The sequence below is a fragment of the Polaribacter porphyrae genome (assembly GCF_002954685.1).
GTDB classification, from domain to species: domain Bacteria; phylum Bacteroidota; class Bacteroidia; order Flavobacteriales; family Flavobacteriaceae; genus Polaribacter; species Polaribacter porphyrae.
Genome location: NZ_MSCN01000001.1, coordinates 1,421,980 through 1,537,322, shown reverse-complemented (window position 1 = coordinate 1,537,322; position 115,343 = coordinate 1,421,980). Strand labels below are relative to the sequence as shown.

The 115,343-nt window shown below is 28.2% G+C and carries 107 protein-coding genes and 4 tRNA genes (2 of these 111 only partly in view); 46 read left to right on the top strand and 65 right to left on the bottom strand.

Annotation, left to right across the window (positions count from 1 at the left end):
- The 4 genes from BTO18_RS06905 to BTO18_RS06890 all read right to left on the bottom strand — a co-directional run.
- Nucleotides 1–985 carry the 5' portion of a M56 family metallopeptidase gene (locus tag BTO18_RS06905; RefSeq protein ID WP_105015523.1) on the bottom strand. Its footprint begins 332 nt before the window's first position, so only the first 985 of its 1,317 coding nucleotides appear in the window; its start codon is at nucleotides 983–985; its stop codon lies beyond the left edge, outside the window.
- The gene (locus BTO18_RS06900) at nucleotides 972–1,370 is read right to left on the bottom strand and encodes a BlaI/MecI/CopY family transcriptional regulator (protein WP_105015522.1); all 399 of its coding nucleotides are present in this window, start codon (nucleotides 1,368–1,370) and stop codon (nucleotides 972–974) included. Before BTO18_RS06900 ends, BTO18_RS06905 begins: the two co-directional genes overlap by 14 nt.
- Nucleotides 1,371–1,376: 6 nt before the next feature.
- Nucleotides 1,377–2,666, bottom strand: coding sequence for a hypothetical protein (locus BTO18_RS06895; protein ID WP_146106888.1), 1,290 nt, complete (start codon nucleotides 2,664–2,666; stop codon nucleotides 1,377–1,379).
- A gap of 156 nt (nucleotides 2,667–2,822) precedes the next feature.
- Nucleotides 2,823–5,387, bottom strand: a complete 2,565-nt coding sequence (locus BTO18_RS06890; protein WP_105015520.1) for an ATP-dependent Clp protease ATP-binding subunit — start codon at nucleotides 5,385–5,387, stop codon at nucleotides 2,823–2,825.
- 264 nt (nucleotides 5,388–5,651) lie between these two features.
- Here BTO18_RS06890 and gyrA point away from each other — a divergent pair, with 264 nt between their 5' ends.
- Complete coding sequence (gene gyrA, locus BTO18_RS06885) at nucleotides 5,652–8,156, top strand: DNA gyrase subunit A (protein WP_105015519.1); 2,505 nt, start codon at nucleotides 5,652–5,654, stop codon at nucleotides 8,154–8,156.
- Between the two features lie 21 nt (nucleotides 8,157–8,177).
- Entirely contained in the window at nucleotides 8,178–9,422 is a 1,245-nt protein-coding gene (locus BTO18_RS06880; RefSeq protein ID WP_105015518.1) for a tetratricopeptide repeat protein, read from the top strand.
- 52 nt (nucleotides 9,423–9,474) lie between these two features.
- Here the strand turns inward: BTO18_RS06880 and BTO18_RS06875 are convergent, their stop codons facing one another.
- Nucleotides 9,475–10,245: a C40 family peptidase gene (locus BTO18_RS06875; RefSeq protein WP_146106887.1), complete on the bottom strand. Its 771-nt coding sequence runs from the start codon at nucleotides 10,243–10,245 to the stop codon at nucleotides 9,475–9,477.
- Nucleotides 10,246–10,254: 9 nt separating this feature from the next.
- Complete coding sequence (locus BTO18_RS06870) at nucleotides 10,255–11,430, bottom strand: acetyl-CoA C-acyltransferase (RefSeq protein ID WP_105015517.1); 1,176 nt, start codon at nucleotides 11,428–11,430, stop codon at nucleotides 10,255–10,257.
- A 132-nt stretch (nucleotides 11,431–11,562) separates the two neighbouring features.
- On the opposite strand from BTO18_RS06870, the gene BTO18_RS06865 reads away from it, so the two are divergent.
- From BTO18_RS06865 to cdaA, 8 genes are all read left to right on the top strand, one after another.
- Nucleotides 11,563–13,626, top strand: a complete 2,064-nt coding sequence (locus BTO18_RS06865; RefSeq protein WP_105015516.1) for an HD family phosphohydrolase — start codon at nucleotides 11,563–11,565, stop codon at nucleotides 13,624–13,626.
- Between the two features lie 87 nt (nucleotides 13,627–13,713).
- Nucleotides 13,714–13,797 (top strand) — tRNA-Ser (locus BTO18_RS06860).
- A gap of 11 nt (nucleotides 13,798–13,808) precedes the next feature.
- Nucleotides 13,809–13,883, top strand: a tRNA-Pro gene (locus BTO18_RS06855).
- 21 nt (nucleotides 13,884–13,904) lie between these two features.
- Nucleotides 13,905–13,978: transfer RNA gene (locus tag BTO18_RS06850), tRNA-Arg, on the top strand.
- 198 nt (nucleotides 13,979–14,176) lie between these two features.
- Entirely contained in the window at nucleotides 14,177–14,665 is a 489-nt protein-coding gene (locus BTO18_RS06845; protein ID WP_105015515.1) for a hypothetical protein, read from the top strand.
- A gap of 37 nt (nucleotides 14,666–14,702) precedes the next feature.
- Nucleotides 14,703–15,437 (top strand): DJ-1/PfpI family protein, encoded by a 735-nt coding sequence (locus BTO18_RS06840; protein WP_105015514.1) that lies wholly within the window; start codon nucleotides 14,703–14,705, stop codon nucleotides 15,435–15,437.
- Between the two features lie 147 nt (nucleotides 15,438–15,584).
- A complete protein-coding gene (locus BTO18_RS06835; protein WP_105015513.1) occupies nucleotides 15,585–16,187 on the top strand; it encodes an ExbD/TolR family protein in 603 nt (200 codons plus the stop codon).
- A 43-nt stretch (nucleotides 16,188–16,230) separates the two neighbouring features.
- On the top strand, nucleotides 16,231–17,007 hold the full coding sequence (gene cdaA, locus BTO18_RS06830; RefSeq protein WP_105015512.1) for a diadenylate cyclase CdaA: 777 nt from the start codon (nucleotides 16,231–16,233) through the stop codon (nucleotides 17,005–17,007).
- A gap of 52 nt (nucleotides 17,008–17,059) precedes the next feature.
- On the opposite strand, the gene BTO18_RS06825 is transcribed toward cdaA, so the two are convergent.
- The 3 genes from BTO18_RS06825 to truA form a co-directional block, all read right to left on the bottom strand.
- Nucleotides 17,060–17,512 (bottom strand): hypothetical protein, encoded by a 453-nt coding sequence (locus BTO18_RS06825; protein WP_105015511.1) that lies wholly within the window; start codon nucleotides 17,510–17,512, stop codon nucleotides 17,060–17,062.
- A 128-nt stretch (nucleotides 17,513–17,640) separates the two neighbouring features.
- Nucleotides 17,641–19,407 (bottom strand): ABC transporter ATP-binding protein, encoded by a 1,767-nt coding sequence (locus BTO18_RS06820; RefSeq protein WP_105015510.1) that lies wholly within the window; start codon nucleotides 19,405–19,407, stop codon nucleotides 17,641–17,643.
- A 3-nt stretch (nucleotides 19,408–19,410) separates the two neighbouring features.
- On the bottom strand, nucleotides 19,411–20,136 hold the full coding sequence (truA, locus tag BTO18_RS06815) for a tRNA pseudouridine(38-40) synthase TruA (RefSeq protein ID WP_105015509.1): 726 nt from the start codon (nucleotides 20,134–20,136) through the stop codon (nucleotides 19,411–19,413).
- A gap of 99 nt (nucleotides 20,137–20,235) precedes the next feature.
- Here truA and BTO18_RS06810 point away from each other — a divergent pair, with 99 nt between their 5' ends.
- Nucleotides 20,236–20,733: a metallophosphoesterase family protein gene (locus BTO18_RS06810; protein ID WP_105015508.1), complete on the top strand. Its 498-nt coding sequence runs from the start codon at nucleotides 20,236–20,238 to the stop codon at nucleotides 20,731–20,733.
- Here the strand turns inward: BTO18_RS06810 and BTO18_RS06805 are convergent.
- The 4 genes from BTO18_RS06805 to BTO18_RS06790 form a co-directional block, all read right to left on the bottom strand.
- A complete protein-coding gene (locus BTO18_RS06805; RefSeq protein WP_105015507.1) occupies nucleotides 20,708–22,543 on the bottom strand; it encodes a tetratricopeptide repeat-containing sensor histidine kinase in 1,836 nt (611 codons plus the stop codon). The two genes, BTO18_RS06810 and BTO18_RS06805, sit on opposite strands and share 26 nt — an antisense overlap.
- A 49-nt stretch (nucleotides 22,544–22,592) precedes the next feature.
- The gene (locus tag BTO18_RS06800) at nucleotides 22,593–23,282 is read right to left on the bottom strand and encodes a hypothetical protein (protein ID WP_105015506.1); all 690 of its coding nucleotides are present in this window, start codon (nucleotides 23,280–23,282) and stop codon (nucleotides 22,593–22,595) included.
- A gap of 143 nt (nucleotides 23,283–23,425) precedes the next feature.
- Nucleotides 23,426–24,091, bottom strand: a complete 666-nt coding sequence (locus BTO18_RS06795; protein WP_105015505.1) for a response regulator — start codon at nucleotides 24,089–24,091, stop codon at nucleotides 23,426–23,428.
- 276 nt (nucleotides 24,092–24,367) lie between these two features.
- Complete coding sequence (locus tag BTO18_RS06790) at nucleotides 24,368–24,799, bottom strand: DUF4293 domain-containing protein (RefSeq protein WP_105015504.1); 432 nt, start codon at nucleotides 24,797–24,799, stop codon at nucleotides 24,368–24,370.
- Nucleotides 24,800–24,984: 185 nt separating this feature from the next.
- Here BTO18_RS06790 and rho point away from each other — a divergent pair, with 185 nt between their 5' ends.
- Nucleotides 24,985–26,652: a transcription termination factor Rho gene (gene rho / locus BTO18_RS06785; RefSeq protein WP_105015503.1), complete on the top strand. Its 1,668-nt coding sequence runs from the start codon at nucleotides 24,985–24,987 to the stop codon at nucleotides 26,650–26,652.
- A gap of 91 nt (nucleotides 26,653–26,743) precedes the next feature.
- Here the strand turns inward: rho and BTO18_RS06780 are convergent, their stop codons facing one another.
- The 6 genes from BTO18_RS06780 to BTO18_RS06750 form a co-directional block, all read right to left on the bottom strand.
- A complete protein-coding gene (locus BTO18_RS06780) occupies nucleotides 26,744–28,837 on the bottom strand; it encodes a peptidylprolyl isomerase (RefSeq protein WP_105015502.1) in 2,094 nt (697 codons plus the stop codon).
- Between the two features lie 122 nt (nucleotides 28,838–28,959).
- Entirely contained in the window at nucleotides 28,960–30,225 is a 1,266-nt protein-coding gene (locus tag BTO18_RS06775; RefSeq protein ID WP_105015501.1) for a hemolysin family protein, read from the bottom strand.
- Between the two features lie 217 nt (nucleotides 30,226–30,442).
- On the bottom strand, nucleotides 30,443–31,009 hold the full coding sequence (gene lptC, locus BTO18_RS06765) for an LPS export ABC transporter periplasmic protein LptC (RefSeq protein ID WP_105015499.1): 567 nt from the start codon (nucleotides 31,007–31,009) through the stop codon (nucleotides 30,443–30,445).
- Between the two features lie 3 nt (nucleotides 31,010–31,012).
- Nucleotides 31,013–32,353, bottom strand: coding sequence for a tetratricopeptide repeat protein (locus BTO18_RS06760; RefSeq protein ID WP_105017524.1), 1,341 nt, complete (start codon nucleotides 32,351–32,353; stop codon nucleotides 31,013–31,015).
- 16 nt (nucleotides 32,354–32,369) lie between these two features.
- Nucleotides 32,370–33,683, bottom strand: coding sequence for a BamG family beta-barrel-assembly machinery protein (gene bamG / locus BTO18_RS06755; RefSeq protein ID WP_105015498.1), 1,314 nt, complete (start codon nucleotides 33,681–33,683; stop codon nucleotides 32,370–32,372).
- On the bottom strand, nucleotides 33,676–34,407 hold the full coding sequence (locus BTO18_RS06750) for a type III pantothenate kinase (RefSeq protein WP_105015497.1): 732 nt from the start codon (nucleotides 34,405–34,407) through the stop codon (nucleotides 33,676–33,678). The genes bamG and BTO18_RS06750 overlap by 8 nt, the downstream gene beginning before the upstream one ends.
- Before the next feature lie 99 nt (nucleotides 34,408–34,506).
- On the opposite strand from BTO18_RS06750, the gene BTO18_RS06745 reads away from it, so the two are divergent.
- Nucleotides 34,507–34,579: transfer RNA gene (locus BTO18_RS06745), tRNA-Phe, on the top strand.
- A 180-nt stretch (nucleotides 34,580–34,759) separates the two neighbouring features.
- Here BTO18_RS06745 and BTO18_RS17475 read toward each other — a convergent pair.
- Nucleotides 34,760–34,966: a hypothetical protein gene (locus tag BTO18_RS17475; RefSeq protein ID WP_146106886.1), complete on the bottom strand. Its 207-nt coding sequence runs from the start codon at nucleotides 34,964–34,966 to the stop codon at nucleotides 34,760–34,762.
- A 131-nt stretch (nucleotides 34,967–35,097) separates the two neighbouring features.
- On the bottom strand, nucleotides 35,098–37,575 hold the full coding sequence (locus BTO18_RS06740; RefSeq protein WP_105015496.1) for a M14 family metallopeptidase: 2,478 nt from the start codon (nucleotides 37,573–37,575) through the stop codon (nucleotides 35,098–35,100).
- A 199-nt stretch (nucleotides 37,576–37,774) separates the two neighbouring features.
- Between BTO18_RS06740 and bshC the strand changes: the two genes are divergently transcribed.
- Nucleotides 37,775–39,367 carry a bacillithiol biosynthesis cysteine-adding enzyme BshC gene (bshC, locus tag BTO18_RS06735; protein WP_105015495.1) on the top strand — a complete coding sequence of 531 codons (1,593 nt, stop codon included), beginning with the start codon at nucleotides 37,775–37,777 and terminating at the stop codon, nucleotides 39,365–39,367.
- Nucleotides 39,367–40,221, top strand: coding sequence for a 23S rRNA (adenine(1618)-N(6))-methyltransferase RlmF (gene rlmF, locus BTO18_RS06730; protein WP_105015494.1), 855 nt, complete (start codon nucleotides 39,367–39,369; stop codon nucleotides 40,219–40,221). Before bshC ends, rlmF begins: the two co-directional genes overlap by 1 nt.
- Here rlmF and BTO18_RS06725 read toward each other — a convergent pair.
- The 11 genes from BTO18_RS06725 to argS all read right to left on the bottom strand — a co-directional run bounded on the left by BTO18_RS06725 (nucleotide 40,218) and on the right by argS (nucleotide 53,700).
- Nucleotides 40,218–40,817: a hypothetical protein gene (locus BTO18_RS06725; protein WP_105015493.1), complete on the bottom strand. Its 600-nt coding sequence runs from the start codon at nucleotides 40,815–40,817 to the stop codon at nucleotides 40,218–40,220. The two genes, rlmF and BTO18_RS06725, sit on opposite strands and share 4 nt — an antisense overlap.
- On the bottom strand, nucleotides 40,807–41,103 hold the full coding sequence (locus BTO18_RS06720) for a hypothetical protein (protein WP_105015492.1): 297 nt from the start codon (nucleotides 41,101–41,103) through the stop codon (nucleotides 40,807–40,809). Before BTO18_RS06720 ends, BTO18_RS06725 begins: the two co-directional genes overlap by 11 nt.
- Nucleotides 41,104–41,170: 67 nt before the next feature.
- Entirely contained in the window at nucleotides 41,171–41,467 is a 297-nt protein-coding gene (locus BTO18_RS06715; protein WP_211295583.1) for a VOC family protein, read from the bottom strand.
- A gap of 63 nt (nucleotides 41,468–41,530) precedes the next feature.
- Nucleotides 41,531–41,908: a LysM peptidoglycan-binding domain-containing protein gene (locus tag BTO18_RS06710; protein ID WP_105015491.1), complete on the bottom strand. Its 378-nt coding sequence runs from the start codon at nucleotides 41,906–41,908 to the stop codon at nucleotides 41,531–41,533.
- Between the two features lie 26 nt (nucleotides 41,909–41,934).
- Nucleotides 41,935–42,456, bottom strand: coding sequence for a DUF1573 domain-containing protein (locus tag BTO18_RS06705; protein WP_105015490.1), 522 nt, complete (start codon nucleotides 42,454–42,456; stop codon nucleotides 41,935–41,937).
- Between the two features lie 18 nt (nucleotides 42,457–42,474).
- Nucleotides 42,475–44,652 carry a glycoside hydrolase family 20 protein gene (locus tag BTO18_RS06700; protein WP_105015489.1) on the bottom strand — a complete coding sequence of 726 codons (2,178 nt, stop codon included), beginning with the start codon at nucleotides 44,650–44,652 and terminating at the stop codon, nucleotides 42,475–42,477.
- Between the two features lie 26 nt (nucleotides 44,653–44,678).
- Nucleotides 44,679–47,555 (bottom strand): YaiO family outer membrane beta-barrel protein, encoded by a 2,877-nt coding sequence (locus BTO18_RS06695; RefSeq protein ID WP_105015488.1) that lies wholly within the window; start codon nucleotides 47,553–47,555, stop codon nucleotides 44,679–44,681.
- 15 nt (nucleotides 47,556–47,570) lie between these two features.
- Nucleotides 47,571–49,112 (bottom strand): glycosyltransferase family 2 protein, encoded by a 1,542-nt coding sequence (locus BTO18_RS06690; protein ID WP_226789124.1) that lies wholly within the window; start codon nucleotides 49,110–49,112, stop codon nucleotides 47,571–47,573.
- A 4-nt stretch (nucleotides 49,113–49,116) separates the two neighbouring features.
- Nucleotides 49,117–50,049 (bottom strand): HEAT repeat domain-containing protein, encoded by a 933-nt coding sequence (locus BTO18_RS06685; protein ID WP_146106885.1) that lies wholly within the window; start codon nucleotides 50,047–50,049, stop codon nucleotides 49,117–49,119.
- A 320-nt stretch (nucleotides 50,050–50,369) separates the two neighbouring features.
- Complete coding sequence (lpdA, locus tag BTO18_RS06680) at nucleotides 50,370–51,758, bottom strand: dihydrolipoyl dehydrogenase (protein WP_105015486.1); 1,389 nt, start codon at nucleotides 51,756–51,758, stop codon at nucleotides 50,370–50,372.
- Between the two features lie 157 nt (nucleotides 51,759–51,915).
- Nucleotides 51,916–53,700, bottom strand: a complete 1,785-nt coding sequence (gene argS / locus BTO18_RS06675) for an arginine--tRNA ligase (RefSeq protein ID WP_105015485.1) — start codon at nucleotides 53,698–53,700, stop codon at nucleotides 51,916–51,918.
- A 75-nt stretch (nucleotides 53,701–53,775) separates the two neighbouring features.
- On the opposite strand from argS, the gene BTO18_RS06670 reads away from it, so the two are divergent.
- Entirely contained in the window at nucleotides 53,776–54,300 is a 525-nt protein-coding gene (locus BTO18_RS06670) for a YkgJ family cysteine cluster protein (RefSeq protein WP_105015484.1), read from the top strand.
- Nucleotides 54,301–54,305: 5 nt separating this feature from the next.
- Here BTO18_RS06670 and BTO18_RS06665 read toward each other — a convergent pair whose 3' ends face one another.
- Both BTO18_RS06665 and BTO18_RS06660 read right to left on the bottom strand, forming a co-directional pair.
- A complete protein-coding gene (locus BTO18_RS06665; RefSeq protein WP_105015483.1) occupies nucleotides 54,306–55,259 on the bottom strand; it encodes a hypothetical protein in 954 nt (317 codons plus the stop codon).
- A gap of 15 nt (nucleotides 55,260–55,274) precedes the next feature.
- Complete coding sequence (locus tag BTO18_RS06660) at nucleotides 55,275–56,492, bottom strand: exo-beta-N-acetylmuramidase NamZ family protein (protein ID WP_211295582.1); 1,218 nt, start codon at nucleotides 56,490–56,492, stop codon at nucleotides 55,275–55,277.
- A 55-nt stretch (nucleotides 56,493–56,547) separates the two neighbouring features.
- Here BTO18_RS06660 and BTO18_RS06655 point away from each other — a divergent pair, with 55 nt between their 5' ends.
- Nucleotides 56,548–57,783, top strand: coding sequence for an ABC transporter permease (locus tag BTO18_RS06655; RefSeq protein ID WP_105015481.1), 1,236 nt, complete (start codon nucleotides 56,548–56,550; stop codon nucleotides 57,781–57,783).
- Here BTO18_RS06655 and BTO18_RS06650 read toward each other — a convergent pair.
- Nucleotides 57,780–58,712 carry a LysR family transcriptional regulator gene (locus BTO18_RS06650; RefSeq protein ID WP_105015480.1) on the bottom strand — a complete coding sequence of 311 codons (933 nt, stop codon included), beginning with the start codon at nucleotides 58,710–58,712 and terminating at the stop codon, nucleotides 57,780–57,782. The two genes, BTO18_RS06655 and BTO18_RS06650, sit on opposite strands and share 4 nt — an antisense overlap.
- 333 nt (nucleotides 58,713–59,045) lie before the next feature.
- Between BTO18_RS06650 and BTO18_RS06640 the strand changes: the two genes are divergently transcribed.
- From BTO18_RS06640 to BTO18_RS06630, 3 genes are all read left to right on the top strand, one after another.
- A complete protein-coding gene (locus BTO18_RS06640; RefSeq protein ID WP_105015478.1) occupies nucleotides 59,046–59,354 on the top strand; it encodes a hypothetical protein in 309 nt (102 codons plus the stop codon).
- Between the two features lie 84 nt (nucleotides 59,355–59,438).
- Nucleotides 59,439–60,401 (top strand): sodium-dependent bicarbonate transport family permease, encoded by a 963-nt coding sequence (locus BTO18_RS06635; RefSeq protein ID WP_105015477.1) that lies wholly within the window; start codon nucleotides 59,439–59,441, stop codon nucleotides 60,399–60,401.
- A 59-nt stretch (nucleotides 60,402–60,460) separates the two neighbouring features.
- A complete protein-coding gene (locus tag BTO18_RS06630; RefSeq protein ID WP_105015476.1) occupies nucleotides 60,461–61,819 on the top strand; it encodes a pyridoxal-phosphate dependent enzyme in 1,359 nt (452 codons plus the stop codon).
- A gap of 583 nt (nucleotides 61,820–62,402) precedes the next feature.
- Here the strand turns inward: BTO18_RS06630 and lipA are convergent.
- From lipA to BTO18_RS06595, 7 genes are all read right to left on the bottom strand, one after another.
- Nucleotides 62,403–63,278, bottom strand: a complete 876-nt coding sequence (gene lipA, locus BTO18_RS06625) for a lipoyl synthase (protein WP_105015475.1) — start codon at nucleotides 63,276–63,278, stop codon at nucleotides 62,403–62,405.
- 147 nt (nucleotides 63,279–63,425) lie between these two features.
- Nucleotides 63,426–64,238, bottom strand: a complete 813-nt coding sequence (locus tag BTO18_RS06620; RefSeq protein WP_105015474.1) for an alpha/beta fold hydrolase — start codon at nucleotides 64,236–64,238, stop codon at nucleotides 63,426–63,428.
- Between the two features lie 69 nt (nucleotides 64,239–64,307).
- Nucleotides 64,308–64,868 carry a Crp/Fnr family transcriptional regulator gene (locus tag BTO18_RS06615; protein ID WP_105015473.1) on the bottom strand — a complete coding sequence of 187 codons (561 nt, stop codon included), beginning with the start codon at nucleotides 64,866–64,868 and terminating at the stop codon, nucleotides 64,308–64,310.
- Nucleotides 64,869–64,927: 59 nt separating this feature from the next.
- The gene (locus BTO18_RS06610) at nucleotides 64,928–66,148 is read right to left on the bottom strand and encodes an Nramp family divalent metal transporter (RefSeq protein WP_105015472.1); all 1,221 of its coding nucleotides are present in this window, start codon (nucleotides 66,146–66,148) and stop codon (nucleotides 64,928–64,930) included.
- Between the two features lies 1 nt (nucleotide 66,149).
- Nucleotides 66,150–66,713: an RNA polymerase sigma factor gene (locus BTO18_RS06605; RefSeq protein ID WP_105015471.1), complete on the bottom strand. Its 564-nt coding sequence runs from the start codon at nucleotides 66,711–66,713 to the stop codon at nucleotides 66,150–66,152.
- The gene (locus BTO18_RS06600; RefSeq protein ID WP_105015470.1) at nucleotides 66,710–67,804 is read right to left on the bottom strand and encodes a glycosyltransferase; all 1,095 of its coding nucleotides are present in this window, start codon (nucleotides 67,802–67,804) and stop codon (nucleotides 66,710–66,712) included. The genes BTO18_RS06605 and BTO18_RS06600 overlap by 4 nt, the downstream gene beginning before the upstream one ends.
- Nucleotides 67,805–67,819: 15 nt before the next feature.
- A complete protein-coding gene (locus tag BTO18_RS06595; protein ID WP_105015469.1) occupies nucleotides 67,820–68,023 on the bottom strand; it encodes a membrane or secreted protein in 204 nt (67 codons plus the stop codon).
- Between the two features lie 123 nt (nucleotides 68,024–68,146).
- Here BTO18_RS06595 and BTO18_RS06590 point away from each other — a divergent pair, with 123 nt between their 5' ends.
- The 12 genes from BTO18_RS06590 (at nucleotide 68,147) to BTO18_RS06535 (ending at nucleotide 76,470) form a co-directional block, all read left to right on the top strand.
- Nucleotides 68,147–68,977, top strand: a complete 831-nt coding sequence (locus BTO18_RS06590) for a mechanosensitive ion channel family protein (protein ID WP_105015468.1) — start codon at nucleotides 68,147–68,149, stop codon at nucleotides 68,975–68,977.
- Between the two features lie 57 nt (nucleotides 68,978–69,034).
- Nucleotides 69,035–69,640: an RNA polymerase sigma factor gene (locus tag BTO18_RS06585; protein WP_226789125.1), complete on the top strand. Its 606-nt coding sequence runs from the start codon at nucleotides 69,035–69,037 to the stop codon at nucleotides 69,638–69,640.
- A 104-nt stretch (nucleotides 69,641–69,744) separates the two neighbouring features.
- The gene (locus BTO18_RS06580; protein ID WP_105015467.1) at nucleotides 69,745–70,062 is read left to right on the top strand and encodes a hypothetical protein; all 318 of its coding nucleotides are present in this window, start codon (nucleotides 69,745–69,747) and stop codon (nucleotides 70,060–70,062) included.
- Between the two features lie 5 nt (nucleotides 70,063–70,067).
- A complete protein-coding gene (locus BTO18_RS06575) occupies nucleotides 70,068–70,532 on the top strand; it encodes a Spy/CpxP family protein refolding chaperone (protein WP_105015466.1) in 465 nt (154 codons plus the stop codon).
- 248 nt (nucleotides 70,533–70,780) lie between these two features.
- Nucleotides 70,781–71,557, top strand: coding sequence for a YHYH protein (locus BTO18_RS06570; protein WP_105015465.1), 777 nt, complete (start codon nucleotides 70,781–70,783; stop codon nucleotides 71,555–71,557).
- Between the two features lie 8 nt (nucleotides 71,558–71,565).
- On the top strand, nucleotides 71,566–72,165 hold the full coding sequence (locus tag BTO18_RS06565; RefSeq protein WP_105015464.1) for a toxin-antitoxin system YwqK family antitoxin: 600 nt from the start codon (nucleotides 71,566–71,568) through the stop codon (nucleotides 72,163–72,165).
- Nucleotide 72,166: 1 nt separating this feature from the next.
- Entirely contained in the window at nucleotides 72,167–72,814 is a 648-nt protein-coding gene (locus BTO18_RS06560; protein WP_105015463.1) for an SCO family protein, read from the top strand.
- Nucleotides 72,815–72,944: 130 nt separating this feature from the next.
- Nucleotides 72,945–73,229 (top strand): EF-hand domain-containing protein, encoded by a 285-nt coding sequence (locus BTO18_RS06555; RefSeq protein WP_105015462.1) that lies wholly within the window; start codon nucleotides 72,945–72,947, stop codon nucleotides 73,227–73,229.
- Nucleotides 73,230–73,263: 34 nt separating this feature from the next.
- Nucleotides 73,264–74,676 (top strand): CotH kinase family protein, encoded by a 1,413-nt coding sequence (locus BTO18_RS06550; protein ID WP_105015461.1) that lies wholly within the window; start codon nucleotides 73,264–73,266, stop codon nucleotides 74,674–74,676.
- A 138-nt stretch (nucleotides 74,677–74,814) separates the two neighbouring features.
- Nucleotides 74,815–75,561: a polyphosphate polymerase domain-containing protein gene (locus tag BTO18_RS06545; protein ID WP_105015460.1), complete on the top strand. Its 747-nt coding sequence runs from the start codon at nucleotides 74,815–74,817 to the stop codon at nucleotides 75,559–75,561.
- 2 nt (nucleotides 75,562–75,563) lie between these two features.
- Nucleotides 75,564–76,166: a DUF4956 domain-containing protein gene (locus tag BTO18_RS06540; protein ID WP_105015459.1), complete on the top strand. Its 603-nt coding sequence runs from the start codon at nucleotides 75,564–75,566 to the stop codon at nucleotides 76,164–76,166.
- A gap of 16 nt (nucleotides 76,167–76,182) precedes the next feature.
- A complete protein-coding gene (locus BTO18_RS06535) occupies nucleotides 76,183–76,470 on the top strand; it encodes a DUF2490 domain-containing protein (RefSeq protein ID WP_105015458.1) in 288 nt (95 codons plus the stop codon).
- Between the two features lie 252 nt (nucleotides 76,471–76,722).
- Here the strand turns inward: BTO18_RS06535 and BTO18_RS06530 are convergent, their stop codons facing one another.
- The gene (locus tag BTO18_RS06530; RefSeq protein WP_105015457.1) at nucleotides 76,723–77,208 is read right to left on the bottom strand and encodes a hypothetical protein; all 486 of its coding nucleotides are present in this window, start codon (nucleotides 77,206–77,208) and stop codon (nucleotides 76,723–76,725) included.
- A 179-nt stretch (nucleotides 77,209–77,387) separates the two neighbouring features.
- Here BTO18_RS06530 and BTO18_RS06525 point away from each other — a divergent pair, with 179 nt between their 5' ends.
- From BTO18_RS06525 to BTO18_RS06505, 5 genes are read left to right on the top strand one after another with little or no spacing between them, the layout of a single operon-like run.
- Nucleotides 77,388–77,870 (top strand): DUF2490 domain-containing protein, encoded by a 483-nt coding sequence (locus BTO18_RS06525; protein WP_105015456.1) that lies wholly within the window; start codon nucleotides 77,388–77,390, stop codon nucleotides 77,868–77,870.
- 59 nt (nucleotides 77,871–77,929) lie between these two features.
- A complete protein-coding gene (locus BTO18_RS06520) occupies nucleotides 77,930–78,730 on the top strand; it encodes a YHYH protein (protein WP_105015455.1) in 801 nt (266 codons plus the stop codon).
- Between the two features lie 4 nt (nucleotides 78,731–78,734).
- Nucleotides 78,735–79,322 (top strand): toxin-antitoxin system YwqK family antitoxin, encoded by a 588-nt coding sequence (locus tag BTO18_RS06515; protein ID WP_244905136.1) that lies wholly within the window; start codon nucleotides 78,735–78,737, stop codon nucleotides 79,320–79,322.
- On the top strand, nucleotides 79,294–79,962 hold the full coding sequence (locus tag BTO18_RS06510; protein ID WP_105015453.1) for an SCO family protein: 669 nt from the start codon (nucleotides 79,294–79,296) through the stop codon (nucleotides 79,960–79,962). The genes BTO18_RS06515 and BTO18_RS06510 overlap by 29 nt, the downstream gene beginning before the upstream one ends.
- Before the next feature lie 39 nt (nucleotides 79,963–80,001).
- A complete protein-coding gene (locus BTO18_RS06505; RefSeq protein WP_226789127.1) occupies nucleotides 80,002–81,078 on the top strand; it encodes a YHYH protein in 1,077 nt (358 codons plus the stop codon).
- 51 nt (nucleotides 81,079–81,129) lie between these two features.
- On the opposite strand, the gene murB is transcribed toward BTO18_RS06505, so the two are convergent.
- Together murB and BTO18_RS06495 are read right to left on the bottom strand one after the other, a co-directional pair.
- Nucleotides 81,130–82,161 (bottom strand): UDP-N-acetylmuramate dehydrogenase, encoded by a 1,032-nt coding sequence (gene murB / locus BTO18_RS06500; RefSeq protein WP_105015452.1) that lies wholly within the window; start codon nucleotides 82,159–82,161, stop codon nucleotides 81,130–81,132.
- Complete coding sequence (locus tag BTO18_RS06495) at nucleotides 82,162–83,352, bottom strand: pyridoxal phosphate-dependent aminotransferase (protein ID WP_105015451.1); 1,191 nt, start codon at nucleotides 83,350–83,352, stop codon at nucleotides 82,162–82,164.
- A 157-nt stretch (nucleotides 83,353–83,509) separates the two neighbouring features.
- Here BTO18_RS06495 and BTO18_RS06490 point away from each other — a divergent pair, with 157 nt between their 5' ends.
- Nucleotides 83,510–84,847: a retropepsin-like aspartic protease gene (locus BTO18_RS06490; RefSeq protein ID WP_226789128.1), complete on the top strand. Its 1,338-nt coding sequence runs from the start codon at nucleotides 83,510–83,512 to the stop codon at nucleotides 84,845–84,847.
- Here the strand turns inward: BTO18_RS06490 and BTO18_RS06485 are convergent, their stop codons facing one another.
- Together BTO18_RS06485 and BTO18_RS06480 are read right to left on the bottom strand one after the other, a co-directional pair.
- Entirely contained in the window at nucleotides 84,848–85,258 is a 411-nt protein-coding gene (locus tag BTO18_RS06485; RefSeq protein ID WP_105015449.1) for a DUF1573 domain-containing protein, read from the bottom strand.
- 7 nt (nucleotides 85,259–85,265) lie between these two features.
- Nucleotides 85,266–85,628 carry a DUF1573 domain-containing protein gene (locus BTO18_RS06480; RefSeq protein ID WP_105015448.1) on the bottom strand — a complete coding sequence of 121 codons (363 nt, stop codon included), beginning with the start codon at nucleotides 85,626–85,628 and terminating at the stop codon, nucleotides 85,266–85,268.
- A 106-nt stretch (nucleotides 85,629–85,734) separates the two neighbouring features.
- On the opposite strand from BTO18_RS06480, the gene BTO18_RS06475 reads away from it, so the two are divergent.
- Nucleotides 85,735–88,389: a valine--tRNA ligase gene (locus BTO18_RS06475; protein ID WP_105015447.1), complete on the top strand. Its 2,655-nt coding sequence runs from the start codon at nucleotides 85,735–85,737 to the stop codon at nucleotides 88,387–88,389.
- A 72-nt stretch (nucleotides 88,390–88,461) separates the two neighbouring features.
- Here the strand turns inward: BTO18_RS06475 and BTO18_RS06470 are convergent, their stop codons facing one another.
- The 10 genes from BTO18_RS06470 to BTO18_RS06425 all read right to left on the bottom strand — a co-directional run bounded on the left by BTO18_RS06470 (nucleotide 88,462) and on the right by BTO18_RS06425 (nucleotide 98,430).
- Complete coding sequence (locus BTO18_RS06470) at nucleotides 88,462–88,911, bottom strand: hypothetical protein (RefSeq protein WP_105015446.1); 450 nt, start codon at nucleotides 88,909–88,911, stop codon at nucleotides 88,462–88,464.
- A 96-nt stretch (nucleotides 88,912–89,007) separates the two neighbouring features.
- Nucleotides 89,008–89,265 (bottom strand): aldo/keto reductase, encoded by a 258-nt coding sequence (locus BTO18_RS18165; RefSeq protein WP_317197608.1) that lies wholly within the window; start codon nucleotides 89,263–89,265, stop codon nucleotides 89,008–89,010.
- A 184-nt stretch (nucleotides 89,266–89,449) separates the two neighbouring features.
- The gene (locus BTO18_RS06460; RefSeq protein ID WP_105015445.1) at nucleotides 89,450–90,700 is read right to left on the bottom strand and encodes an MFS transporter; all 1,251 of its coding nucleotides are present in this window, start codon (nucleotides 90,698–90,700) and stop codon (nucleotides 89,450–89,452) included.
- 98 nt (nucleotides 90,701–90,798) lie between these two features.
- Nucleotides 90,799–91,182 carry a hypothetical protein gene (locus BTO18_RS06455; protein ID WP_105015444.1) on the bottom strand — a complete coding sequence of 128 codons (384 nt, stop codon included), beginning with the start codon at nucleotides 91,180–91,182 and terminating at the stop codon, nucleotides 90,799–90,801.
- A gap of 64 nt (nucleotides 91,183–91,246) precedes the next feature.
- Nucleotides 91,247–94,183, bottom strand: a complete 2,937-nt coding sequence (locus BTO18_RS06450; protein WP_105015443.1) for an FAD-binding and (Fe-S)-binding domain-containing protein — start codon at nucleotides 94,181–94,183, stop codon at nucleotides 91,247–91,249.
- A 412-nt stretch (nucleotides 94,184–94,595) separates the two neighbouring features.
- Complete coding sequence (locus tag BTO18_RS06445) at nucleotides 94,596–94,868, bottom strand: hypothetical protein (protein ID WP_105015442.1); 273 nt, start codon at nucleotides 94,866–94,868, stop codon at nucleotides 94,596–94,598.
- A 170-nt stretch (nucleotides 94,869–95,038) separates the two neighbouring features.
- Entirely contained in the window at nucleotides 95,039–95,410 is a 372-nt protein-coding gene (locus BTO18_RS06440; protein ID WP_105015441.1) for a hypothetical protein, read from the bottom strand.
- A 7-nt stretch (nucleotides 95,411–95,417) separates the two neighbouring features.
- Nucleotides 95,418–96,203: a glycoside hydrolase family 19 protein gene (locus tag BTO18_RS06435; protein WP_105015440.1), complete on the bottom strand. Its 786-nt coding sequence runs from the start codon at nucleotides 96,201–96,203 to the stop codon at nucleotides 95,418–95,420.
- Nucleotides 96,175–97,149 carry a hypothetical protein gene (locus BTO18_RS06430; protein ID WP_105015439.1) on the bottom strand — a complete coding sequence of 325 codons (975 nt, stop codon included), beginning with the start codon at nucleotides 97,147–97,149 and terminating at the stop codon, nucleotides 96,175–96,177. The genes BTO18_RS06435 and BTO18_RS06430 overlap by 29 nt, the downstream gene beginning before the upstream one ends.
- A 177-nt stretch (nucleotides 97,150–97,326) precedes the next feature.
- Entirely contained in the window at nucleotides 97,327–98,430 is a 1,104-nt protein-coding gene (locus BTO18_RS06425) for a bestrophin family protein (RefSeq protein WP_105015438.1), read from the bottom strand.
- A 73-nt stretch (nucleotides 98,431–98,503) separates the two neighbouring features.
- On the opposite strand from BTO18_RS06425, the gene BTO18_RS06420 reads away from it, so the two are divergent.
- The 3 genes from BTO18_RS06420 to BTO18_RS06410 all read left to right on the top strand — a co-directional run bounded on the left by BTO18_RS06420 (nucleotide 98,504) and on the right by BTO18_RS06410 (nucleotide 102,143).
- On the top strand, nucleotides 98,504–100,993 hold the full coding sequence (locus BTO18_RS06420; RefSeq protein ID WP_211295581.1) for a M14 family zinc carboxypeptidase: 2,490 nt from the start codon (nucleotides 98,504–98,506) through the stop codon (nucleotides 100,991–100,993).
- A gap of 231 nt (nucleotides 100,994–101,224) precedes the next feature.
- Nucleotides 101,225–101,773, top strand: coding sequence for an outer membrane beta-barrel protein (locus tag BTO18_RS06415; protein ID WP_105015437.1), 549 nt, complete (start codon nucleotides 101,225–101,227; stop codon nucleotides 101,771–101,773).
- A 211-nt stretch (nucleotides 101,774–101,984) separates the two neighbouring features.
- Nucleotides 101,985–102,143, top strand: coding sequence for a YqaE/Pmp3 family membrane protein (locus tag BTO18_RS06410; RefSeq protein ID WP_105015436.1), 159 nt, complete (start codon nucleotides 101,985–101,987; stop codon nucleotides 102,141–102,143).
- Here the strand turns inward: BTO18_RS06410 and BTO18_RS06405 are convergent.
- The 5 genes from BTO18_RS06405 to BTO18_RS06385 form a co-directional block, all read right to left on the bottom strand.
- Nucleotides 102,140–103,318: a carboxypeptidase-like regulatory domain-containing protein gene (locus BTO18_RS06405; protein WP_105015435.1), complete on the bottom strand. Its 1,179-nt coding sequence runs from the start codon at nucleotides 103,316–103,318 to the stop codon at nucleotides 102,140–102,142. The two genes, BTO18_RS06410 and BTO18_RS06405, sit on opposite strands and share 4 nt — an antisense overlap.
- Before the next feature lie 50 nt (nucleotides 103,319–103,368).
- On the bottom strand, nucleotides 103,369–103,707 hold the full coding sequence (locus tag BTO18_RS06400; protein ID WP_105015434.1) for a tRNA-binding protein: 339 nt from the start codon (nucleotides 103,705–103,707) through the stop codon (nucleotides 103,369–103,371).
- A 111-nt stretch (nucleotides 103,708–103,818) separates the two neighbouring features.
- Nucleotides 103,819–104,280 carry an Mpo1 family 2-hydroxy fatty acid dioxygenase gene (locus tag BTO18_RS06395; protein WP_105015433.1) on the bottom strand — a complete coding sequence of 154 codons (462 nt, stop codon included), beginning with the start codon at nucleotides 104,278–104,280 and terminating at the stop codon, nucleotides 103,819–103,821.
- A gap of 139 nt (nucleotides 104,281–104,419) precedes the next feature.
- Nucleotides 104,420–104,956 carry a YfiT family bacillithiol transferase gene (locus BTO18_RS06390; RefSeq protein WP_105015432.1) on the bottom strand — a complete coding sequence of 179 codons (537 nt, stop codon included), beginning with the start codon at nucleotides 104,954–104,956 and terminating at the stop codon, nucleotides 104,420–104,422.
- Nucleotides 104,953–105,636, bottom strand: a complete 684-nt coding sequence (locus BTO18_RS06385) for a tetratricopeptide repeat protein (protein ID WP_105015431.1) — start codon at nucleotides 105,634–105,636, stop codon at nucleotides 104,953–104,955. The genes BTO18_RS06390 and BTO18_RS06385 overlap by 4 nt, the downstream gene beginning before the upstream one ends.
- Nucleotides 105,637–105,755: 119 nt before the next feature.
- On the opposite strand from BTO18_RS06385, the gene BTO18_RS06380 reads away from it, so the two are divergent.
- Complete coding sequence (locus tag BTO18_RS06380; protein ID WP_105015430.1) at nucleotides 105,756–107,066, top strand: sulfatase-like hydrolase/transferase; 1,311 nt, start codon at nucleotides 105,756–105,758, stop codon at nucleotides 107,064–107,066.
- Between the two features lie 27 nt (nucleotides 107,067–107,093).
- On the opposite strand, the gene BTO18_RS17605 is transcribed toward BTO18_RS06380, so the two are convergent.
- From BTO18_RS17605 to drt3a, 3 genes are all read right to left on the bottom strand, one after another.
- Nucleotides 107,094–107,237, bottom strand: a complete 144-nt coding sequence (locus tag BTO18_RS17605) for a hypothetical protein (protein WP_170063240.1) — start codon at nucleotides 107,235–107,237, stop codon at nucleotides 107,094–107,096.
- Between the two features lie 143 nt (nucleotides 107,238–107,380).
- A complete protein-coding gene (gene drt3b, locus BTO18_RS06375; RefSeq protein WP_105015429.1) occupies nucleotides 107,381–109,708 on the bottom strand; it encodes an antiviral reverse transcriptase Drt3b in 2,328 nt (775 codons plus the stop codon).
- Nucleotides 109,709–109,710: 2 nt separating this feature from the next.
- Nucleotides 109,711–111,222, bottom strand: coding sequence for an antiviral reverse transcriptase Drt3a (gene drt3a, locus BTO18_RS06370; protein WP_105015428.1), 1,512 nt, complete (start codon nucleotides 111,220–111,222; stop codon nucleotides 109,711–109,713).
- 614 nt (nucleotides 111,223–111,836) lie between these two features.
- On the opposite strand from drt3a, the gene leuC reads away from it, so the two are divergent.
- The 3 genes from leuC to BTO18_RS06355 form a co-directional block, all read left to right on the top strand.
- On the top strand, nucleotides 111,837–113,234 hold the full coding sequence (gene leuC, locus BTO18_RS06365; protein ID WP_105015427.1) for a 3-isopropylmalate dehydratase large subunit: 1,398 nt from the start codon (nucleotides 111,837–111,839) through the stop codon (nucleotides 113,232–113,234).
- A 92-nt stretch (nucleotides 113,235–113,326) separates the two neighbouring features.
- Entirely contained in the window at nucleotides 113,327–113,926 is a 600-nt protein-coding gene (leuD, locus tag BTO18_RS06360; protein ID WP_105015426.1) for a 3-isopropylmalate dehydratase small subunit, read from the top strand.
- Between the two features lie 124 nt (nucleotides 113,927–114,050).
- Nucleotides 114,051–115,343, top strand: partial view of a hydroxymethylglutaryl-CoA lyase-like TIM-barrel protein gene (locus BTO18_RS06355; protein WP_105015425.1) — the 5' portion only. 228 nt of this gene lie beyond the right edge of the window; 1,293 of the gene's 1,521 nt are visible here — the first part of the coding sequence; it begins with the start codon at nucleotides 114,051–114,053; the stop codon falls past the right edge of the window.

The window sequence follows — 115,343 nt, the reverse complement described above, 5'->3', positions numbered from 1 at the left end:
TAAGAAGCGTTTGAAAATTACTGAAACTGGGCTTTTTCAACGTACCATATAGTAAATATTGAGTTCGTTCATAAAAATTTGATTTTTTACCCATAAAACTTTGAACTATTGAAAATGTATTATTTGTTTTATAACTCGTCAATTTTAATAGTGTTTCTGTATATTTTACTGGTTTAATATCTTGATTTAAAACAAAAATATCACAACAATTTTCACGTAATAATTCTCCGTAAGTATTCATCCACCAAACAATTGGGTTGAAAAAGAATATGTATTTAACAATAATTAGAAACAAGTTAGAGCTAAAATCACGTCGTTTTAAATGTGCAATTTCATGAATTAGAATTGTTTTAATTTCATCATTACTAAACTTGTCAAGCAGTATTTCTGGAACAATAATAAATTTTCCAAATAAAGAATAGCTTCCTATTTCTTGTACTTTTTTAGAAGAAATTAAGTTTATTTTTTCTTTTCCTTTTAAGCTTATTTTTGCTTTCTCTAGTTCTTTTAACCAAACACTATTTTTAGGTAAATGATGTTTTTTTTGATTAAAGAGAATAATCAAACGAAAAAGTAAACTAAATAATAAAAAAAATGAGGTAATTCCCCAACTAAATGATATAATATAACTTGCTTCTTTTGATAATTTTATAGATAAGAAATCTAAAGAAGTAACATTATTTATATAACTTTTTTCTGATGAGTAATAGGGCTTTATTATATCATCTTTTTTTATATAAACAGCATCAAAATATTTTGAATTAACTTGTTGTTTAGCTTGTTTCTGCTGCTGATAAATAATATCACTTATAAAAAATACAAGAATTAATCCATAAGAAAAAAGTAAGATTTTATATAAATTGTTTTTAGAAGTTTTGAGTACTCTAGTTAACAAAACAAACAGACATGCAATAATAGCTATAAGCCAAAAACTGTTGCATAATGCTTTTACAATAGATTCTAATATGTAACTATTGCTTATCATTTTCTTCTTTTTTCTTTAAAAGTATAGCTTTTATTTCTTCGACTTCTTCTTGAGATGGGCCATTTTGCCCTAAAGCATGTAATATCAAATCTGTAGAAGAACCCTTAAAAACTTGATTAACCAATCTATTAAAGAGTTTATTTTTAATTTTATTTTCTTCTACAACTGCTAAATATTTATGAATGTTTAATTGTTCATTACGTTTTATAATCCCTTTTTGCAACATGCGTTGAACCTGTTTTAAAATTGTAGTATAACCTACTTTTTTCTCCTTATTTAAAATAGATAATTCGTATATTTCTCTAACAGTCAATGCTCCATTTTCCCATAAAATTTTTAAAATATTCAATTCTCCATCCGATATTTTTATGCTATTGTAATCCATTCATTTCTAATTTACAATTAGTTCAAATTCCTCAACTTTATTATATTTATTTGTAATTCTGATTGTAAATATACCTTTTCTTAAAGCGAGATATGCATTATCTTTTAAAGACTTTATGTCTATTCTATCTAAAGGAACAGCATCTTTACCTTCAGATTTTAAGATTGCTTCTACCATTATCGGTAATTTACAATGTTGTATTTTTTTCTTTTCTAACAAAACAGGTTTTCTATCCATCTTCCATAACCAGTTTGGTCTATTAAAACTCATATTTGTTTTAGGATTGATCAACATATAATCATAAGATGTTTTTTTGGGATTTTTATGTTTAAATAATGTTCTTTTTAAAATTGTTTTTGGAACATTTCTGTCATAATATGATTTTTGATCAATAGTTGTAGGATTAATTCCTATGCTATTAAAATGATTGCCTAATGAAGGAAATCTTCCATTAGCTTCGGATATATGTCCACCTCCAGCTAGTAAGATAATTTTTGCATTTGAATCTTGTTTAAAAGTTCTATTCAAAAGAAACTGAAATGATTTTTTCTCTCTTTCTTTAAGACTTCCTCTAGTTTTAGGATTTTGATAATCGTACGAAATTAATTTGAAATCATGAGATATTGCATTACGAATTACATCGCCTAAAACAGTTTCACCATTATAATATCCATGAGATTCTTTTGGATATGAGTTTTTTTCAATCTCTTCTTGAAGGTTATAGTGAAAAGATTCAAGTACTAAATAATTAAACCCCTTTTCTTTTAGTGTTGGTAAAATAGAATATAAGGTGCTTCTAAATATATTAATATGATGTAGTTCATTAAATGCGATTACTTTTACTTCATTATCTATATTTTTGATAAAATTATCAAAATCTAATTGTATATGATTTTTTTTTAATAACGAACTTGGATATGTTTTAAAAGCTTTTTTTGGATAGATTAATTCCTTTTTAGAAATATTTCCTAAAGAGTCAAAATGAACCATTTCATTGGGTTCTAAATTTCCTATATCGTATAAATCAATGCCTGTTTTATAATTGCCTAAATAAGTTTCTAGGCGACTTAAAATATTATAATAATTTCTTTTTTGATACCCTTTTGGTACTGAATCTACCATAGATCTATATGATAAAACTTTTTCATAATCTAAAGAAGGATAAGACATGTAATTAAAAAAGTCATGGTATTTATACGATTTTAATTCGGCATAAATATACTTTTCTTGCTTTTGAGTGCTAGATTTACAAGACAATAGTAATAGAATTAAAATAAATTTACATTCCTTTATCATAATTACATTTTTTTAGTTACCGTAAGAAATTGATAATTGTTGATTTTACAAATGTAATAAAAAAATCACAAATTACGACACTTGTCGTAATTTGTGATAAATAATATTAAAAAAATTAATCACAAAAAAACCCAAACTTTAGTTTGGGTTTTCTATCTACGATTCAGTTTCTGTTCGAGTTTCGGGTTTCTTCTCCCCCTTTTTAATATCAATTGTAAGCTTATCATCTTTCTCATCAAAATCCATAGTTATGGTATCTCCTTCAGATAATTTAGAATTAACAATTTCTTCAGCTAAAGCATCTTCAATATATTTTTGGATAGCTCTCTTTAAAGGTCTTGCACCATATTTTTTGTCAAAGCCTTTTTCAGCAATATAATCTTTGGCTTTCTCGCTTAAATTTAGGGTATAACCTAAATCTAAAATGCGGTTCAAAAGTTTATCTAATTCAATGTCAATAATAGAATGAATATCTTCACGCTCAAGAGCATTAAATACAATTACATCGTCAATTCTGTTTAAGAATTCTGGTGCAAAAGATTTCTTTAAAGCACCTTCAATTACAGATTTTGCATGTGCATCTGCTTGTGCTGCTTTTGATGTAGTTCCAAAACCAACTCCACCACCAAAATCTTTTAATTGACGAGCTCCAATATTAGATGTCATAATAATGATAGTGTTTCTAAAATCGATTTTTCTACCTAAACTATCAGTAATAAAGCCATCATCTAAAATTTGTAATAACATATTAAAAACATCTGGATGTGCTTTTTCAATCTCATCTAATAGTACAACAGAATATGGTTTTCTACGTACTTTTTCTGTCAATTGTCCTCCTTCTTCATAACCAACATAACCTGGAGGTGCTCCAATTAAACGTGAAATAGCAAATTTTTCCATGTATTCACTCATATCAATTCTAATTAGAGAATCTTCAGAGTCAAATAATTCTTTTGCTAAAACCTTTGCCAATTGTGTTTTACCAACACCAGTTTGTCCTAGAAAAATAAATGAACCAATAGGTTTGTTAGGGTCTTTTAACCCGACTCTATTACGTTGAATGGCTTTTACTACTTTAGTAACAGCTTCATCTTGTCCGATGACTTTACCCTTAATCATAGTAGGTAATTCATGTAATCTGTGACTTTCTGCTTCAGCAACTCTATTAACAGGTATCCCTGTCATCATAGAAACTACTTCTGCAACATTGTCTTCTGTTACAATTTCTCTATTTAATTTAGAATCATCTTCCCACTGTTTTTGAGCAGAATTTAAAGCGGCCTCCATATTTTTTTCATCATCACGCAATTTGGCAGCCTCTTCATATTTTTGACCATTTACAGCCTTCGTTTTTTGATCACGAATAATTTCTAATTGAGACTCTAATTCTAAAACCTGTTTTGGAACCACAATATTGGTAATATGAATTCTAGAACCAGCTTCATCTAGAGCATCTATAGCTTTATCTGGTAGATACCTATCTGTCATGTATCTATTTGTCAACTTTACACAAGCTTCAATGGCATCATCAGTAAAATCTACATTGTGGTGTTCTTCATACTTTCCTTTAATGTTATGTAGAATTTGGATAGTCTCTTCAACAGTGGTTGGGTCAACAATTACTTTTTGAAAACGACGTTCTAAAGCACCATCTTTTTCAATATTTGTTCTGTATTCATCTAAAGTTGTAGCCCCAATACATTGTATTTCTCCTCTTGCTAAAGCAGGTTTTAACATATTAGAAGCATCTAAAGAACCAGTTGCACCTCCAGCACCAACAATTGTGTGAATTTCATCAATAAAAAGAATGATATCCTCATTCTTTTCAAGCTCATTCATCAAAGCCTTCATGCGTTCTTCGAACTGACCTCTATATTTTGTACCAGCAACTAAACTTGCTAAATCAAGAGAAACAATTCGTTTATCAAATAAAATTCTAGAAACTTTTCTATCTACAATACGTAATGCTAAACCTTCTGCTATTGCAGATTTACCAACACCTGGTTCACCAATTAACATTGGATTATTCTTTTTTCTACGACTTAAAATTTGAGAAACACGTTCTATTTCTTTTTGACGACCAACAACAGGGTCTAATCTATCAGCTTCTGCCAAAGCAGTTAAATCACGTCCAAAATTATCTAAAACTGGTGTTTTAGATTTTTTAGCGGATTTACTTTTTTGAGGTTGATCAAATGGGTTTGATTTTTGTGAAGCAAATTCATCATCAGATGGGGTTTCTGCTATTGGATTAGCAGGTAAATCAACATCAACATCATCTACATGTAATTCTTTATACAAAGCTTTCGCTTCATCATAATTTACATGGTATTTATGAATCAACTTGGTAGTTGGGTCATTTTCATTTCTCAAAACACATAACAATAAATGAGCAGTATCAATAGCATCACTCTGATATAGTTTTGCTTCTAAAAAAGTTGTTTTTAAAGCCTTTTCTGCTTGCCTAGTTAAACGCAAACTAGGTCTATCTGTACCTTCTGTAAAAGTTGGATTTACAGGGTTTAATTGCTCAAGCTTTTTACGCAATAAAGTTAAATCAACATCAAATGCTGTTAATATTTCTATTGCTTTGCCTTCTCCTTTTCTAATTAAACCAAGTAATAAGTGTTCAGTTCCAATAAATTCGTGACCTAAACGTAGTGCCTCTTCTTTACTGAAAGTGATTACATCTCTAACTTTGGGTGAAAAATTATCGTCCATATTTCTTTCTATCTAATTGATGTAAATTTAGTCCTTTTTTTTGTGAGATTATTACAAAAAAGATGCCATTGATAAAAAATGACATTTTGACTATACTGACAAGGTAGAAAACTATTGTAAATCAAGCAAATAAATAGCTGTTAAAAATTATTAAAAAATGTTGATAACTCTAGGTTTTGTAAGTGGGTAAAACCTTTGTAAATACTAGAAGAAATAGTATCTTGCCTTGTTTTAAAATAATGATTAAATTTAACTAATAAATATATGGCAGAAGGCGAAAAGTTAATTCCTATTAACATAGAAGAGCAGATGAAATCTGCATACATTGATTATTCAATGTCAGTTATAGTATCAAGAGCATTACCAGATGTTAGAGATGGTTTAAAACCTGTTCACAGAAGAGTTTTATATGGTATGCATGAGTTAGGAATTAAAGCAACAGGAGCGTATAAGAAATCAGCAAGAATTGTTGGTGAGGTTTTAGGTAAATATCATCCTCATGGAGATACATCTGTGTACGATTCTATGGTAAGAATGGCACAAGATTGGAGTGTTCGATATATGATGGTTGATGGGCAAGGAAATTTTGGTTCAGTAGATGGAGATTCTCCTGCAGCAATGCGTTATACAGAGGTAAGAATGCAGAAAATATCAGAAGAAATGTTGTCTGATATTGAAAAAGAAACTGTTGATCATCGTTTAAATTTTGATGATACATTACAAGAACCAACAGTATTGCCTACTCGTATTCCTAATTTATTGGTTAATGGAGCTTCTGGTATTGCAGTTGGTATGGCTACAAATATGGCGCCTCATAACTTAACAGAAGTCATAGATGGTACAGTTGCATACATACAAAATAGAGATATTGAGATTGATGAATTGATGCAACATGTTAAAGCTCCTGATTTTCCAACAGGTGGAATTATTTATGGTTATGATGGGGTTAGAGATGCTTTTCATACTGGTCGTGGACGTATTGTAATGCGTGCTAAAGCCAACATTGAAGAAGTTAAAGGACGTGAATGTATCATTGTTACAGAAATACCATATCAAGTTAACAAAGCTGATATGATTAAGAAAACTGCTGATTTAGTTAATGAGAAAAAATTAGTTGGTATTGCTAACATTAGAGATGAATCAGATAGAAACGGAATGCGTATTGTTTACGTTTTAAAGCGTGATGCAATCCCAAATATAGTTTTAAATAAGTTATTTAAATATACACAATTACAAACCTCTTTTAGTGTAAATAATATTGCATTAGTTAAAGGGAAGCCAGAGCAATTAAACTTAAAGCAACTAATTCATCATTTTGTAGATCACAGGCACGAAGTTGTCGTTAGAAGAACACAATATGAACTTAAAAAAGCAGAAGCTAGAGCTCATATTTTAGAAGGATTAATTATTGCATCTGATAATATTGATGAAGTTATCGCTTTAATTCGAGGTTCTAAAAATGCCGATGAAGCTCGTGAAAAATTGATTGAACGCTTTGAACTGACAGAAATTCAGGCAAAAGCAATAGTTGAGATGCGATTGCGTCAGTTAACAGGACTAGAGCAAGATAAGTTAAGAGCAGAGTTTGAAGAAATTATGTTGACTATTGCTGACTTAAAAGATATTTTAGATAATGAGCCAAGACGTTATCAAATTATTACAGATGAATTACTGAAAATTAAAGAAAAATATGGCGATGAGCGTAGATCTGTTATAGAATATGCAGGTGGAGATATGCGTATTGAAGATATGATACCAAATACAAAAGTGGTAGTTACTATCTCGAATGCTGGTTATTTAAAACGAACCAACCTTGATGAATACAAAGTTCAGAATAGGGGAGGAAGAGGACAAAAAGGAGCAACAACAAGAAATGAAGATTTCCTTGAACATCTTTTTGTTGGAACCAACCATCAATATATGTTGTTTTTTACCCAAAAGGGTAAAGTATTTTGGATGCGTGTTTTTGAAATTCCTGAAGGTGGTAAAAATACCAAAGGTAGAGCTATGCAAAACCTTATTAATATCGAACAAGATGATAGCGTAAAAGCTTTTCTTGTAACTCAAGACTTAAAAGATGAAGATTATGTAAATAATCACTATGTAATTATGGCTACTAAAAAAGGTCAGGTTAAAAAGACATCTTTAGAACAATATTCACGTCCTAGGACTAATGGTATTAATGCAATTACGATTAAAGAAGGTGATGAATTATTAGAAGCAAAATTAACCACAGGTGATAGCCAAGTAATGCTAGCGTTGAAATCTGGTAAAGCAATTCGCTTTGAAGAAGCAAAAACAAGACCAATGGGAAGAACTGCATCTGGAGTTAGAGGTATTACACTTCAGCATGAAAATGATGAGGTAATAGGTATGGTTGCTGTAAATGATATGGAAAGTAATATTCTTGTAGTTTCTGAAAAAGGATATGGAAAACGTTCTGATTTAGAAGACTATAGAATCACTAATAGAGGAGGTAAAGGGGTGAAGACTTTGAATATATCAGAAAAAACAGGTAATTTAGTGGCCATAAAAAATGTTGATGATAAAAACGATTTAATGATTATTAACAAATCTGGGTTAATAATTAGAATGGCTGTTGAAGATTTACGTGTTATGGGGCGTGCAACACAGGGTGTAAAACTAATCAACATTAAAGAAGATGATAGTATAGCTGCTGTCGCAAAAGTTGTTAAAGATGAGGATTCTGATAATGATTCAGATTCTGGCATGGAAATTGAAAATGGTTCAAATGAAAATCAAGAATAAATTAAATTAACAATCAATAAAATGAAAAAACAAATAATAACAATCTCTTTAGGGCTAATGTCAATTGGTTTATTTGCTCAAAAAAGTGAATTAAAAACAGTTGAAAAAGCACTAAAGAAAAATGATTTCTCAACAGCAATATCCACTATAAAATCATTAGATGCGATGGAGGCTAATATGGAACCTAAATACAAAGCAAAGTATTATTTTTTGAAAGGAAAAGCTTATTCTAAAAGTGATTTAAAAACTGCAGCTGATGCATTTAATAAATTGTTTAGTTATGAAAAAGAAATTGGTAAATCTAAATATACAAAAGATGCTCAACCAATGCTTAATCAAGTAATTCAAGATGTATCAAATAAAGCTATTAATCAATATAATGCTAAAAATTACAAAGAAGCTACAGAAAATTTTTATCTAACGTATAAATTAAGCCCTGTTGATACATCATTTTTATTTAACGCTGCCACAAGTGCATTTATCTCAAAAGATTATGAGACCTCACTAAAATTCTATAAAGAATTACAAGATATTGGATATTCAGGCATAACTACTCAATATTTTGCTGTGATTAAAGATTCTGGTAAAAAAGAAAATGTTGGAAGTTTATCAAATCAAAAAACTTACGTAAGGTTAGGTACTCATATTAATCCTACAACAGAAACAACAGAGTCTAAACAAGGAGATATTGTAAAAAATATAGGATATAATTTAATTAATTTAGGTAAAACTGATGAAGCTATAGTTGCTATTCAAGAAGCTAGAAAATCAAATCCAAAAGATATTGATTTACTGTTAAATGAAGCACAATTATATATTAAATTAGAAAAGATGGATAAATTTGGAGAACTTATGCAAGAAGCGATTAAATTAGATCCTAATAACCCAACCCTTTTTTTTAATTTGGGAGTAGTTAATCAAAATGAGAAAAAGAAAGATGAAGCTATTAAATATTACAAAAAAGCAATTGAACTAAAACCCGATTATACTGATGCTTATATGAATTTAGCAATTGCAATTCTTTCTGAAGAACAATCAATCGTTGAAGAGATGAATAAAAATTTATCAAATTTTAAAAAATATGATGAATTAGAAAAAAAACAGAAAGATTTATATAAAGAAGCTTTGCCTTATTTGGAAAAAGCAGATAGTTTAGGTAGATCCTATGATACAGTTAAATCTCTACTAAATATATATGATGTATTAGAAATGACTGAAAAAGCTAATGCTTTAAGACCAGTTTACAAAAAACTACGTAATCAATAATTTATCAAGTCATTCAAATTAAAAAATCCGAAACTATTAAGCTTCGGATTTTTTATATCATTTTTTTTATGACTCTTAATTTATGAGTATGTTTTTGTAAATCGGCATTAAAGATTCCACTATGATCTAGTGTGTCTATTCTAACTTTACCATGTGCATGAATAATATGATAGTCTTTTAATATAATACCAACGTGAATAATTTCTCCTTCTTCATCATCAAAAAAAGCTAAATCACCAGGTTCACTTTCTTCAATAAAACTTAATACTTCGCCTTGTGTAGCTTGAGCTCTAGCATCTCGAAAAAGTTGATACCCACATAACTTATACACCATTTGAGTAAATCCAGAACAATCAATTCCAAAAGGTGTTTTTCCTCCCCATAAAAAAGGAGTATTTAAATATGTAAAAGCTTTCTGAATAATCTCGCTTTTAGGTAGTTTATCATAGCAAGTTTTACCATCAAAATTGAATATCATTTTGTTAATAGAAAAGCTTTTATTAGTAAAGAAAGGTAATCTAGATCCTAAAGGAATTGTAATTAAATCATTAGAATTACTAGTTATAAAATCTATAATTTCACTTGAATAAATATTCTCTTTTTCTGAAAGTTTGTTGAATAATTGTTCAGAAATTTCTTCAAATTGTTTGTTATCAATATATCCTTCATATCCATCAAAGAAAACCTTTATTTTACTCCAACTTTTATCTTTTTCTAGAATGCTAAAATGTTCACCAAACAACAATTGACTTATCATTTCTGATGTATCATTTGCAGAAGCTCTAATTGGAACAATACCAAGATTACAAATTCCGTATAACAAACTTTATATTTAAATTCTTTTTAAAACTAGTGCACTAGCTCCACCACCACCATTACAAATGGCAGCAGCACCTATTTTAGCGTTATTTTGTTTTAAAATAGATGTTAAAGCGATTACAATTCTTGCACCAGAAACCCCTAAAGGATGTCCAAGAGAAACTGCACCACCATTTATATTTACTCTATTCTTATTTAGGTTTAAAATTTTCATATTTGCCAAACCAACAATAGAAAAAGCTTCGTTAAGTTCAAAATAATCAACATCATTAATAGAAATGTTTGCTTTTGCCAATGCTTTTGGTAAAGCTTTAGCAGGTGCAGTTGTAAACCATTTTGGTTCATGAGCTGCATCAGCATAACTAACTATTTTTGCTAGTGGTTTCAAATTTAATTCATCTGCTTTTTCAGCAGACATTAAAATTAATGCTGCACCACCATCATTTATAGTAGATGCATTAGCTGCTGTTACTGTACCATCTTTTGAGAAAGCTGGTCTTAAAGCAGGAATTTTTTCTATTTTAACATTTTTATATTCCTCATCTTCAGAAAAAATAACTGGCTCTCCTCTTCTTTGAGGAATTTCAACTGATACAATTTCATCGTCAAATTTACCTTCTTTCCAAGCTTTTGCAGATCTATTATAAGATTCTATTGCAAAATTATCCTGATCTTCTCTAGTAAATTCGTATTCTGTTGCACAAGCATCAGCACAAACCCCCATAGCAACTTTATCATAAGCATCAACTAAACCATCTTTTTGCATACCATCTTCTATGGTTATTGGTCCAAATTTACTTCCTTTTCTCGCATGTTGATAGTGAGGAATCATACTCATGTTTTCCATTCCACCAGCAATAACAATATCAGCATCACCCAAAGCTATAGTTTGTGCTGCTAACATTATCGACTTCATTCCTGAAGCACAAACTTTATTTATAGTTGTACAAGGCACAGTATCTGGAATTCCAGCATGAATTGCTGCTTGTCTAGCAGGAGCTTGTCCTAAACCTGCAGAAACAACATTACCCATAAAAACTTCTTCAACTTCATTAGGGGGTAAGTTTATCTTTTTTAATGCTCCTTTTATGGCAGATGCACCAAGAATGGTTGCAGGTATAGATGATAAACTTCCTAAAAAGCTTCCAATAGGTGTTCTTGCGACTGAAACTATTACTACGTCTTTCATATAAGGTATGTTTTTTGGGAATAAATTTATTCTTCAAAAATAACCAAATTATATCAAAACAAAATCTTAATAATTGTTGAATTTTTAAGCTTCATATTTTTAGTGTAAGTTTGTTGAAATTAGAGGTAAGGTATGAGTGAAATCGTAAATAAAATATATAGAAATAACACTATTATTTATAAGGTAATTTTATTTTTAATTACAACAGTAGCTATTGTTTATTTGTTTCCAAAAGGTGTTCAATTTAAATATGATTTTGAGAATGGGCAATTATGGAAGTACGATAACTTATATGCACCTTTTGATTTTGCTATTCAAAAAACAGAAGATGAAATAGCAAGCGAAAAAAAAGAAATAGAAGAAAATTCAAAAAAATATTTCTTATACAACGTTGAAATCGTTAATAAGGTTAATAAGGATTATAAGGATAAATTTCCACAAGCAAAACTTATCGATTCGTTAGAAATTAATAAAATTTTAGCTCTTGAAAAAGATGGGCAGAATATATTAAATATAGTATATGAAACTGGTTTTTTAGAAGTTGTAAGCGAGGGAGTTGTATCTAGAAAAGATGAAATTATTGCACTAAAAAAGGATAATGAAGTTCAAGATATTTTATTTAAAAACTTGTTTACCTCTAAAGATGTTTTATCAATCATCAAAGAGAGCTTAGGTAATGAACCTTTTTCTTACGGGCAAAAAGAAATCTTAAATTACCTCGCAGGCATAATAAAACCTAATGTGTCTTATGATAATGCATTCACTAAAAAAATTATTAACAAAGAGATTGAAAATATATCATACACAAAAGGTAAAGTTTCTGAAGGAGAACTTATAGTTTTAAAAGGAGATATTGTTGAAGGTAAAAAATTAGCAATCCTAAATTCTTTAAAAAGTGAATCAGAATCTAAAGTATGGACAGATTCTAATTACAATTGGATTGTTTTTGGATATACAATATTAGTATCACTTGCTTTATTGATGTTGCTTTTGTTTCTTCATAAAAATAGAATAGAAATTTATAAAAACAACAGTAAAATAACATTTATATTCTTTAATGTTTTAGCTATCATTTTTATTCAAACTTTAGTTGTAAAGTATAACTCTGATTATTTATATGTTGTACCATTAAGTGTTTTACCTATCATCTTAAAAGCCTTTTTTGATGCAAGATTAGGTTTATTTACGCATGTATTAACAGTTTTATTGTTGGGTTATATTGTACCAAATAGCTTTGAGTTTATTTATTTACATATTATAGCAGGTATTGTAACAATTTTAACAGTATCAGAACTTTATAAAAGAGCTAATTTATTTATTTCTGTGGCTCAAATTACATTGATATATATGATTACTTATTTTGCATTTTCTATTATAAGAGAAGGAAATGCATCACAAATAAACTGGTATTATTTTTCACATTTTGCTATTAATGGGTTGCTTTCATTTTTATCTATTATACTAATATATATTTATGAAAAAGTTTTTGGTTTAGTATCTGATGTTACTTTATTAGAATTATCAAATACGAACACAAAACTTTTAAGAGAATTAAATGAAAAAGCGCCGGGTACATTTCAACATTCTATGCAGGTTGCTAATTTAGCAGAAGCTGCTGCTAATGAAATAGGAGCAAACTCAATGTTAGTAAGAACAGGAGCATTATATCATGATATTGGTAAAATGGTAAACCCAATGTATTTTACAGAAAACCAAACAACAGGTGTTAATCCTCATAATGATTTGTCTCCTCAAGACAGTGCTAATATTATTATAAATCATGTAATAAATGGTACAGAAATTGCAAAAAAGTATAAGCTGCCAGATAGAATTATAGACTTTATAAGAACACATCATGGAACAAGCACAACGTACTATTTTTATAAAAAAGAACAAGATGACAATTTAGAGACAGAGGTTGATACAAAAAAATTTCAATATAAAGGACCAATCCCTTTTTCTAAAGAAACAGCGATATTAATGATGTGTGATGCAGCAGAAGCAGCTTCTAAAAGTTTAAAAAACCCAACAGCAATTTCTATAGAAAATTTATTAGAGAAAATTATTGAAGGACAAATGTCGAATAATCAATTTTTAAATTCTGATATTACTTTTAGGGAGATAGAATTAATAAAAAAAGTGATAAAAAATAAATTAATGAACATTTACCATTTACGAGTTGAATATCCTGAATAAAAAAAACAAAAAATCTTGGTAAATTGTAATTGTAATATTACATTTGCACTCGCAATTTATTTTGACAGTTTAAGTTCAAAATTTTTCGGAGAGGTGGCAGAGTGGTAATGCAGCAGATTGCTAATCTGTCGACCTTTTTTGGTCGCCAGGGTTCGAGTCCCTGTCTCTCCGCAAAATTGCTTCGGGGTGTAGCGTAGCCCGGTTATCGCGCCGCGTTTGGGACGCGGAGGTCGCAGGTTCGAATCCTGCCACCCCGACTTTTTAAGAGTTACTTTACTGGTCGCGTAGCTCAGCTGGATAGAGCATCTGCCTTCTAAGCAGACGGTCACAGGTTCGAATCCTGTCGCGATCACATAAAGCTTCACAGAAATGTGAGGCTTTTTTGTTTCCTTAAACTATCTATTTAATAATCAATAAATATTAAATTAAAGATTATATGTACTTATCTATATCAAATACACTATTCATCTACACAAGAATTTTATTAATCGAAGTAAATTAAATCAACTACTTATTTATTAGATATTTGAATAATAATTAAAATATTCTCATGAAAACCCTTAAAATTATATCGATTTCAGTATTTATATTTTTTAGTAATATATCACTTGATAAAAATGAAAAGAAAATACTAAATGAATTTTCTATAGAAAATAAGAAAAATTTAAATGAATTATTATTACAAAATCAACTTGGATGCAGACCTCAAACGAAAGTTAAATTTTATATCGAAACAGAAATTATCAAAAAACAAAGAGGATTTAATATCGTTGAAACGAAAATATTTGTATTAGATAAATTTTCTGGGAAAAATAATTTGTTAACGAGAAATAATATTTTAATGCTAAATTATGAGGATACAGTAATAGATTTTAACATAGAAACAGAAAATTCTATTTTAATAAATGGCGATAGAATTTTAACATCAGATAAAAACACTCCTTTTTCTTTAACTGAACTTATGAAGTTTGAGGAGATAGCAATATCTTATAATGCTTCTAAAAATAAACTATTAAAAAGAATTAATAACAAGATATAATTTTCTTTTATTGTATATTCAGTTGAAATAATATCTTATGAAGTATATCTGTTTATTCTGTATAATTGTTTTTGCAGTTAGTTGTCAAGCTAAAAAAGAAGAAGTACAAGAGAAGACTCTGAAAGTTAAAAGTTTTTCAAATCTTATTAAAGATGGATATAATGTAGCTTTCTTAATTATGGATGGCACTTATAATACTGAATTAACTGCTCCTTTTGATATTTTTCAACATACTATTTTTAGAGAAAATATAAAAGCTATGAATGTGTTTACTGTTGCAAATACTAGTAAATCTATTACCACTTTTGAAGGAATGCGAATCATTCCTGATTTTAATTATCTTAAAGATTCACTACCAAAAATTGATATTTTGGTTATTCCTTCTGCTGAACATCATTTAGATTCTGATTTAGAAGATATAGCAATGCTAGATTTTGTAAAGAAAGTAGATAAAGAAGCTACTTTTGTGACTTCGCATTGTGATGGTGCTTTTGTATTAGCAAAAGCAGGATTATTAAAGAATACTGTTTCTACAACTTTTCCTTCAGATATTGATAAAATGAGAATAATGTTTCCTGATTTAGATATTAGAAAAGAAGTTCTTTTTGTTCATGATAATAAATATATTACTTCTGTTGGTGGTGCAAAGTCTTTTGAAGCTTCCTTATATTTATGCGAATTATTATACGGAAAAAAAATAGCAAAATCTTTAGCAAAAGGTTTAGTTATTGATTGGGATTTAGAAAAAATTCCTCATTTAATTATCAAATAAAACTTGATATTCTTACTCTGGCATTCTTTTTGTTAAATAAATGTTAACACCAAAACTCGCCTAGTTAAACTTTAAAACTTCTTTCTGATTTTTTATCAGAAGAAAGAGAGTTAAAACAAATTTATTCACTTTTAAAAACTAGGTATTATGAGTAGAAAAGAATCACCAGAAATTAATGCAGGCTCAATGGCAGATATTGCATTTCTATTACTAATTTTCTTTTTAGTAACAACAACTATGAATGTTGAATCAGGAATTCTACGTAAAATTCCAAAAAAAGATAAAATATCTTCAACATTAATAATTCATGATAGAAATATTCTTGAGGTTTATATCAATTCAAAAAATAAAATTATGGTTGATAAAAATGAAATTTCATTAGAAAACTTAACAGAATTAGCTATTGATTTTATTGATAATGGAGGTGGTTTAGATCAAAATAAAAATAATTGTGATTGGTGTGAAGGCGAAAAGTTAGCAACACTTTCAGATCATCCATCAAAAGCATTTATTTCTTTAAAAACAGATAGAAATACTTCTTATAAAACTTATATTTCTACGATTGATAATATAAATGCAAGTTACACTCATTTAAGAAATAAAATTGCAGTAAAATTATTTCAACAAAATTATAGCAGTCTATTAGATGATTTTAAGAAATCTAACTTTAAAGACAAAATACTAGAAAATAAAATTAAAATAGTTCGTGATAAATATCCATTATTACTTTCTGATGATGAACTAAAATAATAATCAAATTTATTAGTACATTTACGAAAATCAATCTTTGTAAATGTTAGATTTTATCGAGTTTTCTTTTTTAGATGCATTAGATATTTTACTTGTAGCGATATTGCTATATTATATTTACAAGCTTTTAAAAGGTACAGTTGCAATAAATATTGTAATAGGAATTGCTATTATTTTTGCTATTTGGAAAATTACTGAAGCTCTTAAAATGCAAATGTTAAGCAATATTTTAGGTACACTTTTAGGTGGTGGAGTTATTGCATTAATAATTGTTTTTCAACAAGAAATTAGGAAATTTTTATTAATGGTTGGCACAACCAATTTTTCAAATAAACGTAGTTTTTTTAATCAACTTAAATTTTTGAAATCAGAAATTGGGTCAGAAATTAATACAGAAGTTTTGGTAAAAGCATGTAATAATATGTCAAAAACTAAAACAGGAGCTTTAATTGTTATTGAACGTACTAATAATTTAGATTTTTTAATTAGTACAGGTGATGCCATGAATGCTCTTATAAACGAAGTTATTTTAGAAAGTATTTTTTTTAAAAACAGTCCTTTACATGATGGTGCTACTATTATTAGAGATAATTTTGTGGTAGCAACTAGAGTTGTATTACCTATTTCTGATAGTTCTAAAATACCTTCAAGATTTGGGTTAAGACACAGAGCTGCTATTGGTGTTACAGAAAAAACAGATGCTGTTTGTTTACTTGTTTCTGAAGAAACTGGTGAGATTTCTTATATTAAAGATGGAGAATTTGTATTGTACACTACCCAAGATGAACTGAATGAAAAACTTAAAAAAGATTTGATGTAAACAAAAAAAACTCTCATTTTTGAGAGTTTTAAGATTTTATATTTTAATAACTTTAGTTTTCCAAATCTTTTTCAATTTCATCAGCTTTTGCATCAATTTTATCAATTGTTGCTTTAAAAGATGCTTTTGCTTCAGCACTCAAATTTTTCATAAAAGCTTCACTTTCTTTTGCGAATTTTTCTACTTCTTTTGTAAATTCAGAGTTTTTAATATTTTTAATACCTTTGTCTAGCTGTGTTTTTATGTAACTCGAGTAGTTTTTTAGATGAGCCTCTGCTTTTTCATCATTTAATTCAGGTATTTTAATGTCATCAAAAGCAGATTTCATATTTTCTTTTACATCATTATAGCCTTCCTTGATATTATTTCCTAAATCATTTATACCATCTTTAGCATTATTACTTATTTCAGAAACTTCTTTATTAACCTCTTTTTTTGTACTTTCTTTACATGAAATTAATACAGTTGATACTGCTAACACAAACACTAATAATATTTTTTTCATAATATGATTTTTAATTAATAATTTTATACAAAAATAAGTTTGAGGTTAGGAAAAAAGTATCCCTATAGAATTATTTTTTAACTCTATTGATAAAAATTTTATTCAGAATAAATGTGTAAGTAATATTTTTAGGAAGCTACGTCTAAACTAAATTGCTTGTCATATAAATTTTTGTAATAGCCATTTTCTTTTTCTAATAACTCTGTATGTGTGCCTTCTTCTACAATTAGTCCTCTATCCATTACAATAATTTTATCAGCCTGCTTTATAGTTGCTAATCTGTGTGCAATAACTATTGATGTTCTATCTTTTGTAATTGTTTCTGTTGCATATTGAATCATTTGCTCTGCATTTGCATCAACAGAAGAAGTTGCTTCATCTAAAATTAAAATGCTAGGTTTGCTCACATAAGCTCTTAAGAAGGCTATGAGCTGTCTTTGTCCAGAAGATAACATTGCACCTCTTTCTTTTACATTATAGTGATAACCATTGGGTAAAGTCATAATAAAATCATGAATACCAATTTGTTTTGCAGCTTTTTCAACATCTTCTAGGGTGATATTTTCATCTTTTAGAGTGATATTATTTAGGATGGAATCAGAAAACAAGAAAACATCTTGTAGTACAATAGCTATTTCATTGCGTAAACTGTCAAGTGTATATTCATCAACAGAAATATTATCAACTAAAATTTTACCACTATCAATTTCGTAAAAACGATTGATAAGATTTATAATTGTTGATTTTCCTGCCCCAGTTGCTCCGACTATTGCTATGGTTTGTCCACTTTTTACTTCTAGATTAATTCCTTTTAAAACTTCTTCATCTTGTGTATAACTAAAACGAACATTTTTAAAACTAATATTACCCACTAAATTTTTAGCAATTTTAGTACCGTTTTTGGCAATTGAACTATGTGTATCTATTACTTTGAAAACACGTTCGCCAGCTACAATTCCCATTTGTAATTGGTTAAATTTATCAGCAATTTGACGTAAAGGCCTAAATAACATTTGTGCAAATTGTATGAATCCCATAATCATTCCAACCGAAACTCCAGAGTTTTGCACCACTTGTCCTCCTCCAAACCAAACTAGTAAACCTATACCAATAGAAGATAAAATTTCTGCAATTGGAAAAAAAACTGAATAGTACCAAATTGTTTTTATATGTGCCTTTTTATGTTTTTCATTAATATCAACAAAATTTTGATATTCAATTTTTTCTCTATTAAAGAGTTGTACAATTTTCATCCCAGTAACTCGCTCTTGTACAAAACCATTTAAGTTAGCTACTTGGTTTCTAACTTCTTGAAATGTAGCTTTTATAGCTACTTGAAATAATTTTGTTGCATAAATTAATATTGGTAAAATGGCTAACGTTATTAAGGCTAGTTTCCAATTTAGTACTAACATTATAATTGTTACTGCTAGCATTTTTAAAATATCACTTAAAATGGTAAATACACCATTGCTAAAAAAAGCGGCTATAGTCTCAATATCAGAAACTACTCTAGTGACTAATCTGCCAACAGAGTTTTTATCAAAATAAGTCATTTTAAACTCTAAAATATGTTTAAATATTTTGATTCTAATATCTCTGATAATGTGTTGCCCAACCCAATTTGCAAAATAGATGAATGTAAATTGTAGTAATACTTCAATAATTAGAACTCCTAGCATTAATAAAGTGTAGTTTAATAATCCAACTTTATCTTTAGAGAGGATATATTCATCTACTGTATTTATTAAAATATAAGGCGATAATACAGAAAATAAAGCTAAAAGTATGGTAGATGAAGCTGCTATAAAAAAATACAACTTATAGCGTTTTGCAAAAGACATGAGTCTTGAGAAAATTTCTATGTCGAAAGCATTACCCGATTTTTCTGCCAAAATTTAATATTTTATTTTTGTTAAAAATAAGCCTTTTGCAGGGACTGACAATCCTGCATTACTACGATTTTTACTTTCAATGATTTCTTTAAAATCATTTATAGTTATTTTACCCAAACCAACATCTAGTAAGGTGCCCACAATTGCTCTAACCATATTTCTTAAAAATCTGTTTGCTGATATATGGAAGGTCAAATCATCATTTTTTTGAATCCAAATTGCTTCTGTAATATCACAATTAAAAGTATAAACTTCTGTTTTTACTTTAGAGAAAGATTCAAAATCTGTATACTTTAATAATAATTTAGCTGCATCATTCATCAATTTTACATTAGGTTTTTGAGAATGAATTTGCCAAGAAAAATCTAGTAAAAAAGGATTTCTACCCAGCCAAATTTTATATTCATAACTTCTAGATATTGCATCGAAACGTGCATGTTTGTTGTTGTCTACAAGAAAAACCTTGTACACAGTAATATCATTTGGTAAAATAGAATTCAATTTAAAAACTATCTCTTTCTCTAAAGGTTCTGTAGAATCAAAATGGGCAAACATCTGTTTTGCATGAACCCCTGTATCTGTTCTACCTGCACCTACAACTTGAATATCTTTTTGATAAAGAGTACTTAAAGCGTTATTTAGTTTTTCTTGTACAGAAATAGCATCTGGTTGAATTTGCCAACCATGATAATTTTTTCCATTGTAAGAAAGTTCTATAAAATACCTCAAAAAATTTATCTGTTTAAAGACATCAAAATTAAGCATTTTATTTAGGAATACTTATTTTTGAATCTTATAGAGACGTTAATATTTACTTCAAAAAGAATAATGAAGAAAATTTTATTATTATCAGATACACATGGTTTTATTGATAATCAGATTTTAAAGTTTGTAAAACAAGCTGATGAAGTTTGGCATGCAGGAGATATTGGAAATTTAAAAGTTACAGATGCAATAAAAGCCTTAAAACCTTTACGTGCTGTTTTTGGTAATATTGATGATAAAGATATAAGAACAGAGTTTCCTTTAGATAATAAATTTACAGTTGAAGATGTATCAGTTTGGATTACTCATATTGGAGGATATCCATATAAATACAAACCAAGAATTTATGAAGAAATCACAAAAAACCCACCAAAAATATTTATTAGTGGGCATTCTCATATTTTAAAAGTTCAGTTTGATAAAAAACTAAATCTATTACATCTAAATCCTGGTGCAGCTGGTAAACATGGTTTTCATAAAATTAGAACCATGCTACGTTTTCAAGTAGATAAAGGTGATATTAAAAATATGGAAATTATTGAACTAGAGAAGCGTAGTTAGGTTTTTCTTTTTCTACAATTGGTAATTTTACAAATATATTAGTGCCCTTATTCAGAGCAGATTCTATATGAAAAGTACCTTTCATCATCTGAATTCTGGCATCTATTTGATTAATTCCTAAACCTTCCTTATCATTAATTTTTGTTTTATCAAAACCAATACCATCATCTGTTATTGAAATAATTAGTTCGTTATTTTCTTCTTTTAGTTTTATAATAGCATTACTAGCTTTACTATGTTTTAAGATATTATTAATGAACTCATGAGTGATATTATATACTTTTATTTCAAAATTTTGATGATACCTTTTTACATTTTTAATTTCTGTATCTACTTTTAATGAAGAATTAGAATACTTTTCAGCAATATCTCTAATTGCATAATTTAAACCAAATTTTAATAAAACAGACGACACTAAAGTGTGGGATAAATCTCTAATTTTATATGTAGCTTCAGAAATTATTTCTTGTGTTTTATCTATCTCTAAAGGAGTATTACCATTAAACTGTTTTCTGGTTGCTTGCAAATGTAAGTTTGCAGACGACAAAAGAGCACTAACACTATCATGTAAGGTTTCTGCTATTTTTTTTCTTTCTGATTCCTCACCATCCATTGTAGCGTTAATTATTCTAGTTTTAGCTTCTGATTTAACTTTATCTAGTTCTTTATTTTTTAGAAGTTCAGTTTGCTCTAGTTTTAAAGCCAAGTTTTTTTGTTTTAACTTAAAGAAGTTTAAATAGTAAATTAAAGATATAATAATTACTAGTGATATTATTCCAATAATAATAAATGTTTGTTGATCTTGTAGTCTTTTGTTTTCTTCTTGTTCTAGAAATAATTCTTTTTGAGTATTAAAGTTATATTTACTTTGAATATTTTCTATTATTCCTCGAAATTCTCTTTCTCTTATAGTATCTTCATATTCATAGTATAGTTCTTGAAAATCATAAGCTTTATAATCTTTTAAATTACGCATTGCCCAGGCTAAATTAAAATATAAACTTGCTTTAAACCTTATAGCTTTAGAACTATCATCATTTTTGATTAATTGAATAGCTTTTAAATAAATAGTTTTTGATTTGTCAAAATAATTTTGTGATAAATAAATATTACCAAGATTATTTAGGGTTGACGCAATTTTCAAATTATTCTTATATTTTTCATTAATTTTTAATGCTTTTAATATGTAATATTCAGCTTTATCATAAACTGAATCTGTTTCATAAATTCCAGATAAATTATTGAATGCTGAAGCTTTGAAGATTTCAATTTGTTTATTGAGTGCTGGAATATTCTCTAATTTACTATAATATAATTTAGCACTATCTATATATTTTGTTGATAATTCATTTTCAAGTGCAACAGCTATTTTTTGATAAGTACTACCAATTCTTAAAACCCTAAAAGCCATTTCGGTTTTAGATAAATTTATTTCAGTTTCTTCTTGTTGCTTATTATAATTTTGTAAGGATTTTTTATAATACTTTAGAGATTCTTTAGGGTTATTAGTTTTTCCGTAAATATTACCTAATTCAAAAGATATTTTAGATATCCAATAAAGATCACCTATTTCTATACTTTTATCATAAAGTTTAAGTGATCTTTCTAAAGCGATAGCATATTTTTCATTCTTGTTAAGTCTTAATATTTTATTGAATTCATTTTGAATCAGAGTGTCAATTTGTATAAAAAAAACTGAAGATGCCAATTTTTTTTTAGGGTCATCTTCAGCTATTTCTTTTTTTAAATTATAAGCATTTATATTAATTATAAAGCTTATAAATAAGGTGTTAAAAAAAATATTTTTCAAAAAATTCTATTTAAATAATTCCTTAATCTATAACAATTTTATATATTTTTTAGAAAGCATCACCATCATCAATGATAACTTTAGGTTTTCTGATTAACATCATTTCAGATTCAGATGATTTTGCATTAGCATTATCTACATGATTAACAAAATCTAATTTTAGTAAACTATCTTCTTTTTCTAATACACGAGAAAAATTTGTTTCTCCACCTTTTCCACTTTCTAAATGAATCTCATAAGTATTTGTATCATCATTAAAAACAAAAGATACATCTACATTATTATTAACATCAAAGTTTAATTCATAATTCCCATCTTCAGTAGAAGAAATTTCATAAGAAGCTAATTTTTCATTATCAGAACTTTTACTTAAGAAAGAAATATCATCATCTAGTATTGTAACATTACTAACTTTATTATTATCTGCCTGAATGAAACTTACCTTTAACTCATTATTATCAATTAATAAATTTTCAGAAACATTACTTTGTGTCTGATTCTCTGACGAATATAAATAAAATTCACTTAAATTGTTAGAAGTGTTTATTACTTTATCAACTTTAGTGTTATCATTTACATTTAAATCTACAGAATATGCTCCTGTAGCATCTCTTTTAACTTTAAAAGTTTTTAGTAGATTTTTGTTAGGGTTTTCTGCAATCGTATTTTCTTCATTTGAACAAGCTGTAAATACAAATGATACAGCTATTAGTAGTACTAAAAATTTGTTTGTTTTCATGGTTATAATATTTGTTCTGTTTATAAAAAAAGTAGGTCTTACAATGACACAATAAAAAATAGTCTTGGGGAATAATAATCAAGCCTTTTAGGGATTAACCATGAAAATAGCTAAAGACCTGTCTATAATAAAATCGGGGGATTTTATACTATTTTATTTTTTACTGCGTACATTGCTAAACCTACTGCATTTTTTACTTTTAACTTTTTCAATAACTTTTTTCTATAAGATTCAACAGTAGTCACACTCAAGTGAAGCATTTCTGCTATTTCTGTTGTATTATATTCTCTTGTTACTAATTTTAAAACTTCGATTTCTCTTTCAGTTAAGCTTTCTATTATAAATTTATCAGGTAAATCACCTATTCTAGGTTTATTTCCAATAAATGCATTCATCATCTTTTTTTGAATGTCATCGCTAAAATATTGTTTACCTTTTGCAACTGTTTTTATTCCATCAATTATGTGTTTTCCAGCATAATTTTTAGTAATATAACCTTTTGCACCAAGTCTTAATATTTCTTGAACAATCTTAATATCATCATAACTTGATAAAACAATTGTATTATGACTTATTTCATTATCAAAAAAATAATTTAAAACTTCAAATCCATCTACAATTGGCATTGTAAGGTCTAGTACTAAAACATCAACCCTATTTTCTTCATTTTTAATGAAGTTTATAACTTCTTTACCTGTTAAAGAATAGCCATTAATTTCAATTTCATCATCAGTATTTATAACAGCAATGATTCCTTCAATAAGAATCTTATGATCGTCTGCTACATGAACGTATATCTTTTCACTCATTTTGTTACACTACAAATTTAAACTACAATTTAACACTACACAATACCCATTTATGGGGTTTTTTGCATACCCCCATTTATGGGGTTTTATACCCCCATTTATGGGGTTTTTTAATTTTAAGCTACTGATAATCATTACTTTAAAAAACAGGTAAAATTCCTCTAAAAAATAATTATAAAATTAACAAAAAAATAATTCTTCTTAAAAGTGCCTAAAAAAATAAAAACCGAGAAATTTTTCTCGGTTTTTTTCGCACTAAATATACTAATGTTAGCATTATCTCAATCTGTCAGCAGATTTTACAAGATCTTCGTCCTTTTTTATAGCTTTGTTTGCCAAAACAATAAGCAAAATAGCTAAAACTGGTAAAAACATCCCAATACCTTTCTCCGAAACTGAAGTTTCTCCAGATAATGTTAGCGACAAATAAATCAATAATCCTAATAAAAAAAGATTAATCAATATTATTAAACGGCCTAAAACAAATTGTAACTTTCTATTCTTATACAAGAAAATAGTTACAAAGGATAGTAATGCCGATATTATAAATAAAACAGGAATAATTTTAAAACTTAAAACTTCTTTTAAAAACAAATCTAAAATATAAATCTGTTCTTTAACTGTAGCCCATAGTTTAAATACAAATATTAAACCCCCAGAGACTAAAGCTGCTAAAAATAAATATATAGATTGTATTCTTTGTATCACGTTTTATTATAATATTGCAAAAGTAGAACTTCTTTTTTAAAAAGAAAACTTCATTCTAAAAAAAAAAGTATATATTTGCTACGCATTTAACCGCACTTAATTGTATAGTACTATATACAAGACACTTAATTTAACAAAATTATTTAGTAACCAACCGTTTAAGATTTAACTTAATAATATTATAAATGTTCGAAATTTCTGAACTAAAAGCAAAAAAAATTGCTGAATTGCAAGAGATTGCAAAAACAATAGGGTTAACAAAAATTAGCCAGCTAAAAAAACTAGATTTGGTTTATCAAATTTTAGATAAACAAGCTGCTAACCCATCATCTACTAAAAAAGTTTTACCTTCTGATGATAAAAAAACAGAAAAACCTAAAAGAAAAAGGGTGGTAAAAAAAGCGTCTTCTGATGTAAAACCTGATGAAAAAGAAAATAAAAAAGAGGTTTCTTTAGAAAAAAAAGAAGTAAAAAGACAGCCTGTAAAGAAAGCTGTTATTTCTAAAAAAGACAACACTGATACTGCAAAAAATGATGTTTCAAAAGCTGATATTACTAAAAAAGTAGTTGAAGTAAAAACTGATGTTAAAGAGAATAAAAAGCCGAATAATAATCAGCCGAAAAATCAAAATCAGCATAGAAATAATAATCAACAAAATAATAAGAACCGAAATAAGGATAATAACTCGAACAGAAATCACAAGTCTGGGAATAGATATAGAGATCCAGATTTTGAGTTCGATGGAATTATTGAAAGCGAAGGTGTTCTGGAAATGATGCAAGATGGTTATGGTTTTTTACGCTCATCTGATTATAATTATTTATCATCACCTGATGATATTTATGTATCTCAATCTCAAATAAAACTATTTGGGTTAAAAACAGGAGATACAGTAAGAGGTAATGTTCGTCCTCCAAAAGAAGGTGAAAAATATTTCCCTTTAATTAGAGTGTCAAAAATTAATGGGTTAAATCCTAATATTGTTAGAGATCGTGTTTCTTTTGAACATTTAACTCCACTTTTTCCTCAAGAAAAATTCAATTTAGCTGAAAAAGGGAGTTCTCTATCTACAAGAATTATTGATTTATTCTCTCCTATTGGTAAAGGGCAAAGAGGCATGATTGTTGCTCAACCTAAAACAGGTAAAACAATGCTCTTAAAAGATGTTGCTAAAGCAATTGCCTATAATCATCCAGAAGTATATCAAATTGTTTTATTGATTGATGAACGCCCTGAAGAGGTTACTGATATGCAAAGAAGTGTTCGTGGAGAAGTTGTTGCTTCTACTTTTGATGAGCCTGCAGATAAACACGTTCGAGTTGCAAATATCGTTTTAGAAAAAGCAAAACGCTTGGTAGAATGTGGCCATGATGTTGTAATACTTCTTGATTCGATTACACGTTTAGCAAGAGCTTATAATACAGTTGCACCTGCTTCAGGAAAAATACTTTCTGGTGGTATTGATGCTAATGCATTACATAAACCAAAGCGTTTCTTTGGAGCTGCTAGAAATATAGAAGGTGGAGGTTCTTTAACCATTATAGCAACTGCACTTACAGAAACTGGTTCTAAAATGGATGAAGTTATTTTTGAGGAGTTTAAAGGTACAGGTAATATGGAACTTCAATTAGATAGAAATATATCTAACAGACGTATTTACCCTGCTATTGATTTAATTAAATCATCTACAAGACGTGATGATTTATTATTAGATGATAAAACAGTACAAAGAATGTGGGTTTTACGTAAATATCTTGCAGATATGAATCCAATAGAAGCCATGGAGTTTATTAATGAAAGAATAAAGTTTTCTAAAAATAATGATGAGTTTTTAATTTCTATGAATGGTTAAATTAGTATAAAGTAGAAAGTAGAGTCAATAAAAAATCCGTTCATTTTACAAAATGAACGGATTTTTTATTGTTGTTTAAAGTGGAAATTTATTAGTTTCCACCATACATAACTGCTCTATTATCTTCAATTTCTGAAGCTTCTTTAATAGCCTCATACATTTTAAAAGTTAACCTTTTTCTAGAATCTGCAATTCTTTTTCTATTTGCATCATAATTAGGTAGAGCAGTTGGTGTTTCTCTTTTAGTAACTTTAAAGCTAAAAACACCTCTATTACCTTCAATTGCATTGTAAATTTTATTAAGCTCTGCGTTAAACATTGCACCAACAATTTTTGGTTCTACACCAACACCAGAAAGTGTAGGGCTTTTTAATGTTATACTATTAGATTTCTTTACGCTAGTAGCATTTTTCTTTGCAATATTTTGCAAGTTATCTCCTTCAAGTTTGTCTTTTATTAAAGCAGCTTTCTTTTTATTCACTAAAATAGGTCTAACTCTCCCAGTAGCTTTTGATGCAGACATTAATCCTTTTTCTGAAGCACCAGTTACAAAAGCAACTACATTACTCCCTTCTAAATCAAAACGTTTAAAATCACCAACAGCTGTATCTGAATTAAATGCCCAACTTACAATAGATCTTTGGTTGCCTAACCCAGGAACATTTTCATCTAAAGTTTTTAAACCAACAGCTGGTTTAGTTGTGTAATTTTTTTCTTTAGCGATTTCAAAATAAGAACTATTTCCTTTAGAAATTGCTAAAGCAAATTCTTGAGCTTTTTGATAAACTTGATTTTCTGTAGCTTCTGATGCCACAATTTTTCTACTGTAAGTAGCAAGTTTCATTACTTTTTGTTTATTTTTTTGCTCATTTATTCTAATAATATGATAGCCAAATGGAGATTTTACAACATCAATGTCTCCTTTTTTTCCAGAAAAACTATAATCTCTAAAAGCAGGAGTCATTCTTTGATAATTAAACCAATCTAAATCACCATCTTTTTCAGCAGAACCTTTATCTGATGAGTATTCTTTTGCTAAATCACCAAATTTGCTTCTTCTTCGTTTAATAACATCAAATAAACTATCTGCTAGCTTTTTAGCATTTTCTTCAGTTCTTGTTACGTCTGGTGCAACCCTTTGCGCACCAATGTGAGCAATTAATATATGGCTTGCTTTTACAGAATCTGGCATTTGAATTACTTCTGTAATTTTAGATATTTTAAAATATCCTTTGTCTTTGTATGGACCAATAACATCACCTTTTTCACCTTCATAAATTTTATCAGCTACTTTTTGATTTAATGAACTTTTAAACTGATAGTTATCATTTAAGCTAGTGTCTGAATCATTTTCTGATAAAAATAACTTGTTATCTGTAGCAATTTTAAAATCTTTAATTAAACTAGCAACATCATTTTTAATTGCTTCTTCATCAGAAGGTGTTGCAACAATATCGAACTTTACAAAAGATATATCTCTAGAATCTTCTGCTTGAAATTCGTCTGAATGTTTTTTAATATAAGCTTCAATTTCAGATTTTTTAATTTTCACTAGACTATCTGCAACAGAAGTATAAGGTACATATACAAATTGAGCATTTAGTTTGGTGTTGTTTACCATATAATCAAATTCTCCTTCTTGTAGAGAAGCTCCTAAACCAGCAGTAACTAAATTATTGTAGGTATTTCTTTCTGAATTGTCTCTTATTTGGTTCATATAATTAGACCATTGAGACCATAAAAGTTTGTTATTTTCTTTTATGTCAGCTAGAAATTGTTTGAATTTATTCTCATCAAACAAACCTGCTTCGTTTTGATATTGAGGGTTATTTTGTACAAATTGTGCACTAATAATTTCATTCCAAACATCTGCTTCACCAATACTAATACCAGCTTCTTCTAATTGATTTTTGTATATTTTTTTTCTTAAAATATTATCCCAAACTGTTTTAGAGGCTTGCATTTCTGAAACTCTACCACCTACTTGTTGTTTGTATTTTTCTAACTCGTTTGCAAATTCTTGTCTAGAGATAGACTCACCATTTACTTCACCAACTTCATTTATTTTACTTGAATTGAAAAAATCTCCGAGTGTAGAAGGATCTAATACAAATGCAAAAAGTGCTAATCCAATAATTATGATTAGAAACATTGAACGTTCTCTAATTTTTGATAAAACTGCCATACTTCATTAATTTAATTTCAGTTGGCGAATATACGATTTTTGCTTTTAATTTTGCAACCCAAAACGTACTTAATGTTAGGTTATTATATAGTATTGTTGAGAATGTAGAATTATAGATTTAATCAATCTTCTTCATTAGAAATTATTAAAGAAACTTCATCTATTTTGGCACCACTCATTTTAAGTATTTGTACTTCAAAACCTTCAATTTCAATGATTTCCTTTTCTTCGGGAATATTTTCTGTATGTTCTATAATAAAACCGCCTAAAGTTTCATAGGCTTCAGATTTTGGAATCTCTAAATTATATTCCTCATTCAGATAATCTACTTCTAACCTTGCAGAAAAGTTAAATTGAGTATCAGAAATTTTTTCTTCTAAAAATTCCTGAGAATCATGTTCGTCTTCAATTTCACCAAACAATTCTTCAACAATATCTTCAACAGTTATCATGCCAGAAGTGCCTCCATATTCATCTATAACTATTGCAACACTTTTTCGTTTTTTCATTAAAGTGTTTAGAATATCATTAATCATCATTGATTCTGGTACAAATTCTAAAGGCAACAAAATTGATTTTATTGTTTTTGGTTTTTTAAATAACTCAAATGCATTAACATAACCAACTACATCATCTAAAGAAGTTTTATATATTAATATTTTAGATAATCCTGTTTCAATGAAAAGTTTCTTTAAATTATTTACAGTCTCATGAATTTCTACTGATATTATTTCGGTTCTGGGCACCATTACTTCTCTAGCCTTAAGGTTTTGGAATTCTAATGCATTTTGAAAAATCTGAATTTCAGAATCCATTTCATCATCATCATTACCGGTTTCTAATTGTTCGCTAATGTAATGTCCTAACTCTTCTTTACTAAATTCAGTTTGCTGCTCATCAGAATTAGTTTTAAAGAAAACACGCAAGAAAAAATCAGAAATTAATGTAATAAATTCTGAAAAGAAATGAAATATTAAATAAAAAATATAAGCAGGTAAAGCAAATAACTTTAAGACTTCATTAGCATAAATTCTAAAGATTGCTTTTGGTAAAAATTCAGCAGTAATTAGAATAACAATAGTAGAAATTAAAGTTTGTATTAATAATATAGAAAAATCATTGTAGTTTTCTAAAGGTAAAATATCAATTAATAATTTACCCATGTAATAACTATAAATTACTAACGAAATATTATTACCAACTAACATTGTAGTGATAAATTTTGAAGATTTTTGAGTAATTTTAGTTAAGATTTTTGGAATGAAACCTTCTCTTTTTTTTTCTAGCTCAATATGCATTTTATTGGCAGACACATAGGCAATTTCCATACCAGAGAAGAATGCAGATAATAAAATTGATGTAACTATTATTATAAAATCAATTTCCATTAAGTTTATTTAGATCTATTTATTTTGCTGGTTTCTTTTTTCAACCTTTTTTCTAAAATGTCTTTTAAAGAAAAACACTAAAGTAATAAAAATTGAAAAGCCAATAAACAAATAGGCTCTTTGTCTGTCAGAATTAAATCGTATTAAACCTTCAATAAGACAGATAAGTGCAATCAATAAATAGCCATATTGAAAAAATTTCCAAATTTTACTCATATTAATTTTCTGTTGTTTCTAGTTTTCCTGTTGTTTTTTTTGCTAAATGTTTAGTTAAATCATCTTTAGATTCAAAGCCAACACCAATTATAGTATCGTTTTGCTTGGTGAGCTTAAATGCTTTTTCTGATACAAAATACTTTGTTTTTTCATCCCAAAAAAGTTGTTCTGTTTCTAATCTAGATTTTTCTGTATGATTAATCACAACAACATTACCTTTTATTTCTGATATTGATGTTTTGGCATAAGAACGTGCATAATCTCCAATAATGGTAACAGAGTCCATGCCCTTATTTTCAAAATTTATAATTTTAATTCCACTTGGAAACTCACTGTAAGGATGAACTTTTCTATTACTAAAATCTAGCATTACTGAAGTAATCAATTTAGATGTAACTCTACCAGAATCTTTATAAATATGTATGGCATCTTTTGCTGTACCAATAGGTAGATTTTGATCTGCTAAAAAATCTCTAACTTTTTGAGTATTATTAGAACACGAAAAAAGCATTGCTGTAATTAAAAATACAACAATGCTTTCTTTTAATATTTGTATTTTAGAATACATTATTTATTTACCACTAGACTTCACAGTAGTGTTTTCACCTATCCAACATTTAACTGTGTATGGATCACCAACTTTTACACCTTCAGTAAAAATAAGCTTCTTACTTGGCAAGTTTGCTCTGTATGTTAATATATATTTTCTTGCTACAGAAGATATACTTGGGTCAACATTAGATGCTCTTTGTGCCATTCTTAAGGCTGGTGCATATACCATTCTTTTCTCAAACTCACTTTTTCCACATTGATTTACACTAGATTGGTATAATCTACCTATAAATAAATAAGCTTTACCAAAACTAGGATTAAACTTTAATGCTTCTCTAGCTAATTGTCTAGCTCTAGATTTTTGACCTCTAGCTTTTGCAGCTTGAGCAAATTTTAGTTTATACTTTGCCTTTTTTATTGGATCTGTTTCTAAATCGAAAGCTTTTTGTTTCATTTCAGCAGCTCCTTTTTCATCACCATTATTATCTAAAACTGTGGATACAAATGAATATGCTTCTGGTGAAGGAGATGCATCTGCATAAGCTCTTGCTAATTTTTCGAATAAAGGATCTGTTTGGCAACCTTTATTAAACATTCTAGATACTGCTCTTTTTAACCAAGTTGCGTTTGTTTTATTAGCTTCAAAATCTCTATTATAAAGAGGTATTAATCTTTCACAAGTTGCTAATACAGCTATAATATTATCTAAACCACCTTCTACTTGACCAGATGCTTTAGAGTTAATTTTGAAAGCTCTTAATCTATTTAATGCCTTTTTATCAAGATTTACAGAGTCTAATCTTAACTTTGCTATTTTTTTTGCATAATCTTCTATTTTTTCATTAACCGACTCCATTACATCATCATAGGTATCAAAAACTTTCTGTGGTTGGTTGTCTTTATATTTATCAGTTACTCCTTGAAAGTATCTGTAAATATTTTTGTTACTCATATCTTTAGGAGAAATTTTATAGGCTTTCTCTAATAAATCAAAGATTTCATTATCTGAAGCTAGCTTATTTTTAATGAGATAAGTAGCATAATCACTATGAACTTTAGCAGGATTTTTCTTTGGAAAGAATTCTAGCCTTTGTTCATAAACTCTTTTAGCTAATGCAGGGTCTTTTCTAACTTTTTCAGCCAATGTAGAACCATATTTATAAATGTTAACTGACAAGTCTTTACAGTTATCCATTAAATAAATCCAATTTGTATAAGCATCGTCATACTTTTTAGATCTAAAGTCTCCTTTAAATAGATTGTACTTTATTTTACACTCTCTTTCTGCATCTTCTTGTGCATTTGTTTTAGCAGTTGTTAAAAAAACTATTGCTGCCAATAAAAACGTAATTTTCTTCATTTTAATAGTTGTTTTGTTAATCAATCTTTCTTTTTACGAACCAATTATCTGTTAAAGACAGGCTCAATCTAAAATTGAAATATGTTTCTTCAATTAGATTATTTTGCATGGTTCCTCTTTTACCATATTCAAAACCTAAATTAACATTAGATAATCTTTTCAATGGTAAACCTAAACCAAAGGTTATGCCAAAGTCATTTATTTGTGTAAAATTTGTATTATTCCCTGAACCGTCTGCTAATAAACCAGTATTTTCATATCTTACCCCAGCTCTATAAGTAACTCTTTCCCAGTAGCTTGATATGGAGTTTACTTTAGGTAAAAAGTAACCTCCTAAAGAAATTCTGTTTGAATTTCCATACCTATAGGCACCATTAACATTTGCTAATAAACCAGATGTAGAAATTGCATTTTGAGTTTCATATTCAACTCCAGCATACCATTTATCAGTCTTTCCTAAACCGACTCCAAAAGTAGATTTTAATGGAAGTGTAAATTTTCCATCTATAATATTATCTGGAATACCATCATTATTTTGATCTCCTAAATTTAGTGTATCTCTAGGTGATTCACCTCCTGAACCAGATAAAACTAAAGAATATAAATAATTTTCTCCTGTAACCGTTAAATCATTTCCTAATTTTGCAGTTGCTCCTACATTTAATAATAAACCATCTTTTAGTTCTTTTAGATACTGTGCTCCAAATTTTACAGAACCTCCTCTAACTTTGGATGTTTCAATATATTTTGTAGCTAAAGCTACATCTCTTTTCTGATTTATAATACTATTTTCAACATTACCAAAATTAAAATCTGCTTCAATACCTAAAGATAGTCCTTTATAAACTTGAATTCCAAAACTTCCAGAAAAACGATTTACTCCACCATTCCCAGAAAAGAAATTTAATTCTTGCGTAATTCCTGCTTCTACTCTTGAATTTGTTAATGAATAACCGACGCTAGAAACTGGTTGCATACTAAAAGAAAAACCTGCAGTTTTACCAATAGGAAAAGCAAAGGCTATGTAAGATAAATTTGTGGAAGTAGAACTTTGATTACTGCTAGCAGTCTTTACACTCAAGTCTTTATTTAATGCTCCAAAAGAATATGTAGTATATCTTAAGTTAGCGTAAGCAGCAGGATTCGTGAAATTTAAATATTTGTAATGACTGAATGCTACACCAATACCTCCCATAGAATTCTGTTCTACTGTTCTTGAACTAAATTCATCACCAATACCAAAGTAAGAATAGGGAGAAGAACTTGTTCTTTGTGCTAACAAAGAAACAGATATACATAAAAGTATAATAACCAGAATATTTTTAATCATTCGTTTTTGTTAAAATCAATATTTCATTTAAACCTTCTAGGAGAAAATTTTGATTGGCAAATATGCTACTTTTTAATTGTTTTGACAAGAAATTTGTATCACCTCCTGTTAAAACTACTGTTAAATCTAAAAATTCACTTCTGTATTGATTAATAACCCCTTCTATCTCTTGTAGTACACCATTGATTACTCCAGAATTTATACTTGTTGGAGTACTATTTCCTGTAAAATGATCTAAATTTTTAGCAGATAATAAAGGAAGTTTTGATGTAAAGTGATGTAATGATTTAAACCTCATTTCTATTCCTGGAGAAATTGCACCACCTAAATAATCTTTATTACTAGAAATGAAATCATAAGTAATACATGTACCAGCATCTATAATAAGTACATTTTTATTTGGGAATTTATTAATACTTGCACTTACCAAAGCTATTCTGTCAACACCTAAAGTATTCGGAGTTGCATACAAATTGTTAAACTGAACTTTTGTTCTTGAAGTTACTTCTAAAAAATCTAAAAGAACTTTTAATTTTTCTTTCTTTTTAGATGATAAACTTGAAACACTGCATATTACTGAAGCTTCAATTTTAAATTCGGATAAAATTTTTTTTACTTCTGAAAGAATTCTGTTTTTTTTGAAAACAAAAATTTTTTTAATTTTTTTTTGGTTGAAAACTGCAGCCTTAACCCTTGTATTACCAACATCTACAACTAAATTCATTTTACTTTTTGAGAATACAACAAAAATACAATAGATTTTTTTTAAATTTTATTTAGTAGATGTAAAAAAACATTTTATATTTGCATCCGCTAATGCAATGGTACCTTAGCTCAGTTGGTAGAGCAAAGGACTGAAAATCCTTGTGTCCCTGGTTCGATTCCTGGAGGTACCACTTTAAAACTCAAATATTTATATTTGAGTTTTTTTGTTTTGTACATTATTCTGAATACTTACTTGGTGTGTTAACTATTATAAGAATATTTAATATAAATATTAGTAAAATACTAATTTAAATACAAAAACTGCCTTAATTATAATTTACAAGGCAGTTTTTATTAATTTATATAGGGTTTTAGAACCCTAATGTATGTATTAACTTGCTAGTTAATCTAGATAGATAGTTTATAAAAAGAATAAAGGATATAAAGAATAACATTACAACTCCTCCATCTGTAAATGATCTTAAATCATTTAATTCAATAATATACTTTCCTGCTTGAAAAATTACAATAGCAGTAATTGTAAAAAGAATAATCTGGTAAAAAGTACTTTTATACATGATTTTTGACTTTATGTGTTATTAATTTGTTTCTATTACTATGAAACATTAATTACCAAAAAGTCACAATTTATTTCTGATTTTTAAGAAAAAAAGAAAAAAACTTTAAAAAATATATTAATTTATATGTATTAATCTAAATTATTTGAATTTAATAGAAATACGGCATTCACAAAAAAGAGTTTTCCATTATCCCAAAAAGATCTAAACAAAGGATTATCTACCATATAGATAATACTCCCTCTACCTTTTCGTTCTTCTCCAAACAATAAGGTTTCTGGTAGTTTAGCTAAAACATTTTTACCTGCAAAACCTGAAATACTATTTGTGTCTTCTGTCAAATAAGCAACATTTCCATTTGGTAGATAATTATAAGCAGTACTAGATCTTTTTAAAGTGAAATATTCATTATTATAACCAAAAGCCAAAGGATGTGTTTTATCAACTTTACTTTTAAAAATGGCTCCAGCTATTAGATTATTAGCATTTTCACGCTCTAAATCTGCATAAGGAGTTAAGTTAGGCTTTTTATCATCTTTATCATTGGCCTTTTTTCTTTTTAAGGAAAAACCTTTTTTATCTGCAAATGAATTTAACGCGTTCCCAATTGCGATTAGTGTACCTCCAGAACGTGTCCATTTAGTTAATTTATCTAACATAGATTTATTCAAAACCTCACTATAATATCCGTTTGGTAAAATAATAACATCGTAATTTGAAAAATCTATTCTACTAAAATAATCAGAGTCAACTATTGTTAATGGGTATTTTAATTCAGTTTCAAAGAAATGCCAAATTTCGCCGAAACTTAAAGAAGATGTTCCTTCACCAGAAAGTAAAGCAACTTTTTGTTTGTTGATTGGTTTAACTGAATAAGAACCAAAATCTACACCAGAGTCTACAAAACCAGTTGAAACAGGTGTTAGTTGTCTCATATTTATATCTGCAATATCAATTAGAATTTTATCAAAATCTTTGTTTCTATTATCGTTTCTTAAAATAATTAAAGACCCTCTTTCAAAAGAATTTCCATTAATTGTAAACGGTTTTTCAGAAAACCTTGGTGTAATATTTTTTTGTAATAATGCTGCTAAAAAAGTAGCATCATTTAAACTATTCCATTTAGAAATATAGGCGTAGGCAGATTTATTAATTTTGTTTTTGAAAGAATTACTTTCATTTTTTACAGTTGAAGCAACTTGATTTTTACTAGCAATAGCTTCAAAACCATGTGCATAAGGAATAGACCAAGCTGTAATATCATACGTTAAAGAATCAGCTATTTTTGCTTTTGGTTCAAATAAAACACTTACCATTTTACCTTTAGGTTGATTTGTATTTATAACCAAATCTTTTGAATTTACACTTAATTTACCTTCTTTTTGAGTATTGTATAGATACCCTTTTATGGTTGCGCTTTTTGCATTAGCATACTTAATCTCATGTTTATCGAGTAGTATTTTAAGTCGATTTATTTTATCTTGATTATCATTTTTTAGAACAAAACTTTTGTAAGGCAAATCATCATTTTTAAAGAATTTTCTGAATTCTCTGTTCAGATTTCTTGCGTTTTTTGAGGAAATTTCAACAGTTGATAATCCTGTTGTTGTATGATGAATAGCTCTGTCTTTTAATGTCAAAACTTCTCCTTCATTGGTTTTAATACCTAAACCAGCTCTTCCATGCCCAGCTTGCTCATAAGTCATACCAATTGCACCCATAAAAGTTGGGTAGGTATCACCATAACTTGGGTATAATAAATCAAAACTTTCTTTGGTAAAATATAACCAACCTTTTTTGTCAAAATATTTTGCATGATTTTTACCAATTTGGGTCTGAAAGTTTCGTTGCCAATCAGAAATAATTTCATGGAAAGGTTCAGCAGCAGGTGCAAAATAATAAGGACTATTAATACCTTGTTCATGAAAATCTACATGAATATGAGGCATCCACTTGTTGTAAATTTTTAGTCTCTGTTGCGATTCTACTTGAGTTGCCCAAGCCCAATCTCTATTTAAATCGAACAAATAATGGTTTGGTCTTCCTCCAGGCCAAGGTTCATGGTGTTCTTTTGCATCTTGATTAATGTTATAAGGTGTATTTTTTACTTGGTTATACCAATTTACATACCTATCTCTACCATCTGGATTTATACAAGGGTCTATAATTACTACAGTATTTTCTAACCATGCTTTTTTTGATGTAACTAATTCATAAATAGTTAACATAGAGGCTTCTGTGCTTGAGGCTTCATTACCATGCACATTGTAGCTTAACCAAACAATGGCTTTTTCATTCTCTTTATCATCAGAAATAATTCCTGTTTGAGAGAGATTAGCTTTTCTAATGTCTTCTATATTATCAATATTTTCTTGAGATGAAATATAAGCTATATGTAAAGGTCTGTGTTCATTTGTTTCTCCATATTTTTCTAATTTTACATTTGATAATGTATTGCTTACATACTTGAAGTACTCTACAATTTTGTGATGTCTTGTAAAACGAGAACCAATTTCATAGCCCAAAAATTCTGAAGGAGATTGAATTTTTTGCCCATAAATAGTTGTAATTGATAAAAAACAAAGTAAAAGAATTGATTTAAATTTCATGAGTTTGATTGTGAATTTTGGTAAAAGTAAACAATATAATACATTCTTAAAAGTCAATATTTTAAACTCGTTAAATATTTGTTAGATTGATTTGCTATTTTCGACAACCTATAAAATAGTTGTATTTTTACTAAAAATTAATCAAAATATATGAGAACTATTGTAGAGGTTGATTGTTGCAAAATATTAGAATTTTAGTATGAAAGTGACACAAATTCCTTTTCAGAAAACAGGTTTTTTTTCAAAAACCATGCACCATTATTTAGAAAGAAACAAACAATTGCAATCATTTTATAATAACTTTCCTAATATTGATGGTTTTAAAAATCAGATTGAAGAAAAGCAACAAAATTATACTAAAGAAACTCGCTCTATTTTAGTAGAATCTTTAAAAAACCAATATCATAATTTTTCCATATCAGAAAAAACACAACAAAATCTAGATCTACTAGAAAAAGAAAATACGTTTACAATAACTACAGGTCATCAATTAAACTTGTTTACAGGACCTCTTTATTTTCTCTATAAAATTTTTTCTGCAATTAACTTGTCTGAAGAATTGAGTATAAAATTCCCTAAACAAAATTTTGTGCCAATTTATTGGATGGCTACTGAAGATCATGATTTTGATGAAATTAATTATTTCAATTTTGATGAGAAGAAAGTAACTTGGAATAGAAAAGATGGAGGAGCAGTTGGTCGTTTTTCAACTTACGGTTTACAAGATGTTTTTAACGTTTTTGCTCATCATTTAGGCAACTCAAAAAATGCGAATTACTTAAAAGAATTATTTTCTAAAGGTTATTTGCAGCATAAAAATTTGTCTGATGCTACACGTTTCATTGCTAATGAGTTATTCGCAACATATGGGTTAGTTATTATTGATGGTGATGATACTGAACTAAAAAAGCTATTTTCTCCTTATGTAAAAGATGAGTTACAAAATCAATATTCATATAAAGAAGTTTCTAAAACAATAGCAGCATTAGAAAAAAGTTACAAAATTCAGGTAAACCCTAGAGAAATCAATTTATTTTATTTGGATGATGATTTTAGAGAACGCATTACTTTAGAAGACGGAATTTACAAAGTAAACGAAACTGATTTGCAATTTACTAAAGAAGAAATTTTACTTGAGGTTGATAAAAACCCACAAGCTTTTTCTCCAAACGTAATTATGAGGCCTTTATACCAAGAAGTAATTTTGCCAAATCTATGTTATATTGGTGGTGGAGGAGAGCAAGCATATTGGTTACAGCTTAAAAACTATTTTAATAAAGTTACTATTCCGTTTCCAATTTTATTATTACGCAATTCAGTACAAGTAATTTCAGAAAAACAAGCCAAAAAACTTGAAAAACTTGATATAACTAAAGAAGATATTTTCTTAAATCAACACAAACTTTTATCCAAAAAAGTTGCTGAAAATTCAAATTTAGAACTGAATTTTTCAAAAAGGAAAGTGTTTTTAAAAAATCAGTTTTTAGAATTAAAAGAAGTTGCAAAACAAACAGATATTACATTTTTAAATGCTGTAAATGCTCAAGAGCGTAAACAGTTAAAGGGTTTAGAAAAGTTAGAAAAACGTTTGTTGAAAGCCGAAAAAAGAAAGCAAAAAGATTTAGTAGATAGAATTACTAAAATTCAAAATGAATTATTACCAAATCAATCTTTAGAAGAAAGGCAAAGAAATTTTTCTGAATATTATTTAGAGTATGGAGAAGATTTTTTAAAGGCACTAAAAAAATCTTTAAAACCATTACAATTAGAATTTACAATACTCGAATTGTAATGAAAGATAAAGGTTTACATTTAAAAAATAAATTTAATAAAAGTTATGATTTTGATTTGCTTATTAAAGTAAATCCTAGTTTAAAAACGTTTGTTTTTATTAATAAATACAAAAGTAAAAGTATCGATTTCTCAGACCCAAAGGCAGTAAAAGAACTCAATAAAGCTTTATTGTTTACGTATGATGAAATTTCTATTTGGGACTTTCCAGATGAAAATTTATGCCCTCCAATTCCTGGGCGTTTAGATTATATTCATTATCTGAATGATTTAATCAAAAATGAAAAAGAAATTAAAATTTTAGATATTGGTACAGGTGCAACTTGTATATATCCACTTTTGGGTGTAGCTGAATACAATTGGAGTTTTGTGGCTACTGACATTGATTTAAATTCTTTAGACACTGCTCAAGATATTATAGATGATAATCATTTAGATTCTAAAATAGAACTTCGTCAACAGTTTAATGAACTACATATTTTAAAGGGTATTTTAGAAGAAGACGATAGTTTTACAGCAACTATCTGTAATCCTCCTTTTTATAAATCAGCAGAGGAGGCTAGAGGTGCTAATAGAAGAAAGTCTAGAAATTTGGGAAATAATACTGTTCGTAATTTTTCAGGAAATAATATTGAGTTGTGGTATGTTGGAGGAGAAAAGGCTTTTTTACATACTTACTTGTATGAAAGTTCATTAAACCCGAAAGTAAGTAAATGGTTTACAAGTTTGGTTTCTAAAAAAGAGAATGTGGAGAGTTTGCAGAAATCGTCTAAAAAGTTAGGAGTGAAAGAGTTTATTATTATTCCAATGAATCAAGGAAATAAAGTTACAAGAATTATTGCTTGGCATTTTTAATGATATACAATATCATTGATTTTATATTTTTTACAAATAAAGTGTAAAATTGTATACACCAACATGTGTACAAAAACTAGACACAGAAAGGCATACAAGGGCACTCCCAAAATTTGATAAGGCCAAAAGTATGTCCAGACTCCAAGTTGAATGGTAATAACTTCACCAAAAGCAGGTAAAATAATTGCTAGAATGATTGCCAAAAGAATTTTATTTTTTTGCGATTGATTTTTTAAATAAGGAATTAAATTTCGTTCTAATTTATATAAATAATGGAAAGCAAGCATCCATGCAAAAGGTACCCAAAGAGGAATTTCTCTTGTTACTTTATGATATTCCCAATAACCGTTTGCTACTCCCCATGTTTCGCCAATAATACCCCCAAAACCAGTTAATAACATACCAATGAGTAGTATCCAATTTTTTTGTTTTGGTTTAAAAATTTCTTTATAGATATTGTGAATTATCTTTAAAATAAGAATAATAGCGATTATAAAATCATATTCTTTTAAAACACCAATTAATACACCAGCAATAATTAATTTTAATATTGCTTTTAGAATTTCTTTTGAAAAAAGTTTTGGGTTATTGATCAAAATTTTGTTGTTCTTTTAGTAGTTTTTGGTATCTCTTTTCATTTATTCTATATTCTATAAAAAATACGTACAGACCATACACAATAAAAGTAGTAAGTGTAAGTATTTGGTTTTTTGTAGAAAGTAATTCTTTAGTACCAAAGATACTAACTCCTAAAACTAGAGATAAAGGAATAGCAAAAAAACATGTACTTTTAATAACATACTTTAATTTATTCTCTCTTTTTATTTTCCAATAACTCATGAATTTAATATTCAGTTTTTGGTAATATTCTTTAGATTTCATGTTAAATATCTTCTACAATAAAAATAGCATTTTTATTTAAGTCAAAAAAGCCAAATTCATTAGTTTTCTATAGAGTTTTAAGGTGTAGTTTGTCTTTTAATATGGTTCCTCTTTCTACAAACTCATTGAATATTGGTTCAATATTATCTACAAAAATTTTAATGACAGAACCACCTAAAAGAGGATCGTCTTTAGTATCTGCATGCCATTGTAAATGAATGTATAGTTTATCTCTTTTAAGAACAGCATACATATTATCAGCATTAATAGGAGAGAAGCCTGTTCTTTTTTGATACCAATCAATATCTCTTTTAATATCTGCAGATGGCAAAACTGGTTCTATTTGTAGTAAAGATGTTTTCATAATTGCAAACATAAAAAAACCGAAACAAAAAGTTTCGGTTTATAATTAATTTTAATTTATGTTCTATAAATTAGGAATAACTAATTCCTGACCAGGGTGAATTAAATCTGGGTTCTTTAAAATATTCGTATTCGCTTCAAAAATATCTTTATATTTCATAGCGTTTCCAAAATAATGCTTCGCTATTTTTCCTAAAGTTTCTCCTTTTTCTACTGTGTGGTAAGCATAAACAGATTCGTCTTCTACTTTAATATCTGCCATAATATCAGCAGGGTTCTCACCACCTACTTTTTTAATTTCATCCCAAAGAAGATTTTTTTGATATTGAGTTTTTGCAGTTCCACTTACATGTAAAACTCCGTTTTCTTCTTTAACATCGCCATTTTGGATATTTAATTCTTGACCTAATTCTAAAACACTTTGGTATTTTGCTTTCATAATTTTTGATTTTTGTTTAATTAATATTTTTATCTTACGGTTCTTGTATCGTCTATATAATAACCTTGTTGTGTTAAATCTCCATCTACCTCACCACCAAGGTTTTCTTTTCTTCTCTCTAGATAAATTTCTTCATAATCTTGAGTATAATGAGGTGATGTTACTACATTTAAATCGAATTTAATGGTAGTAAAAACATCTTTTTCTGTATTTGCTAAAATAGTAATGTAAAATTCTACATAACCAATATTTTTAGCACTATCGTAATCAACAGTTATAAAACCAAAGTTATCTTTACCAATGGAACCTGTAGGGAAATCTACTTCTATACAACCACAAGAGGCTTGCACATCATAAATAATTAAAGGCTCATTACCTCTATTAAATAGTTTATAAGCTGCAGTTAGTTCAGAACCCCTTAAAATAGGATAATAATGACGTTCAGGATCTATTATCTCCATTTTTGTTCTTTCTACGGTATCTAAATCTGGCTTTCTTAAATCACATGATGTGATTACTAGAATTAATAATAACCAATATATATTTTTCATAATTGTAAATTTAATATTTTAATAGAATATAATTTCATCACAAGCTAATAAGTTTTTGCCATTTATTTTGTTTTTTTTGATGTGTAGAATAAAAGTTTCTGGCAATTGTTCACTATCAAACTCATTTGGTATTTTTATAGACACTTCTTTAATCTCTAATTTATTATTTTTTGATTTTATATCAATTTTTCTTATTAAATTATTATTAGTATCTAAAATTTCTACTGAATTTGGATAATAAATAGAGTGTTTTTGATCCTGTAAAAAAGATAAAGCAATTTTTTTAGCTCCATCTACATCTTTTTTGTTAATTTTTAATATTAAATCGTCTACGGAAACAATGTGCCAGTTTGTATTATAATCTCTTAAACCAAAAGCCCCATCATTTAGTATTTTAGTATTTTGATATCCCTCATCTAACTTTGATAAAACTTCAAAAGGTTTCTTAAAAAATAAATGCTTTCTTTTATGAGCATTAAATATTTTTTTTCTCCAACCATCTACATAGTCTTCAATTTTATATTTAATTTCATTGTAAGTTTTTACATTAGATGATTTGCTGTAAACAGTTAATTTATCTAGTAATTTACCAATATCATTTTTAACAATAATCTCTTTATCTTTATTTAAAGATGCAAAACCGTATTTTCCATAACCATAATCTCTCATTATTTCTAGTTTAAGAAATGTAAGGGCAGTTGCTAATTTTAAATAATCTTTATCATATTTATTTGCTTGAGTATGCAAATCAAATTCTTCATAAAAATCAAAAAATACTTTTGGATCTAAATATTTTTTTGTGGTTTTGTTAATTCCACTGTAAATTCCTAACTCTTTATTATTTACAGCAAAAGCTTCATCAATAAATGTGTAATAGTTTGTTAAAGACTCTGCTAGTTTTTTTGAAAACCTTTTATTAAAATAGTATGCAATTTCTTTATTAATATCTAAATTAATATTCCATAACAATTTAGCAAATACTGTTGATTTTAATTCTTGAAAAGTATGGTAGCTATATTCACTTCCATGAATAAAAACTCCATTTACACCCAGCTTTTTATATAACTTTAGATTCTGTTGAGTTACGCTTAATGAAGGATAAATATCAAAATAATTATCATAATTTACAGAATAATCCCAGATATAAACATTATTTACATATTTACGCCATTTTTTTATATCCTTTTCAAAACCTTTAAAATAACTAGACTTTTCTATCGGAATTCCTTTTTGAATATTAATGGTGCTGTAAAATATACCTGTATTAAATTCAGCTTTAAACCTAGGAACGTTTTTAACAGTTATGTATGCAGCAGTAAAAAACCTTTTATTAGTATGTATTTTCGCTAATTTATTTAAGAAAGTGAAAACAGCTGGGGCTGCATCATTTTTTGTGTTTCCAACTGCCTTACAAGTTGAGCAAGTACAAACAATATTGTTATCGTTAGGTAAAATCATGAACTTATTAAAAGCATGATCGCTATCATAGATTAATTTTACTTTTTTATTTACATATTTAAATAAACTATCACTAGTAAAACAGAATTGTTTTTTTAATCTTTTTGATCCGTTTTTAGCGTAAACAGATTCTGGTAAATCATATTCTTTTAAAATTTTTGGCAAGTTATGCCCCCAAATTCCCCATTCTTTTTCAAGGTAATTTGTTTTATTCCAGTTAGAAAAGTTGGTATTGAAATTAGTAGAAAAATAAGGCTCTCTATATTCAAATGATGGAGTTGAGCAAACACTAAACTTTTTTGGTGTATCAATAATTGAATCTAGTTTAGAATTAACAACACCTTTATTTTTTTGTGTAAAACTTAATGATGTATATTTTTTAAAAAAATCATTAATACCAAAAACCAAGTTTTGGGCAGAAGTACCTTGTATTGTTATATTTTTTTCTTTCCTGTAAATGCAAAAGTTTTCTTTTTGAGTAGGATTAATTCTTAAAACGATATAATTGTAATTATCATTTAATCCATCACTTCTTTCAATTCTTAAAGACTCACCAGTAATGATTTTAAAATTAGTTTTAAAATCTTCAGCTGCATTGCTTAAAAGGATATCCGCAGAAAGAGGTACGTTAATTACAGGAATAATTTTTTCTGTTTTAGAGTAAAATATAGCTTTATTTTGTGCACAAGATGATAAGCAAAAAATAAATAATATGAATAAATTATATCTTTTCAGCATTTTAATCTTTTAAGCAATATTTTTTGCTAGAATCTTGTTACAATAGTCACAGATAAATTGTATTGATTTATGTAAGCTAAAGTAGTACTATCTGTTATAGGACTTTGAAAGTTAATCCAACTTCCATTAATTATTAAACCAGTTCTTGCTGAAATATTGTATTTATAACCAGCACCAATTAATATATTTGAAAAATCCAAAAGTGCTGCTTCGCCTTCTGGTAATTGATCGTTAAAAGGAGCACTACCACCAGAAACAATTAGAGAAACATAATCTTTACGTGGATTAACATTTATTCTTGTTTGTACAGTAAAGTTAAAATAGTTGAATTTATCATCTCTCATTAAAGCTAGTTTTGCATTAAGCCAGATATCTTCCCAACTTTTAGATGCACCTAAATTTAATACTATAAAATTAATATCATTTTGAAGCCTCATAAAACGAATACCAGCTTGTGCTTCATAACCATTTTTTAATCCTTTGTAAGCATTACCGTACAAAATAAATTTTGGAAAAAATTTATTACCAAGTAAAACACCAACATCAGCATAAAGTGTTGGAGAGAATATTCTAGAGTAATTTAATCCACCTTGTACACCAACTCCAGATCTTCTTGCTGCATAGTTAACATCGGCACCAAAGGTGTTTTTATCATCATATCTATGGCTGTAATTTAAACTTGCCAAAGAAGTACTAAAAGCAGTTGAGTCTGAACTTGCTTCTGTATATGTAGCAGCTAATGTATTTTTAAGTTGTTCTGCTTTTATAACTTCAAGAGCTTTGTTCCATTCGCTTTTCTCATAGGGGTTATCAATTTCTCTGAATTTTTGATAATAATATGCTGAATCAAATTGTTTTAATAATTCGAAAACAATACCCTTTTTATATTTTAAGAAATTATCTTCTGGAGTTTCTTCTAACCTTTCATTTATAAAATCTAAAGATTCGTCATTAGGCTTTTGAACTATATGAAGGTTTACCATTCTCATTAATGAGCCTCTATCATTTGGATTAAGTGAAATAGCAGAATCATAATTAGCTAGAGCCTCTTCAACCAAACCATCTTCTTCCTGTTTTTTTGCTCTTAAAAATAAAATTTCTGCAAGAGAGTTTTTTATTTTTCTATCATATTTGTATGTAAGTTTTAAAGAATCTAGAATAGCAACAGATTTTTCGAACTCGTTATTTTTAGAATATAGATTAGAGAGTTTTAAATTAAAATCTTTGTTATTTGGATAAAAACTTAAGGCACTTAAACTATAATCAATTCCTTTTTGATAATCTGGTATTGCAGATGATGCATTAATTGCGATATTTAATAATCTTTTGTTATTATTTTCTCTTGTTAAACCATCTTCAACAACAGGCAGTACAGCACTATATCTTTGCTCACGCATCAGATAAGTTGCATAATCTTCTACTTGACTTACGTAAATTCTAGAGTATCTAGGTTCTAAAGGATATTGTTGTTCTAAACCTCTAGTAATTTCTAAAGCATCATCAAACAATTCCATTTTTTGATATAAGGTAGATTTTCTAATAAGATAATCAGGGTTATCTGGGTCAAGACCTATTAGTTTATCGATTTGATCTGTTGCTTCATCATATTGTTCTAAACTTAAATAGATACCAAAAATCTGTTGTTCTGCTTCTTGAGTTAAATCTGGTACAGAAGTTAAATCTTGAAAAATTGGTAAAGCTAAATCAAATTGTCTATTTTCTACATAGTCTTTAGCTCTACTATACATTATTAAGTTATAATCATTGGTAATATCAGTATCATTAGGGAATTTTTCGTGAAGTTTAATAACCTCTTTCTCAAAACGCTCTTTGTCTTTTATTGGTCTATATAGCTCTTTTAACTGTACTAAAAACTTTTTGTTATTTGGGCTTCTTTTTATTCCTTTTTTTAAGAAATATTCAGCATCAACATCATAACCTTTACCTAAAGCATTATTAATTACATAGGTTTGTGAGTCTGAATTTCCATTCATTTCAACCAATTTTTTATTGATTTCATAAGGATCATTATACTCATTAAATCTAGCAGATTCTTGCATTAAATAAGGTAGATTATTCTTTTTTAAGTCATCAAAATCAGGACTAGGTAATTGTTTAATGTAAGCAATAGCTTGCTCATGCCTTCCTAAATCAGTTAATAAACCTATTTTTCTATTAACTAATTCTTTATCAAAAGGTAATTCTAATAGAGCTCTATTTGTAAATTGTAGTGCATATTCAGGATTTCCTTTTAAAATTTCGTTTCGAATAACTCCCACATACGCATCTTTATTTGTAGGGTCATTATCTATTACTGTTTTATATACTTTATTGGCATCATCGTATTTTTTATTCTTTACAGCATCTATTCCATCACCCAACATGATGTAGTTATAATCGTTTTTAATCTCTGTATCATCTGGGTAAATCTGGTACAATCTTTTCAAAGATCTTTCAGCTTCTTCAAAATTACCCATTTCTTTATAAATGTTAATCTTCCTTCTCCACCAACCTCTACTGTAGGGAGTAATTTCTAATAATTCATTTACAAAACAAATAGCATCTGAATACCTCTTTGTTGTTTGTTCTATTGTAACTAAATATCCTAAAATATCAATGTCTTTTCTTCTCTTTAAATATACCTGCTTTAATACATATCTTGCAGTATCATATCTACCTAAAGACATATTTGCTTTACCAAGTAGCGTTTTTAAATCTAAATCGTCTGGGGCTAATTGTAAACCTCGCCAACTTAACTTTGCTGCTCTTGTATAATTTTGTTCTGCAATATCTTTTTTTGCTTCTTCAAAATATAAATCCGAAGAATCATAAGTTTGAGAATAAATATTGAATTGTGATAAAATAATCACAACAAAAATGCATAAGTATTTATTTATTTTCATAATAGTAAATGCAATTTATGTTTTAATAGGTTCAAAATCACCTGATGAATCTTTCTTATTTTTTAACCTGTCAAAAAGACCTGGTTTTTTATCAGTATTATTACCAGAATCACCACTACTATCTTTATCTCCTCCTTTGTCTTCATCACTATCAAAACCTTTTCTAGTCATTGTTCCCCATGCAAGTTCTCTAGATGTAATGTAACTAAAGTAACCTTTTAATGAGAAAAACATAATTAGAGGGTGATATAAAATAGGTTCTACTAAAGCTGTTAAAAATAGCGTTAAAACCTCTCTAGTTGTATTATAATATTTAAACGTCATTTGATCCCAAATAATTACTACAGATGAAATCATAATGGCAAATGTGTATGAATATAATAATATTAAGGGTGCAAAGTTCCAGTTAACATAACCATATAGAAGTAGGAATATTGAAAATAAAATTCCGAAAGCTTCAATAATTGGAGCTAAAAATTCATAAATAAAAATATATGGGAACGTTATTAAACCAAGTCTTTTATAGTTTGGATTGAATAAAACTTTTCTGTGATCACTAAACATTTGGAATAAACCACTGGCCCATCTAGTTCTCTGTCTGTTTAAGATACTAATATTTGGAGGGCCTTCTGTCCAACAACATGAAAGAGGAATATATCCAATTTTATAATCAAGTCTGTTGTTCATCATATGAACAGCCATTCTTGTCATCATATCCATATCTTCTGCATGAGAATCTGCTCCATAACCACCAGCTTTAATAGCTACATCTTTATCAAACATACCTAAACCACCAGAAACATTTGGCACAGAATTAATTAACTCCCAACCCATTTTTCCTAATAAGTATGATCTAATATATTCTAGTTCTTGAAATCTAGGAATTAATGCTTTAGGAGGTCTAACTCTTGTAATAATTCCTTCTTCAATCTCACAGTTGTTAGACATACGTAATGTAGCACCAACTGCAATAACTTGTGTTTTTGAATTAAGAATCGGTTTAATCATTTTTGTAAGTGTATTCCTAGCTAGAATACAATCTACATCTGTATTTAAATAATATGGGAAAACAGAGGCATTTAAGCCTGCATTAAAGGCATCAGCTTTGGTACCACCATTTTCTTTATCTACAATTGTAAGGATTTCATATTTTGGATTTGTAGATTTAAAAGTTCTCTTGTAAGGTTTTGTCTTGATTTTCTCTACATAAGCGAAAGGTGCTTCTACTAAATCAAATTCTTTAATTAGTAAGTCTAATGTTTTGTCTTTACTACCATCATTAACAATAATTACCTCAAATAGAGGATAGTTTAGGGTTAATAAAGATTTTACATTAATAATGATTGTTTTTTCTTCATTATATGCTGGTGCAATTACAGAAATACCAGGTGCTAAATCTGAATGCAATAACTCTTCATCATCTATATCTGTATTATAACTTTTATACCTATTAATAGCTATAAAAGAAAATATAGCAAGCACTAAATAACTTAATATAAGTGAGGTTGCATAGAAGAATATAAAATACTCATAAATTTTTACAAAAATATCAAACATCTATTTATTTGTATTTAATTAAAGGTGTTTCAACATGTTGTAATATTAACAAATCGAAACCACTTAATGAATTTTTTAGATTTTGAAAGGCAATTTTACCTTCATAACTATAATTTAAAATTGATTCTGCTATAATTTTTTTCGTATCTGTATTGTTAGATTCAAAAAATATTTCTTGCAAAAAGTTTAATGATTTACCAGTATTAAATTTTTTGATAGCTTTTACAATAGCAACTTGGCAAATTTCAGGCTCTGTAAAATATCTGTCAATAAGAGTTTGTTCGGTTTCTTTAATACCTAATTCTCCTAATGTAGAAATAGCAGCAGCTCTTACCAACTCACTACCATCTTCTAATTTTTCCATAAGAATTTCATCAATACCTCTTTGCTTGAAATAGCCAACCATTTTAATTAAGAAAACAACAAGAGAGTCATTTTCAGAATAGTTAATCCACTTTCCTAGGCCTTCTAAATTACCTCTATCTTTTTGAAGACGAAGGTATTGCATTAGCTCAATCTCATCCCATTTACTTAAAGAACGATCAAATTCATCAAAAAAACGATAAGGGTCGTTATTACTTAATGCTAGATAAGAGTTTCTAGCCTCACTTCTAATCTGTTGATTTCTACTGTAAGCATATCTCAAAACTTTTGCATCAAACTTGTTTAAATCTAATACAAATGCTTCTTGGAAAGCGTCCATCTTTTCACTGTTAGAACGAGAGTCAAATTTATTTTCAAGGTGTTCTACAATGCCCAGAGCATTAATTATGAGTTGATATTTTTCAGATTCTCTATCTTCGTTTTTGAAGTTTACTAAAACAGTTACAGCAATATCGAGCGACTCTCTATTTACCTCTTCTACAATATCTTCAAATTTTGTAAAAATTTCTTGTTCTGAATAGTTTTTATCCGTGAATAAAATATCCTCAAACAATTTAACTATTTCTGGTACACTGTTTTCTAATATTTTTTGTAGCCTATTATGTCTTCTTCTGATTGTATATATCGTAATTATTAGAGCTAGCGTTGCTAGTATAAAAAACAACGTTAATACAATTGTAATCTGAATAATAAGAGGAAATGTCTTTATCTTGTAGATGAAAGAAAGAAACCACTCAACGAAACCCATTTAAATTATTATTTATTTATATTAAATTACTTAAGTTGGGGATAATTTTAAATTTAATTTATTTTATTTACAAATGTATGTAAATAACAAAAATACTATTTACTTTTTCTTTGAATATACGTCCTTTATAGATGAATGACTTCATCATAGGCGTCAGCAACTGCTTCCATAACAGCTTCACTCATTGTTGGGTGAGGATGTATTGCTTTTAATACTTCATGACCAGTGGTTTCTAACTTACGACCAAGCACAGCCTCTGCAATCATATCTGTAACACCAGCACCAATCATATGGCATCCCAGCCATTCTCCGTATTTTGCATCAAAAATTACTTTAACAAAACCATCTGGTGTGCCAGCGGCTTTTGCTTTACCAGAAGCAGAAAATGGAAATTTACCAACTTTTAAATCATAACCAGCTTCTTTAGCTTTTTCTTCGGTCATTCCAACAGATGCAATTTCTGGAGTAGCATAAGTACATCCAGGAATATTACCATAATCGATAGGTTCTGTATGCAAACCTGCTAATTTTTCTACACAAGTGATACCTTCAGCTGATGCAACATGAGCCAAAGCAGGGCCAGGAGTTACATCTCCTATAGCAAAATACCCAGGAATGTTTGTTTGATAATAATCGTTAACTAGTATTTTATCTCTATCTGTAATAATACCAACATCTTCTAAACCTATATTTTCAATGTTAGTTTTAATACCAACAGCAGATAATAAAATGTCTGCTTCTAAAATTTGTTCTCCTTTTTTGGTTTTAACGGTTGCTTTAACTCCATCACCAGAAGTATCAACAGCTTCAACAGAAGAATTAGTCATGATTTTTATTCCAGATTTTTTAAAAGAGCGTTCAAATTGTTTTGAAATGTCTTTATCTTCTACAGGAACAATATTTGGCATATATTCTACAATTGTAACTTCTGTACCCATTGAATTGTAAAAATGAGCAAACTCAACACCAATAGCACCAGAACCAACAACAATCATAGATTTAGGTTGGCTAGGTAACGTCATTGCTTGTCTGTAACCAATAACTTTTTTACCATCTTGAGGTAGGTTAGGTAATTCGCGAGATCGAGCACCAGTTGCAATTATAATATTGTCAGCAGAGTATTCTGTTACTTTACCATCTTCAGAGGTAACATCAACTTTCTTTCCGTTTTTTATTTTTCCAAAACCATCAATGATATCAATTTTATTTTTTTTCATTAAAAATTGAACACCTTTACTCATTCCATCAGCAACGTTTCTACTTCTATTTATAACAGCTTCAAAATCTTTATCTATTGATTCTGCTTTTAATCCATATTCATCAACATGTTTTAAATATTCATAAACTTGAGCAGACTTTAATAATGCTTTTGTTGGAATACATCCCCAGTTTAAACATATACCTCCTAAAGACTCCTTTTCTACAATGGCAGTTTTAAAACCTAGTTGTGAAGCTCTAATTGCGGTTACATATCCTCCAGGCCCGCTTCCAATAATAATGATATCGTATTTCATTCTTACGAATATTATGAATTTATGATTTCAAAAATAAACAATTTAATAACTTTGTTAATTCACAAATCTAATGATTAAAGATAAAAAAGAGAAGTAATAGCTTCTTTTTTTATTTTTTTTAATAATTATGTAATAATGCAAAGTAAAAATTATTTTTTTACATTCTTTTAGGAACATCAATTCCTAATAAAGAAAAAGCTGATTTTATGATATCTGCTACTTTTTTAGAAATTTGTACTCTAAATATTTTTTTATGTTGATTTTCTTCGCCTAAAATAGATACATTTTGATAAAAAGAATTGAATCCTTTTACCAAATCATAAGTGTAATTTGCCATAATTGCAGGAGAATAGTTTGCTGCTGCTTGTTGCACTATTTCAGGGAAAATTTCTAACTGTTTTATAATTTCTTTTTCTTTATCATGCAAAACTATTTCACTAATATCTACAATTTTACTGTAATCGAAATTCGCTTTTCTAATAATAGATTGAATTCTTGCATATGTATATTGAATAAAAGGACCTGTGTTTCCTTGAAAATCAACAGAAGATTGTGGGTCGAACAAAATTCTTTTTTTAGGATCAACTTTTAATACAAAATATTTCAAAGCCCCTAAACCTATGGTTTTATAGAGTTCATTTTTTTCATCATTAGAATAACCATCTAGTTTGCCTAACTCTTCTGAAATTTGTTGTGCAGTAGTTGTCATTTCTACCATTAAATCGTCTGCATCTACAACTGTACCTTCTCTAGATTTCATTTTACCTGATGGTAAATCTACCATTCCATAACTTAAATGATATAAGTTTTTTGCCCAATCAAAACCTAATTTTTTTAGAATTAAAAATAGAACTTGAAAATGGTAATCTTGTTCATTACCAACTGTGTAAACCATTCCTCCAACATCATTATAATCTTTAACTCTCTGAATAGCAGTACCTATGTCTTGAGTCATATACACAGCAGTTCCATCAGAACGTAAAACGATTTTTTCGTCAAGACCTTCATCAGTTAAATCGCACCAAACAGAGCCATCTTCTTTTTTATAAAAAACGCCTTTTTCTAAACCTTGAGCAACTACATCTTTACCTAATAAATAGGTGTCACTTTCATAATATAATGTATCGAAATCAACACCCAAATTTTTATAAGTGATACCAAAACCATCATACACCCATTGATTCATTTTTTGCCAAAGAGCAACTGTTTCTTTATCTCCATTTTCCCATTTACGAAGCATTTCTTGAGCTTCAACCAAAATAGGAGCTTCTTTTTTTGCTTCTTCTTCTGTTTTACCTTTTGCTATTAAATCAGCTATTTGTATTTTGTATTCTTTGTCAAATTTTACGTAATAATTACCAACTAATTTATCGCCTTTTAAACCAGTGGATTCTGGAGTTTTATCTTTCCCAAACTTTTGCCAAGCCAACATCGATTTACAGATATGAATACCTCTATCATTTATAATTTGAGTTTTATATACTTTTTTACCTGATGCTTTTAAAATTTCAGCAACAGAATAGCCTAACAAATTATTACGAACATGCCCTAAATGCAAGGGTTTGTTGGTGTTGGGTGATGAATATTCTACCATTATAGCTTTTTCATCCGCCTTTGGCGAAACAAAACCATAAGTGTCATTGGTGTAAATTTGATTGAAAAAATTGATATAAAAAGCATCATCAACCACAAGATTTAAAAACCCCTTTACAACATTGTAACTTTTAATTTCTTTAATATTTTCTTGAACGTAACTGCCTAAATCTTCTGCAATTTGAGCAGGATTCCCTTTTTTGTAACGTAATAGAGGGAAAACAACCACAGTAATATCTCCATCAAATTCCTTACGAGTTGCTTGGAATTCTACAGATGGAATTTCAACATCATATAAAGCTAAAAAACCTTCTTTTATTTTTGCTTCTATATTATTTTGGATGCTCATTGGTCAAAAAAAAATTAAGTTGCGAATTTAGTGATTTTTAGTGAAAGCCATGTTAAAAAACCGTAATTTTAGCCTATGGAAAAACGTTTAGAACAATTACCAAAATTAGCAGAACAAGCAAAAAAAGAAAACAAAAAGTATTTTGCCAATCTTAAACGAAGAACACCTAAAAATTTAGATTATGTAATGCAAGAATTACATGATGAAGAATTTGCAAAAACAGATTGTCTAACTTGTGGTAATTGTTGTAAAACGACTAGTCCTATTTTTACGGATAAAGATATAGATCGAATTTCGAAACATTTAAAAATGAAAGTTGCTGACTTTGTAAATACCTATTTGCAAAGAGATTCTGATGATTTTATGGTGTTAAAAACAGCACCTTGTTCTTTTTTGGATGAAAGTGATAATACGTGTTTCATTTATGATGTTCGCCCAAAAGCTTGTGCAGAATATCCTCACACAGACAGAAGAAAATTTATTCAAATTACAGATTTAACCATTGCAAATACGTTTGTTTGTCCTGCAACGTATAATATCGTAGAAAAATTAAAAGAGGTTTTACCTTATGAGTATAATAAGAAGGTTAAGAGGAAATAGTTTTTTTAGATATCAAATTCAGTTCTGATGTTCTTATCAATTTTGAATAACTTTTCTTTAAGATTGATATACTCTTTAATACTTAAATCAGGATTAATAGAAATTAGATAGTTGTTTTCTTTTTGGATTTTATTGATTTTTTCAAAATCATTTTTTGAGTTTATTTTGATGATTTTTGGGTTGTATTTTTTTAGAAATTTATCTCTTTTATTTACAAATGTATTAGGAATTTCTATTCTTTCATCAAAGAAAGAGTTTCTTTGAAAATCCCAAAAATAAAATTTGTCTAAAAATGCATTATACGTATTGCTTTTTATATTAAAGTTAGTTACTAACATACTGTTCTTGATATTTGAATAATCTAAGTATTTATATGCTTTAATCAATTCTTTTAGTTCTAATTTTTTTCCTAAATAAATTACAATTGTATCGTAATTCCTGTGATGAGTTCCAAATATGAATCTAGGTATAAGTTTAAAATCTGTTGTAATTCTATCGTTAATTCTTAATCTTAAAGAATCATTTTTATTTTTAAAAATGTGAAATCCTTTGTTGGAATTTAATAAACTATCTGCGCTTATCTCTCGACTTAAATCTAAATCTATCAAATCATATTGAATAAAATTACTTCCATAAGAATAACCTTCATAAAAGATATAATTTCTGTCATTTAAAATAAAAGTTGTGTCTTTCTTATTAAAGAAAAAAATATTTTCAATTGTGTCTTTTGGCAAAAACCAAGTAATTGATTTTCTGCCAATTTTGTATCTAGCTGAAAAATTATATGAATATATATCTTCAAAATAAGCTGTATCATTTTGAAAAGTTATAGATGGTAAGTTAGCATAAGAACTATTTTTATCTAAAGGTATCCAAGTTCCTTTAAATTCTTTTGGATTAAATTTTTCTTTACAAGAGAAAATAGATATAAGAAAGAGGAGTACAGTAATTTTTTTCATTTGATTAGTTGTTTTCTAATCATACATCAAATACTGTTCCTTAATCTTTTTAAAATCCTCCAAACCTTGTTGCCAAGTTTTTCTAATTTCAGTTTCAGACAAACCTTGTTCTATTTGTTGTTGTAGATTTTCAGTTCCTGCATGAATGGTAAATGTACTGCCAAAGAATTTTTCTTTTTGCGGAGTTCTTTTATAAGCATCAATTAAAAATGATAAATCTATTTGTGATAAGTGTTTGTAGTTTCTTAAATCAACTCCATAACACAATTTATTTTTGTGTTTTGGGTATTTTGCACCTTCATTTGCTTTTGGTGTGTAAGAAAAATCAGTCTTCTTAAAAAAAGGTGCTCCATATCTTTGAAACTGAAAATCTGTTCCACGACCTGCATTTATTGTTGTGCCCTCAAAAAAACCTAAACTAGGGTATAGGTTTATACTTTTATCATTAGGCAAATTTGGTGAGGGTTTTATGGGTAAACTATAACTTGAATTATGGTCGTAATTTTCTAAAGGAACCACAGTTAAGTCACAAATCACATTATTAGCTAACCATTTTTCGCCATTTATCATTTGCCCATATTCGCCAATGGTCATTCCATAAACCACAGGCACAGGATGTTTACCCAAAAAACTTGTGTGTTCTGGCTCTAAAACAGGGCCATCTATATAATGAGCATTTGGGTTTGGCCTATCAAGAATTATAACTCGGATTCCGAGTTCAGCGCAAGCTTCCATTACATAATGTAACGTTGATATATAAGTATAAAAACGAACACCTACATCTTGAATATCAAAAACAACAATATCAATATTTTTTAGTTGTTTGGCTGTAGGTTTTCTGTTTTTTCCATGAAGAGATAAAATGGGTAAACCTGTTTTTGCATCTATACCATCTTCTACATCAGCACCTGCATCTGCTTTACCTCTAAAACCGTGTTCTGGTGAAAAGACTTTTTTTACATTAATACTTTTATAATTGTATAAATAATCTACTAAATGATATCTAACTTTTTTAGATCCCATAACATTAGGAGCCACTTCTTCTCTCTGTAAAATAGATAATACAGATGTTTGGTTAGCTACAATTGCAATATTTTTGTCTTTTAGTTTAGAGAGATATAAAGCTGTTCTGTCAGCTCCAGTTTTAATTTTAAGTGTATCCTTATGTGAAATTAGAGTAGTAGACTTTAAATTTTGAACCTTTTTATCACAAGAAATCAGCTGAAAATTCATCAGCAAAAACAAAAATAAATAGGTACTTTTACGAAGCTTAAAATATATCATCAATTTGAATTACGAGTTATTTATTGCAAAACGCATTATTGCTGGCAAAAAGTATAAAAATAGTATATCATCACCAATAATAAAAATTGCAATCACTGCAATTGCTTTGGGTATTATTATTATGCTAATTGCTGTGGCTACTGGTGCTGGTTTGCAATACAAAATTCGCGATAAAATGGCTGGCTTTAAAGGGCATATTCAAATTGTGAATTACGATGCTAATAATTCTGATGTATCTACTGTGCCTGTTAAAAAAAATCAAGATTTTTATCCTGAATTTAAAGTTATTTCTGGCATTAAAAATGTACAGATTTTTGCAACTAAAGGTGGAATTTTAAGGACTAAAACTGCTTTTGAAGGTATCATCTTTAAAGGAGTTTCTACAGATTATGATTGGTCTTTTTTTAAAGAATATTTGGTTGATGGTGTTTTACCTAATTTCGATCAACAAAGAACCAAAGAAGTATTATTATCAGAAACAATACTAAATCGTTTAGAACTACAATTAAACGATACAATTATGGCTACTTTTTTAAAAACTTCTACAAGCAAAATAACTTCCAATAGAAAATATAAAATTGTAGGTATTTATAATTCTGGTTTTGCTCAATTTGATAGTAATATGATGATTGGTGATATCAGGGAGGTACAAAGATTAAACAAATGGAATTCGAACGAAATTGGTGGTTTTGAGGTTTTGATTGACGATTTTGATGATATTACTCTAATTGCCAATCAAATTTATGGTGAAATTGATTCAACTCTTGATGCTAGAACTATTGTAAGATCTTACCAAAATGTATTTGATTGGATAAAACTTTTTGATAACAATGTATGGGTAATTATCTTTATTATGATTATTGTTGCTGGCATTAATATGGTAACTGCCTTATTAGTTTTAATTTTAGAAAGAGTGCAAATGGTTGGTATTTTAAAAGCTCTAGGAGCTTACAATACTAGTATTAGAAAAGTATTTTTATATAATGCCTCTTATTTAATTTTAAAAGGACTTTTTTGGGGCAACATTATTGGTTTAACAATCATCGGGATTCAATATTTCTTTAAGGTAATCACATTAAATCCAGAAACATACTATGTAAGTACAATGCCTGTTTATATTTCTTTAACATCTATTGCCTTGTTAAATTTAGGTACACTTATTTTATGTTTTTTAATGTTGATAATTCCTTCTTATATTATTACAAAAATAGAACCTTCAAAATCAATTAAATTTGCTTAATATTTACTTGAGTTATTGTATTTTCTAAATTGTTCTTCAATAATTTCTTCTTTGTTATTAATAATAAATTGCTGAAATGCTTTAGCTACATTAGATAAGTTTTTAGATCTAAGCCATATTAGATTCCAATATGTTTCAAGAGGTAAATCTTTAATTTTTAAAATTTGTATATCTCCAGTTTTTAATGCATCGTTAATACCAATAATAGGCATTATAGAAATCCCTAAACCAGCAATAACTGCTTGTTTTACAGCTTCATTAGAAGTGAGTTCCATTTTACGTAAAATTTCTATTTTGTGCTTTACTAAATACTTTTCCATAGCCAAACGTGTTGCTGAACCATTTTCCCTAAAGATAAATATAGATTCATTCAAATCTTTGAGAGAAACATTTTTTTTAGGAATCTTGTAGTCTTTACCAGCCACAAAAAACATCTTGTTTTTCATCAACTCAATTTGTTCTATTTTTAACTTTTTAGGGATTGTAGAAACCATAGCAAAATCGCACTCATTATTTTCTAAAGCTCTAATTACAGACATTTTGTTGGTAACATCCATAGTAACATCTACCATTTTATTTTCTTTAATAAAGCCAGATAAAAAATAAGGCATCGCGTATTTGGCTGTTGAAACAATAGAGATTTTGAGTTTACCTGCAAGTTCGCCTTCAAATAATGAAGATTTATAATTAATTGCTTCTACTTCTTCTAAAATTTTTGCAGCAGCTTTTGCTATTTCTTCACCAAATTCTGTAATGTATAGCTTACGCCCAACTACCTCAAAAAGAGGTAATTTAAATTGATCTTGAAAATTCTTAAGTTGAATAGATACAGCTGGTTGCGTTAAAAAAAGTTGCTCTGAAGCTTTCGTCACACTCTTAACTTCTGCTATTTTTTTAAAGATTTCTAACTGATGTAAAGTATAGTTCATTAAATATATTTATAAATAACATAATAAATATAAATAAAAATATATAAAAAACACATTGCATCTTTGTAAAAAATTTAAACTAATGAGTACAACAACATTTAAATCGATTAATAATACAAAAAAAGTACAGAACGAAATTGTAATACAAATAACAAAAAAACAATTAATCAACTTTTTTAGATCAATTTTAGTCTTTGCTTTAGTTTCAATCAATTTTTTAGCAATTTCTATAAATAGTCCGTTTTTGAAAGATTTATTTATTGCTGAAATAATTTTACTATTAATCTTTTTTATTAAAACAAATAAATCAAACACCATTCTAAAATAATTATTATGAATAATTCAATTTCAAAAGAAGTAAACACAAAAGAGCAAACATTAAAACTTATTGAAGGTACTTTCACTAAAAGAGAAGCCTTAAATATTATTAATAACGTTGTTGATGTAAAAATCAACTTTCATAAAGTACATAGGCTGTCTATTCAAGAAGGTAATGAAAATGACGAATGTACTTTTGACAACTCAAGAATTAAGGAGTTAATGACTCATAAAAAAGATACTAAAGCGTTTTTAAGAGCTTTAGAAAGTAATGGTCAAAACATAAAAATTTCTAGTACAATAACAATAAGTTTAGAAGAATAAATTCCCCTAAAATTGTTAACTAATGAGTAGGAAATAGACCTTAAACAAGTCTTTCCTACTTTTTTTATGCCAAACTAAAACATCATGGATTTACATTATTTAATAGATAATCTAACAAACCCTGCACTTTTATTTTTCTTTTTAGGTTTAATTGCTGTTAATTTAAAAAGTGATTTAAGGATACCAGAAAATTCATCAAAATTTATTTCATTATATCTTTTATTATCAATTGGTTTTAAAGGAGGACAAGAATTATCTCATAGTATTATTACGTCAGAAATTATATGGTCTCTTTTCTTTGGAATATTTTTAGCATTAATAGTACCTGTGTATTGTTATTATATATTAAGAATAAGACTAAGTGTAGAAAATGCGGGTGCAATTGCTTCTGCGTATGGTTCTGTAAGTGCTGTAACTTTTGTAACTACTATTTCTTTTTTAGAGATGGAAGGCATCCCTTTTGGGGGTCATATGGTTGCTGTTATGGCTTTAATGGAAGCGCCATCTATTATTGTAGGAGTACTTTTAATGGCAATTTATAATAAAGATAAGAAGAACAAAACCTCAATAAAGCAAATATTGCATCATTCTTTAACAAACGGAAGTGTATTATTAATTATTGGTAGTTTATTGATAGGTTATTTTGCAAACGACGCTCAAGCTGAAGGAATCAAGCCTTTTACAACAGATATTTTTAAAGGTTTTTTAGCTGTTTTCTTATTAGATATGGGAATTACAAGTGGTCAAAAACTGAAAGCACTCATTAAAAAAGGCTGGTTTACTTTATCTTTTGCTATAATCATTCCTATTATTAATGGATGTTTAGTAGCAGTAATAAGTGGGTTATTTATGGAAGAAGTAGGTAATAGATTACTTATGTCTATTTTAGCTGCAAGTGCTTCTTATATAGCTGTACCTGCTGCAATGAAATTGGCAGCTCCAAAAGCAAATCCTGGTTTGTATATTCCTATGGCTTTAGCAATTACTTTCCCATTTAATATTACTATTGGTATGCCTTTGTATCTATGTATTATAGGTGTATGTTAGATTAATTTTTAGGGAACGCCATAAAAAAAATATACCTTTGCAACATTAGAAAATAAATCATGAAATACGCAAAGAATATATTAGAAACTATTGGTAATACACCTTTAGTAAAGTTAAATGTACTTACTAAAGATTTACCTTGTTTGGTTTTGTCTAAATACGAAACATTTAATCCTGGTAATTCTGTAAAAGACAGAATGGCTCTACAGATGATTGAAGATGCTGAAGCTGATGGTAGGTTAAAACCAGGAGGTACAATTATAGAAGGTACATCTGGAAATACAGGAATGGGTTTGGCTCTAGCAGCAATCGTTAAGGGATACAAATGTATTTTTGTAATGGCAGACAAACAATCTAAAGAAAAGATTGATATTTTAAAAGCTGTTGGAGCAGAAGTTGTGGTTTGCCCAACAAATGTAGAGCCAGAAGATCCACGTTCTTATTATTCAGTTTCTAAACGTTTGGGGGAAGAGACACCAAATTCTTGGTATGTAAACCAATATGATAATCCAAGCAATTGTAAAGCACATTTTTTAAGTACAGGACCAGAAATCTGGGAACAAACTGAAGGTAAAATTACTCATTTTGTAGTTGGTGTTGGTACAGGAGGTACTATATCTGGAGTAGGTTCTTATTTAAAAATGAAAAACCCAAATGTAAAAGTTTGGGGAATAGATACTTATGGTTCTGTGTTTAAAAAATATCATGAAACAGGCATTTTTGATGAAAATGAAATTTACCCATACATCACAGAAGGTATAGGTGAAGATATTTTACCAAAAAATGTCAATTTTGATGTTATAGACGGTTTTACCAAAGTAACTGACAAAGATGCCGCAATTTATACCCAAAAACTCTCAAAAGAGGAAGGTATGTTTTTAGGTAATTCTGCAGGTGCAGCTATAAAAGGTGTTTTACAATTGAAAGAACATTTTACAAAAGATGATGTTGTTGTTGTTTTATTTCACGATCATGGTAGTAGATATGTAGGAAAAATGTTTAATGATGATTGGATGCGTAATCGAGGATTTTTAGAAGAAGAAATTAAAACAGCTGCAGATTTAATTAAAAATCATGAAGAGAAGCCTTTAGTTACAGCACAAACTGAAGAATTAATATCGCATGCAATTGAGCGTATGAAAGCCTATAAAATATCACAAATACCAGTAAAAGATATAGATGGTTTTGTGGGCTCTATTGATGAGGCAGATCTATTACATCATTTTATATCTGATAAAGATATTGCAAATAAACCTATAAAAGATATTATGGGTAAACCTTATCCTATCGTTAAAAAGACCACCAAAATAGATGCAGTATCTAAATTGATATCTAAAGAAAACGATGCTGTTTTGGTAGATTTAGAAAATGGAAATTATCATATAATAACCAAATACGATATTATCAGTGCTATTTAATCTGTAGAAAATTACTATTCAACTTTTAATGATTTCATTTCGACGAAAAGTGGAATTTTATATTTAAATTCTTTGTTTCTTTGAGGTATAAATACAATGAAATCAAGTTTAATTATAAGTTGGGGGATTTATAAATTTATATTGTATTTTAAAGAAATCGTCGAAAATTAATTTTTGACGATTCTTTTTTTACCTCTATTTTATTCTTTAATTAATTGTACTAAATAAACTAAACAGTTTTAGTAAACAATTCAACTAGCTTTCTCATCAAGTCATCGAAAATACAATAACACCAATATGAATAAGTTGTTTCTTTGTAGTGGTTATAAATAAAAATAATAATCTATTCTGAGGGGTTTAGATTATACTTCAAAAAAAATCGTTTAATTTTAAATTAGACGATTTTTTTTAATCAATATTACACAACAAAAAAGACTGTCTTATTAAGACAGTCTTCTTAAATCAACTAATTCAAATAATTTACACAATGAAGAGGTTTACTACGTCTCCTCATTAATTTATAAGCAAGCTCTGTGCCAAAAAGATATTTGAATTTCTATTTTAATTCATTTTAACAAAATTTTTACAAATCTTGAGCGTGTTTATGTGCTTTGTAAGAAGAACGCACTAAAGCACCACTTTCTACATACATAAAGCCCATTTCTAAACCAAGTGTTTCATATTTTTTGAATTGCTCTGGAGTAATAAATTCTTTAACAGGTAAATGCTTTTTAGTTGGTTGCAAGTATTGCCCAATCGTAATGATATCGCAATTTACTGCACGTAAATCTTTCATTGTTTGGATAACTTCTTCTTCTTTTTCACCTAAACCTAACATCAATCCAGTTTTAGTACGCATTCCATTTTTTTTTAAGTATTTTAAAACACCTAAACTTCTATCATATTTTGCTTGAATACGAACTTCTCTGGTTAACCTTCTAACAGTTTCCATATTATGAGAAACCACTTCTGGATGCACTTCTATAATTCTATCAATCTGTTTTGTGTTTCCTTGAAAATCAGGAATTAAAGTTTCTAAAGTTGTATTTGGGTTTGCTCTACGAATTGCATCAACAGTTTCTGCCCAAATTATAGAACCACCATCTTTTAAATCATCTCTATCAACAGAAGTAATTACAGCATGTTTTATACTCATAATTTTTATAGAACGTGCAACTTTTTCAGGCTCATCCCATTCTACAGTTTCTGGTCTTCCAGTTTTTACACCACAAAAACCGCAAGAACGTGTACAAATATTACCAAGAATCATAAATGTTGCAGTACCTTCTCCCCAACACTCACCCATATTTGGGCAGCTTCCACTGGTACAAATTGTATTTAGTTTGTATTTATCAACTAAACCTCTTAATTCAGTATATTTTTTACCAACAGGAAGTTTTACACGCAACCATTTCGGTTTTTTTGGTCTTTCAGGAAGTATTACAGATTCTAGCGCCATTTTCTTTCTTTTTAGATATGCAAATTTACGAAGAAAAAGATAAAATAAATTTGTTAAAAGTAGCAGTATTTTATAAAATAATCTTTTTCACGATAAGATTTTTCTATTGGAGTTAGTTATAAAAAGTAAATGGTATTTATTGATTTTTTATTTTAAAAAATTAATCACACTTTCAATAACTTCTTTTGTTCGTAAAATTCTAAAATGCCCAGTTCCACTGATTTCTTTAAATTTAGATGCATTCCAATTTTTATGAACATTAATTGAACGTTCTATAGGTATAACTTTATCATTCTTATCATGAATAATAATAGATTTTTTAACATTAATTGATTTTACAAAATCACTTACATTTAGTTTTGTAACATCAATATTTTTTTCTCTTTCTATTTTTTGAATCAGCTTTTTTTTGACTTTATTATCAATCCCAACCATTTTAGAAACATCATTTATTCGTTCGATAAATTTATCTGGTGTAGTTAACAATACATATTTATCAATTTCTAGATTTCTGTTATTAAAGAGTGCATAAGTGGTAGCAACTCCACCAAACGAATGACTTATTAAATGGCGAACTTCAAACTTTTTTATTAATACACCAACTAGTTCAGTAAATTCGAATAAACTGGTATTTCCTTTTGAGCTAGAACCATGTGAAGGAGCATCAAAAGAATAAATAGTATATCTTTCTTTTATTAATCGTTCAATCAAATCTGAAAAATTTCCTGCTTGACCCTCCCAACCATGAATTAATAAGATTTTTTTAGCTCCTCCTTTCCAATTATAAAGTTTAATTGTAAAATCTTTAAAAATGAAATCTTCTTTTTCTGCTTTATCTAAAGTCTGTAGCTCATTTTCTCTTAATTTACGTATTTGAGGGTTCGTTAATTTATTGTACGCAAAAGAAGCTACAAAGTTTGGAAAAATTGCTGAAGCTAATTTTATTAATATTTTTTTCATTTAGTTTCTTTTGTGTAAATTTTAGTAACAAAATTATAACAATAGGATGAAAAATAAATTAACCTGAAGTTAGGAAATTAATCGTTTTCTTATTCTACTTAAGCTTTCTGGTTGAATTCCTAAATATTTCGAAATATCCTTAATAGCAATTCTTTTTAGTACTTCTGGATAATTAGTAGCAAGTAATAAATATCTTTCTTCAGCCGTTTTTGTTAATAATTCTTTTTCTCTGCGAACTTTTTTCGTGTAAAGCTTTTCAGTTTCAATTCGTCCTAATTTATTAGCAATCATAGAAAAAGTATAGGCTTTTTTTAACTCTAAATAATCAACAACTTCTAATGTGCAATCTGTGTAAGTTTTAATAGAAACATCAGAAGGATTGTTTGTTAGTAAAGAACTATAAGAGGCAAAAAAAGAATGATTAAATATGAAATCTAAAATTCTTTCTTCTTCGTTTTTCATAATCGAAACTTTTACGATACCATCTATCAAGAAATATACTTTTTTTTCTAACTCATCGTAATCAGTAATGATTGTCCCTTTTTTTACTTTTTTAAGAATTGTTTTAAAAGGGAGATTACCGTCAAAATTGTAATCAATAAAGTTTGCTGTATATTCTTTAATATTCATTTTTAGAAGATTTTTTTTTGATTTACAAAAGAATAATTATTAAACCTTTCATTATAATCCTACAAATTAAGCAAAAACCAAATACTAAATCCTATTAAAAATAAGATACCTACTATGCTTATTATTTTAGTAAATAGACTAGGTTGATGTTCTTTTGGAGTGTGTTTTCCTGTAATTAATATGTAATTTAAAATGGCATAAAAAGGGGCTGTTAAAAAAGATAAAATTGTGGCTATTTTAACTAGTTTACCCATATCTGCTAAATAATACTGAAGGATAATAAAGGTACCAACAAATAAAAAGAGAATCCAAAACCAATACCCAAATTTAAAATCTTTATTAAACAACAATTTAGAACTTCTATTCATTGCTCTTGGTGAAGCGTCAAGTGTTGTAATTGTTGTGCTAAACATTGTAGTAAATGCAGCAATAGCAATAAAAATATAAGAAAAATTGCCTAAATTTTTTGTATACAATTCTATCAATTGCCCAGCAAAAACGCCACCTTTGCTAGAGAAGCTTTCTCCTGATTTATACATTACTAAAGCTCCAAGAAGTACAAAGCAAATTCCAAGAATTAAGGTGCCAATATACCCTACATTAAAATCGAAAATAGCGTCTTTTGGTTTTATTTTAATGAATGTGTTTTTACTTTTTTCTACAGACCAAATAGAATGCCAAATAGAAATATCTAATGGTGCTGGCATCCATCCAAGAAAAGCAATCAAGAACGTGATTTCTACTGTTCCAGATGGAAAGATCTGACTCACGTCAAAAGTATCAGTAGAATTTGAAAAAGCTACAGAAACTGCAATAATAGTGCTTATAGTTAAAATAATGATGATGTATTTCATCAATTTATCTAACAGTTTGTATTTTCCTAAAATCAATATTAGAATACTGATAACTAGAATAATGCTAGACCAAACCACCAAATCATCTGTAAAACCAAAAAGTTGAGAAGCTAAACCAGCTGTTACAATGGTTACTGCTGCTTGAATGGTAAACATTGTTGCAAAGTTTAAGATGTAATAAATAACTAAAACACTTTTACCAAGCTTTTTATAACCATCTAATAAAGTTTCTCCAGTTGCTGCAGCATATCTAGGACCAAATTGAAAAAACGGATACTTAAAAATATGTACAAATAGTAAAGCCCATAACAAACCAAAACCAAACTCTGCACCCGCTTTTGTAGATTGTACCAAATGCGATACTCCTATTGCTGCACCTGCAAATAGTAATCCTGGGCCTAAAGATTGTAAGAATGATTTTTTCATTTTAATTCTTCTTAATAATCTCCGCCAACAACTTTTTAGCTCGCAACAATTTCACTTTTACATTGTTCATTGGTTCATTAATCTGTGTTGCAATTTCTTTATAACTCAATTCTTGAAAATAACGTAATTGTATTACTTCTTGATATTTGGGTTTCAGTTGCTTAATATCTTTCAGCAACTTGGCTAAATTTTGTTCTCTAATAATTTTATCTTCAGGTGTTGGGTTTTCATCAACTACTAAATATACTTTTTCTTCCTGATCTTTTGAGGTTTCAGTTACAACAGAAATGTTCTTTTTACGCAACAAATCAATATGTACATTTTTAGAAATGGTAATTAACCAAGTTTTAAAAATATACTTTTCATCAAAAGTGTGAATTTTGTCAAAGGCTTTAGAAAAAGTTTGTATAGTAATGTCTTCAGCATCATTTTCATTATGCGTTCTTTTAAGCTGATAATTATAAACATCACTCCAAAAAGTATCTAATAAAAATCGAAAAGAAGTTTGCTTATTATTTTTTGCATTTGCAATATGATGTTGTAGAACTATATTTTCTTTATTCAATGATCTGGTTTTGAAATCAAATTAGCAATAAATATACTAATTTGTATCAAGAGTAAGCTTATTTCTAAAAAAGGAAGTAGAAAAATAAGATAAGGCTCTTTAAATTTTTTTGTAGCAATACCTACAACTAAAAAGTTGATAAAAAAATAAGAAAGTACAATTGGCAGAATTATTTGCCAAGGATAAAAGAAAAATAATACACTACCTAAACCATAAAAAAATAATTTAGTTAACTCAAAAAAAGATAATAGAAATTGATGTTTAGCTTTATAATTTTTCTGTAGAGCTCTTTTTTGTAGTAATTTTAAATACCAGCTTTTAAAAGATTTAGGGGCTTTATTCTTAACAAAACTATCTCTAGAGATTGTGAAAGAAGTATTCTTTTTTACAGCAGCATCTTTTAAGAACAAATCGTGTACTCCATCTTTTTTTTTAATATGATTTATAAACCCTTTTACTTTAAAAAAAGTGTCTTTTTGATACCCAAAATTAGCATCAAAAGCCATAAATGGAGTTCCGGATTTTGCAAAAGAAAAACATTGTAAGGCTTGTAGAAGATTATGGAAACGAGCTAAAATATTGGTAAACGAGCTTTTAGTTTCGTATTTGCTGTATCCTAATGTAATGGTTTTGTTACCATTAAAAGTCTTACTAATTTCTGTAAGCCAAAATTTTGAAGCAGGTTTACTAGAAACTTCTGTAAAAAGCAGATTATTGTATTTAGAAGCTTTAATACCAAGTGTTAGTGCATATTTTTTACTTCCCCAAAAAGCTTCGGTGTTTTCAACATCAATTATAGTAATATTTTGATGTTTTGCTTTAAAATTTTCTAGAACTTCTAAAGTGTTATCAGTTGAATAATTATTAATTAATACAATTTCAAATTTAGGATACTCTTGTGCTAAAACATAAGGTAAATTGTTTTCTAAATCTTTGCTGCCGTTTTTAGCAAAAATCAAAACCGAAATAGGCAAATTACTAGCATCTTTTTTACCTTTAGAATTTGTAAGAGTAGATGAAAAGTAAAGTAAATACAGTATCTGTATTGCTGTAAAAACTACAAATGCGTAGAAAGTTACAGTTATAATCATTTATAAAAAAAGAAATTAATTATGTTGAGGTTCAGCACAACTATCAAATTGATCTGGCGTTTTTCCGCAAAAACCACAAGCTTCTCCTTCTTTATTTAGCATAGGGTTTTGACTTGCACAAGTGCCTGCAAATTCACCATCTTTTTTTGCCCAGATTTTTATGGCAATTCCTGCTACTCCAAGGGCTAATAAGGCTAAAGTAATAAACAATAATTTCATAAAAAGTATTTACACTACAAAGATACATATTCTAATTTTTATGTTGAAAATTCTGTAGAAAATATTTCTAAAGTGACTTTTTAAAATTTTCGGTGTCAAAAAAATAACTATTAAAAAATCAAAATGGACACATTTACAGAATCAATGAAAAACTTTTACTTAACCATATCTGAAGGTTTAGGAGGTTGGGGTTTACAATTAATTGGTGCAATAGCTGCTTTAATTATTGGGCTTTGGATTATTAGAATACTAATGAATGCAATAGCTAGAGTATTAGAAAAAAGAACAATAGATAAAACCTTACAGCCTTTTTTATTAACTACACTAGGCTTTATTTTAAAACTATTGTTAATTATTTCAATTGCAGGTATAGTAGGTTTACCAATGGCGTCTTTTGCAGCTTTATTAGCAGGTGTTGGTGTTGCAATTGGTGCAGCATTTAATGGTTCTTTAGGTCACATTGCTTCAGGAATAATGTTATTGATATTCAGACCTTTTAAAGTAGGTGATTTAATTAAAACAAATGGCGCATTTGGTTTTGTAAAAGAAATATCTGTCTTTGTAACAGTAATAGAAACGTTTCAAAATGAAACTGAAATTATACCTAATTCTGCAATTACAGCTAATAAAATTACAAACCTTACTAAAGTTGGTAATTTAAGAGTAGATATGCCTTTTGCAATACGTTATGGATCTGATATTTCTAAAGCAAAAGATATTGTTTTAAATGTTTTAAAGAATGATGAAAACGTGTTGCAAAAAGTTGATAAAGCACCAAGAGTTGCAGTAAATAATTTAGGGCAAAATAGCGTTGAATTATTAGCTTTACCTTATGTAAACTGCGAAAACTATTGGGATGTATATTGGGATACTAGACAGAAAATAGTAGAAGCATTAGGCAAAGCAAACTACGAAGCTCCTTTGCCACAAAGAGTAGTTACTATGACAAAGTAATATAATATAATGAAAAAGAAAATCTAAAGGGCTGTTTTGTAAACAGTCTTTTTTTGTATGTTTACTTTTTTAGAATATCAATTGACAGAACAAAACTTCATACAGAAACTTAAAGAAGGTAAACAAAGTGCTTTTAGTCAGCTTTTAGACGATTATCAGCAGAAAGTGTTTAGTACCTGTATTTCTTTTGTACCTAATAAAGAGGATGCAGAAGATATTGCTCAAGAAGTTTTTTTAGAAGTTTTTAAGTCTATTTCTAAATTTAAAGGTAATTCGAAATTATCTACTTGGATCTATAGAATTGCAACCAACAAGTGTCTGGAATTCATCAGAAAAAAAAATACAAAAAAACGTTTTGCTTTTATGCAAAGTATTATGGGGAATGAAATTCCTTTTGATAAAACGAATTATTTTACAGAATTTAAACACCCAGGAATTTTATTAGAAAATAAAGAGAAATCAGAAACTATTTTTAGAGCGATAAATACATTGCCAGAATCTCAAAAAGTAATCTTTACTTTGGCAAAAATTGATGGAAAGAGTTACCAAGAAATTGTAGAAATTACTGGTAGAAGTTTATCATCTGTAGAATCTATAATGTTTAGAGCAAAGAAATCTTTAAAAGAAAAGCTTGCAAATTTTTATAAAGATGATAATATTTAAATTACTGATATTCATTTATTTAAAAAATATTTTAATGAGTAACGCAAGTTTTTTAAAATTACAACATCTAAATAATTGTAAAATTATTTTATCAGTAACAAAAGATGAAACATAAAAATGATATTGAAAATAAAGTTGAAGATACGTTAAATGTATTAGATACTATTAAAGAGGTTAAAGTAAATCACTTTTTTAAACATAAAGTATTACAACAAATACAACACCAAAAAGAAGAAAAAAAACCTTTACTTTATTGGCTTACACCACAAATACAAGTTGTAGCTATAGCAGCAGTTTTTTTGTTGAATATATCAACAATTTTTTATGCTTTTTCATCTAATAAAGATATTTCTACAAATGAAATAGAAAATTTTGCACAAGAATATGCGTTACAGTCTAGCACAACTTATTTATTAAATTAGTGAATATGAAATCAAAATTACTACCAATTACGTTACTTTTCTTAATTCTATTAAACGGAGTTTTAATTTTTATTTTATTAAAAAAGCCTCACGAAAAGCTAAAACCAAATCATACACAAAGAAATTTCTTAACTGAAAAATTACAGTTTTCTGAAATTCAAGAAGAAAAATTTTTAGAATTAGATCGTCAACATAAAACTAAAATGGAGCAAATTGATCATAAAATTAGAAATCAAAAAGATATTTTGTTCAATTCTTTTGGTAAACAAATCAATATTGATTCATTAGCAAGTATTACAGGTAAATTAGAAATGCAGAAAGATGTTGAAGTTTTTAAATTTTTTAGTAAAGTGAGAAATATATGCAAACCAGAACAACTTAAAAAGTTTGATGAGATTATTAATAAAGCTATAAAAGGTGGGAAACAAAGACCTCCTAGAGATCATAAAATGCCACCTCCTCCAAGATAATTAGAAATAATTTTACAAATACCGTAAGTTTTTTTAAAATTGTCATTTAAATACTTGTAACCAAATTAAGATAAATTACTTTTTAGCACATAGCACAGTACAATAAGATAATTTAATTATTTAAACAGATAACAGTTTTATTTTAGATGAAAAATATTCTAATTCATTTATAATGAGATAAAAAAAATCAAAGCCTCAATAAACTTTTTCATATTTTAAAGGTCTAATTAAAAACGATCTCTATAATTATGAATAAAATTCAATCAACTAAACTAATTGGAGTATTCTTTGCAATTGCATTATTAATCTTTGCTTGTAGTTCTTCAGAAACTGAAGAAGAAACTTCTACTCCAGACGCAACAACAGGAACAGATTATGATATCACAACAATACTATCTAAATTTGATAATATTGCAGCTGTCTCTTATTCTGTGAATGGCAACACAGTAACATTTACAACAACAGATTTACCAAATCATACAAGTCCATATTGGGATACTTCTCATGCTTTATATGAAGCGTATAATGGTACAAATCCTGATTGGAGACAAAATCCGAACTCTATTGGTGAGCAAAATATAACGTTTACAATTCCTTTAAAACCAAAAGAAGCCACGAATAAAAGTGCAACGCCAATGGGACCAATAGGTATTTCTAGAAACGGAATAGTTTTCTTTAATCAATATGCAGCAGGTGGTGCAGCTTTAACAAACGAGATTAATTCTTTTGATCAATGGTTAGGTCATCCAGCAGGTACAACTTATCATTATCATATAGAACCTACTTTCTTAACTGAAAGTTTTGGAAAAGATTCTTTTTTAGGTTTACTTTTAGACGGTTTTCCTGTATACGGACCTCAAGAAAATGGTAACACTATTACTTCTTCAGATTTAGATGATTATCATGGCCATGCACATGAAACATCAGATTTTCCTAATGGAATTTATCATTATCATATTACAGCAGATGACCCTTATCTAAATGGTAATGGCTTTTTTGGTACAGCAGGTAACGTAAGTAATTAATTAGTTTTTTGAGATTCTTTAAAATAATAATAATCTTATTTTTCTTTATTTCTTGTGATGAAACACTACAAGATGTAAAGCAAGAGAGTGTTATCAACACTATTAAGATTCCTAATATCATAAAAAATAAAACTGATTCTCTTTTTAAGTTAAAAAATGGAGTTTTGTTTTATAATGATATGCCATATTCAGGTATTGTAAAAGAGTTTTATAATGATGAAAAATCAAAGTCAACATCAGAATATTATCAAGGAAAAAGGGAAGGTAAGTATTTTGGCTTTTATCCAAATCAACAAAAATGGTTTGAACGTTTTTATGCTAAAGGATTAAAAGTAAAAATTCACAAAGGTTGGTTTTTAAACGGACAGCAAATGTTTGAATATCAATTTAATAAAAAAGGTGTTTATAATGGTTTTGTAAAAGATTGGCACAACAATGGGCAATTAGCAAAGTATTTTAATTTTGTTGATGGAAAAGAAAACGGAAGCCAGAAGATGTGGAAGCCAACAGGTAAAATTAGAGCTAATTTTTATACAGTAAATGGTGAAAGACATGGTTTAATTGGGTTGAAAAACTGTGTAAGTGTAATTAATAAAGAGCAAAATTAGTATGAAGATAAAGCTGTTTTTTTTAATCTTAATAGTTTGTGTTTCATGCAAAAAAGAGGCGTCAATAGATAAATCTAAAATACTACCATTTTATAATTCTGAAGATTTTACTCCAGAATGGATTGCTAAAAATGATGATGAGTACTCTAAAATTCATAAAATTGCTTCATTCGAGTTCATAAATCAAAATGGAAAAAAAATAACGAATAAAGATTTTGAAAGCTGCATCTATGTTGCTGATTTTTTCTTTACAACATGCCCAAGTATATGTCCAATTCTTGCTAAAAATATGAGTGCTATTCAAGAGATTTATAAAAATGATAATGAAGTGTTATTACTATCTCATTCAGTAATGCCTTGGATTGATACTGTTGAAAAAATTAAAGAATATGCTAAAGAAAAAAATGCAATTGATGGAAAATGGCATATAGTTACAGGCAATAGAGATAAAGTTTATAATCTAGCAAGAACATCTTATTTTGCTGATGAAGACTTTAAAAAAACAAAAGATGCTAGTGAATTTATTCATACAGAAAATTTTATTTTGGTTGATAAAAAAGGGAGAATAAGAGGAGTTTATAATGGTACTTTAGCTTTAGAGGTACAGCGTTTAAAACGCCATATAGAACTCTTAAAAAAAGAATTTTAATACCCAATCTTTATTGTTGATTTTTAAAACCTTATCATTTTTTGATAAGGTTTTTGTTAAAATAAAGTTAACTGCACAAGTTTTTAAAAAGAACAGCATCTTAATATACATAACATTAAATAATTCAAAAATGAAAAAATCAATCTTAACCTTTAGCTTTCTTTTATTAACATCAGTATTTATAAATGCCCAAGAAGAAAACAATGATAAAGAAAGAAGAAAAGGACCACCATCAATAAAACAAATTTTTAAAGATTTAGATACAAATGAAGATGGTAAAATTTCTTTAAAAGAAGTAAAAGGGCCACTTAAAAAAGACTTTAAAAAAATTGATTTAAATGAAGATGGTTTTATCACTAAAGAAGAATTAAAGAAAGCTCCAAAACCGAAAAGAAGAGAAAGACCAAGCAACTAAACTAATAAAGAATCAATCAAAAAAATAATTTATTATGAAAGTATTTAAAACCAGTTTATTATTAGGAATTATAATTTGTACTGTTTTTTCATGTTCAAATGATGATGTAGCAACAGTTCAAGAAGAAGAGGAAGAAGAAGTAGTAGTAACAGATGATACTGATTTTGTAGCCACTGATTGGACCACAGACACACATAGTAAAGATGCAGACCCTAACTTTGATGAAGTTTTTAAAGACAATACAGTAAAAAGATTAGACTTTGTAATTACGAAAGAGCGTTGGCAAACTATGCTAGATGACATGACAGCTACTTATGGAGCTTTTGGATCTGGTGGAAGTGGAGGTCAAGGATTGATAGATACAGATGAAGATCCAATATTTGTGCCAGGAGAAGTATTTTATGAAGGCAAACAATGGTATAGAGTTGGTTTGCGATTTAAAGGAAACTCTAGTTTACAATCTAGTTGGCAAAATGGAATATTAAAATTATCATTCAAATTAGATTTTGATGAGTTTGAAGATGATTATCCGCAAATAGATAATCAACGTTTTTATGGTTTTAAGAAGTTTAGCCTTAAAAATAATTATGATGATAAATCAATGTTAAGAGAAAAAGTAGCTACTGATGTCTTTAGAAATGCTGGTTTAGTGGCTTCTCATACCGCCTTTTATACACTTTATGTTGATTATGGTAATGGCCCACAATATTTTGGACTGTATACTTTAGTAGAAGAAGTAGATGGTACTGTTTTAGACACCCAGTTTTCTGATGATGATGGAAATCTGTATAAACCAGATGGTAATGCAGCTTCTTTTGCAAATGGGACATTTAATGAAGATGAATACGTAAAAAAAACTAATGAAGATGAAGCAGATTTTACTGATGTTTCTAATCTATTATCAATATTGCATGATAGTAAGAGAACTACTGATGCTGCTACTTGGAGGTCTGAATTAGACGCAGTTTTTGATACAGATGTATTTTTAAAATATCTAGCTGTTAATACAGTTATTCAGAATTGGGACACCTATGGATTAATGACTCATAATTATTACTTATACAATAATCCAGATAATAATAAGTTAACTTGGATTCCTTGGGATAATAATGAATCATTACAAACAGGTAAAAGAGGAGGAGCCTTGCCTCTTAATTTTTCAAGTTTAAATGCTTCAGAATGGCCATTAATTGGGTATTTATATCAAGATACTGTATATAAAGAAAAATACGATGCCTATGTTAAAGAAGTTGTAGATGGTGCTTTCAATGAAACCACAATCCAAGCATTATATTCTAGTTATGAATCACTTATAGAAACTTATGCTACATCAGAAGTTAGTGGCTATACATTTTTAAATAACAGTTCAGAATTTCAATCTGCAGTTAACCAATTAAGGTCTCATGTAACTTCTAGAAAAACAGCTGTTGATAATTATTTACAATAGTTAAAAGATTGGCTGTACAGATTTTTCAAAAGAGCTTCATTACTCTGTATATGAAGCTTTTTTTTACAATGCTAATTCCTAAAGTTAAGATGTTAAAATAGCTTTAGATATTAACTTGAATTTTTTAAAAATAAAATTATGTTTCATAATCTTGATTCTCTCATTCATCAGTTTTCTTGTGTTTCTTTAGAAGAAATGAATAACGTAACTCTTATGAATAGAGTTGATACAAAATTAGTAATTAATAAAACTCAATTAAATTCATTACTAGAGAGTATTATAAATGATTACGAAGTATTAAAAATTAATAATAATATTTTGATGAGTTACTCCTCATTATATTTCGATACAAAGGCGAATAAGTTTTACAGTGATCACCATAATGGAAAAAATAATAGGATAAAAATAAGACAAAGAAAATATATTGAATCTGACTTATGTTTTTTAGAAATTAAACAAAAAAATGGGAAAGGATTTACCAATAAAACAAGAATACCTATTAAAGATTTTGAAGTTAATTTAACAAATTCATCAAAAGAATTTATAGCTAAAACTACAGAAAAAGATTTCGATTTATTACCAAGTTTATGGAATAGCTTTAATCGAATTACGTTAGTAAGCTTAAAAAATAAAGAACGTGTAACCATAGATTTAAACGTAAATTATAATATAAATCAAGTAAAAAAAAGTTTCAACAACATAGTAATAATTGAAGTGAAACAAGAACGGTTTAATAGAAAATCAAAAATTATAAAATCTTTAAAAACAATTAAGCAGAATCCTTTTAGTATTAGTAAATATTGTATTGGTATGATTAGTTTATATAATGATATAAAGTATAATGTTTTTAAAAATAAATTGCTAAAAATTAATAAAATAGCTTAAGTATGGAGTTTTTAGAAATCCCAATTTTTGATGATGATTTTTTTAAAATGTCATTCCGTTTTATAATAAATTTAATCTTTTTAACCTTGATAATTAGATGGTTGTATTATAATTCTGCAAAACGAAAAGATTATCTTTTTACTTTTTACATGATTAGTTTTATTGTGTTTTTCTTATGTTTTACACTCAAAAAATTTGAGCTAGATATTGGGATGGCTCTTGGGCTTTTTGCTATTTTCGGAATTATAAGATATAGAACAGATGCAATTAATATTAAGGAAATGACATATCTTTTTGTTGTGATTGGTGTCTCTGTGATGAATTCACTAGCCAATAAAAAAATGAGTTATTCAGAAATTATTTTTGCAAATATTATAATAGTAGTAGCAATTGCCATTATTGAGAAAGTATGGCACCTAAAACATGAAATTACTAAAGAAATTATCTATGAAAATATTGATAACATTAAACCACAAAATTATAATTTATTAAAAGAAGATTTAGAAAACAGAACAGGTATAACTGTAAATAAGATTAAAATTGGAGATATAGACTTTTTAAGAGATACAGCAGTTTTAACAATTTACTACTACAACAGAAATTAAATTAAAATTTTAAAAGATGAACATTATTAAAATAGAAAAAATGTCACTCTTAAAAATAATGCTGTTTTGTACTATATTTTTTATATGTAATACTAAAGCTCAAACAGAAAGAGATAAAGATTGGGCTTCTTGGACAACAATTGCATTAGAATACAAACTAAATGATACATGGAGTTTTGGCTTGGAAGAGCAATTTAGATTAAAAGAAAACTTTTCTACAGTTGATGAGTTTTTTACAGAATTGACAACAGAATATAAGCTATTTAAAGGATTAAAATTAGGTGTAGGATTAAGTTGCCCATAATAAACCAATCACACTCAAATTGAATTGATTACAAAACGAGAAGCACAAACTAGCTTAACGAACTCATAATCGTAAAAAATGTATTTTATTTAAAAAAAAACGGATTGAGTAAGTTTCGAGAATGATAATTGAATGATTTTACTAGACTTTGATATAATAAAGTATGGAATTAAATTTAATAAAAAAGCTTATGTTTATTTCTATAAATAGTATTTTCTCAAAATGAACATAAGCCTTTTATAACTAATTATTTTACGATTGTTTTTGAAAAACTGTTTTAAAATTTGGAGATGTTAATTGTTGGGAATCAATAGTACCTGAAACATATTGAGTTGTGAAACTATTTTCGCTTGATTCAATAATTTTAGATTTATAACCATCTCCGCTTCCAGTTGAAGATTTAATAGTAATAATATTAGTATCTGAATCAAAAGTATAGCTGTAAAAAATAAATGTTGATTCACATTCTCTAGTTGCAGTATCAGATATCGAATATAATATGGCATTTAAGTTATTTTCTTCAGTGAAGGTATAATTTGGCGTATTCTCATTTGCGCAAAGAACTAATAAATTTTCATCAGACTCGCTTCGCATTGATGTAACACTCCACTCACCAATAAGAAAATTTTCAGTAATTGCAGAAATTTCAGCAGGTGATTCATCCTCACTACAGTTAATGAAATTTAGAGCTATAAATGCCAGTAAAATCACTTTTTTAAGAGACGAAATTGTTTTCATAATTGAATTTTATTTTTTTGCAAATATAAATACATTTATGATTTTATCAATAATTATTTTGAATTAAATTACAAACTATAAAAAACTACTATGGGCAACACCGTATATAATTTATTGCTGGCTTCTTGCCTACTTACGAAAGTCCTTGCGGACTTTCTTGGTCGGTAATTATTTACTAAATTAGTTGCTTAAAACACGCAACAAACCATATACAACAACGATATATTAGAGAAAATGACAATAAAGGTAATGTACAGGGTTATGAAAATTATTTTAGATTTCAAGTAGATGTAAAGTATAAGCATAAAATAAAAGATTTAAAAATAGGATATAGACTTCGATATCAAAATAAAAATGAACTAGGAATTTCGTATGAGGAAGGAGATTTTATTAATCAAAATATTCGTTTTAAAATATCTTTAGAATATAATCTCAAAAACTGGAGATTGGATCCAAAATTTTCTGCAGAAATTTTCAATAGATTTAAAGAAAGTAAAACGAACGGTTTTAACAAGTACAGGTTTACATTAGGCACTGATTATAAATTTAAGAATTTTGGCAAATTAGGAATCTTTTACAGGTTTGAAAAAGAGCTCAATGTAGATTTTCCTGATATTACAAATATTCTAGGTTTAAAATATATTTATACATTTAAAAAATAAAACGCAAGTTTTTTTTATGTTCTGCATCTAAAATAATAAACTAATTAAAATTATAAATAATGAAAACCAAATCAATTAAAATTAAAGCATTTCTTACAATGTTATTAGTCATGGTAATTATTTCGTGTAGTTCAGATAATGATAATACTCCTGATCCAGATCCAGATATAGATACTACTGATGATATTATAACAGAATTACCTGCTGCTTTTGCTGCATTCGATACTGATGAAACTGATATTTATATCTCTGGTAATGGAACAACAATTACAATCGAGACAACAGGTTTACCAAATCATACAACTCCTTATTGGAGTTCTAGTCATCCACTATATGTTGCTCCAACAGTAACAAGTACAGGGATGATGACACCAACTAGAATAGATACTTCTGGTAGAGATTTATCAGGAACCTTAACAGTATCTGCAGTACCCAAAAAAGCTAGCTCAACAACAGCTACTTCTTTAGGTGCTATTGGTATTGCTGTTAGTGGTGCATACATTTATAATGATCAAGAGGGTAATGGACCTTTAGATGGTGCTGCTGGAGGTTTAGATTATACAGGAGCACATATAGGACCTTCTCAATACCATTATCATTTAGAGCCTTTAGCTTTTACAGATGATGATGATAAATTAATAGGAATTATGGCTGATGGTTTTTTAATCTACGGAAGAAGAGATTATCCTAGCAATGATTATCCAACAGATTTAGACGCTTCAGGAGGTCATTTTGGACCTACTCCAACAAATCCTGATGGCGAATATCATTACCATATAGTAAATGAATTGTATTCCACAACAGGAAGATATGTAATTTTTGCAGGATCATATCAAGGAACACCAAATGCGATTAACTAATTATTTGATTTTAATTATTTGTGTTTTCGGGGCTTGTAAAAATCAAGCACCCGAAAACACAAAATTAGTAGCAGAAAAAACAATAAAAAATACTTTTATCAATAAAAACCAGTTAAAATTGAATCCATTAAAAGGACAATGGTTTTATAATGATAAACCATTTAATGGTTTTGGTATTAAACTTTATGACAATGATAGTTTGTCTGAAAAAACAGGTTATTATAATGGTAAAAGAGAAGGTGAGGATTTTATGTATTTCAATAACGGAACTATTAAAAGAAAAGCTTTTTATGTTGATAATAAACTTCATGGTAAAAAATTAAACTATCTAGAAAGCGGACAAATAATGGCTGAATCTAACTATATAAATGGAGAACGTCATGGAATTCAAAAAATATGGTATGCTAGTGGACAGCTTGCGAAACAAAGAAATTTGAACAAAGGAAAAGAAGAGGGTTTGCAAAAAGCATGGTTAGAAAACGGAACTGTTTATGTAAATTATGAAGCAAAAAATGGACGGATTTTTGGTATGAAAAGAGCTAACCTGTGTTATAAACTTAAAAATGAGGAAGTACAGTATGCAAAAAAGTAATTTTTTTTCTCTGTTTATCTTATTACTTATAATTGGATGTACAAAAAAAACAAATCTTCAAGAAAGTAGAGTTGATATTTTACCTTATTATAATGAGGAATCATTCACACCTAAATGGATTACATCTAAAAGTAAAGAGCTAAAAAGTTTTCATAAAATACCAGATTTTAATCTAATCAATCAAAATGGAAAAAAGGTAACTCAAAAAACTTTTAAAGATAAAATTTATGTAACCGATTTTTTCTTTACCACTTGTCCAGGTATATGTCCAATGATGACAAAAAACATGAATTTAGTGCAAGATGCTTTTAAAAATGATAATGACGTTTTATTGCTATCTCACTCTGTTACACCCACAAAAGATTCTGTACCACAATTAAAAAAATACGCTTTAGATAAAAAAATTGGTAAAAATTGGCATTTGGTTACTGGAGACAAAAAAGAAATTTACGACTTAGGGCGTAAAGCATATTTTGTAGAAAATGATTTGGGAGAGCCTAAAGGAATTGATGATTTTTTGCATACTGAAAATTTTATTTTAGTAGATAAAAACAAGCATATTAGAGGTATTTATAATGGATTAAATAAAAATTCTGTAAAACAATTAATTGCAGATATTAAAACCTTAAAAAAAGAATAACTTTCAAAAAAGTTATTTTCAACCTAAAACTTATAAATTATGTTTAAGAAGTATTTTATTGCAATTCTTTTCATTGGTTTTATGATGAGTTGTAAAAATAAAACAACTTTAGAGCATCATTCACATTCGCACACGCACTCTGAAATTGCAGATAATCACTTACATGAACCTCAAAACTATTTTTCGTCATATAATTTAATTGATGAAGAATTTGGAACAAAAACAATCGTTACTGTTCAAGGAAATACTAGAAAGATGGTAACAAATGCGTTGCCAAATCATAAAACTGGAGAGTTTCCTACTAAAGGAAATCCTAATACAATTTCAGAACAAAGTAAAACTTATATTTTTCCAGTAAATCCTAAATATACAGGTAAACCAAAATGGGCAAGAGAACCAGGAGTTTCTATAAATGGTGTTAAATTCGAACCAGGCACAGCTGAAGTTGTTGTTTGCGATACAGGAGAAAATTACAGAGTAGAGGCATTTCAAAATGTCATTGATTTAGGATTAGATTTTAATAATGCTCATGTACAGCCAACAGGTGCTTATCATTATCATGGTAGTCCTACATCCCTAATTAAAGATTTAGATAAAGGAGAAGATTTGGTTCATGTAGGTTTTGCTCATGATGGTTTTGCTATGTATTATTCTAAAAGTGGTAAATACAAGTCTAGTTACAAATTGTTAGATGGTAAGAGAGAGGGAGAAGATTGTTTTTATGAAAATCCACATAATAAAATTGATATTTCTGTAGGTGGTCATCATGATGGAACTTATGGCTCTGATTTTGAGTATGTTGCTAATTTTGGAGATTTAGACGAGTGTAATGGTACAACTATTAATGGAAAATACGCCTATATCATTACTGACGAATTCCCTTATGTGAGCAGATGTTTAATGGGCGAATATGAAGAGGAGAGAAAAGTTAGAGGAAAACAAGAAGGTCAAAGACAAAGAAGAAGACCTAGTGTAGATGAGTTGTTCCAAAAAATGGATTTGAATAAAGATAACAAATTATCTAAAGAAGAAATTAGAGGGCCTTTAAAAGATAACTTTTCTAAACGAGATAAAAATAAAGACGGCTATTTAACAGAAGACGAATTGAAAAATTAAAACGTATTGGGGGATACAGTTTTGACCTTGTTATGATATAGCAAGGTTTTTTTATTGAATAACATTTACTTCAATCTCTAAAGTAATACCAAATTTATCTAAAATAGTTTCTTGAATTTTCTGTGCCAATTGATAAATATCTTTTCCTGAAGCGTTTCCATAATTTACCAAAACTAAAGCTTGTTTTTCATGAACTCCAAATTCACCAAATCGTTTTCCTTTAAAACCTGCTTGTTCTATTAACCAACCAGCTGGAACTTTTACTCTAGCTTGATGTTTCTCAACTTCGCTCGAAATGACAGGATAATTAGGAATATTTGGATATTCTTTTTGGAGTTCTAAAAAAAGAGTTTTAGAAATAACAGGGTTTTTAAAAAAACTACCACTATTTCCAATTTCTTTTGGGTCTGGAAGTTTAGATTTTCTGATAGCAATTACTGCGTCAGAAATATTTTTTAAAGTTGGTTTTTTTATGTTTTTTGATACCAATTCAGTTTCAATGGCACCATAAGAAGTATTTAAAATATGGCTGTTTTTTGTCAATTTAAAACCAACAACTGTCAATATAAATTTACCTTTTAACTCATTTTTGAAAATTGAATTTCGATATCCAAAATTACATTCCTCATTAGAAAACTGAACCAATTTACCGCTTTCAATTTCTAAAGCCACTACTTTTGTAATGGTGTCTTTTACTTCAACCCCATAAGCACCAATATTCTGAATTGGACAAGTCCCAACATTTCCTGGGATTAAAGATAAATTTTCAATTCCTCCATAATTATTAGAAACACACCATAATACAAAATCGTGCCAGTTTTCACCTGCATTTACTGTAATATAAATATCGTTGTTATTTTCTCTGTCAATTGAAATTCCTTTGATATCAATATGAACTACAAGTTTTTCGATGTCTTTTGTAAGTAGCATATTACTACCACCAGAAATCAGAAAAATATCTTTTTCAGTTTTCAGTAATTGTTGTAACTGATAAACAGAGTTTATAGAAATAAAACGTTTTGCTGTAACATCAATACCAAACGTATTGTAGTTTTTAAGTGATATGTTCTCTAAAATATTCAATTAACTATTGTATTGTTTTAATGCAGCTGATAAAATCTCAACAGACCTTATTAAATCTTCTATCTTTAAAACATAAGCCATTCTAATTTGATTTTTCCCTTCACCTTCAGTAGAATAAAATCCGCTTGCAGGTGCAACCATAACAGTTTCCTTATTATGATGAAACTTTTCTAATAGCCACTGTGCAAAATCATCAGTATCATCAACTGGTAATTCTGCCACACAGTAAAAAGCTCCTTTTGGGTTGGCAACTTTTACGCCTTCAATTTTTTGTAGTTCAGAAACTAAAGTGTTTCTTCTTTCTACATATTCTGCTTTTACATCATCAAAATAACTTTGAGGTGTATCTAAAGCAGCCTCACTAGCAATTAATGCATAAGTTGGCGGACTTAATCTTGCCTGCGCAAATTTAATAGCAGTTTTAATAAAGGTTTCATTTTTAGAAACAATGCATCCAATTCTTGCACCACACATACTGTATCGTTTAGAAACGGAATCAATTACAATTGCATTTTGTTCTAAACCTTCTAAAGATAACACAGAAGTGTGATTTAAGCCATCATAAGCAAATTCACGATATACTTCATCTGCAATTAAAAATAAATCATGTTTTAAAACAATTTGTTTTAGTTTTTCAATTTCTTTTTCGGAATATAAATATCCTGTTGGGTTTCCTGGATTACAAATTAAGATTGCTTTTGTTTTGGATGTAATTAATTTCTCAAAATCTTCAATTTTAGGCAATGCAAAATTATCTTCAATTTTAGAAATTACTGGTACAACTTTTACGCCAGAAGCAGTAGAAAAACCATTATAATTTGCGTAAAATGGTTCAGGTATAATAATTTCATCACCAGGATCTGTAATACTACAAATAGTAAAAAGTAAAGCTTCAGAACCTCCAGTTGTTGCAATAATATTATCAGCATTTATATTTATATTATGATTAGCATAATATTTTGTGAGTTTAGTTCTGTAAATTTCTGATCCTTCAGAACGGGCATAAGATAAGGTTTCAATCGAATTATTTTTCACGGCATCTAATGCTACTTGTGGAGTTTTGATATCTGGTTGCCCTATGTTTAAATGAAATACTTTTGTTCCTCTTTTTTTTGCATTTTCAGCATAAGGAACTAATTTTCGTATTGGAGATTCAGGCATTAATCGTCCTTTTTGTGAAATAGAAGGCATACTTTTAAGTTATAGATTTCTTTTTTGCAAATTTGCAAAATAAATTTTATATCTCTTTTAAATTTTAAAATATATAAAAGGTTAAAAATTTACTAAAAACTAAAATATAAAAATGATTATTTGTACATTTAATAGTGATTCACAAAATTCAATTTTTTTGAAAAAAAATATTTTTCTTGTAATATTTTTTGCTATTGCTTTTACACCTTTAAAAGCACAAAATGGATATCATATTTTAAATAATAAAAGTAAAAAAGAGCGAGTTAAGTTCAAGTTAATAAATAATTTAATTGTTATTCCTTTAGTTATTAATGAAAAAAAACTTTCTTTTATTTTAGATTCAGGAGTAAGTAAAACAATATTATTTAATATTTCACAAAATGATAGTATAGGATTAAATAATGTAAAAACTGTTAAACTACAAGGTTTAGGAAATGGTGAAGCTGTTGATGCATTATTATCTAAAAATAATAAAGTTAATATAAAAAGTATAGAAAATTATAACGAGACTATTTATGTAATCTTAAAGGACTATTTTGATTTATCTGGTAAAATGGGTACAACTATACATGGGATAATTGGATATAATATTTTAAAAAACTTTGTAGTAAAAATTAATTATAAATATAAATACATTGATTTTTATAAAGCTAAAAATTTTAAGTACAGTAAGTGTAAAAAATGTGAAGTATTTCCCATTCAATTTTATAGAAAAAAACCATATATTAAAACTAAAGTCCAATTAGATACTATTTCCAACAAATTAACAGATGTTACGCTTTTAGTAGATTCAGGAGGCAGTGATGCTATTTGGTTATTTGAACACACAAAAAAAGAAATCATTACTCCTAATCTTTTTTTTAGAGATATATTGGGGGAAGGGTTAAGTGGCTCTATTTATGGTAATAGAAGTAGAATACCTATGTTAAAGCTAAAATCTTTTGAAGTAAAACAACCTACTGTTTCTTTTTTAGATTCTATTTCAACTCGTAATGCAAGAAATTTCAAAACTAGAAATGGAAGTATAGGAGGAGGAATTTTAAAACGATTTATTGTATGGTTTGACTATCCAAACAAAAGAATGACACTAAAAAAACAGAGTTCTTTAACAAAACGCTTTAACTACAATATGAGTGGTCTTGTTATAGTATATAATGGTAAGCAATTGGTCAGAGAAGAAGAGAAAAAAAGTTTTACAGATGGGTATAATAATAAAGTACAGGATAATAATACAGTAAGTTTTATTAGTAGATTTTCATATAAATTTAAGCCTTCTTTTAAAGTGAAAAGTGTTTTAAAAAATTCTCCAGCAGAAAAAGCAGGTATTTTAAAAGATGATATCATTTTAAAGCTAAATGGTGTGCCTTCTTATGATTATACACTAGGAAAGATTATTCAAAAATTTCAAGAAAAATCAGGCAGAAAAATTAGAATTACTGTAGAAAGAAATGGAGTTAAAATGAAATTTCAATTTCGATTAGAAAAGAGAATTTAGTTACTTACTAGAATTAGAAAGCATATTTTTTTCTTTCTCTAAAATTATGCCATTGTAAACATTTCCTTTTATTTTAATAATTTTCCTCGGACTTTTTGCATTCGAGAAAATTGTGATTGTTTTTGAAAAACCACCAATTCTGTTAGTATCGTAAATAACTTTTATCTCCCCTTTTTCTCCAGGCATAATTGGTTTTTCTGGTTTTTTAGGAATAGTACAACCACATGAAGACTTTATGTTTCTTATGACTAAAGGTTTATTACCAATGTTTGTAAATACAAATGTTTTTTCTCCATCAGAATTTTTAGAAATTTTCCCATAATTAATGGTTTCTTTTTCAAACTTAAATTCTTGTGCAGCTGTAGATAAACTAAATCCACATAACAATAATCCTATTAAAAACGATTTCATAATCACTTTATTTACTAATGTACCCTTTAACTTTTATTCTTTTAATTTTATTTTTTGCGTTAGAAAAAATAATTATTTCTTTAGAAAAACCACCAGTTTTTGATGTGTCATATGCTACAGTAATTGTTGCTTTTTCGTTTGGCATTATAGGTTTTTCTGGTTTTTTTGGGATTGCACAATCACAAGAAGTTTTAATTTCTTTAATAATTAATGGTGCTTTTCCAATATTTGTAAAGGAAAATACACGTTTTCCATCATCACCTTTCTTAATTTTTCCATAATTAATCGTCTCTTTCTCAAACTTAAACTCCTGTGCAGAAATTCCAAGTGAAAAAAATAGGAACAAAATAAAAAAAATAGCTTTTTGCATAAATCAAATTTACGATTTTAAAATGATAAAATAATCAACCTCTAATTTTCTCTAGAATAAAGAGAATTGTATTTTTGTAAACTATATTCAAAAATTATTCCAAAGTATGGCAATTCCATCAAAATATGATGCAAGTAAGGTAGAAGATAAATGGTATGACTACTGGATAAAAAACAACTATTTTCATTCAACACCAGATGAAAGAGAGCCTTATACAATTGTAATTCCTCCACCAAATGTTACAGGAGTTTTGCATATGGGGCATATGCTGAATAATACTATTCAAGATGTATTAATTCGTCGTGCACGATTATTAGGTAAAAATGCATGTTGGGTTCCAGGAACAGATCACGCATCAATTGCAACTGAAGCAAAAGTTGTTGCGAAATTAAAGGAGCAAGGCATCAAAAAAAGCGATTTAACTCGTGAAGAATTTCTGCAACACGCCTTTGACTGGAAAAACGAATATGGAGGAAAAATTTTAGAACAATTAAAAAAGCTAGGTGCTTCTTGCGATTGGGAAAGAACAAAGTTTACAATGGATCCAGAAATGTCTGAATCTGTAATTAAAGTTTTTGTTGATTTATATAACAAAGGTTTAATTTATAGAGGTTATAGAATGGTAAATTGGGATCCTGAAGCAAAAACCACACTTTCTGATGAAGAAGTAATTCATGAAGAAAGACAAGGAAACTTGTATTATTTAGAATATAAAATTGAAAGTTCAAAAGAAACATTAACGATTGCAACAACAAGACCAGAAACTATTTTTGGAGATACTGCTATATGTATCAACCCAAATGATGAACGTTTTAAACACTTAAAAGGAAAGAAAGCAATTGTGCCACTTTGTGGAAGAATTATTCCTATTATTGAGGATGAATATGTTGATTTAGAATTTGGGACAGGTTGTTTAAAAGTAACCCCTGCTCACGATGAAAATGACAAAAATTTAGGAGACAAGCACAATTTAGAAGTTATCGATATTTTTAATGATGATGCTTCTTTGAACTCTTTTGGATTGCATTATCAAGGCAAAGACAGATTTGTAGTTCGTGCAGCAATCGCTAAAGAATTGGAAGAAAAAGGAATTTTAGTAAAAACTGAAGTTCACACCAATAAAGTAGGTACATCAGAAAGAACAAAAGCAGTTATAGAGCCAAGATTATCTGATCAATGGTTTTTAAAAATGAAAGATTTAGCTCAACCTGCTATTGATGCTGTTTTGGGTGAAAATGCTGAAGTAAATTTATATCCAAAAAAGTTCGAAAATACTTACAGACATTGGATGGAAAATGTACGTGATTGGAATATTTCTCGTCAATTGTGGTGGGGACAACAAATTCCTGCGTATTTCTATGGAGATGGAAAAGAAGATTTTGTTGTAGCAGAGATCAAGGAAAAAGCATTTGAATTAGCAAAAAAGAAATTAGCTGTCATTTCGACTGAAATGGAGAAATCTCTTAAAATAGAAGATTTACGTCAAGACGAAGATGCACTAGATACTTGGTTTTCTTCTTGGCTTTGGCCAATGTCCGTTTTTGATGGCATCAGAAATCCTGAAAACGAAGAAATTAACTATTATTATCCAACAAACGATTTAGTTACTGGACCAGATATTTTATTTTTTTGGGTAGCAAGAATGATTATTGCTGGTTATGAATATAAAGATGAAAAACCTTTTCAGAATGTTTATTTAACTGGTTTAGTTAGAGATAAACAAAGACGAAAAATGTCTAAACAACTTGGAAACTCTCCTGATGCTTTAAAATTGATAGACGATTATGGAGCAGATGGAATTAGAGTTGGTTTATTATTAAGTTCTGCTGCTGGAAACGATTTAATGTTCGATGAAGATTTATGTCAGCAAGGAAAAGCATTTGCAAACAAAATTTGGAATGCCTTTAGATTGATAAAAGGCTGGGAAGTTGATGCAAATTTACCACAATCAGAAACCGCAAAAATTGGTTTAGAATGGTATGAAGCAAAATTCCAAAAAACGTTAGCAGAAATAGACGACTATTTCTCTAAATATCGTTTAAGTGATGCTTTGATGGCAATTTATAAATTAATTATGGATGATTTTTCATCTTGGTTATTAGAGATTGTAAAACCTGGTTATCAGCAACCTATAGATAGAAAAACGTTTGATGCTGTTATTGAAGTGTTAGAAAATAACTTAAAGGTATTGCATCCTTTTATGCCGTTTTTAACGGAAGAAATTTGGCAATTTATCACAGAAAGAACTACTGACGAAGCGTTAATTATTGCTAAATATCCAACACAAAAAGCATTTAATTCAGATATTATTGTTGATTTTGAATTTGCAACAGGAGTTGTTTCTGGTATTAGAACCATAAGAAAAGAAAAGAATATTTCTTTTAAAGATGCTGTAGAATTGTTTGTAGTTGATAATGAAAAGAATTCGAAAGAATTTGATGCTGTTATTCAAAAACTAACAAATACATCAGTAATCAACTATGTTTCTGAAAAAGTTGATGGAGTATCATTTAGAGTAAAATCAAATGAATATTTTGTGCCAATTTCAGCAGAAAATATAGATGTAGAAGCTGAAACCAAAAAACTAAATGCAGAATTAAAAAGAGCGGAAGGTTTCTTATTCGGAATTCAAAAGAAATTATCTAATGAGCGTTTTGTAAGTAATGCACCAGAACAGGTAATTACTTTAGAGCGTAAAAAAGAAAGCGATACACTTGCTAAAATAGAGACTATTAAAAGTAGTTTGGCCAGTTTGAAGTAATATTTATAAATGTTATTCATATAAAATCAAAAAGCCTTTTTCATAAGAAAGAGGCTTTTTAATTATTAAGTCTTATAGAGAAGCTAATACTTTATCATGATTTTTATAAAATTGCATTACAATAAATGAACCTATAAAAGAAGATGCCATCCCTTCTATTAGTAAGGTTATAAATACTTCTGCCAGAGATAAATTTCCACCTATAAGAAAAGATTTATTCATGGTTAAAAGGAATTCTGGATTTATAAATTCTATATAACCAATTACACCAATAATTGAAAAAATAACAGCTGCAGCACCAGTTTGTAACCCAATACCTAGATTTGCAATATAGTTTGTATCGTGATTAAATTCAATATTAGTTTTAATTGCTTGTCTTATTCCAACTACAACAAAAATTAGATTTAAAAATCTTAAATATGGATTGTCATGAACTCCTAATAATTTAGATAAGAGAAAAAAACCTCCAATTAATAATGTGATAATGATAGAATACTTGATAATAATTTGAGTTATTTTCATTTTGTTTAATTTTTTTAGTTATTAATTAAACTAAATTAACAATTTTATTAATTAATATTCTTAAAGAAATTTAAAATTTCTCTATTTGTTTTAAATCTAATTTAGAATAAGATTAATATTATTCAACTTTTCTTCAGAAAAAACAGTGTTTTTAATCGCTTTAACACTATCTAAAATCTGACTTGTTTTACTAACTCCAATTAATACAGAGGTAATTCTATCATCTTTTAAAATCCAAGAAATTGCCATTTGTGCTAAATTCTGGGTTCTACTTTCAGTGATTCCGTCTAAATCTTTAATTTTACCAAAAGTCATTTCAGCAGATCCATTAGGAGGTCTATAATTATTAGCCAAATCAAAATGTGTAATTCTATTATCAAAAGCACATTTTAATAAGTTTCTTGCATTTTTAAAACTATCATTTTCGCCAAAGTTCTGCCATAACCTAAAGAAAGTTCTGGTAGTAATAAACCACTATTTGCTGTTCTTCAATATTTAATTTTTTATAGCGATTTTCTGCTACAACATAGTTCTTTTTTTACTCATTTTTAATTGATTTTCGAAACCCTAAAGCAGCAATTAAACCTACAATAGGGATTATTATAAATGTGCTAAATAAATTTTGATACTCTACAATTGTAGGATTTTCTCCCAACATATAACCATTAAATAACGACATAAATACATCTGGTGTAAAACCTACAATTGATATAATTCCAACTAAAGTTCCTGTAAACTCTATAGGAGTTTTTGTTTCCTCGATAATTGCAAAATACAATCCTCTTAAAGAATAGGTTGCAAAGGCAATACCAATAAAGGTTGCAAACGAAGTATACATGAAATGATTTTCAGAAAAACCTAAACCAAGTAAAGCAGAAGTAATTATTAAAACTGAAAACGAGGGAATTAGCATTTTTGATGGCAGATATTTATCAGCAATCCAGCCAATTAGAATTGCAGAAATTGGTCTCAAATATTGAATAAAAACTGCAAAATAGGTAGCTTCTTCTAGAGAATAATTCCAAACATCTTTGGCATAAGTGCCATAAACTCCTGTTAATTTATAAGCACAATATGCACAGAAAATAATCAAGGAATGAAAAATCACTTTTTTCTGTTTCATCAATGAAAATGCTTTTTTAAAATCGAAAGGAAATTCATTGGTTTGCTTTTCTTGAGTAGTATTTCCTAAAGTATTCCAAACTAAAAAAGCTACCAAAAAGACAATAATAGTTAATGCACCAATAATATATTGTAAGGTTGCTACTTTATGTTCAAAAGTGATTTCACTTCCTTTTTCAGGAAAGAAAAAAGTGAGAATTCCTGCACCAGATAACGCAATTGTAGCTGCAAAAAAGCCTCTTCCTCCATCTAATAAACCAAAAGATAATCCTTGATTGTGTTCATTTCCCCATTGTCTGGTCGCTTTTATTAAGGATGCCCAAAAGAATAGAATTGTGGAAATTCCCCAAAAAGCATATAATATTTTTAAACCTGTAATAGAAGGTTTAAAAACCATCCAAAAACCACCTAAACCTGTTAAAACTAATGAAAGAGATAATAATTTTCTAGGCTCATATTTATCAGCAATAAATCCACCAAAAAAATAGGAAAGCACAGCTGTAATTCCATATAAAGCTTGTGCTTCTCCAATTTGTGCATCAGAAATTACAAACGCTTCTCTAATTACAGGTTTAAAAACACGCATTAAAATAAACGGAAGTAAAAAAATGGCTTCCCCAGCAATAATAAGTGAAAACATTACTGTTATTTTATGAGTATTCTTCATGCCATTAATGCTGGTTTTTTTGAAATAAAATTGTTTATTATCGTAATTAAATAAAAAAAGGGAAGCTAAAACTTCCCTTTTAATATAATATTTTTACATTATTCTCTTTTTGCAGAAAGTGAGAGTTCCATTTCATCATAATAAACTGCTCCAGACATTTTGTCATTATCAAATTCCATTTCAAAATCTGTGACTACGCCTTGAACATCAACAGATGCTGTTAAAACCTTATTTTTAAACGCTACAGATTCTAAGGATAAATTTCCGTAAACATCAGATTCAATATTTACTTCGTAAGTGTTTTTTACTTTTTTAATGGTCATTAATCCTGTTAAAGTTTCTTCTCCAGTTTCTATTTCATAATTCCAATTTCCTGAAGGATCATATGCTTTTAGAGTAGTCATTGAAGAAAAACCGATAGCAATAAATACTAAAAAAAGACCTATAAACGTTTTACGCTTTAAAAATATGGTTGGTTTCATGATTTTATTTTTAATTCTAAATATACATTTTTATTTTGAATTGATTTTTGAATAAATATAATTATTATAATAAAGCTTCTTTTAAAATAGTAATTGGATGTTTTGCAATTCGTTTTGTTCCATCATAAATTTGATGACGACAACTTGTTCCTGCTGCTGCAATTTCAGTATCAGCACTAAAATTCCTTACTTTAGGGAATAAAGTATCTTCACCTACTTGCATCGAAACTTTGTAATGCTCTTTTTCGTAACCAAAAGAACCTGCCATTCCACAACAACCAGTATTCATAATGGTTACAGTATAATTACTAGGAAGATTTAGTATTTGAAAACTTGCATTGGTGCTAGACAAGGCTTTTTGATGACAATGACCGTGAATTTTCAATGTCTTTTTTTCTGATGTAAATGCGCTTTTATTTACATTTCCTTTTTCAATTTCTTTAGATAAAAACTCTTCGAAAGTAAATGTATTTTTTGCTATTTTTTGTGCGGATGTTTTATCGTCTGCTAATCTGATATATTCGTCTCTAAAGGTCAGAATTGCAGAAGGTTCTATGCCAATCAATGGAGTTTCTTCAGAAATAATATCTTTAAAAATAGTAATGTTTTTATCACAAACTTGTTTCGCTTCTTTTAAAAATCCTTTAGAAATATAGCTTCTCGCACTTTCTTCATGATTAATGATTTTTGCATCATAACCTAATTTGTTTAATAAATAAACAGCGTCTTTACCAATTTCTACATCGTAAAAGTTGGTAAATTCATCGTTGAAAAGGTAAACTTTTTTTTGATTGTCAGATTGCTTCACTTTGTTCGCAATGACATTCTGACTTTTATTGATATTCTGCTTTTTGTACCAACTATTTAATGTTCTTTTTGCCAATTTAGGGACACTTCTTTCTATGGCAACTCCCATAGCAGATTTTGCTATAGTTGTATTTAAAACCAAATTGGCTAAAGTAGGAGTTAGGCTACCTAATTTGTTGAGTTTTGCATTATTGGCAAACAATTTACTTCGAAAAGAATAGCCATTCGTTTCTTGATATTGGTATAAGAACTCGGCTTTCATTGTAGCAATATCTACATTACTTGGGCATTCAGAAGCACAAGCTTTACAACTTAAACAGAGGTCTAAAACTTGTTTTAATTCTTGCGAATCAAACTTGTTTACAGCATTATTATTCGTTAAAACTTCACGTAGAGTATTTGCTCTTGCTCTTGTGGTTTCTTTCTCTTTTTTCGTTGCTCTGTAGCTAGGGCACATTGTTCCACCAGCTTCAACAGGTTTTCTACAATCTCCAGAACCATTACATTTTTCTGCAAGTTTTAAAATTCCTTCGCTGTCAGAAAAATCTTGAATCGTTTTAATTTCAGGTTCAACCCTATCAATTTCATAACGCAAACTTTTATCCATAGGAAAAGCATCTGTAATTTTTCCTTGGTTAAAAACGTTGTTTGGATCAAATGCCTTTTTTATTCTTCTTAATAGTTGATAATTGTTTTCGCCAATCATCAATGGAATAAACTCTGCACGAACAATTCCATCTCCATGTTCGCCAGAAAAAGAACCTTTGTATTTTTTAACTAATTCAGCAGTTTCTGTCGTAATTTTTCTGAATAGAACAACATCAGCTTTCTTTTTTAAATTCAGAATAGGACGTAAATGCAATTCTCCAGCTCCTGCATGTGCATAATAGACAGCATTTTGCTGGTACTTATCCATGATTTTAGTAAACTCCTCAATATAATCTGGTAAATCTTCCAAAGCAACTGCTGTATCTTCTATACAAGCCACAGCTTTCATATCACCAACCATATTTCCTAAAGCGCCTAAACCTGCTTTTCGCAAATAATGAACTTTACTAATATCAGTACCATATACTTTTGGGTGATGATACCCGAAGTTGTTTTGTTCTAAATCTGCAATTAAATTATCAGCTAAAATTTCTGCTTCTTCAACAGAATTTGCAGAAACTTCTAACATTAAAACTGCTTCTGGATCTCCTTTTAAGAAAAAACGATTTTTAGCCAATTCACGATTGTTTTTGGTACAATCTAAAATGGTTTTATCCATTAATTCACAATTGTATAAATTGTGCTGCATTGCAGTTACTGTAGCTTTTAAACTCTCATTTATAGATTTAAAATGCGTACAAACCATAATGCTTTCAGTAGGAGGTAAGTCGTCTAATTGCAAAGTAATTGCAGTTGAAAAAGCTAATGTCCCTTCGCTTCCAGATAAGAATTTGGCAACGTTTATAGAGGGTGCTGTTCCTCCAAATAAATCGGATTTTAAAAACTCATCTACAGCATAACCTGTATTTCTTCTGTGAATTTCTGGTTTTGGAAATTCGTTTTTGATTTCTTGTTGATTCTCTTTTGATGATAATTCTTCAAAAATACTTTTGTAAATTTTACCTTCTTGAGAATTTTCTTTGGTTTTATTGATGAATTCATCCGAAGTAATTTCTTTAAAAACTGCTGTGCTTCCATCACTTAAAATGGCATCAATTTGCAATACTTTATCTCTTGTAACTCCGTATTTTATAGAAGTACTTCCTGATGAATTGTTACCCACCATTCCACCAATCATGCATCTGTTTGAAGTTGAGGTGTTTGGACCAAAGAATAACCCAAATGGTTTTAGGAAAACGTTTAAAGAATCTCTAACAATTCCTGGTTGTAAAGTGATCGTTTTTGCTTGCTCATCAAAGGCTAAAATGGATGTAAAATGTTTAGAAACATCTACTACAATTCCATCTCCCACACATTGACCTGCAAGTGATGTTCCTGCAGTTCTTGGTATTAAGGTTATGTTATTTAAGGTCACAAACTCAATTAAGGTTTTGATGTCTTTTTCATCCTTTGGAAAAGCAACTGCTAACGGAATTTTTCTATACACAGAAGCATCTGTAGCATATAAAGTTTTGTGTAAATTATCGAAAAGAACATCACCAGAAAGTGAGTTGTTTAAGTTTTCTAAAAGTGTATTATCAATCATCTAAAAAAATCTATTACAAATATCTGAATAATAATTTCATTAATGCATAAACGTTTTTAGAGTTTCTGAATTTTTATAAAATTGATAAAAACAATATTAGATTTTTGCAGATTCTTAATTTTGAAAAATTTAGAATATTTTTTTTAATTTTAGCTAACGGTTTTGTACAAGGAAAGTAGCAGATTGAAAAAGATACTATTTTCAGTTTTAAAACAAAAATAGCAGAAAATCACAAAACTTGTAGACTGCACTTAACTGCTATTTTTTATATACTATGTTGTGGTTTGTATTTTATTGTTTAAAAAACTTTCCCAATTGACCTTTTTGATTAGTTATTGAAAGAATAGTTTTACCTGTAGAATCAGTAACTATATTATTTATTATATCACAATTATAGGTTGTTGTATCTATCTTAATTTTTAAAAAAAACATCATATGAATTATTCGAATTTGAATTACAAGTTAAAGAAAGTTCATAAAAAGTCGTATCCTCTAAATTATTATCAATATAAACTTTCATTTTGTTGTCTGATGAAAATATAACCTTGTTTGATGAATCATCTTCAGCTATCCACGTGCCTATTATTAATGTATTATATGAGTTAAATCTCTCCTCTTGAGTTTGAGCTTTACAGCCTAATGTTAGCCCTAAAGTTATCACTATTATTATTTTTATTTTTTTCATTTTATTCAGAATTAATTGAATCCTTTGCGTTGTTTTATTTCAATTTTATTAATATAAGGGATAATAAGGTTTTGTTATTTTAATCATAACAGTATTATAATTTAAAACATAGAAAAGAGCTAAACTTCATATTTAGCTCTTCGATTGTTAATCAAATATATAAATCAGTATTATTGTTTATTGAAAAATAAGTTTTTTGCTCTGTCAATAATCATTAGTGATAAAGAATCATCAGTAATATTTAAAATTTCAAAACACGTTTTTTTATTATCCTCATTATCTACCCATTCTAAATAAATGGTATTTGATGCCTGAAAGTTTTTACAGCTTTCATTTTTTATAGTGTAATTATAAGTCGTTATTAATTCTGAATTTTCAAATTCCTTGCAGATCCCATCGGATAGAAAAACTAGTTTATAACTACTATTCTCTTCCATCCAAGTTCCTATTATTTTTGTAGAATACTCGCTTATCTGTTGTGCTTTACAACTAAAAGCTATTGTTATTATAAACAAAGTTAAAATTATTTTTATAGTTTTCATATTTTTTTTATTTACAGTTAATTGAATCTTTTGCTTTTTGAAATTTCTTTTTTCTGTCTGAAAGTCCCTTTGTTGCGGAATTTATAGGTTTTGTTACAGCTTTAACAGTAGTTGATGAACTTATAGTGATTTTATCGACTACTCTAGTTTTATAATACCACATACCACTTAAAACTGCTAAAGTATCATTAGATGCTATAATATCAGGATTTGAAACGGGATCTATATCAGGGTCATATTTGTTATTATACCAAGTTTTAAATGCTTTATAATTATCTTTCCAAGTTAATTGAAATATTCCTCTACCTCTATATCTATAACCATGACCACTTGCAACATTACCATTTCCATATCTACAACACATTGCAATATTAGCAACATCAGATGAATTTTTTAAATAATCTGGTGCATAATACAAATTTTTATCATTTTTCGCTTTTATGGAATCCATAGTAAATTTTTTATACGTTTTAGCTAATTTACTAGCTGTAGTCCAATAAGTACTTTCTGTTACACTTAACTTATTGAAACCACCAGTTTCGTGACCAGCTTGCGCAAGAAAGTGCCATAAATCTTCATTACTATCTATGCCAAAGTCTCTACCTTTATCGTTTATGATTTTAGCTAATGTTTCAGCTTTACTGTCTGACATATTTGGAAATACTTTTTTTAAATCTTCTTTAGAAGTATCACAATCATCTACACAGTTTCCATTATCATCTTCTTTTTTTCCTTCAGGACAATTACATTTTTTAGTTGCTGTGTCATAAATTTTCCCACCTGTACGGGTCACATTTACCAGTAGTAGGATTTTTCTTATAACCATCAGGACATTTGCCCTCTTCATCAGGATCAACTGGAGAAGCCATTAGTATTGCAGCAGCTGCAGAAGTAACTTGTCCAGATGACAAACTAGAACCACCTCCACCACCAGAAGAACCATAAGAAGTAGCTCCATTTATATAGCCACCATAACCTGTACTTTCAGGACCAGAAGAGTAATACCAATTATAACTACTACTATGACCAGCACCAGTGCTACTACCACTTCCACTTCCACCACCTGAACCTCCACCAGAAGCAGTAACAACAACTTCATCTAAAACACCTCCTTCAAAATCTCCTAAAGTATCCGTGTTCCAACAGTCTCCTTCTTCAGTTAAAACATCACTTTGAAATAGTAAAAGAGGTAAAAAACTAGCTTTTTGAGTTTGTGATTTAATAACAAAACGTTTTGTAAATATCCCTTTCTCAATATGATAGCCATCAATAAATTTACCTTCTAAATCATTAAAGTATATACGACCGTTTATAATATTACCTTCTTGGTCAACTTCATCTTTCCATATTGTAAATATCACATTTCTTATATGATTATTAACATTAATAAAATACAGTTGACTGGAATATTTACCATTTCTGTTTATTTCAGAATTTGCAGTAGTAAGTTGTGCACTAGTATATGCAATTTCATTATGTTCTAAAGTATTCCAATCTGGGATGACTTCAAGTTCATTTTCAGTACTTTTCGAATAAGTACTTTTTTGTTTAATTTTTTCTTTTTTAGAGTTAAAGTGAGCAATAGCATCTTTAAAAGATACAGTTTTTACATTACTCAAATCGATACTTTCTGATTCATTGAGATTATCTTCTAATGTACAATTCCATAAAAATGATGTTATCCCAAATAGGAAAAGTCCAAGAATTAGAAAATTTTTACTTTTTTGTTTCTGTTTCATATTTATAAATTTAAGATTAATAATTCAATTTTTGTAAGTTTACCAGTAATTTTTAGTTTTCAATTCAGCCAGTAAATTGGCGAATATAAACCACAACTTAAGCGAATAATCGTCGTTTTAATGATTTTTATTCGTCATTAGCTAAATTATATTTTTTAAGTTTAGAGACAAACCAAACTACATCACAATATCATTCTTCCAAGCATAAGGTTCTGGGATGTCTGTATCATCTATTAATTGTCTGATGTCTATTTCTATTCCTCTGCTTAAATCTGTAATAGGCACATCATTTGGTCCACCTTCAAAAGGGTTTTCTGTGTTTTCACCTATAACTTCCATTGTGTGAAATACCCAAGATAATAACGCACTAAAAGGAATCGAAAACCAAACGAAATGTTTTGCAATAAATTCTTGGGCTAAATGCCTCCAATTTGATTTAGATTGATGTGTTGTTAAATCTTCAACAATATGTTGCCCAATACTTTCAAAACCTTCCATAATTCCGAAAGGTAACAAAATGATAAAAACCCAGACAAACATATAATTAAGAGTAGCATATTGTCTGGGATAAGGGAAGTTCTTTATACGTTCAGATTTTCCTTGTAAGGTATACAGTTCTTTTAAGACATTCATCATTTCCATATGTCTAAAATCTTCAATTAAGCCAGAATTCATCAACTCTTTTAATCGTTTAGATTGAATACCTAAAAGTTGTGATGGTTTATTTCCTTTCTTAAAAACTTCTGTATATTCTTTTTCTGTTATGTAAGGCTTTATAGCTTCTTCAATAGCAATTGTATCTTCACAAACTAAATAATGTTGCTTCTTAAATTCTTTATTTGATTTCTGATTTTTTACATGCGATTCCCAAGGTTTATCTGCTCTTAACTGATAACGTAAAGCTGTTAACCAAGCAACATGTCTGTGTACCAATTCTTTTTTAATTTCTTTTAAATTGGCGTTTATAGGTGTTTTTTCAGAATCATGAATATCTATAAAATCTTTAACCATAATTGTCCAAGTTCTAGACGTATTTACAATGCCACCCCAAATTTTACGAGCTTCCCACAACCTGTCATAAGAAGCATTGTTTTTAAAACTGATTAAAAAAGAAATAGCTGTACCTAAAACGCCTAATGGCAACCAAGGTACATGTAGCCACTTTAAACCAAGAAGATCGAAAAGAATAACAGGAATAGCGCCAATTAATAAAAACAAAAAAATATCTCTTCTTGTCCATTTTAAAACTGTTTTTACAGGAAAAATTCTTTTAATATACATAAATCTGGTGTTAAAGTATCAAATATAAACTTTTTGAATTCATATATTTGTAAGGTAACCAAATTCTATTCAAATGAAAAAAGTACTACTATTATTTCTTTTAGTATCAATTTCCATTTCTGCACAACAAGTAGATTTATCTTACTATTTACCAAAAAATATGACGTATAACAAAAACATACCCACTCCAAAATCTGTTATTGGTCATGAAGTAGGAGAGTGGCATATTACACATGATAAATTAGTGGAATATATGAAAGCTTTAGCAGCTTCATCTGATAGGATTTCTATAGAAAATAGAGGAAAAACGTTTGAAGACAGACCATTATTGTTATTGACAATTACGTCTCCTAAAAATCATCAAAATTTAGATAATATTCGTAAAAATCATATAGATGCAACTAATAATAATTCTGTTGATGTTTCTAAAAATCCAATTGTAGTTTATCAAGGTTTTTCTATTCATGGTAATGAGCCAAGTGGATCAAATGCAGCTTTGGCTGTTGCGTATTATTTAGCAGCTGCTGAAGGAATTGATGATTTATTAAACAATACAGTTATTTTATTTGATCCTTCTCTTAATCCAGATGGTCTACAACGTTTTGCGTATTGGGCAAATACGAATAAAAGTAAGAACATTAATCCAGATCCTAATGATAGGGAATATTCTGAGATTTGGCCCAGAGGAAGAACCAACCATTATCAGTTTGATATGAATAGAGATTGGCTACCTGTGCAATTACCAGAAAGCCAAACTAGAATTAAAACTTTTCATGAATGGTTGCCAAATGTTTTAACAGATCATCATGAAATGGGAAGCAATTCTAGTTTCTTTTTTCAACCAGGAATTCCTAGTAGAACAAATCCGTTAACACCTCAAATGAACCAAGATTTAACTAAAGAAATTGCAACTTATCATGCAAAAGCTTTAGATAAAATAGGTTCTTTATATTACTCTGAAGAAAGTTTTGATGATTTTTATTATGGTAAAGGCTCAACATTTCCAGATATAAATGGAAGTATTGGTATTTTATTCGAACAAGGAAGTTCTAGAGGACATGCACAAGAAACTGTAAATGGAATTTTAACTTTTCCTTTTACAATTAGAAATCAATTTACTGCAGCTTTATCTACTTTAGAAGCAGCCAGAAAAATGCGCGTAAAAATCTTAAAATATCAACAAGATTTTTACACAGCATCAAGAAGTACAGTTGTAAATAAAGCAATTGTTTTTGGTGATGAAAAAGATGGGGCTAAAAGTCATCATTTAGCAGAGGTTTTATTTAGACAAAATGTAAATGTGCATGAAGTAAAATCTGATTTTACTCAAAATGGTAAGAATTTCAAAAAAGGATACAGTTATATTGTACCTATGAATCAGAAAAATCATAGGTTGGTAAAAGCTATGTTTGATGTTAGAAAAACTTTTAAAGATAGTTTGTTTTATGATGTTTCAGCTTGGACTTTTAACCATGCATTTGGTGTTGATTATGCTGAAAATGTATCAATATCTAAAGCAGGCAAAAAACTAACCAATATAATAAGAAATGTTGGTAATGTTTCATTTACAAGTAAGTATGGTTATTTAATGCCTTGGAATGAATATTATACTCCAAAAGCTCTGAATGCTATTTTGCAAAAAGGAATTAGAGCTAAAGTTTCGATGAAAAACTTTAAAAATGATGGTAAAGTTTACGAGTATGGAACTATTTTTATTCCTGTTCAAAATCAGAAATTAAATGTAGGAGACTTATATAAGTTCTTACTAAAAGTAGCTAAAGAAAGTAATGTGAAAATAACAGGTGTTTCTACTGGTTTAAATGAAGGTATTGATTTAGGAAGTAATAATTTTAGAGCAATTACAAAACCTAAAGTTGCTATGATAGTTGGAGATGGAGTAGCAGGAAACGATTCTGGAGAAATTTGGCATTTGTTTGACCAACGTTTTGATATGCATATAACAAGATTAGATACGCGTAACTTTAACAGAGTTGATATTTCTAAATATACACATATTATTATACCAAGTAGTGGATTAGAAAAAAGAGCTGTAGAGAAAATAAAAACTTGGGTAAAAAATGGTGGAGTAGTTGTAGGTTATAAAAATACAGCAAGATGGTTATCTAGTAATAAAATGATTAGCTTAAAATTTGATAGCCCAAAAAGAGATTCTATAAAAGGAGTAACTTTTGAAAATCGTTCTTTACAATCTGGAGCACAATATATTGGAGGTGCTATTTTTGAGGCAAATATTGATCGTTCTCATCCAATCAACTTTGGCTATAAGAATGATAAGATAGCATTGTTTCGAAATTCGACAATGTTTATAAAAGCTGATAAAAACAGTTACAATAACCCAATTCAATACACTTCTAATCCTTTATTGAGCGGTTATATTTCCAAAGAAAACTCGAAAGTAATTAAAAACACTGTTCCTTTTAAAGCTCAACGTTTTGGTAGAGGTAGAGTAATCATTTTTACAGATAATACTAATTTTAGAGCTTTTTGGTATGGTACAAATAAGTTATTGATGAATACCATATTTTTTGGTGATAAGATGTAGTTTTTTTGATAAAGCAATTAATAAATTATCTTTTCTAGATAACAATAATAATAAATTTTTATATCCCGATTAATTTACGAGATATCGTTAATAAAACTTACTTATAACGAGTTGTAGGTAATTCCACACTAACCTCAAAAAAAAACCATAATGAGGGAAAATTTAGTTAGGGAAAAATTGAAAATTAGCAGAAATAAAAAATTAAACAAAATTTAGAAAATAAATAAAAGTATGAATAAGAAAATCCTATTAATAGTATTAGTAATTTCAATTAACTCATTCTCTCAAAATTCGAAATTTAGTATTGAATTAAGTTATCCAATTTTAATAAGTGAAAAAGGAAATGATTTAGATTTTATAGACTTTAATGGAATTGTAGATTTAGGAGTTAAATATAATTTAACAGAAAATAAAAAAATTAATTTTGGTGTCGGAATTAATACAACATTATTGAAATTTAAAGTAGATGACAGTTTTACAAAATTCACAAGAAATCATTATATATTTCAACCAAAAGTATTTGGGAAAATAAAGTTAATTGAAAATGGAAAGCTTGATTTTATAACTGGTTTAGGTTATGCTTTTGATTTTAATTCAACAGAAAATGGAAAAGGAAAAACTTACAGCGGAATTAATTTCAATGCTGGAATAAGATATTTATTTACTGAAAAATTATTTTTGCATTTACAATATGACTACATTATGTATAATAAAAGTGAGTTAGTTTATTATAACGAAAATTTAAGTTTTATTAAAATAGGAATTGGAATAAAAATTTAAAAACTACTGCCTACATAAGTATATAACAAATAGAATTTAAAATATTTTCAAAATTTCAACTTATAAGAAAGAAATTATAATGAATTATTAAATCAAATATATAAAAGATTATAAATTATAATTCTAAAACTTTATCCATAAAAATATGGACTTTTTTGTAACAAAAACAAACCTAAAACGTCTTATTTATAAAACCAACTAATTTGTATAAATGAGCTTTTTTAGAGTGCTTTTTGCTATAATTTTTCCTCCACTTTCTGTGATTGATAAAGGTTGTGGCTCTTTCTTTATTATTTTATTATTAACGCTTTGTGGATGGATTCCTGGAGTTATTGGGGCTTTGGTAATATTGAATAACCCTAAAAATTAACTTTTAGATTCGAGAAATTTTGTCTCTTTTTCTGTCAAGAGTATCTTTACATCAGTATTTTTTTGATCACTTTCTATATTTTTAAAAAATGGTTGATAAAAATTAATCACATCTTTTCTTAACTTTTTACCAAAATTACTTTCACCAATAAATAAACTTTGTTTAGAAACCACTTTATCTGTAAACTGTTTTGTTTTTAGTACTGCATGAATTTCAGAGATATAATAACTTAAAGATAGCTTGTTGTTTTTTAGATTTTTAAAAGATAACTCTAAAGTATGTTTTGTCATTTTTTTCTTATAAGGTATTTTTGAGGTTTCAGAAATATCATCTTCAAAATCTTCATCATACATCATATTAAATTTTAGATGTTTTACATGTTTATATTCATTATCAAAAACTAGTAAACTATTTTTATGCGTAAAAACAAGTTTTCCTTTTTGTCTAAAAACAGCATCAAAATATACTTTGTTAGACGTTTCATTTTTTTCGATCGAATTAATTTCAACATCATAAGCCAAATCTTTAAACATAGATAAAAGAAAGTTTAAATGAGCAAATTGAAAGAAAATTCTGTTTTCTACGTAAGCACCATTAGAGCTAATTTGGTTTTTATTTATCTTGTTAATTTTTGAATAATCAACAGATTCTAAATGTATTTTATTTTGCTTATCTATAGCTTTATTTCCTTTGAATAAACTGTTTTTACTCCACCAATTTAATTGTACTTGAAAAAGTCTAGATAAAGAATCGTTGATGCTAAAGGTTTCTTTATATGTGCTATTGTGTATGGCTTTTTTAGTTGAATATTCTTTGAGGTATGTATTCTCTAAAACGTTGACTACTTTTTTTAATAAATTTACATTATATACTACAATTTCATCAAGTTCATTTGTATTGGGAGTAAGATATAAAGTGTCTTTTTTGATAAAATCTGAATATAGGAATTCTTTTTCTTGGTAATTGATATGAGATACTACAATCTTATTTTTTCTTAAAGGGATTTTTATTTTTCCATCACTATTAGTTACACTACCAATCTCTAAAGCAGGATATAAAATTTGTGCTAAATCAATAGGTTTTTTGGTAGATGCATCTAGAACTGTGAATTCTTTTGATTGTGATAAAACAAATGTGGACAAACAAATAAATAGAAGTGTTGTAATTTTTTTCATAAGATAAGATTGATTTACAAAAGTTATAGCAAACTTTAAGCCATATTTTTTTAAGAAATCTGTTCTCCGTTTTTTATTTGTTTTGATGCTTGTAACAATACCACTTTATTATCAGAATTATAAACTCCTAAAACCAAAACTTCACTTAAAAAGTTCGCAATTTGCCTAGATTTAAAGTTTACGATTGCAGAAACTTGTCTGTTTAGTAAGTCTTCTTTGCTGTACAAATCTTTAATTTGTGCACTGGATTTTTTAATTCCTAAACCTCCAAAATCTATTTTTAGTTGATAGGCAGGTTTTCTGGCTTTTGGAAAATCGTTGACTTCGATAATAGTTCCAATTCTGATATCAATCTTTGTAAAATCCTCAAATGTGATTTCTTGTTTCATGTTATTATTATGTATTTCTCATTACGAATGAGGTGCTAATGAAGTATCTTTTTATTAAGAGATTGCTTCACTTTGTTTGTAATGACGAGTATTTTTATCCCTTCCAACTTCTTACTTTTTACCCAATTTTTGAATCACCCATAAAGGGCCAATCAATAAAAACTCTAAATCTTTTAAAAATGATGGTTTAGCACCCTCAACTTTATGTCCATAAAACTGACCTATCCAAGCCAAAACAAAAATAATAATTGATGTAAAGAGAAGATTTGTATTATTTCCTAACCAAAAATTACCAATAATACAGAGAAGAATTACAAATAACATTTCTGTAAAATACCAGAAACCAAGGCGTATATAGAATACAGAAATAAAGACTGTTACTACTGCAGCCCAATTTTCTACTAAAGGGTTGTATAATCCTAAAGTGTTTTCTAAAAAAGTTGTGGGAATAGACATCAACAAACCAATAACACTAAAAAATATTAATGGAACACAGATATAATGTATAGTTTGGTTGGTTTCATTTTGATGACTAACTGCATATTCATCAAAATATTCTTGAGCGGTTTTCATATTTGATTATTAAAACTGAAAGATATGAGTATTTTTAGAAAAAGAAAAGTTAACAAGTGTTAACTAATGTTATCTATATTCAAAAAAACAAATAATATCTCTATATACTCAAATTTATATATTGATGTAATAAACTTGCTTATTTCCAGTTTTCGCGAATTATCAATTGCTCAATATGTGCATAATGATGCTGACAATGCCAAGCATAAATACCAATATTTTCTTTAAGCGTAACTTTTGCTTTAGTTTCTGGATGTATAAAATAGTGCTCTAAATCTTTATCAGAGAGGTTTTTTAACAAGTAAACCCATTTAGAGTGTAGTGCTTTTAAACCATCAATAGATAAAAAAACTGGTGCTGATTTGGAGTCAAAAATTTCTGCCCATCTATCTTCAAAATACGCTTTTATTATTGGAGCATTTTCTGTTAAAGCCCATTTAAAACGGATATAAGAATTAGAATGGCTATCATAACAATGATGTATTACTTGTCTTACTGACCATCCTTCAGGTCTGTAAGGAGTGTCTAACTGCTTGTCTGATAATTCACGAACTAAAAATTCCAATTCATGAGGAAAACGCTCTATATCAGAAATCCAATCTTCAAGATTTTTCTTGGTAATGTGTTCTGGTAAATTTACTTTTCCTATTGGATATTTTAACTTCTCTAAAGTCATTTATTTTTAGTTAGCTTTTTAATAAAACGTTTCGAATTTCTGTTTTCTGGATTGATTGCTAAAGATTTTTTAAAATTATCAATTGCATTAACTGTATCTTTTTTTAAATAATAGATTTCTCCTAAACTATTAAAAACATTAGAGCTTTTTGGGTATAGGGCTGCATTTATTTTAAAAACCTCTAGAGCAGAGTCAAAATTATCATTTCTAATAAAATTATAACCAAGTCTATTTATAGTCCATTGTCTAATTACAGGATTTAAAGAATCTTCTTTTTGAATTTTTTTAAAAGCGATTAATGCTTTGTCAAATTCTTTTGCTTTAAAATATTCGCTTGGTGTTTTTTCATCAGCATTCATTTTTTTGAAATGATATTTTACATCTTTATGCTCTGTTTTTTTTGCTAATTTAATATGCATTTTTGGTTCGCTAACAAAAAGCATTTTTTCATTCAACTCTTTCATATAGAAAGAACTATCGTTAATTTTCAACAATTCTATATCATCATTTCCACGCCATTTTGCATGCATAATGCCATCCTCAAAATAGATTTCAATAACTTCATTTGCATTAAATAAATAACGTCCTTCTGTAGCTTTTATAAATTCTTCGGAGTTTTTTTGTGATGTACAACTAGTTAATAAAATTACAGCAAGTAAAGTATAGAGAAGTTTTTTCATGGTTGGTAGCTAAAATGATTCTATATTTTAGACGACCAATTTATGGTTTTTGTTACAAATAAAATCAACCAAAATTAAACTATTATTAAAATATAGGGTCAAAGAAGAAATTCAACTCCATGAAGCGTTATTTTTTCATCACTTTATTGTTTACATTAATTTTACAAAGTTGTAGTTCATCCACAGAAAATATTGAAGATGATGTAGATGATACACCAGATACTCCTGTAACAATAACGAAACCCAATATTTTGTTAGTTATTGCAGATGATGTAAGCAAAGACGCAATTCCCAATTATACAGAAGGTAGTATTAAAGCAAATATGCCAAATTTGCAGGGATTAATGAGTAGTGGAATTACTTTTGATAATGCTTGGGCGTATTCAGTTTGTTCTCCTACAAGAGCATCAATCATTACAGGAAAGTATGGAATAAATAATGGAGTAATAGAAGTAAATGACGAAATATCTTCATCAGAAACAATCTTACAAAAATATATTTCAGACAATACTAATAATGCTTATGCAACAGCAATTTTTGGGAAATGGCATATTTCAAATGATACCAATGATGCTGAAAATATGGGAGTAAATCATTTTGCAGGAATTTCTAAAGGTGGTGTACAAGATTACTACAGTTGGCCTCTAATTGAAAATGGAATAAGCACAACAAACACAACCTATATGACCACTAAATTAACAGATTTAGCTATAGATTGGAAAAACGCACAAACCAAACCTTGGTTTTTATGGATGGGGTACACAGCACCACACACACCATTTCATTTAGCACCAACAGATTTACATTCTCAAGGAAATTTACCTACAGACGATGCCTCAATAGATGCAAATCCATTACCTTATTATTTATCTGCTTTGGAGGCTTTAGATTCTGAAATGGGGAGATTAATCAACAGTATGTCTGATGAAGAAAAAGCAAATACTGTCATTATTTTTATTGGTGATAATGGTACACCAAATCAAGTAGCACAATCTCCTTACAGTAGAAGAACTGTAAAAGGAACTTTATATCAAGGAGGCATAAATGTGCCTATGGCAGTTTCTGGTGTTGGTGTAAATAGAATGGGCGTTAGAGAATCTACACTCATAAATTCGACAGATTTATATACCACAATTGCAAATATTGCTGGTGTAAGTTCAGCTTCGATACATAATAGTCAAAGTTTTTATGATTTACTAACGGATGAAAATGCAACGAAAAGAGACTATGTGTATTCAGAAAAAGAAGATGCATACACTATTAGAAACGCGACTTATAAATACATAAGGTTTGATGATGGAACAGAAGAACTCTATAATTTATCTTCTGATGCTTATGAAAACTCAAACTTAATTGGTACTACTTTATCTAGTGATGCTTCAGCCGCAAAAACAGCTTTGATTACTGAAGCTAATCGAATTCGGAGTTAACGTCATTGCGAGTTTACGAAGCAATCTCTAGTTAATTTTATAAACTGTTTTATTCTTTTCTCCAGCTTTTATTAAAATATTTTGAGCAACACCTCTATTAGAAACTACAGAAAGATTTTTAAAATTTTTGGAAATATTTTTTATTTTGATACTATCGTTTGATAGTATCAAAGATAATGTAGTTTTAAAAAACAAAAAAATAAAAGTAGTCCCTGACTCAAACTACTTTCCTTAACTTTATATCCTCTGCTGTAGAGTAACATAAAAACCATTTGTGTGTGTTGTCATTGCTGACTGTCAGTTATGGTAATTTTTTAATATACTTCTTGGCTTCTTTTAGCTTGTAATTCCAAACCGAAATCAAAATCTGTCCATTTTGTGAACCAAAATTTTTCTTGTTCTATGAGTATTTTTTTATTTCCTTTAATATCTAATTCTTTCAAAAGTTTTATTTTATATGCATTTTTGTCAACTTTTTTTTCAAACCCAGTTTTAAAATTTAAAATAGAAGTAACTAAATTCTCTTCACATTGATAAATACTAGTATTTGATTTTTCATCTTTTGTTAGTTCTTCAGAGTATTTCCTGAAATTTTTAAGTAAACTATGATATAAATTTTTGTCAATTTTTTTTAATGGTTTGTAATCAGCAAATTTATCAATACTTTTCTTTAAACTATTTAAGTAATCATCTAAATTAAATGCTCTTGTAATTAATTTTTCATAAACTTCTTTAATGTTTGCAGTAAGTTCATTTTTTTCAATCCTATCGAGTTTAATTTCTAAATATGGACAACTTAAGATATCAAAAAATAAAAGTACTAATTCAGTGTCATCTTTCCAACCATTAATTTTTCCATTTTTAAATTTTTCTAAAATTATGTTTTTTAATTCCACTAAAATAGGTTGATAAATTTTTTTGTTTTTTATATAAAATAATAAGACTGTAATTGAAAAGTAGTTTAATTCTGAATTAAATTGAATAGTACTATTTTTTTCTAATGTTATATTAAAATATGAACATAAAACTTTAATATTTAATCTATATTCTCTACCTAGTTGACTTAAAGCTATGAGTAAATAGAGTGTTTCAATTTGTGTTTCTTTTTTACTTTTGTTTTTGTGCAGAATTAAGTTTATTTCATCAGATATTTTTTTTAAAATATTATGTTTATTATTAGCTGTAAATGGCTCTGTATATTTATTAGTTTTATTCTTCTTTAAAAAACTAGTAATTTTATCAATGATTAAACAAACTTTAATAGTAGAATTAACTTTTGGAGATACAGAATAAAGGAAAAATGTTACATCTAAAATTTCTAAAAAACCTTTTTCAAATTCTTTCTGAATTTTTATAGAAGTTTCATTATCAAATTTTTTATATTTTTTAATTAATCCTTCAATTTTGTTATCAAGAACAGCTAAAGTATAATTCATCACATCTATATACTCAATTTCAGATTCTTTAATAATTGATTTGAAACGTGTTATGACATTGTTAGAACTAAAGTACAAAATAGGCTCTGCAACTTCACTTTCAATAATATTATCTTTCTCTTTAAGTATTAAATGATTATTAAAGAGGTCATTAATTTTTTGTTTGGCAATACTTATTTCAGTAATAATTGGTTTATAGTATAATATTGATTTTTTGTCATTTAAATACATTTTATAAGCTTTCAGAGACAATTTGAATGTTTCTTTAATTCTTTCTATATCTGAATCTTTATTATAGAAAATAAAAAAATCATCAACATATCTAAATATTTCATAGTCAACTTTATGAATTAATTTTTTACCATCAATATCATTTTCTTTAAGTTTTTCAAAAATATCAATATCAATTTGTTGTAAAATTAATTCTGCAAATATTCTTGAAAATTCTGGACCAATAATTATTCCATTTGTTTCATTTGCATTTAAGTCTTGCATTAAAATGTCAAATTCTCCACCAAAAGTAGATTCCAATGAGTTAATATTTGTTTTAACAATATTTTTATTTAATAATGCCCAAGGAAGTGTATGCGTGTATATGCTATCGAAGCATTTTGTTACATCTATCTTAAGTAGTTTGTTATACTTTTTTTCACTTCTATGAAATTGATAGGATTCATAAAATTTATGAATATTACTGTATTTTCTGTAAGTAAAAAAAGATTTTAAATTTTCATATTCATTATCATCTTGTTCAATTTGAGAGTGTTGTAAGTCTTTGTCTTCATTCCTTTTATGAAGTATATCATTGTAAAACGTGAAGTTAGCGACTTTAGAAGGTTTTCTAATTGAAAAAGGACTTAATGAAGAATAGTAAATAATTAGATTTTTATATTTTTCATAAAAAGCTACCATTTTCCTTTGGCTAACAGTATGAATTATACTTAATTCTCTAAAATCATTTTGTTTATAAGTAATATTAAAATGAAATGGTTTAGTCTTGTTTTTAACTCCAAATAATATAGATTCAATTTCAGATTGAGCTTTATTGTGTTTACCTTTATATTTTTGATTAGATTCACTTTTTAAACTTTTTAATAAATATTTATAAAAATATCTATTAGAAAATGTAACTGGAGTTTCATAAGGTAAAACATCAGATAAAACAACTCGTTCTTTAGTATATGTGATAGGAATTTTTTTTCTCATTTTTATAAGCTTTTCCAAATTTTAACCATTTTTCCATTCTTGAAAGATTTAGGATTAAACCTTACTATATTTCTTGTTTTGAATCCGTTTTCAAATGAAAAAGTATTTAACTTTTCTAAAAGATTTTCGCTTGTTGTATTAGGTAAACTTAATATTTTATGCTTTAAATATTTATCTAATTCAATAAGATCTAATAAGGGGTTACTTAAAAATTGATTTGAAAAATAAACTCCTATAAATACGTTACTTTTTCTACTTTTTAATTTATGGTTATTAGTCAGAAACTTAATTCTTTTTAACAACATTCTTTCAGTAGCATTTTTTTGATTAGAATATTTAGTAATCATTATTAAATATTCTATAAAACTTTTGTCAATTTTGTTCTTATATCTTTGTAATTTGTTATCTGACATAAATACCTGAAGTTGTCCTTTAGTTATGAAACTTCTAATAGTAATACCATCTTTATTTTTTTCTTCATTCCTAAGGTATCTAATGTTAAATTTATAGCCTAAATATGTTAATTCGTAAGTTATTGCATTTTTTCTTTCTTTATTTTCTAATGTAAGTTTATAAGTAGTTGTTTTACTAATATTTATGTTTAGACTAGTTGTATTTAATAAAATATTTTTAATTTCATTTTTGTAAGACAAAATCTTCTTTATTTCTTTTCGATGATTAGGCGTAATTATTACGATGATATCATCAACATATCTAGTGTAATATGTTACGTTTCTTAAAGACTTAACTTTATTATCAAATCCTCTTAAATATAACTCTGCTAAATAAGCACTAAAACCAATACCTCTAGGGATTCCAACACGTTTATCTGTAATAGATTTTGTTCCATCTTGTATTAATATTTTCCAATACTGATTTAAAACACGTCTTATGATTTTTTTTGAATGATAACTCAATAAACTATTTTCTTCAATTTTGGATAAAAGCTCATTATGTGGAATAGATTCATAGAATTTTTCAATATCGGTTCTGATAATTATTTTAGGAAATCCATCATTGAGTAATATTCTTAACTGATCGATTATTACTTTACGGTTTGCTTGTTTAACTTTAAATGTTTTATAAATATTTCTCTGCAACTGTTTTGAGACTAAATAATTTTCAGGATTATGTTCAATCTCGTACAATTGACTTCCCCATTTTATTTGACCTTTTTTTATTTTCAATTTATAATCTTCTACATCTGTTTTTTTTGCTATCTCAATTAAAATATCTTCAAGTTCTTTTTCTCTAGTTGTTTTAAGATTATCTTTCTCTAGATTTAATTTATCTAATTTAGTGTAATCTCTTTCTTCAATTTTTTGAATTGATTTTACTTTATTAGACTCTTCCCTGATTTCTTTATTTTTTTCGATTATTAAATCTGAAACTTCTCTTGATTTTTTAAAAATATCTGAATCAAAAAAAACTTTATCTTCTAAATAACGTCCTTTTCTGTTTTCAACATCAAGAAGTATTCTAAAATTTTTTAATGAGAATGATTGATCTAACATTTTTTTAAAATTGATTATACATTTTAAATTAAATTCATTTTAGTCTTAAAAAGTTAATTATTTTAAGACTGTACGACAAGTATTTTAGAAATTCCTTCATAGCAAAAAAGAAGAATTATGTTTTAAATATACAAAAAACAAATGTTTCATCATTAGGTATTTATAACTAATTTATAAATATTAAATTTTAATGACCTATTTTAAAATTTTATAGAATGGCGAGTGCCCAAAGCTTGTCCTCAACTTGATTGGAGAACTAAATAGAAAGTAAAATTTCAGAAAAATAAAATCAGTCTAGATTTTTGTTGAAGCCTTTACTGAATCTGATTCAGTATTCATGAATGGAAAAGAAAGAGAGCATTAAAAAAGAGATTCTTCGACAAGCTCAGAATGACATTGTTAGTTTGTATTGTTTTTTTGGTAATAAAATCAATATCCTACAAAATCAATAGACATCGTATTTTGAAACAAGTTAAAATGCTGTTTGTCAATAATATAAATCATAATTTAAAGGTTGAAAATCATTGAGTAAAACGTTCAATCACGCCTAAAATCTCAAATAAAGTTTACTTTTGATAGCTGATACTTAATCATATCAATAAACAGCAAGAAAAATGGCAAAAACATTATTTGACAAAGTATGGGATTCGCACGTGGTACGTTCTGTAAAAGATGGGCCAGATGTGTTTTTTATAGACCGTCATTTTATCCACGAAGTTACAAGTCCTGTAGCCTTTTTAGGATTAGAAAGTAGAGGAAACAGTGTGGTATATCCAGAGCGTACATTCGCAACTGCAGATCATAACACACCAACTATAAATCAACATTTACCAGTGGCAGACCCATTGTCTGCAAATCAGTTAGATGCATTAGAAAATAATGCTGCTAAATATGGTATTTCGCACTGGGGTTTAGGAGATAAAAACAACGGAATTGTACACGTAGTAGGTCCAGAAAACGGAATTACGTTACCTGGAGCAACTATTGTTTGTGGAGATTCACATACATCAACCCATGGAGCTTTTGGTGCTATTGCATTCGGAATTGGAACAAGTGAAGTAGAAATGGTATTGTCTACACAATGTATTATGCAACCAAAACCAAAATCGATGCGTATTAACGTAAACGGAAAATTAGGTTTGGGAGTTACACCAAAAGATGTGGCTTTATATATTATTTCGCAACAAACAACTTCTGGAGCAACTGGATATTTTGTAGAATATGCAGGTGATGTTTTTGAAGATATGACTATGGAAGGACGAATGACAGTTTGTAATTTGTCTATAGAAATGGGCGCAAGAGGAGGTATGATTGCACCTGATGCAAAAACGTTCGAATATTTAAAAGGTCGTTCTCAAACGCCTAAAGGAGCAGATTGGGATAAGGCAATGACCTATTGGGAAACCTTATATACTGATGAAGGAGCAAGCTTTGATGCGGAATTTAATTATGATGCAGCAGATATTGAGCCAATGATTACATATGGTACAAATCCAGGAATGGGAATTGGTGTTACAAAATCGATTCCAAATGCAGAAGCTGTAGAAGGTGGAGTAGAGACGTACAAAAAATCATTAGGTTATATGTCTTTTAGCGAAGGTGATGCTATGATTGGTAAAGAAATCGACTTTGTTTTCCTAGGTTCTTGTACAAATGGACGTATTGAAGATTTTAGAGCATTTTGTTCTATTGTAGAAGGACGTAAAAAAGCAGATAACGTAACTGCTTGGTTAGTTCCAGGTTCACACAAAGTAGTAGATCAAATTAAAGCAGAAGGTTTAGATAAGATAATTGATAATGCAGGTTTTGTGTTAAGAGAACCAGGTTGTTCAGCGTGTTTGGCTATGAATGATGATAAAATTCCAGCAGGAAAATTATCGGTTTCCACATCAAACAGAAACTTTGAAGGAAGACAAGGTCCAGGATCAAGAACGTTATTAGCAAGTCCTTTAGTAGCAGCAGCATCTGCAGTAGAAGGGAAAGTAACAGATCCAAGAACTTTATTAGTATAAATAGCAATAAGCATAGGCTTTAAGCCTTAAGCAACTTATTAAATATAAAAATTGCTTACAGCATAGAGCTAAAAGCATAAAGCAAATTAAAAATGGCTTACGATAAATTTAATGTATTAACAAGTACAGCATATCCGTTACCAACAGAGAATGTAGATACAGATCAAATCATTCCTGCACGTTTCTTAAAAGCGACAGAGCGTAAAGATTTTGATATCAATTTTTTCCGTGATTGGAGATTCAATCAAGATGGAACACCAAAAGCAGATTTTCCTTTAAACAAAGAAATTTATGCAGGTTCTAAAATTTTAGTAGGAGGTAGAAACTTTGGTTCTGGTTCTTCTAGAGAGCACGCAGCTTGGTCTGTGTACGATTTTGGTTTACGCTGTGTAATTTCATCGGCATTTGCAGACATCTTTAAGAATAACTGTTTAAATGTTGGGGTTTTACCTGTACAGGTTTCACCACAATTTGCAGATACTTTATTTGCGGCAATTATGGCAGACCCAAAAACGGAGATAAAAGTTGATTTACCAAATCAAACAGTAACTTTAGTAGCAACAGGAGAATCTGAATCTTTTAAAATCAATTCATACAAAAAAGAAAACATGTTAAATGGTTTTGATGATATTGATTATTTAAAAAACATTGAAGGCGAAATCGCTGAATTCGCAACAACAAGACCTTTTTAGAAACTGTCATTGCGAATGAAATGAAGCAATCTTAATTAAATAAGAAGAGATTACTTCGTCTTAGCATCCTCGTAATGACAAAACAATGTCATTCCTTTGCAAAAGGGAATTCATAAACTAAAAAATGACCCAAAGAAAAATTGAAATAATGGATACTACACTTCGTGATGGAGAACAAACATCAGGAGTGTCGTTTTCAGTTTCTGAAAAATTAACAATTGCTAAATTATTACTTGAAGAATTAAAAGTAGATCGTTTAGAAATTGCTTCTGCAAGAGTTTCTGAAGGTGAATTACAAGCTGTACAAAAAATTACTTCTTGGGCTTTAGAAAACAATTTTTTAGATAAAATTGAAGTGTTAACTTTTGTTGATGGTGGAAAATCTATTGATTGGATGCTAGAAGCAGGAGCAAAAGTTCAGAATTTATTAACCAAAGGTTCTTTAAATCACTTAACACATCAACTTAAAAAAACACCAGCACAACATTTTGCTGATATCAAAGCCAATATTGAGTTAGCTGCAAAAAACAACATTAAAACCAATGTATATTTAGAAGATTGGTCTAATGGAATGCGAAACTCAAAAGACTATGTTTTTGAATATCTGGACTTTTTAACAACTCAAAAAGTAGAACGTATTTTATTGCCAGATACTTTAGGTGTTCTAACACATACAGAAACTGCTAATTTCATCCAAGAAGTTAGAGAAAGATATCCGAATACACATATCGATTTTCACGGACATAATGATTACGATTTAGGTGTGGCCAATGTTATGGAAGCTGTAAAAGCGGGTGTTAATGGTTTGCATTTAACCATAAATGGGATGGGTGAACGTGCAGGAAATGCACCAATGGCAAGTGTTATTGCAGTCATTAATGACTTTTTAATGGATGTAAAAGTTGATGTTAACGAAACAGCTTTAAACAAAGTTAGTAAGTTAGTAGAAACGTTTTCAGGATTTAGAATTCCCGTAAATAAACCTGTTGTTGGAGCAAATGTTTTTACACAAACAGCTGGGATTCATGCAGATGGAGATAATAAGAAGAATCTCTATTTTAACGATTTAATGCCAGAACGTTTTGGTAGAAAACGTAAATATGCACTAGGAAAAACATCAGGAAAAGCGAATATTCAAAAGAATTTACAAGATTTAGGTTTGAGTTTAAATGATGATGAACTCAAAAAAGTGACCCAACGAATTATTGAATTGGGAGACAAGAAAGAAGTCGTATCTCAAGAAGATTTGCCATATATCATTTCTGATGTTTTAGATAGTGATACCATAGAAAAACGTGTAGTTGTTGAAAACTATGTATTAGGTCACGCAAAAGGAATGAAGCCTTCAACTACCTTACAATTAAGAGTAGAAGGTGTTCAATATGAAGCGCACGCACAAGGTGATGGACAATTTGAT

Excerpts from the sequence above, each read along its gene's own strand:
- BTO18_RS06650 (WP_105015480.1), bottom strand. The coding sequence starts at position 58,712 with ATGAACTATACTTTACATCAGTTAGAAATCTTTAAAAAAATAGCAGAA.
- BTO18_RS06840 (WP_105015514.1), top strand. The coding sequence starts at position 14,703 with ATGAAGTATATCTGTTTATTCTGTATAATTGTTTTTGCAGTTAGTTGT.
- BTO18_RS06690 (WP_226789124.1), bottom strand. The coding sequence starts at position 49,112 with ATGTTTGATATTTTTGTAAAAATTTATGAGTATTTTATATTCTTCTAT.
- BTO18_RS06825 (WP_105015511.1), bottom strand. The coding sequence starts at position 17,512 with ATGAAAAAAATATTATTAGTGTTTGTGTTAGCAGTATCAACTGTATTA.
- BTO18_RS06630 (WP_105015476.1), top strand. The coding sequence starts at position 60,461 with ATGAAATACGCAAAGAATATATTAGAAACTATTGGTAATACACCTTTA.
- BTO18_RS06575 (WP_105015466.1), top strand. The coding sequence starts at position 70,068 with ATGAAATCAAAATTACTACCAATTACGTTACTTTTCTTAATTCTATTA.
- BTO18_RS06390 (WP_105015432.1), bottom strand. The coding sequence starts at position 104,956 with ATGACTTTAGAGAAGTTAAAATATCCAATAGGAAAAGTAAATTTACCA.
- argS (WP_105015485.1), bottom strand. The coding sequence starts at position 53,700 with ATGAGCATCCAAAATAATATAGAAGCAAAAATAAAAGAAGGTTTTTTA.
- BTO18_RS06620 (WP_105015474.1), bottom strand. The coding sequence starts at position 64,238 with ATGAAAAAAATATTAATAAAATTAGCTTCAGCAATTTTTCCAAACTTT.
- BTO18_RS06615 (WP_105015473.1), bottom strand. The coding sequence starts at position 64,868 with ATGAATATTAAAGAATATACAGCAAACTTTATTGATTACAATTTTGAC.
- BTO18_RS06395 (WP_105015433.1), bottom strand. The coding sequence starts at position 104,280 with ATGAAAACCGCTCAAGAATATTTTGATGAATATGCAGTTAGTCATCAA.
- BTO18_RS06585 (WP_226789125.1), top strand. The coding sequence starts at position 69,035 with ATGTTTACTTTTTTAGAATATCAATTGACAGAACAAAACTTCATACAG.
- BTO18_RS06410 (WP_105015436.1), top strand. The coding sequence starts at position 101,985 with ATGAGCTTTTTTAGAGTGCTTTTTGCTATAATTTTTCCTCCACTTTCT.
- BTO18_RS06535 (WP_105015458.1), top strand. The coding sequence starts at position 76,183 with ATGAACATTATTAAAATAGAAAAAATGTCACTCTTAAAAATAATGCTG.
- leuD (WP_105015426.1), top strand. The coding sequence starts at position 113,327 with ATGGCTTACGATAAATTTAATGTATTAACAAGTACAGCATATCCGTTA.
- BTO18_RS06570 (WP_105015465.1), top strand. The coding sequence starts at position 70,781 with ATGAATAAAATTCAATCAACTAAACTAATTGGAGTATTCTTTGCAATT.
- BTO18_RS06810 (WP_105015508.1), top strand. The coding sequence starts at position 20,236 with ATGAAGAAAATTTTATTATTATCAGATACACATGGTTTTATTGATAAT.
- BTO18_RS06720 (WP_105015492.1), bottom strand. The coding sequence starts at position 41,103 with ATGAAATCTAAAGAATATTACCAAAAACTGAATATTAAATTCATGAGT.
- BTO18_RS06540 (WP_105015459.1), top strand. The coding sequence starts at position 75,564 with ATGGAGTTTTTAGAAATCCCAATTTTTGATGATGATTTTTTTAAAATG.
- BTO18_RS06590 (WP_105015468.1), top strand. The coding sequence starts at position 68,147 with ATGGACACATTTACAGAATCAATGAAAAACTTTTACTTAACCATATCT.
- BTO18_RS06430 (WP_105015439.1), bottom strand. The coding sequence starts at position 97,149 with ATGAAACAGAAACAAAAAAGTAAAAATTTTCTAATTCTTGGACTTTTC.
- BTO18_RS06795 (WP_105015505.1), bottom strand. The coding sequence starts at position 24,091 with ATGAGTGAAAAGATATACGTTCATGTAGCAGACGATCATAAGATTCTT.
- BTO18_RS06440 (WP_105015441.1), bottom strand. The coding sequence starts at position 95,410 with ATGAAAACTATAAAAATAATTTTAACTTTGTTTATAATAACAATAGCT.
- BTO18_RS06660 (WP_211295582.1), bottom strand. The coding sequence starts at position 56,492 with ATGAATTTTCAGCTGATTTCTTGTGATAAAAAGGTTCAAAATTTAAAG.
- BTO18_RS06640 (WP_105015478.1), top strand. The coding sequence starts at position 59,046 with ATGAATAATTCAATTTCAAAAGAAGTAAACACAAAAGAGCAAACATTA.
- BTO18_RS06900 (WP_105015522.1), bottom strand. The coding sequence starts at position 1,370 with ATGGATTACAATAGCATAAAAATATCGGATGGAGAATTGAATATTTTA.
- gyrA (WP_105015519.1), top strand. The coding sequence starts at position 5,652 with ATGGCAGAAGGCGAAAAGTTAATTCCTATTAACATAGAAGAGCAGATG.
- BTO18_RS06545 (WP_105015460.1), top strand. The coding sequence starts at position 74,815 with ATGTTTCATAATCTTGATTCTCTCATTCATCAGTTTTCTTGTGTTTCT.
- BTO18_RS06425 (WP_105015438.1), bottom strand. The coding sequence starts at position 98,430 with ATGTATATTAAAAGAATTTTTCCTGTAAAAACAGTTTTAAAATGGACA.
- drt3b (WP_105015429.1), bottom strand. The coding sequence starts at position 109,708 with ATGAGAAAAAAAATTCCTATCACATATACTAAAGAACGAGTTGTTTTA.
- rlmF (WP_105015494.1), top strand. The coding sequence starts at position 39,367 with ATGAAAGATAAAGGTTTACATTTAAAAAATAAATTTAATAAAAGTTAT.
- bshC (WP_105015495.1), top strand. The coding sequence starts at position 37,775 with ATGAAAGTGACACAAATTCCTTTTCAGAAAACAGGTTTTTTTTCAAAA.
- BTO18_RS17475 (WP_146106886.1), bottom strand. The coding sequence starts at position 34,966 with ATGTATAAAAGTACTTTTTACCAGATTATTCTTTTTACAATTACTGCT.
- BTO18_RS06610 (WP_105015472.1), bottom strand. The coding sequence starts at position 66,148 with ATGAAAAAATCATTCTTACAATCTTTAGGCCCAGGATTACTATTTGCA.
- BTO18_RS06420 (WP_211295581.1), top strand. The coding sequence starts at position 98,504 with ATGAAAAAAGTACTACTATTATTTCTTTTAGTATCAATTTCCATTTCT.
- BTO18_RS06505 (WP_226789127.1), top strand. The coding sequence starts at position 80,002 with ATGTTTAAGAAGTATTTTATTGCAATTCTTTTCATTGGTTTTATGATG.
- BTO18_RS06475 (WP_105015447.1), top strand. The coding sequence starts at position 85,735 with ATGGCAATTCCATCAAAATATGATGCAAGTAAGGTAGAAGATAAATGG.
- lipA (WP_105015475.1), bottom strand. The coding sequence starts at position 63,278 with ATGGCGCTAGAATCTGTAATACTTCCTGAAAGACCAAAAAAACCGAAA.
- BTO18_RS06775 (WP_105015501.1), bottom strand. The coding sequence starts at position 30,225 with ATGGAAATTGATTTTATAATAATAGTTACATCAATTTTATTATCTGCA.
- BTO18_RS06870 (WP_105015517.1), bottom strand. The coding sequence starts at position 11,430 with ATGAAAGACGTAGTAATAGTTTCAGTCGCAAGAACACCTATTGGAAGC.
- BTO18_RS06750 (WP_105015497.1), bottom strand. The coding sequence starts at position 34,407 with ATGAATTTAGTTGTAGATGTTGGTAATACAAGGGTTAAGGCTGCAGTT.
- BTO18_RS06695 (WP_105015488.1), bottom strand. The coding sequence starts at position 47,555 with ATGAAAATAAATAAATACTTATGCATTTTTGTTGTGATTATTTTATCA.
- BTO18_RS06560 (WP_105015463.1), top strand. The coding sequence starts at position 72,167 with ATGAAGATAAAGCTGTTTTTTTTAATCTTAATAGTTTGTGTTTCATGC.
- BTO18_RS06495 (WP_105015451.1), bottom strand. The coding sequence starts at position 83,352 with ATGCCTTCTATTTCACAAAAAGGACGATTAATGCCTGAATCTCCAATA.
- BTO18_RS06555 (WP_105015462.1), top strand. The coding sequence starts at position 72,945 with ATGAAAAAATCAATCTTAACCTTTAGCTTTCTTTTATTAACATCAGTA.
- lptC (WP_105015499.1), bottom strand. The coding sequence starts at position 31,009 with ATGTATTCTAAAATACAAATATTAAAAGAAAGCATTGTTGTATTTTTA.
- BTO18_RS06835 (WP_105015513.1), top strand. The coding sequence starts at position 15,585 with ATGAGTAGAAAAGAATCACCAGAAATTAATGCAGGCTCAATGGCAGAT.
- BTO18_RS06670 (WP_105015484.1), top strand. The coding sequence starts at position 53,776 with ATGGAAAAACGTTTAGAACAATTACCAAAATTAGCAGAACAAGCAAAA.
- BTO18_RS06485 (WP_105015449.1), bottom strand. The coding sequence starts at position 85,258 with ATGAAATCGTTTTTAATAGGATTATTGTTATGTGGATTTAGTTTATCT.
- leuC (WP_105015427.1), top strand. The coding sequence starts at position 111,837 with ATGGCAAAAACATTATTTGACAAAGTATGGGATTCGCACGTGGTACGT.
- BTO18_RS06600 (WP_105015470.1), bottom strand. The coding sequence starts at position 67,804 with ATGATTATAACTGTAACTTTCTACGCATTTGTAGTTTTTACAGCAATA.
- BTO18_RS06665 (WP_105015483.1), bottom strand. The coding sequence starts at position 55,259 with ATGAAAAAAATTACTGTACTCCTCTTTCTTATATCTATTTTCTCTTGT.
- BTO18_RS06865 (WP_105015516.1), top strand. The coding sequence starts at position 11,563 with ATGAGTGAAATCGTAAATAAAATATATAGAAATAACACTATTATTTAT.
- BTO18_RS06455 (WP_105015444.1), bottom strand. The coding sequence starts at position 91,182 with ATGAAACCAACCATATTTTTAAAGCGTAAAACGTTTATAGGTCTTTTT.
- BTO18_RS06450 (WP_105015443.1), bottom strand. The coding sequence starts at position 94,183 with ATGATTGATAATACACTTTTAGAAAACTTAAACAACTCACTTTCTGGT.
- BTO18_RS06760 (WP_105017524.1), bottom strand. The coding sequence starts at position 32,353 with ATGAAGAAAATTACGTTTTTATTGGCAGCAATAGTTTTTTTAACAACT.
- BTO18_RS06700 (WP_105015489.1), bottom strand. The coding sequence starts at position 44,652 with ATGCTGAAAAGATATAATTTATTCATATTATTTATTTTTTGCTTATCA.
- BTO18_RS06460 (WP_105015445.1), bottom strand. The coding sequence starts at position 90,700 with ATGAAGAATACTCATAAAATAACAGTAATGTTTTCACTTATTATTGCT.
- BTO18_RS06550 (WP_105015461.1), top strand. The coding sequence starts at position 73,264 with ATGAAAGTATTTAAAACCAGTTTATTATTAGGAATTATAATTTGTACT.
- BTO18_RS06400 (WP_105015434.1), bottom strand. The coding sequence starts at position 103,707 with ATGAAACAAGAAATCACATTTGAGGATTTTACAAAGATTGATATCAGA.
- BTO18_RS06445 (WP_105015442.1), bottom strand. The coding sequence starts at position 94,868 with ATGAAAAAAATAAAAATAATAATAGTGATAACTTTAGGGCTAACATTA.
- BTO18_RS06780 (WP_105015502.1), bottom strand. The coding sequence starts at position 28,837 with ATGGCAGTTTTATCAAAAATTAGAGAACGTTCAATGTTTCTAATCATA.
- BTO18_RS06580 (WP_105015467.1), top strand. The coding sequence starts at position 69,745 with ATGAAACATAAAAATGATATTGAAAATAAAGTTGAAGATACGTTAAAT.
- BTO18_RS06385 (WP_105015431.1), bottom strand. The coding sequence starts at position 105,636 with ATGAAAAAACTTCTCTATACTTTACTTGCTGTAATTTTATTAACTAGT.
- BTO18_RS06635 (WP_105015477.1), top strand. The coding sequence starts at position 59,439 with ATGGATTTACATTATTTAATAGATAATCTAACAAACCCTGCACTTTTA.
- BTO18_RS06800 (WP_105015506.1), bottom strand. The coding sequence starts at position 23,282 with ATGAAAACAAACAAATTTTTAGTACTACTAATAGCTGTATCATTTGTA.
- BTO18_RS06705 (WP_105015490.1), bottom strand. The coding sequence starts at position 42,456 with ATGAAAAATATATATTGGTTATTATTAATTCTAGTAATCACATCATGT.
- BTO18_RS06530 (WP_105015457.1), bottom strand. The coding sequence starts at position 77,208 with ATGAAAACAATTTCGTCTCTTAAAAAAGTGATTTTACTGGCATTTATA.
- BTO18_RS06715 (WP_211295583.1), bottom strand. The coding sequence starts at position 41,467 with ATGAAAACATCTTTACTACAAATAGAACCAGTTTTGCCATCTGCAGAT.
- BTO18_RS06480 (WP_105015448.1), bottom strand. The coding sequence starts at position 85,628 with ATGCAAAAAGCTATTTTTTTTATTTTGTTCCTATTTTTTTCACTTGGA.
- bamG (WP_105015498.1), bottom strand. The coding sequence starts at position 33,683 with ATGATTAAAAATATTCTGGTTATTATACTTTTATGTATATCTGTTTCT.
- BTO18_RS06405 (WP_105015435.1), bottom strand. The coding sequence starts at position 103,318 with ATGAAAAAAATTACAACACTTCTATTTATTTGTTTGTCCACATTTGTT.
- BTO18_RS06595 (WP_105015469.1), bottom strand. The coding sequence starts at position 68,023 with ATGAAATTATTGTTTATTACTTTAGCCTTATTAGCCCTTGGAGTAGCA.
- BTO18_RS06890 (WP_105015520.1), bottom strand. The coding sequence starts at position 5,387 with ATGGACGATAATTTTTCACCCAAAGTTAGAGATGTAATCACTTTCAGT.
- BTO18_RS06895 (WP_146106888.1), bottom strand. The coding sequence starts at position 2,666 with ATGATAAAGGAATGTAAATTTATTTTAATTCTATTACTATTGTCTTGT.
- BTO18_RS06510 (WP_105015453.1), top strand. The coding sequence starts at position 79,294 with ATGAGGAAGTACAGTATGCAAAAAAGTAATTTTTTTTCTCTGTTTATC.
- BTO18_RS06880 (WP_105015518.1), top strand. The coding sequence starts at position 8,178 with ATGAAAAAACAAATAATAACAATCTCTTTAGGGCTAATGTCAATTGGT.
- BTO18_RS06845 (WP_105015515.1), top strand. The coding sequence starts at position 14,177 with ATGAAAACCCTTAAAATTATATCGATTTCAGTATTTATATTTTTTAGT.
- lpdA (WP_105015486.1), bottom strand. The coding sequence starts at position 51,758 with ATGAAATACGATATCATTATTATTGGAAGCGGGCCTGGAGGATATGTA.
- BTO18_RS06380 (WP_105015430.1), top strand. The coding sequence starts at position 105,756 with ATGAAGCGTTATTTTTTCATCACTTTATTGTTTACATTAATTTTACAA.
- drt3a (WP_105015428.1), bottom strand. The coding sequence starts at position 111,222 with ATGTTAGATCAATCATTCTCATTAAAAAATTTTAGAATACTTCTTGAT.
- BTO18_RS06520 (WP_105015455.1), top strand. The coding sequence starts at position 77,930 with ATGAAAACCAAATCAATTAAAATTAAAGCATTTCTTACAATGTTATTA.
- rho (WP_105015503.1), top strand. The coding sequence starts at position 24,985 with ATGTTCGAAATTTCTGAACTAAAAGCAAAAAAAATTGCTGAATTGCAA.
- BTO18_RS06415 (WP_105015437.1), top strand. The coding sequence starts at position 101,225 with ATGAATAAGAAAATCCTATTAATAGTATTAGTAATTTCAATTAACTCA.
- BTO18_RS06740 (WP_105015496.1), bottom strand. The coding sequence starts at position 37,575 with ATGAAATTTAAATCAATTCTTTTACTTTGTTTTTTATCAATTACAACT.
- BTO18_RS06470 (WP_105015446.1), bottom strand. The coding sequence starts at position 88,911 with ATGAAAATAACTCAAATTATTATCAAGTATTCTATCATTATCACATTA.
- cdaA (WP_105015512.1), top strand. The coding sequence starts at position 16,231 with ATGTTAGATTTTATCGAGTTTTCTTTTTTAGATGCATTAGATATTTTA.